We start from the raw sequence: 82619 nt of genomic DNA, 5'->3' as shown, positions 1-82619 counted from the left end.
GATCTGGCGCAAAGCGGCAGCAAAATCAGGCGACCCGGTTGTGCCTGACACACCGCATGCACAGGTCTTGCTGCCGGTTCCCGGCAGATCGCGGGACAAGGTGGAGCGCCACCCCGGCACGTCCTACGCCTTTGGCAGATGCAAATGAGCGACACACGGCACACCCTCTGCAGAATCGAAGGCAACCTCAAACGCCTCGACACTTCAGTGTCCCGCCTTCTCTAGCGCCGCTTCCTTATGCATCGCCAGATGCCCGGTCTTGTCGCTTTTGACTTCATACTGAGGCGCGTCGGGCGATGCGGGGCGGTGGCGGCCCATGAACTCGCAATCCTTGGTATGGACCTTGGTGACCTTGCCCACCACATGCCCGACATCGGAGTTCCAGCGCACGTGATCGCCGACCTTGAAAGCGTGAGCCATGATGCCTCTCCTCCAGTCAGGGCTGCCAGAGCGTCTGGCTGCCTTCGAGTTTGCGGTCCAGAAAACTTGCCGCGCTGATCAGCGCCAGGTGACTCAACGCCTGCGGTGTGTTGCCCAGATGATGGCCGTGGGTGTCGAACTCTTCGGCGTACAGCCCCAACGGGTTGGCGTAGCGCAGCAGTTGTTCGAATTCCAGGTACGCCTGGTCGACGCGGCCGGCCCGGGCCAGGCACTCGACGTACCAGAACGAGCACGCCACAAAGGCGCCTTCTTCGCCTTCCAGGCCATCCCCATAATCGTCGTCATTGCGGTAGCGGAAGACCATCCCGTCTCGCACCAGCGTGCGCTCAATGGCTTCAAGGGTTTTGATCCATTTGGGATCGCTCGCCCCGACGAACCGCACCAGCGGCATCAACAGCATGGAGGCGTCCAGGTTCTTGCTGCCCTTGTGTTGAACGAAATGCCCAAGCTCCGGGTTCCAGAAGTTTTCCCAGATGTCGTCGTGAATCGCCTGGCGCGTCTTGTCCCACTTTTCGAAAGGCGCAGGCAGTGAGCGTTTGAGCGACAGACGCAATGCGCGGTCCAGCGCCACCCAGCACATCAGCCGTGAGTGAAGAAAATGCTGATCGTCGCCACGCATTTCCCAGATACCCACGTCCTTGGTGTTCCAGGTCTCGCACAGCTCATTGACCAGGCGGCTCGCGTGTTGCCACCCTTCATGAGAGATCGCTTCGCCATATTTGTTGGCCAGGTACACCGCGTCCATCAACTCGCCGTAAATATCGAGCTGCGTCTGTTTGTACGCCTCGTTGCCGATGCGCACCGGTCTGGCGCCGCCGTAGCCCGACAGATGGGTCAAGTTCTCTTCAGGCAGTTCCTCACGCCCGTCCAGCGAATAGAGAATGCCCAGCCGGGTGGACTCTTCGCAGCAGTCCCCCATACGCCCGCGGACCCACTTCATGAAGTCGTTCGCTTCGTCGGTATAGCCGAGCCGCATGAACGCATACACCGTGAACGACGCATCGCGAATCCAGGTGTAGCGATAGTCCCAGTTACGCTCTCCGCCCTCTTCCTCCGGGAGTCCGAAGGTGGCGGCTGCGACGATTCCGCCGTGCTTGCGTGACGTCAGCAGCTTGAGCGCCAGCGCCGAGCGATTGACCGTCTCGCGCCAACGCCCTCGGTAATTGGAATGGCGGCTCCAGTGCTGCCAGAAATTCACCGTGTTCTTGAGGTCGCCGTCACATTGAGTGGCCCTGACCTGCTCGTCTTCGGCACCGCCGAGCATGAACTCCGCGATGTCGCCTTGCTTCATCTGGAACTCGGCGACGGCTGCCTGCCCTTCAATCGTCAATGCCGTGGTCGCGGCGAGGCGCAGGCCCGGTTGCCCGGCGGCGGTGAACACCACGTCCTCCCCCGCCATTTGAGCCTGGGTGTCTGCGCGGCTGTAGTCATGACGTACCCGACACAGCATCCGCACGCGCGCCGTGCCATGGCGAACGTGAATACGGCGTACCAAACGCGGCAAATCGTCGACATCGGACGCAATCGGCATCAAATCAGTGACCTCAACCACGGCGTCCCTTGCGATCCAGCGGGTCATCAGGACGTTCGTTTCCGGGAGGTACAACTGCTGCCGACGAGCGTCGGGCAAGAGCGGCGACAACTGGAAAATCCCGGCCTCCGGCGTGTCCAGCAGCGCGCTGAAAATACTGGGGCTGTCGAAATCGGGCCAGCAGCAGAAATCGATGCTGCCCGTGTCGGCCACCAGCGCCGCGCTGCGCATGTCGCCGATGATCCCGTGATTCTCGATGGGGTTCTGCGCCTCATCGCGTAGGCCGTTCTGAGGCGGTTGAGTGTGTCCCACACGATTAGCCATTGTGCCGGAACTCCGGGTACAGGCTCATGCCACCGTCGATGAACAGCGTGGTGCCATGGACATAATCGGACGCGTCGGACGCCAGCCAGACCACCGCATTGGCGACGTCTTCGGGCTCACCGACACGGCCGTAGGGAATCAGCTCCAGGAGCTTCTTTTCAGCATCGCCAGACGTGGCCTGGGTGTTGATCGCGGTGCGAATCGCCCCGGGGGCGATGCTGTTCACCCGAATCCGTTGCTCGCCGACTTCCTGGGCGATGCTGCGCATCAGCAAATCCACACCGCCTTTGGAGGCCGCGTAATTGACGTGCCCGGCCCAGGGGATGACCTGATGCACCGAGCTCATGTGAATGATCTTGCCCAACGACCGTGAAACCTCGGGACGGATTTCCTGGCGGGCGAACTGGCGCAACGCGGCACGTGCGCAGAGAAACTGCCCCGTGAGGTTGACGTCAATGACGGTGTTCCAGTCCTTCAGGGTCATCTCGGCGATGGGCGAATCTTTCTGCAAGCCTGAATTGGCGATGAGGATGTCGAGCCTGCCAAAGGCCTTGAGGGTTTCCGCGAACAAGTGTTCAACCTCGTCCTCTTTCGACACATCGGCGCCAACCGCAATGGCCTGTCCGCCTGCCGCGCGTATGTCGGCCACCAGTTTCTCAGCGGGTTCCGCCTGCGAGTGGTAGTTGACTACCACGGCGGCGCCCGCGTCCGCCAGCCCTTTGGCTGCACCTGCGCCCAGCCCTGAGCTGGCGCCAGTGACCAGCGCGACCTGGCCCTTCAAGGAAATCTGCATGGAATGTCGAACCTCATGGGGGAGCGTATCCATGCTGACTGACGGGACTTGGCGGAAGTTCACAGAGAAGCGTCGTCAGTGCGATCGCTCTACCGAATCCGACCGTGCCTACAACTTGGATGGAATATCCCTACATGTATTCCCGTCAGTAAATGTTTCACTGCCGATGACCTCCACCTACGACGGAGCCTTGCATGGACGCACTGAATTCAACTTGTCCGCCGCAGCCCTGTATCAAGCGGGTTGGGCGCAGGAGAACGTATGCCCAAGGACCTGGCAAGCCTGTTTTTGCCTCAGAACCGACGCCTGATTACGCTCAGAACCGTGCTCGCAAACGAGCTGGAACTGCTGCTGGATGCGTTTTCGGGTCGCGAAGCCGTATCGGAATTGTTCACGTTCGAGCTCGAAATGCTCTCACGCGACGCACACATCGAGCTCAAGTCGCTGATGGGTACGCCCGCACAACTGAAAATCGAACTGGCGGACGGAAATCACCGGTTTATCGATGGGGTTATCACGCGATTCAGCCATCAAGGCTGCGACGGCGGCCTGTCCCGTTACACGGCCACATTGAGCCCCTGGCTCTGGATGCTCAGCCAGCGGCAGGACTCACGCATCTATCAGGAAAAAACGGTCGAGGACATCCTGCGCGCTGTTTTCTCCCTTTACGGTGACATGGCGCAATTCGAGTTTCGCCTGTTTGCTGCCCTGAAAACCCACAGCTACATCACCCAATATTTCGAAAGCGACCTGAACTTCGTGCTTCGCCTGCTGGAAGGCGACGGCCTGTTTTTCTATTTCGAACACGACAACCTGGGGCACCGGCTGATCATCAGCGACCGTTCGAGTGAACTGACGCCATTACCCGAGCAACCGCGGATTCGCTATCACCGCGCATCGGTGACAGAAACGGACGACGCGATCACGCACTGGAGCGCGCATCGCCAGCTCCAGTCGACCCGCATCAGCCTTCAGACCAACGATTACAAGCAGCCAGGCAACGCCTTGCCGGTCAGCATGAACAGCCTGAACCGGCAAGGCGACGTCAGATCCCTGGAAATCTATCAGCAGACCCAGCCGTGTTCTCACCGCAGCTACCCGGCCGGTGAAGCACTGCTGCGCAACCGGATCGAAGGCCATGAGTGCACAGGCAAAGCGTTCGCTGGCGTGAGCAACTGCCGCAGCATGCGCCCGGGATACACCTTCGAACTCACCCAGCATTTTGATCATGACCTCGGCTCAAAGGAGGACCGCAGGTTTTTACTGCTCAGCGTGGAGCATCAGGGGCGCAACAATTACCGCTCGCCCAAGCCTGCCGATTACGCCAATACCTTCAGTTGCATCCGCAGCAGGATTGTTTACCGCCCGCCACTGTCAACGGAGCGACCCGCAATCAACGGACCTTTGACTGCCGTCGTCGTCGGCCCGCGGGGCAATGAAGTGTTCACCGACGCACTGGGCCGAATTCGCGTGCGCTTTCATTGGCAACGGCACGTCCCGCCGGACGATGGCGAGACGCGGGAGGACGCTGACGACACCGCGTGGCTGCGGGTCGCGATGCCCGCTGCGGGAACAGGCTTCGGGCAGCAGTTCGTGCCTCGCATCGGGCAGGAAGTGCTGGTGCAGCACATGGCCGCCGACGTGGATCGACCCGTCGTGACGGGCGTCTTGTACAACGGGACCCACGCACATCCCTACTTCAGCGGCGAACCGGGGCTGCCCGGAAACAGCGCACTTTCAGGCATCAAGAGCCGTGAGCACGGTGGGTCCGGTTACAACGAACTGGTCTTCGATGACACACGTGGCGCCTCGCGAGCGCGCCTTGCCAGTTCCCATCAGGCCACCGCCCTGAACATGGGCAAGCTGACCACGCCACGCAATCAGGGCCGCGCCGAGCCGCGTGGCGAAGGTGCAGAGCTGCGCACCGATGCGGCCATTGCCCTGCGTGCGGCCCAGGGGATTCTGCTGACGACCTATGCCCGCAGCCAGGCCAGCGGGGCGCAACTGGACCGGAGCGAGTTGCTCGACCTGCTGGACGAATGCGGCCAGCTGTTCAAGGCCTTGGGACAAACGGCGGTCACGCAGGGCAGCTCGGCAATCGACGCTCAAGGCTATGAAACGTTGCAGCAATCCCTCAAACAATGGCCTGCGCCTGAGGGCGGCCGGTCCGGCGATCCGGTGTTTGCGGTGGCAGCCGCCGCTGGCACGGTCAGCGCCACACCCGGGTCGCAAATGCACGTCGCCGGGACCAATCACGACACCCTCGCCCGCCGTCATTTGCAATTCACAAGCGGTGAGGCCACACGGCTGCATGCCGGCAAAGGCATTGCCCTGTTCAGCGAACAGACCGGGATCAGCGCAATCGCCAATCGCGGCCACGTGCTGGTCCAGGCTCAGGACGACGACGTTAACGTTAATGCCCGGCAGAACGTGCGTATCTCCGCCGAACAGGGCGAGGTGGTCATCAGCGCGCCACACCTGCGTTTCGTTGCCGATGATGGCAGCTACATCAAGATCGGTGGCGGTATCGAAATCGGGACGCAGGATGAGGTCATCACGCATGCCCGGAACCATGACTGGGTCGGGCCGAAAACCGAACGCTACACCATGGCGATGCCACCGCCGGCCGACGCGGTCTGCCTGGAATGCCTGCTCAAGGCCGCACTGTCCGGCGCCGCGCAGGTGACCCTATGAACAGACTGCCAAACACCTACACCGACCTTGTGGAGGCAAACGGACTGAGCAGTCTGGTGCTGATCGACGGCGCGATGCAGCAACGCCTGGGCGCCCGACTGGCCGAGCACCCTGAGGGTGCCGTGTCGCTGTTCGCTGACTACCCCAAGGCGGCGCGCGCGCTCGGACCGTGGTTGATGAGCAAGACGCGCGCGGCTGCGCTGGGCATTGACGGCAGCGCGCGGGGCGTGAACTGGCTTGCCACTGACTGGCCGATGGCAGAGGTCGAGGGGCATCTGCTGCTGTGGATGCGGGGTCAGGATCGACATTCGCGCAACTGGCACCGTCTGGCCGACGGCCGTGCGCTGAACGCCTTGCTCTCGGTCTGGACCGTCACACAGCGGCATGCGTTTTCAAAGCCATGGCAAGCCTGGTGCTACGCCGACCGCAACGGCGCTGGCCGTTTGCTGAGCCTCTCACACACCTTTGAGATTTTGACGCCGGTCTCGCCAGCGCTCGATCCCGCGCAACAACTGGCGCTGAACCAGGCCACGCTGGCAGACGCACTGATCCACGAACTCAAGGCGCTCACGGTGCTGCACGCCTCGGTCAAAGGCTGCCGGGAAACACGTCACGCCAGCGTCGATGCCGTGCTGACCCAGGCGATGGCCGCAGGTTACGCCGACCTGAAAGACCTGGGCGCCCTGACCGCGTGGGCATTGCGCACCGGCACCGATGCGCCTGAGCGAATGGCGGCACTGACAGCGACCCAGCGGCAGTTGAGCGGCAGCGCATTGCTTGAGGCACTGGAAGGCAAGGCGGACAGCGTCGAGGTGAGCTCATGAAGCGCCTGTCATTAGGGGCTTTTCTCGGGATGGCGGTGCTGCTGATCGCCGCGTCTCGCTATGAAAAACCACCGCCTGAACCGCCGCCTAAGCCTCGGTACTTCGGGACGGCTGTATCACCGATGGACCACGAAAGAAGTGACACGTTCGTCAGGCCGGTCTATGTCAATGGCGGCTGGGTTAGCGCAGCGGGTCCTGGCGGAAGTACCGTGACGGGCGCGCTCAGCCTGCCTATGCCATGGCATCCGGGATTGACCGTTCGGGTTAAATGGCGGCGTTGTCAGCCTTACGGGAAAAACTGTCGCTGGATAGAAAAAGATGTGCTGGTTCACCCATACGATCATTCGGGCGGCACCAATCTACACATTCTGGAAAACGATGACGTATTGATAATACCAACCATGTTAGCTCCGAATAATCCTGATTATCCCGGCCCCGGCTATCCCGAAAAAAACTTCTACGCCCGGAAAGGAATCTCAAAATGAGTCACAAATTTTGGCGTCCATCAGATGTGCCCTCATTGCACTTCGCGCTTCCGGAAGTATTCGGCTTTGCTGCATGAAAGACCTGATAACCAGATACGAAAATTCATATTCAAAACTTAACAGGCCCGCTCATGCGCATGAACCTCGGTATGTTTTTGGCGCTCGCCGCACTATTCGTTGCGGCGTCCAAATATGAAAAACCACCACCTGAACCGCCGCCTAAACCTCGGTACGTCGGGACGGCCGTAACACCTATGGATCACGAAATAAGTGACACGTTCGTGCGGCCGGTCTATGTCAATGGCGGCGGAGTGGGCGCAGCCAGCACAGGTGGCAGTACGACCTATGGTGCGCTAGGCCTTCCTGCCATCTGGCATCCGGGATTGACCGTGCGGGTTAAATGGCGGCGTTGTGAAGCTTTTTACAAAGAAAACCCGAAACCCGATTCAGAAGCGTGTCACTGGACTGAAAAAGATGTGCTGGTTCACCCTTACGATCAGTCGGGTGAGACCAATCTGCATTTCCTGGAAAACGATGACGTATTGATAATACCGAGCATATTAGCGCCGAATAATCCTGATTATCCCGGCCCTGGCTTCCCCGAAAAAAACTTTTACGCCCGGAAAGGAATCTCAAAATGAGCGATATAAGCTGGAGCCCCCTAGATGCTCCCCCCTCTCGGTTGATTTTCCCGAACTTGCTGCGCCCCACAGCCCAATACCCCTGCCGATTGAAGCTAAGCTTCTCGATTTACTTTGACGGCACACGAAACAGTAAAGAAGAAGACAAGCCGAAGGGATCACATAGTAATGTCGCAAGACTGTCCGAACTCGGCCTTGATGACAAAAAGCAATGTATATACAAGCTCTATATCCAGGGTGTGGGGACTCGCTTTCCTGAAATAGGCGAGCCTGAGCCCCATCCGGACGGCGCCAAAGAGGGCGCATTCGGAGACCGGCGGATCCGCTACGCCATGCTTTTCATTGCCAACAGAGTCGCACGTGTCTCGCATGGCCGCGACTTGGTCGATGGCGATCCCGCATCCATCACCCACGCCGTTAAAGACGACACCCTGATACCCCGTTGGCGGGAGCAGATCACCGCCATGCTCGTCCCTCGCGTCGGCAGCCCGAAGATCGATGAAATCACCCTCGACCTGTTCGGCTTCTCACGAGGGGCAACGGCGGCCCGGTCCTTTCTCAATCAATTGCTGATGCATTTCGGCAACGGCGACAGCACCTTCTGCGGCATTCCGGTGCGGGTGCGTTTCATGGGGCTGTTCGACACCGTGGCCTCGGTGGGGCTGGCCGACGCCTATCCGCTGCCGGTGGATGGCCATATGCACTGGGGCAAGAAAGCCCTGCTGACCATTCCCGATTGCGTCGAGCAATGCGTGCATATGGTCGCTGCCCATGAAAACCGTGTCTCGTTCCCGGTGGACCTGGTGCGTGCCGGTGACACCTATCCCGACAACTGCCTGGAGATCGTCTACCCCGGCATGCACGCCGACGTGGGGGGCGGCTATGGCCTGCGGGACCAGGGCAAAGGGACCCAACTGGCGGACGGCAGCGTGCGTCATTTGCAGGCGGACAAGCTGTCGCAGATTCCGTTGAACGATATGTATGAACGCGCACTGCAAGCCGGCGTGCCATTGATACGAATTAGTCAGGTAGACATTGGCCGCTCGGAAAGTGACCTTGCCATCAGCCCCGAACTCCAGGACAGCTTCGACGCCTACATGGCGCAGCTCACTGCTTTGCAGGGTGGCGCTCCGGTCACCGAGCACATGCTCGCCCACCGCAAGCTGTATCTGGGCTGGCGTAAGCAATTCATCGCGGACGAGGACTTCAGCCAGTTGTCCTTCGTGCGCCACAGCGGCGATCAGGAACGCGTGGACCTGATCGAGGCCAACCGCCAACTGCGCCAACGTGTGGAGATGTTCGGCAACGACGCTCAACGGCGGCAGTTTCTGGAGCGCAATCAGTACAGCCTCGCCTCGCCGATGGAAAAAGGTTTTCACCTCGAATGGCGCCACGCCCCTGCCGTGACGCCGGAGGTCGGGCTGTTTCTCGAACAGTACGTGCACGATTCCCGTGCCCACTTCGTGTTGACCGATCCGCAAACCGAAGATGAGCATCGTGTTCTGCATCAATCGCTCGAACAACAGGAGCGTGATTACCAGCAGGCACTGACCGCCTGGCGCACGCAACAGAAGGCCGATCATCAAGCCGTGCTGGAAGGCAAACACGTCGTGCCTGCCCCGCGACCTCGCGACCCACTGGGCGAACCTGGCCGGGAAATGCTGCGCCTATACCGCAGCGGACAACCGGCCATCTTCAGCGATGCCCATCCCGGTTCCAGCGTGGATGGCACCACCGACGGACGTGACCTGCTCCACACGGTGTCCGGCCGGCGAGAAGACTGGAGTTACCTGCGCCTGCGTCATCTGTTCGCCGGTGAACGCGTGCGCTACGCCCCTGCCCCCCTGCGCAAGGACGCGCCAACACCCTCAATCGTTGAAATGAGGAGACGCGCATGAGTCGCAAAGGATTGCTTTACGGATGGATCGCCTTTCTGGCTGTTGCGCTGACTGGCTGTCAGCAAGAGCAAGCATCTGAACCGGTCAAGGATAAATCCATGCCGTTACGCGCCACGGTCTGGAAACTGACCCAGCTGGATCTGGGCCAGACGCCCTACGCCCTCACCGACATTCCGCAGGAAAGCCACGTGGGCTTTGTGATTTTCAACACCGATGACCAGACCCTGATTGGCTTCGCCGGTTGCCAACAGGTGGACGGTCGTTATCGGGTCGACGGCGAGCAGTTGAAGGTAGAAGCGATCACGTTGTCGGGTTCGCGCTGTTACAACCCGCGCTTCGATCAGGTGGGAGACCGTTTTGCCCAGGCCCTGCGTGGTGCCACCACCTATCGCCTGGCCACGGACGACGCGCGACTGGAGTTGATGACAGACGGAGTGGTCAGCGCGGTGCTGCACTACCGCCACAAGGAAGGGTACTGGTGATGGATACTCAGCAAAACAATGCCGGGCGCGTGGTGCTCAAGACCCAGCGACAACTGGATTTTCCTCCAGTGCGCCTGCCGAAAGGCTATGTCCGAGCCGCCGTGCTGCTGATGGGGGTGTGGCTGGGGTTAATCGTTGCGATGAAAGGGAGACTGGCGGCCGAGGGTCTCGACCTGCCGGACCTTTGGTATGTCATCGGCCGCGGAGCGTTCTGGATTGCCATAGTCGTGTTCATCGCATTCGCATCGCACACCTTATGGAAATTGAATCACCACCAGCAGCAGGAGGAACGTGAACTGTGGGCGCATGGGCAATGGTTGATCGACGAGGCACAGCGAACCTTCACCCTGGAGATACAAGGCGCCGGGCTGGGCATGCACGGCACGGCGCTGGGTGACTTATGGGCGTCGTTGAGCAGAGGTGAACCGGTGAACTGCGCAGCGCCTTCGCAGAGGCATGAGTACAGCACCCGGGACTGGCTCTACCCCTTGCGTCGACAGGCGTTTCGCGGCTCGGCCGCTCACGCGGTGACCTTCTGGCCGATCCCCACCTTCGTCGTGGGCTCGCTGCGCCCGGATGATCAACAGGTCAGTGCGGCATGGGTGATCAATGAAGCGCGCAATGCCGCCCTGTTGGGGCAGAGCCTGTTCGTCTCGTCATTCGCCGAACGAGGCAATCAGGCGCAGGCGATGATCCGCCGCGCGTTTGCATTCATGGACGAGCAATCGCAAGTGCCACAAATCCTGGTGGTCAGTGATGAGGAAGGGGCATCGACAGAGGCCTCGGTGAGGGCCAATACCTGCACGTTGCTGCTCAGCCGTGCAGACCGGTTGCCCCCGTTGGCCGCCTCCTCCATCGAAACGCCGACAGGCGAAGCGTTCATGAAGACTGCGCCCGGCAAGCTCTGGACCTGTTTCTGGCAGACCGACAAGGCCTACGCGGCGCATTACCAGCTCGAACACGATGCTCGGCACACGGGCGACGTCATCATTCCTCGAACGATGCCCGCCCGCTATTGGCTGGACCGAATACCGGCCCTGCTGAGCGCAACCCGTGAGCCCGGCATCGGATCATTCGTGCCCAGCCTCTGGTTGCCGGTGCGCTGGGCGACGTTCCAGTTGAAGGCATTTGAAACAGCGCCCGTGCTCGGTTATCTGCACCGTCCAGTCACCGTCGCCGCATTGCCGGAGGCGGCGGACGCCACCGCCACGGCCGGCATTCAGACCGAGGCCTTGTTGAAGGACGGCTGGATCGGCGCGCTCAATTCCCTGCCCATCGGCGAACGGCCTGTTCGGGTGTTCTATGACAGCACTCAGCACCCTGCCAAAGCCGCGAGCCTGATACGCGCGATGTCCGAACTGCAGCGCGAGGGCCACGGCCTCGACATGACAAATGCCGAGGAGGCATTTGATATCGGGCAGCGCATCGGCAACACCGGCATCGGTCGCACCTTGCTATTGATCAACCTGGCGACAGCAGCCAGCCATGAGGCCGGTGGCGTCAGCGCGGTGGTGTACACCGGCGAGGATCACAGCACGACCTTCCAGATGATTCGCCCGCCGACCGCTGCACGCAAACGCCAAGATGAACAGCGCGAAGGGTTTGCCAATCCATTCACTCCTCACATTGAGACCACCCCGACATGAAGCATCCGATCTGCCTTGGCGATCCCACCAGCGGTGGCGGCAGCGTCGTCAGCTGCCAGTTGGCCGCTACTCACACCATTCGGGGCGTACCTGTAGCAGTCGTGGGTGACAGCGCGAGCTGCCCGTTGCACAAGGGCCTATTCACCTTTCGCGAAGGGCATCCGGTTCGAAAAATGAATGGCATTCCCGTGGTGTTTGAAGGGCATCGACTGACGTGTGGGTGCTACGCCATGGCCAGACATGCGCTGACGGTCCAATCCTCGTAGCCGGTGCGAATGAGCCGGCTCACGCCCGAAGGCGATTCTGCCGCCCTGCGTCTCGCCATCCAGGTGGCGCAGGCGTCGTCATGACCGCGATTAACCAATCAGTCCGCGAAACATGCCGTCAGGCTGGACGTAAGCCAATGGCGATCCATAAACTGTCGCCCATCATTTCGTTACAAAATGGATGACGCATGCCGGGCTACGGGGACGCTGTATGAATCGCAATGAGCTGCGCAAGGCCGATATCAACCTGATGGTGGTGTTCGAGACCTTGATGCAGGAGCGCAACGTGACCCGTGCCGCCGAGAAACTGTTCCTCGGTCAACCGACCATCAGCGCCGCGTTGAACCGGCTGCGTGCGCTGTTCAACGACCCGTTGTTCATTCGCGTCGGCCACCGGATGGAGCCCACGGCGCGGGCCAACGAGATCATTCATCACCTGTCGCCAGCGCTCGACGCGATGTCCGTGGCCCTGAGCCTGACCCGGGATTTCGACCCGGCCAGCAGCGACATGACCTTTCGCATCGGCCTGTCCGACGATGTCGAGTACAGCCTGTTGCCGCCTTTGCTGCGCGCGATCCGCGAGGAGGCGCCCGGCGTCGTCATTGTCATCCAGCAGGTCAACTTCTGGAATGTCTCGGAATTGCTCATGTCCGGCGACATCACCGTCGCTGTATGCCTGACCCGTGAGTTGCCGGCCAATGCCAAGCGAAAACTGCTGCGCACCATGCAGCCGATGGTGGCGCGGGCCGATGATTCGAAGGAACCGATGACGCTGGACGAGTACTGCTCACGGCCGCACGTGGTGGTGTCCCATGTGGCGAACATCTCGAGCTTCGCCGATGAATGGCTGGCAGCGATAGGCCGCAAACGCAAAGCCGTGCTGTCCGTGCCGCAATACAGCACGCTGCCGGCGCTCATGGCGGGTACGGATCTGCTGTGTAACCTGCCGGATCACCTGACGCTGGCGTTGACCAGGACGGGATTGTTGCGAGGAGAACCGCTGCCGTTCATCACGCCCAATCTGGAGCTGTCGATGGTCTGGCTGAGCGTGATGGACACCGACCCCGCCGAGCGCTGGCTGCGCAAGCGACTGGAGCAGTTCATGGGCGATCACAGCACGATCACCCCCGCCCCGCTGGGCTGAAGCGCGAGTTTCTAAGCGCGTGGCTTGAAACCCGATCCTGTAGGAGCGAGGCTTGTCCCGCGATCGGCTGCATAGCAGTCGTAAAACCCGGCGATACGGTAGTGTCAGGTAGGTGGCGTATGCAGGTTTTACTGCCGCTGCGCAGCAGATCGCGGGACAAGCCACGCTCCTACAAAGGACGGCCCAGACACAAGCCACGCGCTTGCAAAAACACGGCCCTGTAGGAGCGCGCTTGCCCGCGATCCGCCGGGCACCGGCGGCAAAACCGGCAAATGCGGTGTGTGTGGGGGGGTGTAGGTGTGACACCGCATACATCGACATGGCGACGACTGCGTCGCCGATCGCGGGCAAGCGCGCTCCTACGCCTTCGGCAGAAGCGAGCATAGCCCGTGATGTCAGCCGAAACGGCCGGTGATGTAGTCTTCGGTCTGGGTCTTGGACGGTTTGGTGAAGATGGTGTCGGTGTCGCCGTGCTCGATCAGTTCGCCCATGAACATGAACGCGGTGTAGTCCGAACAGCGCGCGGCCTGTTGCATGTTGTGGGTCACGATGACCACGGTGAACTGCTCTTTGAGCTCGGTAATCAGCTGTTCAATACGGCCGGTTGAGATCGGGTCTAGCGCCGAAGTCGGTTCGTCGAGCAACAACACTTGTGGACGCAGCGCGATGGTCCGGGCAATGCACAGACGCTGTTGCTGACCACCTGACAGGCTCTGCGCGCTTTGCTTGAGCTTGTCTTTCACTTCATCCCACAACGCCGCCCCGCGCAAGGCTTCTTCCACCCGCTCTTCCATCTCGCGACGGGAGAGTTTTTCGTGGTGGCGCACGGCGTAGGCGATATTGTCGTAGATCGACATCGGGAACGGCACCGGCTTTTGAAACACCATGCCAACGTGGCTGCGCAGGCGGTTCATCGAATAGCCGGGGGCCAGAATGTTTTCGCCGTTCAGAATCACTTCACCCTTGGCTTCCTGCTTCGGGTACATCGAATAGATACGGTTGAACACGCGCAACAACGTCGACTTGCCGCAACCCGACGGGCCGATGATCGCAGTGATGCGCTTCTCGGGAATGGTCATGTCGACCGACTTCAGCGAGCGATGGCCGTCGTAAAAGAAATCGAGGCCGCGTACCTGAATCTTGGTTTTTTCGTCGGCAAGGGAAAGGTTATTCATCAGGATGCCTTATTGCGCAAAAGGAGAAGACGGGAGCTGAGGCTCAGCACCAGTACGAACAAGGTCAGAATCAAGGCACCGGCCCAGGCCAGGGAATGCCAGTCATCGAACGGGCTCATCGCGTACTGGAAGATCACCACGGGAACGCTGGCGATTGGTTTGAGAACGTTGCTGCTCCAGAACTGGTTACCGAAGGCGGTGAACAGCAAGGGGGCTGTTTCACCGGTGATGCGAGCCAGTGCCAGCAGCACACCGGTAACCACGCCTGCCTTGGCGGCACGCAGCACGATCTGCAGGGTCAGTTTCCACTGCGGCACACCGAGCGCCAGTGCGGCTTCGCGCATGGTCGACGGTTGCAGCTGAAGCATCTCATCAGTGGTGCGGACCACCACCGGAATCACCAGCAAGGCCAGGGCCAGCGCACCGGCAATGGCCGAGAAGCCGACCTGATGGTTGGTCAGGGCGCTGACTGGCAGGATCACGGCGGTGTACACGAACAGGCCCAGCACAATCGACGGCGCCGACAGCAGGATGTCGTTAATGAAGCGGACCGCGTTGCCCAGCTTGGTGTGACGGGCGAACTCCGCCAGCCAGATACCAGCCATCAGGCCGATCGGCGTACCGATCAACAGGCCAATGCCGGACATCAGAACGCTGCCATAGAAAGCGTTGGCCAGACCGCCCGCCGAACCCGGCGGAGGTGTCATCTCGGTGAACAGGTTCAGGTTCAAGGCCTGGAAGCCGTTGACGATGGTCGTCAGCAGGATCCACACCAGCCACAGCAAACCGAAGACGGTCGCGCCGCAGCTGAGGACCATCGCAATCATGTTTTTGAAGGCGCGGGCCCGGTACAGGTTTTCGTTATCGGCCTTACTCATAGACCCTCCTTGCGCGACAGACGGGAAAGCATCAGACGGGCAATCGCCAGCACGATGAAGGTGACGACAAACAGCAGGAAGCCCAACGCGATCAGCGACGAACGATGCAGGTCGGTGTACGCCTCGCTGAACTCGTTGGCGATCACAGACGCAATCGAGCTGCTCGGCATCATCAGGGACGCAGAGAACTGGTGAGCGTTACCGAGTACGAAGGTCACAGCCATGGTTTCACCCAGCGCGCGACCCAGCCCCAAAAAGATTCCGCCCACCACGGCCGAGCGGGTATAGGGCAGGACAATGTCCCAGACCACTTCCCAGGTCGTGCCGCCGAGTGCGTACGCCGACTCCTTGAGCGCGATGGGTACGCTGCGGAACACTTCGGTCATCACCGAGGTAATGAACGGCGTGATCATGATCGCCAGGACGATACCGGCGGTCAGCATGCCGATGCCCAGTGGCGGACCCTGGAAGATCTGACCGATCAGCGGCAGCGCGCCAAGGTTGTCGTTGATCCAGGGCGCCATGTATTCGGCCATGAACGGGCCGAACACGAACAGGCCCCACATGCCGTAGATGATCGAGGGAATGCCCGCCAGCAGCTCGACGGCGGAGGCAATCGGCATCCGCAACCAGGGCGGCGCCACTTCAGTCAGAAAAATCGCGATGCCGAAACTCACCGGAACGGCGATCAGCAGCGCGAGAAAGGACGTCACCAAGGTGCCGTAGATCGGGACCAGTGCCCCGAAATGGCCGTTGACCGCATCCCATTCAGTACTGGTAAGAAATTCAAAGCCAAACGTTTTGAACGCTAGGGCACCGCCCCAGAGTGTCGAGCCGGCGATGCTCGCCAGCAACAGCAGCACCAACAGAGCCGCTCCCAGCATCGTGCGCCGGAACCAGGCGTCGTGTCGGTGATCGCGGGCCGCGCGTTTTTCGCTCTCGGACGTCACATCCGGAATCACAGCGGACATATATTGGGTGTTTTCAGTCATGGTGGGTCCACTCGCAAGGAAACCCTGTCACCGAGCGCTCGATGACAGGGGTAAGCCGGATAACGTCGAGTTACTTCTTGAACTCGGTCTTCCAGTAGTTTTCGATCTTGCTGACCAGCTCTGCAGGCAGAGGTACGTAATCCAGCGACTCGGCTTGAGCCTGACCTTTTTCCAGGGACCATTTGAAGAAGTCGAACGCAGCTGCGCTCTTCTCGGCGTTCTTCGGTTCCTTGTACATGATGATCCAGGTGGTCGCCGTGATTGGCCACGCATCAGCGCCCGGGGCGTTGGTCATGATCAGGTTGAAGTCCTTGGCGTCTTCCCATTTGGCGGTCGCAGCGGCGGCTGCGAAGGCTTTTGCACTTGGCTCAATCACCTTGCCAGCCGAGTTTTCCATCTTGGCGTAGGAGATCTTGTTGGTCTTGGCGTAGGCGAACTCAACGTAGCCGATGGAACCCTTGATCTGTTTTACGTAAGCGGCGACACCTTCGTTACCCTTGCCACCCACGCCCACTGGCCATTGAACGGCAGAGCCTTCACCAACGGCTGATTTCCAGTCCGGGCTGACTTTGGCCAGGTAGTTGGTGAAGTTGAATGTGGTGCCCGAGCCGTCCGAACGGTGGACGACGGTGATATTGGTTTCAGGCAGCTTCACACCTTTGTTCAGCGCAACGATCGCCGGGTCGTTCCATTTGGTGATCTTGCCCTGGAAAATGTCAGCCAGAACCTTGCCATTCAGCTCCAGCTTGCCGGTTTCGATGCCTTCCACGTTGATGACCGGGACGATACCGCCGATCACGCTAGGGAACTGACCCAGGCCACCCGCCTGCAGGTCTTCGGCTTTCAAAGGCGCATCGGAAGCGCCGAAATCAACGGTTGCCGCCTTGATTTGAGCGATACCACCGCCAGAACCGATGGACTGGTAGTTGATCTTGGTATCAGTGCTCTTGCTGTAGTCGGTTGCCCATTTGGAGATGACTGGGAAAACGAAGCTCGAACCAGCACCAGTGACGTCCGTAGCGTGTGCCATTCCAGTCAGGCACATCGAAGCCAGCAGGAGCGACAGGCGTGTTTTTGTCAGCAGATTCACGGCAATACCTCAGCAGAAGAATTTGTGTGTGTGCGGTCACAGTTGACGACCCGAGGCAGATTTAAAACCCGAAACATTTCTGTTTGATGACAGTCTTTAGACACAGGTCGAAATCGGCCCTGTTCTGTAGGCGATTTCCTACGGGCTGTAAAAACGAACCCCCCGAATTCATTGACGAAAACGAGGGTTGTCTACTGCTTGAGAATTTAATATCAATGCGCCACACCGCCTGAGAAAATGCCGTGTTGCGGCCTCGTTTCAGCGCGAATTGTGACAATCACAAGGCAAAAACCGAGCTGTACGAACGTCTCCCTCCAACCGACGTTTATTTTGCGGTGCCCTGTTTCATCGAGTGTGTTTCGAAGTTTTGCGGGGCGCGTGGGTCTTCGTTAATGGAACCTGGGCGGCTTCCGGGTAAAGGTCGCCAATTCATCAGACGCCAGCACTTCAATTGAGGATCCAGTACCCGGCCCCCATCCAGTATTCGGCTATAAACCGGGTGACCGTCTGTCGGCAAGACTGCACGTCTCGTGTCTGCCGCCAGACCAATGTGTATCCACGTCACCATAGGGATTCACATCATGATCAAGACAAAAATGACCGCTCTGACGCTGGCCGGCCTGCTTGCTGTCGCCACCGGCTCCGCATTCGCAGGTTCGACAGGGCCTACCGATCCCGTCGACACCACCACTGGCCCACGTACCAGCAGCCAGGGCCCTAATACCGACGGCACGCCTAAAACCGGCTCCAGTTCCACCCCTGGCACCAAAGGCATGGGCAGCTCCGATGGTAATGGCGCTGCGGGTGAAGGCGGCGGCATGAGCAACGGCAATGGCATGGGTGGCAGCGGCGGTGGTGGCGGCACAAGCGGCGGCAGCGGCGGATCCAGCGGCAGCAAGTAAGCCAAACCAACGATTTGAGCCTGATCGCGAGAAGCGCGCCGACCGCGGGCAGGCTCAACCCTACTGACGTTCTTTCCTTCCCCTGACTTCCCACCCTCCTCCCGCCTCCTGATTGGTCTCCTGGTCAATAGCCTTAATGGATACTGGCAATCGCGCTGGTCCCCACTAATATGGCATCCGTTGAGAATCGATCTTGGTGCGATGGAGAACCCGCATGACCCCGGATATTCAGGAAGCCAGCAATACCGTTCGAATCCATGCAGCCCACGGCCGCTCAAGGGAGCTGGGCGAATACTTGAACACCGTCGTAAGTAACCTTCTCCGCCTTCCAGGTTGCCAGCACAGCTCGCTCAGCCAGGACGCGACAGACAACGACGTCTGGGTGATCAGCGTCCAGTGGGTGTCTTGCCAGGCCATGGCCGAACACTTTGCCCAGCCGAGTAATGAAAACCTTAACGGTCTGCTCTCTAACCGCTTCGTGCGTCAGGTGACGTTCGAAAGCGACATTGAACGGTGCAGTCTTCCGACCCCGACTTAAACAATCGCCTTAGAGCGGTGGATGAGCATTCACATTAATAAATTCGCTTGATTGACTATCAAAAACCAATCGTCAGAGAAGCCGGCATTGACGCGCAATAACAACCCCATTCCTCGTAGACCGCTCTGGCGCGCGGCACCGCCGGTCAGTGGCACGGTGGCAAACACTAAACATTCCGCGTTCGGTGTCGATAAGCCATCAGTAGAGCCCGAAAGTGGGCCGGACTTGATGACTGAAAGGCACAGGCATGCACGACATTTTTTTGCTGGTAGAACATGGCCGCGATCACGGTGAAGTTTCTGTGATTGGCTGGTTCGATGACGAACGCGCGGCGAAAGACACCGCGGAAGCGATGGAGTGGAAAGCCTGGCGCGAAGAGTCCAAGCGCCAACACCAGTGGTCCAGCCAGCCGCTGCCGCCACCGAGCGAAACCTCATACCGGCGTTTCTGGGTCAAAGGCATCTCGAAATTTGCCCACACACCCGCCCCACGCTCCTGGGCGGTGCATTGAAGCATTGCTGACCGGTAATTTTTCCTGGCATCCGTATTGTTTTAATGACCACAAGGCAAGATGATAGCCGTCCATTTTTGATGACTGTGATTCACCTTCCCGTCGCTCGACGGTCATTAGGAGCAACTCGATGGACCCGGCCGCACAGGATAACCGCGCCGAGGACGGAACCGATCCCGCCTCTGATTTTGTTCGATCAATACTGTCCACGCTTCCCGAGCGTGGGCACGACGCATCGACCCGATCGGCCCAGCGACGCTGGTACGAATCCTTGTCAGAGCAAGACCAGATGCTCGTAAGGGAGAAGCTGCGTGAAGAGATCGCGCGCATTCGTGGCGAGTTTGGGAAGAAGCGCGATATTTCTTCGATTACGGCGCTCAGGCTTAGGGATCATGGGTGATGGCGCCAAAGTGCCGCTCTCACCCTGCCGAAAACCTCCACAAACATGACCGTATTGACCACCATCGAAACGAAGGTATGGGATTGTTGCTTTCGCCCAGATCCGGATTCTGACAAGGCGGTTTCATTGTCGATGGTGCGGATCAGCTCGCTGGATCGTATTCGTAGCGCCGATGGATCGGGTTTCGGCCGTGCTCGACTAACAGGCTGTTGTCGCCGGTGAGGATCTGCGAGAGCTTGTCAGCCGGCAGTGTCGATGCGAACTGCCAGCTTTTGCGGCCCATGGTGTCGTAGCCGAAGCAATTGGTCAATTTACCCCACGGGGCAATAGACCTCGCCGAGAAGCTCATCGCGCTCGCACTCTCTATGATGAAAGAGCTAACTCCTCGTGCAGGCTATGGCTTCTTTAAATCTGGCTTAGATAGTCAGAAGTAGAATTTCTGAAACAAATCTGCGCTCGCGATAAATACCGGAAACATACTACAACCCTAGCTCTCCAATTACATCTTGTTCACCAAAAGGAGAATAATCAGGGAGCTTTTTAGCCTCGGACTCAGAAATAGCCTCCTCGTTATCAAATATATCAACCCTTTTACATGAACCACCTATACCCAACGTGAAATATATAGATTCATTAACCGGTGGATTATACCCCTCCTGATGCGCGACTATCCTCCAGTCTCCTTCAATTTTCCGATCAAACAAACCATAAGAATCGAGAATAACTGGTCGACCTTTGCGTTTAAATTTTAAATGCGCTAGATTTGGGCTTTCGCAAATCATGTCAAAAATCTCTGTCACATGTTCCAAGTTGTTACGAGTCATGATCCGGCCAAAACGATACCCCGTTTCAACTGAAAAGCAAAATATATCCCCAACTTCAATTTTGCACAAAGGCGTCTTTTTTCTCGAGCCTCAACCATAAATATTTAACTTCTTCATCAACATTCTCCGATGTTTAACTTAGCTCGTGAGAAACAGGCCTTCGCTGCCCACTGCGACTGAGATTTTATGAGGCTTCAAAAACATTCACACGTGTGTCAGCTTTGTAGAAGTACAAGCTAACTAATTGCCTCTTCTCATTATACTCTGGATATATCACAATTCCTGGCACACTATCAGAACAGAAGCTTACAATCTCTGAAATAACATCTCCATCCCACTTGTAGTGATACATCCAGAATTCCGAATCGAAATCAATTCGTCCTGCCATGCTTACCTTTCCGTTTTCCAACTCTGACATCCTTAGCCAGATTTTCTCTCCGTGATTGTTTATTTTTAGCGAGATCGCGCGCGCCCCACGATAAAGATATTTCTCAGTTTCATGATGCACACCGCGAGCGTTGAAATAATCAATTCTCATCACATTTCCTTCGCAGCGATAGATTTTTTGCGCGTTCTTTTTATCATTTGGCTCTTTTAGTCCGACCCCAGCGGGAGACACGTCTGACATTTGAAGTTCGAACGGGACAAGTGAGTAACTCGGCCCCTTCGACCATAATATTTCCGCTGCCTGCGGCGCAGACCAGTCGTCAAACGACAATTCATCCATCTCGGCAAGGGCTTCGTCTTTAAACCCCTCTAGATTTTTATAATTCACGCAGTCACCTTGCTGTTTTAAAAAGTGTGCCTACATTTAGCGATTTCTTGAGATCGCTCAATGCACTTAAGAAATCTTCTTTTGTCTCTTACGAACTTAGCTTATCGAACACGTGCTGTTTGTACGCATTGCTATGAATTCCCGCACCTGATGAGGAGTTGCGGATGTCCGAGGCACACGTGCGGATTCAGCATTAGGGAGCCATATACCATTTCGTTTGCCGTTTATATCGACATCCAAGGCTTTCATCTTCTCGCGTAACCCAGCCATTTTTACATCTTTGGAGTCGGACATTACGATATGATGCGCATCGTACTGGCCTCCTCCTTTAGGACTGGGGGCTAAACTTTGCCTCTGCGCTTTGGCGTCAGCGCCACAGATTGGGCCGAATTGGTCGAGCAGACAGCTAAAATTAATTCCCTTGAAAAAGCCCTATATATATTAGCCCATTGCAAGTAGCTTTATATGGGTGAGGAATCGAAATACCGCCATCTGAATACCAAAATATTGCATTCGCGCGCTTAATTCCTAACTTTTCACATTCAGCCTTGACGCTTTTTAGCTCACTCGGGTCTATCGCTGACTCATATAAAATTTCGTCTAATTCGACCTCCTTAGCAGACCTCGGTATAATCCCAATAAAGTCCTCATCATACCATCGTATTCCCAAATCCTTGCAAAACCCGCACACTTGGTAAGCAGGTTCATCCAGCTCAGCTGAATGATCTAATTCAAAATACTTGCTGTAGTCAGCTTCGGAGTCAAAATTCGTGCCAACCCAAATATGGACTTTTTCATACCGTTCAATATCATAAGGATCCATCTAGAAACTCCTAATTTTTATGTGCGCAAGGTGGTGGGCATCTATCACCCTTAACGCACCTGATTTAGTTGTAGTCCTGGCCAAATCTTTTATTAATTTATTATGAAATCTCTACCAGCACTACTACCATCGTGCGGCCCGCCAGGTACTGGGTTACCATGCCGATCAGTCACATTAACAAACGTAATATCGAGGTTAAGAATATGCAAAAGCTTTTCAGCTGGCATCGTCGATGCGAACTGCCAACTTTTGCGACCCATCGCGTCATAGTTGAAGCAACTGGTGGGTTTGCCTTGGGTGTGAAAAACCTCTCGGTGCGGGTCACCGCACTCGATTCCCAGCACTCGATTAACCATTAACATAATAATAAGCGATAAATTTTGATTTCCTCACTGCAAAGCCAAAAACTAAACCAAATCAACTGCAAGATCAAAAAGACCGTCTAAAGTATCGACCTTATCTAGCTCTGCCATTGAGCTCAACAACTTTTGGACTGCCATTATTTCACGAACGACACCCCCATTCTCCGCATAATTTTCATCCATTTCATAATTGATAAGATCAATGTTATTTAGTGCTGAGTCTACACACCTTATGAGATCCTCCTCATTTCCTGCCTGAACATATAAAAGCAAATACATTAATGCTATCATCAAGTTCTGCGCATATGTACCTTCCTGCGCAGAGAATTCTTCAGTATCTGGCACATTAGCTTCTACTTCATCAACAGCCTCTTTCAAATTATCTAAACCGTAATTAATAGCAGACTCTAGACCCCGAAAAAAAAGCGCGGTTAGATCCTCTCTATAGTAGTCGTCAAATGCACGCATCAGCCGGATTTGCCGATATAGATAGGCGGCAATTAACTTCGACCTCTGCGTTCTCGATAACTTTCTAAAGGGAATCATCACTTCATTGTTTCCAAATATCAAACCCCATTGCACGTGGTACCTCCTATTCTTTTCCGGCTTTTTTACCGGTTGTGTGAGTATCAGTTTTAATATTGTGTTCTTTCACCAGATGCTCGCTGTCTAGGTACACGCGTCTGGAAGCGTCGATGTTCGACGCTCCCTTACCAGCGTTGATGATGGTTTCCTCTGCATGGCCCTTGCCATTCACGACGGATATACCTTTCGCCTGAGCCCATTCCCTTTGAATTTTTAGGTACCGTTTTATCGCTCGAGGCAATGAAAAGCTGACCATCCTTCTTCAGTCCCAAAGCCGTAGTTTTAAATTTCTGATCGGTAGGATCCAGAAGCCCATGGGCTTCAGCCACAAGCCCAAGTAGCTCAGAAAGCCCCCAGGGATCAACCCAGCTAACTGAGTTCACCACATATTGGTAAAGATTAAACCCACCGAACAACCCAATCGGATCCTGGGTTAATAAACCGTCCCACCTGCGGATCGTAGTACCGAAACGTGTTGTAGTGCAGCCCCGTCTCGTCATCAAAATACTGACCCTGAAACCGCAGATTCTGCTCGACTTCATTGACGGCGAACGCTTCAACCTCGCCCCACACCTTATACGTCGCCTGCCAGACAATGCGGCCATCAATGTCCGTCATCTCCAGCGGCGTGCCGATCTGGTCGGTATGGAAGTAGTAGAGCTTCTGCTCGGCCTCACCCTCTTGCTGATCGACTCTCGCCAGCGGCGCGTAGCTGGCCAGGGTCGTAGACATACAGGCTACTCTGCCACGGCGTTTCTTCGCGCAGCATTCGCAGACCTTGCCAGACGAAATGCTTGCGTTCGGTCTGGCCGTTGATTTCGGACGTCTTGCCAATGCGTCGGCCAAGGCTGTCGTAGCGGTAGGTGCCGACGCTCTGCAGCTTGCCATTAACCAACGTTTCAGCTTTGACTAACCGATTTTCGCAGTCGTAGCTGAAGGTCTGCAGCTTGTTCAGCCCTACCCGCTTTTCAATCAAATTGCCCCACGCGTCGTAGGCATATTCCTGATCGCGCCAGCGTTTGATGCGGTTGTCTTTGATTTGGTCGAACTGGCTGGTGTTGAAGTTAAGCCGGTTCGCGGCAGCGTCGTAGCGGAACTCTTCGCTATCCACCAAGCGCCCGGTGTCGCGGCTGTGCAACTGGCCGTTGGCTTCGTATTCGTACTTGATCTCGCCGCGCAGTTTGTCGAGGGTGCGGATCAGCTCGCCGGCTGGATCGTATTCGTAGCGGCGGTTGATCGGGTTTTGGGCGTGTTCGACCAACAGGCTGTTGTCGCCGGGGTTGAGGATCTGCGAAAGCTTTTCAGCCGGCATTTTGGACGCGAACTGCCAGCTTTTACGGCCCATGGCGTCGTAGCCGAAGCAACTGGTGAGTTTGCCTTGGGTGCGAAGAACCTCGCGGTGCAGGTCGTCGCGTTCCATGTCGCTGATGAGCAGGCCGCCGAGGTTCAGTTGGTGCAGGTGACCGCTGCCGTAGTACAGGTGATTGAGGTGTTGGCCTGTCGGCAAGGTCAGCGTGGTCAGGTTACTCAGTGGATCGTATTCGTAGTCCAGCGCGCCTTGGGGTGTGGTTTCTCTGATCAGGCGGCCCAGCAGGTCGTACTCGAACGTGAGCGTTTCTTCGCCGATGCCGAGTTTTTTACCCATCGCTGTAGGCAAACGCGCGATGGACAGCAGGCGATCACCTTCGTCGTAGGTGTAATCCTGCCGTGCATCCTGATTGAGTTTGGCGAGCAGACGTCCTATCGAATCGCGTTGAAATTCGGTGCTGCGCTGTGGTCGTTCGGCACGCTCGCCGTAGCCTATTTCATCGACGCGCGTCAGATGCCCGCCGAGGTTGTAGCTGAAACGGCGTGTCAGGTTGTCGATGCGTTTTTCTTCGATCAGGCGATCGGAGGCGTCGTAAGCAAACTGGTAGGCGGCATTGTTTTCATTGACCAGGGCCGTCAGGCGAATGGCCTTGTCATACTCGTAACGAATCCGTTGGCCCTTGGCGTCCTGGCGACTGCTCGGTAATCCGCGCGCGGTACGCAGCAGACGCGTGGTCTGACCTTTGCCATCGGTGTGCGTCAGCACCTGGCCGAGGGCGTTGTAGGTAAAGGACTCGGCAGTGCCGTCAGGGTGATCGATGCGAAGTATTTCGCCGTCGGGTTTGCGCTCAAGTTTGGTGGTCTGGTTGAGGGCATCGGTGACCGCGATCAGGTGAGCGCGGTCGTCCTACGTTTAGGAGGTGCTTTTGCCTGAGCAGTTCTGAAAGCGATCGACCTGGGTGACAATCTTTAAAATTCAGGGATTAGCGACAATAAACATGTTTAATTCCTTTTGTGCATGGTCCATTTTTTGAAGCAGCGGATTCTCATAATCACTATAAATCTCCAGATACTCACGTGGTGAATTTTTTATTAGGTTTTCAGTTAAATCATCACTCACCAACTTGCATATTACTAACTCGTAATTATTTATAATTGAATGCAAAACGTTTTCAGCGCGCTCGATCTCTACGAGTCTCAAACCCGCGAGCACGTCCTTCAGCAAACACAACAGTTCATTTTTATCCATCACAACCTCTTTATATAGAACCTATATTCCTGACACCAACAATCCAGCTTTCAGGCCAATTTTGCGGCATGAGGATCTGATCTGCACCACCCTCGAATATCGTTCCGGACTTGGTAATCTGCGGGGCTACCGATCCAATATTTAGCGTAGTTCCCTTTGGTATAAGTATTTTAGCTTCAAATTGCCTTGTGTTTTTCCACTCAGGCAAAAGGGCTGCATCTAATTTCGCCTGTATACGACTAGATGCTGGAGAGGTAGATACAAAAGCACCGCCTGGCTTGGCATTACCCCCAAACACTCGATATGCGTAAATATCTTTTGTAGTTATGACTGTTTTATATTTACCGTTAGTAAATGACTCTGCCACCCAACTTGGAAGTGAAGCCTTTTCGGTTTCAGTATAACTTCCCTTTAGGCTTTCACAGCTTAATCCGAGCGGATCAATCCAATCAACAGGATTGGAGGCATACCCATACAGGTTAACCCCACCGCCAAGCCCAATCGGATCCTGCGTAATAAACCGCCCTACCTGCGGATCGTAATACCGAAACGTGTTGTAGTGCAGCCCTGTCTCGTCGTCGAAATACTGCCCCTGAAACCGTAGATTCTGCTCGACCTCGTTGACGGCGAACGCCTCAACCTCGCCCCACGCCTTGTATGTCGCCTGCCAGACAATGCTGCCATCAACGTCCGTCATTTCCAGCGCCGTGCCGATCTGGTCGGTGTGGAAGTAGTAGAGCTTTTTCTCCTCTTCGCCTTCCTGCTGATCGACTCGGGCCAGGGGCGCATAGCTGCCGGGCTCGTAGACATAAAGGCTGCTCTGCCAAGGCGTTTCTTCGCGCAGCATGCGCAGGCCTTGCCAGAGGAAATGCTTGTGTTCGGTCTGGTCGTTGATTTCGGACGTCTTGCCGATGCGCCGTCCAAGGCTGTCGTAGCGATAGGTGCCGACAGTCTCTAGTCTGCCATTGACGAGGGTTTCAGCCCGGACCAAACGGTTTCCACAGTCATAGGCGAACGTCTGCAGCTTGTTCAGCCCTACCCGCTTTTCAATCAAATTGCCCCACGCGTCGTAGGCATATTCCTGATCGCGCCAGCGCTTGATGCGGTTGTCTTTGACCTGGTCGAACTGGCTGGTATTGAAGTTCAAACGGTTCGCGGCAGCGTCGTAGCGGAACTCTTCGCTATCCACCAAGCGCCCAGTGTCGCGGCTGTGCAACTGGCCGTTGGCTTCGTATTCGTATTTGATCTCACCTCGGAGTTTGTCGAGGGTGCGGATCAGCTCGCCGGCTGGATCGTATTCATAACGCCGATGGATCGGGTTTTGCGCGTGTTCGACCAACAGGCTGTTGTCGCCAGGGTTGAGGATCTGCGAAAGCTTTTCAGCCGGCATTTTGGACGCGAACTGCCAGCTTTTACGGCCCATGGCGTCGTAGCCGAAGCAACTGGTGAGTTTGCCTTGGGTGCGAAGAACCTCGCGGTGCAGATCATCGCGTTCCATGTCGCTGATGAGCAGGCCGTCGAGGTTCAGTTGGTGCAGGTGCCCGCTGCCGTAGTACAGGTGATTGAGGTGCTGGCCTGTCGGCAAGGTCAGCGTGGTCAGGTTACTCAGTGGATCGTATTCGTAGTCCAGCGCGCCTTGGGGTGTGGTCTCTTTGATCAGCCGGCCCAAGAGGTCGTATTCGAACGTGAGGGTCTCTTCGCTAACACCGAGTTTTTTACCAATCGATGTAGGCAAACGCGCGATAGACAGCAGGCGATCCACTTCGTCGTAGGTGTAATCCTGACGTGCATCCTGGTTGAGCTTCGCCAGTAGCCGGCCAATCGAGTCACGTTCAAATTCGGTACTGCGCCGTGGTCGTTCCGCCCGATCGCCGTAGCCAATTTCATCGACACGCGTCAGATGCCCGCCAAGGTTGTAACTGAAACGGCGTGTCAGGTTGTCGATGCGTTTTTCTTCGATCAGGCGATCGGAGGCGTCGTAAGCAAATTGATAGGCGGCATTGTTTTCATTGACCAGGGCCGTCAGGCGAATGGCTTTGTCGTACTCGTAGCGAATGCGTTGGCCCTTGGCGTCCTGACGACTGCTCGGTAATCCGCGCGCGGTACGCAGCAGACGCGTGGTTTGGCCTTTGCCGTCGGTGTGCGTCAGCACCTGGCCGAGGGCGTTGTAGGTAAAGGACTCGGCGGTACCGTCCGGGTGATCGATGCGCAGCACTTCGCCGTCGGGTTTGCGTTCGAGCCGGGTCGTTTGATTCAGCGCATCGGTGACGGCGACCAAGTGGGCGCGGTCGTCGTAGGTGTAGAAGGTGCTTTTGCCTGAGCAGTCCTGAAAGCGCTCGACCTGCGCGAGGCCATTCCACCACAGATACTTCGACTTGTGCGTCGCGTCGATGATGGTGTGCGGCAGGCCGTCGTCGCTGTTGAGGTATTCGGTCTTGTGGCCAAGGGCGTCGGTTTCGGCGATGAGGTTGCCCTTGTCGTCGTAGCGCGCTTGCCAGACGCTGCCGTCCGGTTAGGACGGCCAACGCTTCCAGCGAGTCATCGTCACGCTTTAGCTATATACGATTTCCCGGCTGCGTTACCTGGCTAGCTAACATTACTGCTTGCTCATGAAGCTAACTTAGGGACCGATGATACTTTCGTTCGAGTCAGAATTCTCCAAGAAGATTCCCATCCATGCATCAATCACTGCCCAAGCATCAACATTCGGCTCCGGTGCTTCCTGTTGTTCATGCCACCAAATATAGACCTCGGTTTTTGGAAGATGGCTAGTTACAGCTATATAGTCGCCAGCGCCATTGGAAAAGAAACTGACCAGACCAGTAACGATCGCAATATCGTCATCAGCCAAATCATCTATATTCACAAAGTCCTGAAGGCGAGAAGGACCCATCGACCAATCAACATAGAAACAGAAACCATCGTGAAGTTTTGTATATAAATTCCTAACTGCCAACGGGAGCATAGATAGCTTAGGCGCTGCTGACTCTTCAGCAACGGGCTCTCCACCCAAGTAAAGACCCAGCTCATTATCTTCACGATAGATGTAAACCAAATAATTTTTATCACCTGAAGCCAATGCGGTGCCAATGACACACTTATTTAGCCATTTATAAACGGTGGGTAGCACTGATGAGAAAATTTTCCACTCGCCAGGAATCCAAACAGAAGACGTGGGTTGCAAACCGAAACCAGACCAGCTTTCTGGTATTTCGACGTCAGATGGCAACTCATCCAGAGAGAAGTAAACCGAATAGCCTGAGAGCTCAGCCCTCACATTGCTTAATGCTCTCTATGTTTTCCATCATCACTCCTGCACCTAATATTTATCAAGCAAGCTATAAATATGATTTTGAATTTCGGGCTCAAGTTCCGCAGCTTTCCGCAAGATAAAAAACCCTAAACTATAGTTATACAGGCTAAAATCTAACCAATTCTTCTCAAAGCCAGGTCAAGCATAAACAGCAGTAAATCGTCAAAACACTCAAACTCTTCGTAGACATTATCGAACGCCTGCTTATCGCGAACTTGATACATACCTGTAGACAGATCCAGTACATACTCATCTTGATCACTATCGCCAAAGACGAGAAATCCTTTTAATTCTTCTACATCACGAGAAATAACATTCATTTCAACGAATGCTAACGTTTTGGCTGTGCTCCCCACTATCGGGAGGCGCTTGGTAGAATAAACGAATACACCCTCGACAGTCAGCCCATTATGGAGTTTCAGAAACTCAAGGTAATCCTGAGGCGGCTCGCCCCCCAACTCCGCCTTACACGAACTTAGAAATACAGATAGCTCAACTTCATCTACTCCATTTGGTAGAAAACGACCCTCTTCAGATTTTTTTATCGCTATCAACTTTAACTTATTTTTGACATTAGAGTTCATAATCAGACCTCAAAGTAGTGGTGGAGGATAAATATCACCATCAATCATAGGCCACTCAACAACCTTGCTTTCGCCAGGAATCATTTTCCCTGTAAGAGTTCGCTGAGCGTTAGTCAAAACCTTGTGGTACGGCTCGTTTTTAATAAGCACTAAGTTATCGTATGAATTGGTACCTCCATCATCTAATGGTTTTACATGATGTACTTGCCAGTCCTCGTTAGGCAGCTTTCCTGCTTGCATCCTAGCCACTTCTGCATCAGTAAACCCTGAATTTTTCAGCGTTGTTATATTCTCTGATCCTTCGGAAAGATTTTTCAAATAATTCCCTCGCACCTTGCTGTCAAACTCATTCCTGAGCACTTTTACTTCAGCCGGAGCTCTTTTTGTATAAATCATCTCCTCTGTTCTCACACCTGGAAGTTCGACCTCCTCACCACGAAGCTTCCCAACAAAGCTGGTCTTCGCTGCACGAGGAGTAATCTTCACATTCCCAAGATTCGACCCGAATCCCTGCGTCTTGATCTCATACCGCGCATCAAACCACTGCCGCCCTTTCCCGGCTAGCCCGCCACCGAGGAAAGCGCCACCGAACGTCATTAATTTCTGACCATTCGAATCCTCGCCAAACCAGCGACCACCCAATATGCTGCCGCCAAAGCCTCCCAGAATACTCCCGAATAGACCCGCAATTGCGATGGCTGGAGTGGTCAAGATAGCTGCGCTACCAACTCCGATAACTCCGAGTGTCATATGGAGCCAGAACGGAACCTCAGGACTGATATCGTCGGTCTTTTTTGTACCGCCGCCTATATTGACATTGTTAGATCCCGAGCTGATTTTCCCGTCGCAAACAGTATGGTCGCCCACTCGAGCGGCAGGCTGGCCGTTGATAAATACAGTGTCACTACCTTCGGCAATTATCTGCGGTGCAGACCCATGCTTGTCACAAGTGGCAGTATCCAGGTGTGCGCGAGCAGCAGGTTTGCCATTCGTGTGAACATTCTCGGATCCTTTAAATATTTGACCGGCCTTATTAATGCAACAAGAGAGGCTACCGATGAGCTCGCCGATGCCTGCCGACATGGTTATGACAGCACCCACGACTGCTACAGCCGCTAATCCTCCCGAAGCGACAATAGAAACGCCCGCAGCAGCAGCAACGACTACGGCAGCCGCTCCCACTGCCAACCCTAAAAGCAAACCTTCTAAGGCAGCAGAGTGTTCGATAGGGTCTCCGACCCTTGCCGCCGCACTCATACCGACACAGCCTCTCCGTCGGTAGTGTCGGGCGCTGCATCAGGCCTGCGCAGTTCCAGGGTGTCGATAATGGAAAAGAACGCCGCGCGCTCTTCGGGGGTCATGCCTTTGGTGCCGTTACTGGTGGCAGTGATCTGCATCAGCAGGGGCTGTTGCTGCTCGTCCTGGTGCAGAAAGATGACCTGCAACTGATGCACAGGCTGACCTTGCTGCCGCCATTTGAACTCCACCTGCCGTGCATCAACACCCGCTATCTGCGTCGGGAAGAGTGGCTCAACCCACTGCAGATGTGAAAGGGACTTTCCCAGTTCTTTAAGGAGTTGCTGCGCGACCGTTTCAAGATCGGCATCATCCTCGACAACCGACCGGCCAACAACGACAGACAACGGGCTTGGCCCGATATCCGTCAATGTGAACACATGAAAGGTCTTGTCCTTGAAACCCACAGGCCGCACGAAACTCAGCTCGTTGGTCAGAAAACGTTCCGACGGCGGAGGTGGTGCGTCAAGCGCTTCCTGCGCCAAGCGTTCCTCTTCCTGGCGCTGCTCTTCGCGAAGCCGTTGCTCGGAAATACGATCGTAAATGCTCGTCCGCATTGGGGCGTTCCTTGTCCGTCAGCTTATTTGTTCAAGTTGATGATCGTTCTGCCTTCGACATCGACCACGTTGCCAGACAAGGTGATCGTCCCGTCTGATTTCATGACCAGCTTGCTGGCGCCCACTTCCAGCGTGATGGACGTTGCGGCCTTGATCTTGACCTCTCCCTTATCGACGGTGACGAAGTAAGAGCCGTCCTCAACCGCAATGCTGGTTTCAAGTTTGATAGTTTCGGAGTGCTTGCCGTCCACCTTGATCTTGCGATTGCCGCCGACGGTATGGCTCTCGTCGACCTCAATCTCAGTATCCAGATTGCGCTCGGCGTGCATGATGATTTGTTCAGCACCTGCCTTGTCTTCAAACCGGAAAAAGTTGGCATTGGCGCCCTTGCCCTTCGTCGACCGCGTCAAAAACCCGCTCTGCGTCTTGTTCGCGGGCAGCGACCACGGCGGTGTGTTCTGGCTGTTGTAGAGGCTGCCCATGACCAGCGGGCGGTCGGGGTTGCCGTCGAGGAAGACGACGACGACTTCATCGCCCACGCGCGGGATCTGGATGCTGCCGAAACCGCCGCTGGCGCCGGACTGGGCGACGCGGACCCAGCAGGAGCTGTGGTCGTTGTACTGGCCGTTGCGGTCCCAGTGGAACTGGATTTTTACGCGACCCAGTTCGTCGGTGAAGATTTCTTCGCCTGGCGGGCCGACGATGATGGCGGTCTGCGGACCGGGAATCGTCGGGCGCGGCGTGGACAGTTGCGGGCGGAACGGAATCTTTTTGCGCACGCAGGTGAAGGTGTTGTAGTAGCTCGCCGGATGGCCGTTGAGGTAGTTGTTGTGGCCTTCGCTTTCAACGCCCATGAGCAGAAACTGTCGGTCTTCGGCCGAGCCTTGATCGTGGTCGTAATGCTGCAGCAGTTCGAAGGTGTAGCCGGGTTTCATCGCACGGCAGTTGCTCGCGCCGCTGAAACTTTTGCCCTTGAGTTCCAGTGCTTCGACCCGCAGACGCACCAGCGCTTCGCCCTCGTCGTAAGTGCCGTGGGTGTATTGACCGGGGAAGTCGTAGATCTCGAAGTTCTCGACATCGCCCTGTTTGTTCAGGCTGTTCATCGTCACCGGCAGGCGGTTTTTCGGCTGGCGGTAGTCGAAGGTCTGGACGGCGATCTTGCCGGACTGCAGCTGGCGGTTGCCGCTCCACTGGGTGATGGAGTCTGCCGTCTCGGTGACGGAGGCGGTGTGAAAACGGATCTGAGGTTGTTCAGGCAATGGCACCAGCGTGCTGGAGTCATCGCAGATGATCATGGTGTGGCCTTCGGCGGTGTGCTCGAAGTAGTAAAACATCCCTTCTTCTTCCAGCAGACGCTGGACGAAGTTGAAGTCGGTTTCGCGGTACTGGGTGATGTAGGTGTAACGCTTCTGAGGTTTGGTCAGGCGGAACTCATGCCGGGAAAACGCCGGACACAGCGCGAAGACCTGGGTGACGACCTCCTCGACCGTATTGCCTTGAAAAATCCGCGTATCGAAGCGGTTTTTCAGCATTGAGAACCAGGGATTCAGGGTCGCGGTATACCGGGCCATGCCACCGTCGCTGCCGATGCTGGCGAAGCGCGTCAGGTAGCCGGCCAGATAGCGCGGCGAACCAGTGGCGAGCTCGATTTCGATGGTGACCAATTGGCCCATCATGGACTTGAGCTCAACCCCGGAATCCTCGCAGACCAGCAGCAGTTCAAAGCTATACGCCTGCGACAGTCCTTCGCGCCCTTTGAAGGATTCGATCAGCAGTTGCTGCTCAGGATTGGCGAGGTTATTGAACTTGAACAAACGCCGGTTCTGAGGCGAGAACAACGCGGCAAGGTCCATCGACATGTGTATCTCCTTGGAGGCATGGGGAACAACGCTACCGCCATGCTCGGCAACAACAGGTTACGAGCAACCGGGGGAACAGATTTCCCGTTGCACCATCGCGGATTAATCCCGTGCGCGTCGATACGCGTACGCACTTCCACCCCGTTCGAATCGTTCAGTACACGGGTGCTTTGTCACAACTGGACAATGCGACCGCTAAACAATGCGAAAGTGCCACTAGGGCATCAAAAATGAGAATGGGGTCGCAGTCTCAAAAACGTTACAGATGCTTGAGCGCGAGGAAGGAGACACCTGCGAGCAGCACCGTGTCAACCCGTAAACCCATTTTTGCGAAGTGATGCGCAGTGCGCTGGTTCACTCTTCCCATAATATTCAGAAAAAAATCAAAAGCTTTGGAGGCGATTAAATCCAGCAGTGACAGTAAGTTATCGGCAAATCAGCACAATTTGATATTCATATGACATCATTGCCGAGTGTAACGCAGATGAGAAAAATGCAGCGCTGTTGGAAATTAAATGCGCAAATGACGGTCTGACTTGCCACTAGTGGCTCTGTGATATCGAAATTTCACGTTGATGCTCGGTATCTGGCAAGCGGCTCTCACTCAAGGACTGTGATGTGTAAATGGACCTTCTAGCCCACGTCCCTAGTTGGGACGACATCGAACGAAACCTGGATCATAAATTCAGCGAACTGAACCAGAGTGTCAGCCATGGTTTGCAGAGCGCCCATGACGGCTGGGACGGTTTCACCCGCCGGGTCAGTAACGGCGCGAGCCAGGCCTATGGCGCGATGGGTGGCCACCGGATCGACTATGTTCGGCAGGCTATGGCCCTTTCCTACCCGATAGTGCTGAACGACCTCACGCGCAAGTTGGCGTCTATCAACATCACGGAAATCTTGCCGGTGTTGCTCAAGCTGGTGCGGGAAGTGGTGATGGTTCTGGGTGGCAGCGTTGCGGTGGGCGGCGCAATTGGAGGCGCAGTCGGCTCTCTTGCTTTCGGCGCGGGTGCGCTGCCGGGTGCAGCGGTCGGCGGCAGTATTGGTTTGGAAGTGGGAAATCTCATTCTCATGTCGCTGGGGCTGGCGTCCATAGCCGAATATTTCTGGCAGGGCATCCCCCCATGCGCAAGCAGTTTGTCTGAAGGGTTCGGCACCGCATGGGGAGCCGAAGATGGCTTGAAACCCCCAGGTCTTGACCCAACCGGCGGTTCAGCCGCGCTGATCCAAGAGCGCACTGAACGCGCCGCCCGACAACTCGCAAGCGGGCAGGAGCAACTGGTCCTATTGCTGCTGACCGCCATCGTGACGTTTTTAATGCGCGGACAAATCAAGTCCGGTGTGCTGAACACTATGGACAGCGTCGCGTCACGAAGTGTGAGGCTGCAGGCCGAAATCACGAACAAGGAATTCGCGGCGTGGTTGGCGCGCAATGAGCAGAAGCTTCTCGAACTGAAGGAGTTGCAACCGAAGGATCCGGCGCAGTTAGCCCGACCACCAGCCACCCCGGAGCCGCAACCTATTCAAGGTAGCGTTGAGGCGGAGGCGAAAACTCTCCCGAATAGCTCACGAACCCGACTGCCTAGGACCAGAGGGAAATGGGGGCCGGACGGCCGGGGGGTCCCTGGCGAAAGCAATTGGTACTCCGAAATTCCTGCAGTAAATGAGATTACGGGTGGCAGACCAATTCCGTTTTCTAACGGCCGACCTGACTTTTCAGAATGGTCAAAGGGTGTAATCAAGTTCGAACCTGGAGCGCTCGACGGATCTCAGGCCGACTTCAAAGCAGTGTATCTAAAGATCCAAGAAGCCAAGGGCTTAGACAGCCCGAACGCCGCAAAGCAGTTACTCAGGCAGCTCTCCCTCACGCCGCATCATCTGGATAGCGAAACAATTCAATTGATACCATCCAGTCTCCATGGCAACATCCCACACATCGGATCAGCATCAGATTTGAGAATAAAATGAAAGAAATCAGTAAAAGCATAATTGATAAGTTAGGGGCCCAACGCACCGCGTCAACACCGCGCGCGAATCAAAAATCCCTCCCTGCAGGCTGCACCCTAAATAAAATTTTAATTGATTTGGGAAGCGACTTTGTAGAAGGAATTACATTTACTCGAGGCGCAAAAATACGAAGAGGTTTGAACATTTATAATCTTGATATTATTTACGGAGAAGCCCCTGACGACAATAATATATACTATCGTAACGAGATGTATTCAGGAAGAATACCTAAAAACACTTATACCTTCGGCGAATCGCCAACAGGCGATCAATTCTGTATCAGCTGCTTGACGGGCGAGGTTTACTACTGGGTGCATGATGCAGCCGATGGTGAAATCGATACATTCTTACTGGCTCCTAGTCTGGATGCTTTTTTTAAAGAGCTTGGTGCCGACGAGTCAACTGACATGGAAGCGTTGGCAAAAAGCAAAAAAATAACTAGCATCGATTTAGACTTTTAAATTACTTGCAGTTTGCCTGTTTAGTCACGCCGTAAAATCGACGCCTGATCAACTGTTCTAACAGTTCCGCCGAAAAAATGATAAACCGCTAGCGAGGTGATGATAAAGAAGAGCACCGTTACTGGCTAAGCTTGAAATAAATTTTAGAGAGCCCGTCGCCCTGGCTTTTTAAGGCAGCGGAATGGAAAGAGTTATTGAAAAAAATGTCGCCGACCGAGCTTAGTGCTTGCGGAAACTCGTCAAAGTGTAGGCAGGGTAATTCACCAAACCCTTCGATCAGAGGCCATAAGCTTGGAGATTTTTATCAAGCCGGGGAGAACCTGTACTGATATCACTAGGTAGCTACGTTTGACTATGCCATGCGGTATCAATCGCTGCTGTTTTGTGGATAGTGGAACACTCGGCTTGGATTGACCGAGCGCACAAGTCTCCTAGAATAGTCATTTTGTTACGCCATGCCCCTCTACCACGCGCGGAAAAGCGATTGCTATCACCGTCGACCGCAGAGCTGCGCGTCCGCACTGCGTCATCTACGACGCGCTGTACAAAATCATGCTACAAGCTAGGAAACTCGTCTAGGTGAGCGGGTGTGCTGTTAGAGTTATCCGACTCAGCTGATCGAGAAGGCGCCATGCAGCCAGGCAGACTCAATTACTGAAGTCACCTTCGGACCAGAGACTTGCCGAAAAATGTAGCCGGTGATCCATCGCGATCATATGGCTTTGAACTAATAGGATCAGGAACTAAAAGACGGCAAATAACATTCCGATAAGCGCAATCATGACTCGCCTTTCCCCGTTGCTGCGCGCCGGGAACGAAAGCGAAGACGTATGGGGTCTCTGACTGAGGGCGCGAAACGCCAGCTCTGAAATGGATGCGTGAAGTCAGGTCTCAGGATAACTACGTCAGCGAAATCCAACTAAAACACCGACAAGGGATGTCAATATGGCCCAGCCCCTCTGGCGAGCGGGTGTACTACGAAAGCTACCTGACTCAGCAGATCCAGAAAGCGCTGTGCAGCCAGACGGCCTATCTGTTCTTGCTTGAGCTCGGGAACACGATCACGTACAGCTACTCCAGCACCCAGGCCGAGCCTATCACCGAGATAACCTTCGGCCCGGAGACCTGTCGCTGATCTTCACCGATGAGCGATCAGAATCCATTGTCGTACGTCGCAGACCACATCCGGGATCTAATTGCACACGGACTGAGAACTCAACTCCCTGACGGGCGACCACCAGAAAGGCCTCTCGAATATCTGAGATAACTCGGCGGCCCCATCTACTACCAAAGGTTTCTGAGCCAAAAAAGACATGCGACTTTACTGAGACAGCCAAGGTTGAGTGAGTAAGGTGCCTGGCATATGAAGTTGTATATATCCGATGAAAAATATCATCGACACGCAGAATAACCATTGAAGTCGGCTGAGTCCCGCAATCCGATAGATTGCCTGCAATGGTTTTCGCCAGCGGTAGTCCCGGTCTGCCGGCCTTGCACTGGCCGATTGCAGTGCACCGATCACTCCGACAATCACATAGGTAGCGAGGCCTAACGCACCAAGCCATTTCCAGAATACACAGCCCAGCATTAGCAGAGGGCCGCTGCTGCGTATCACCAGATAGCGGCGATCCGAGGTCAGTCTGTGCCGCGCGCACCACTTGCTGATAGTCAGATCAAGGTCATACATCGTCGCTGCCAATGAGACCCAATGGGTAGACAGCCATTTGCCGAATTGTGCCCCAAGCAGCCCGCCCAGCGCGTACAACGGCAGCATGAACAGAACGAACAGGAGGTCATAATCGGCCAGATTATGGAGGGCAAGACCGATGGTCAACGCACATGCGGCGCGCTTCACTCCATAGGGTGAAGCCTTTGGGACGATCAACGTCTGCCAGAACCAGGGATTGTGGTTGGGAAACAAGCCCAGTAAGTCAGGAAAACGAGAGGCAAAGGTTTCTGACAGCTGTTCGCAGGCCTGCCAGTCAGGCTCTGTGAAGCCTTCGGCCAGTTCCCGTTGCAGGTCCGGCCGGGACGTGAGCAAGAACAGCGCCGCAGCATTGGCTCGCGGACTTGGAGATTGCTGATGCTGCTCCGCCAGGGCGTGCAGCTCGTTGAACCAGGCACGGTGCTCGCTACGGCTGCGTAACGCGTGCCACTGCTGGTCGGCAATAGGCACCACTCCCCCATCGATATCCCAACCAAACAGCTGACACACTTGCTGGAACAACAGCGGTGACCAGTCTTCGGTCTCAAGGAACAGGCTCAGTACATGCACTTGCAGTGCCTGGCGACGTGCCAAATCCGCGAGCCACGCTTGTCGGACACTGTGCTGCAGGCAGCTGAAGAATTCATCTTCCTCGCCCCCTGCCATCCTTTTATCAAGTTCCCGATAAAGGGCTGTCGTGATCTTAAAGACGAGGCGTTGTTGCTCAGACTCAGGAAAGGCGATTTGTTGCCAGGGTGTCAACCATTGACGCTGCTCGAGCCCCCATTCCAATAAGGCCGCATTTGCGTTCGGCTCATTCACGCAACGCTTGAACAGCAGCCTTTCGAGCTCGGCGGCACATCCTGTGGCCAAGGCTTCGGTCCAGCATCGATCAATCGCTGAGTCATCGAGTCCGGACAACAGCTCAACGGCACGCTCATACATGGAGGGCGTGATTTTCGAGATTGAGCCTGGCCTGTTTTGCCCAATGGGCGGCAGGTTCGCGGGATGGGTGCAGGCGAGTGCATCTGGTTCGTCGTGTTCGCGCAAAATCTGCAGCGCTTGTTCGTAAGCTTCACGCAGGTGCTGGAAGCCCACCGGATCCTCATCAGGACGGCTGACCTTGAGCAGCTTGGCGTATTGCCGTTTGACGCTGCGCTCGTCGGATCGACCAGGGAGATCAAGAACCTTCCAGCAATCGAAAGTAGATTCCATGGGTCAGTGTCCACTCCCCTTTTCGAGCAAGGCGATACGCTCATTCAGCTCATGGCGGGTTTGACGGATTATCCGTTCATCCTGGGTGGCAAGCGCTTGCTGAAAGCGGCTTGCCCAATGATCGATCTGCTCTCGGCGGTCGCCCAGGCTTTCCTGATAAAGGCGTTCCAGACGGGCTACCAGCAGCGTATTGATTTGCTGATCGCGCGGATGCACCTTGAGCGCTGCCAGCGCTTGGAGGCGCTCGGCAATCTCATCATTGCTCAGCACCCCAGGATTGTTCTGGATGACCAATGCATGCTGCTCTCCAGTGGCGGGGATGCTGACTTGGCATTCCAGGATGCCGTTATTGTCGTAGGTAAATCGCACATCCAGATCCACGACCCCGCCCGTGTTGGGCGGTACCGGGATCTCCAGTTCCCCCAGAGCGATGTTGTCCCGAACCAGGCGGCTTTCACCCTGATAAATTTTGACCAGTACGCGTTCCTGCGACTCGTCAACGGTGCAGACGGTTTTAACCCGACTTACCGGAACTGTACTGTTGCGCTCAATGATTGGCAGATAATGCCCGCCTTCATGGATTTGCCCTACGAATTGCGCGGTTTCGATCCCCAAGGTATAGGAACATACGTCGGTCAGAACAACCTCCTCTAATGCAGCACTGCGGGACTTCAGCGCCGCCTGAATGGCTGCACCGTGAGCAACGGCTTCGTCAGGGTTGACATGAATTGAAGGGAAACGACCGAAGAGCCCAGCGGCCAGTTTGCGTACCAAGGGCATGCGTGTGGTACCACCCACCAGAAGGACCTCATCGAGCTCATTGACTCGAATCCGGGCATCTCGCAGCGCACGCTCGATAGGGTTGCGCAGTCGCTCAAGCAATGGCGCAAACAATGTGGCCACATCATCTTGGGTGAAAACATGTTTCCACTGCTGTCCATCTGCAAGCAAAACGAACTCAGCCCAGCTTTCATTTCCTAACGCCTGGCGCACTCGCTCAGCTTCTCGGCGTAGGGGTTGGGCTATCGATTGCGCTTCCGGAAACCCAGGCTGCCCACGCTGTGTCTGAATAAACCGCTCAGCCAGCAACTGATCGAAATCTTCACCGCCAAGGTAATTGTCGCCAGCGCTGGCCCGTACCTCCATGACACCCTCGAACAGCTCAAGGATAGAGACGTCAAAAGTTCCGCCGCCCAGATCGAAGACCAGGAATGAGGTTTCCTTATTCTGCTGAGGCAATCCATAGGCTAGCGCCGCGGCGGTAGGTTCGTTAATCAGCTTGTCGACTTTCAGTCCGGCCAACTCGCCCGCAATGCGGGTGGCATGGCGCTGTGCATCACTGAAATAAGCAGGGACGCTGATCACCGCCTCATTCACCGGTTTGCCATAGGCACGTTCGACATCTTCCTTGAGACTCCTGAGCACCAATGCCGAAAGCTCTTCCGGGCGCAATGATCTCGGACCTAATTGCACGGTGTGAGCACTGCCCATGTGGCGTTTGAATAGCGCCGTGGTCATGGTCGGATGCGTATGCAGGCGCTCACGCGCGGCCTGGCCTACGAGAATCCGCCCCTGGTCGTCCAACCCTACGACAGAAGGGGTCAGCAATTGGCCCAACGCGTTGGGCACCAAAACACTGGCGTCGTTATCCCAGACGGCGACCAAACTGTTGGTGGTCCCAAGGTCAATCCCTATGATCATCAACGTATCCTTTTCTTTGCGACGCAAGAGCCGCAGATATTAACGAGCCTCAGCGGACCTTAGGTCATCCTCTGGACACTCATTTACTGTTGCCTGTTCGAAACGCTCTTGAAGGATGCGCCGTGCAGTTGACGAGGCGAGATAAGTGCCAATCAGTTCTGCCAGTTCTTCTATCTTGAGCTTTTTGTTGTCCCGGCAAAACTGCACGAGTTGCAATTGAACCCAGCGGCTTTTCTTATTCAGTCTGGCGCCGGGCGCAAAGAAGGAGCGGGAGATCAATTCAGGCATTGGCGCATCGTCTTCAAGCAACAGATTCAGCATGATGCCTTTGCCGACATGCAGGCCGAAATCATTGATGTGCTCGATTGGCAAAGGCGCTTTGAGGTTGGCGAAAACGAAATGGTCAGGCGTTAACAGCAAGGCAGTGGTGTCCGCCCGCAACACCAGGCGAAGCGTGTAAGGCAGACCGATCGCCGCGAGCGCCATCAGCACGCCACCGATGATGTAAACCATGGATGTTTGACCTTTGAACACTTCCGGATACAGCCAGGCGAAAGGCAGCAAACCTGCCCCAGCCAGGAAAACCAGGCCCACGATGATGAGTGTGATGATCCCTCGCACGCGCCCACCTTCGTGCAATGGCAGGTCACTGCTAACCTTACTGGCGTACGCACGCAATTGCTCGACGGTTTCGGCATCGAGCGCGACGTAATGACCCAGGAAGGTCTCGGTGATACAGCCGTGAAGCTGTTGCGGGGCGACGAAATAGCGGTCCATCGCGGCGCAGGCCTGGACCGCGTCGACCGGATGGATAGCGCTGCGAACCGCCTCGTCGACCGTGACCTGCAATGAGGCGATTCGCTCACCATTGGAAGGGTGAGTATCGGAGGGGTGAGCTAGTTGAGTGGCCAGTTCTTCTTCAGGCAAGGTCAATACCTGATCGCTGAGCTCGTGAAGCACGAGGCTCGGCAGATTGGTTGGCATCACATAGCCGGGCCTGGGGTTGGTCGCATCGCCTACGTGCTTGCCGAGGCGCTCCTGCAAGATGGGCTCAAGTGCGGAGATGCGCAATAAGGCCGAAGCGATTGCAATGTTACTGGCCACCTGCGCACCCGCAGCATCGGCAGCGAGTTCCCGAACACGGCCCCAGTGATTGACGGCGTGGTCAAAACTTTCCATGAAGTGCATCCCCAGCATCAGCGCTGGACGCAGAATCGTGCGCTGGAGCAAACCGCTGCTGAGCATGGTCTGAAAGATCGCTTCCAGGCTGCGGCTGATACCGTCGTAGATCGGCAAAAATCGCTGGCTGTATTCCGTATCGGCGCCGACGAAGTGGGCCAGTTCATGGCCAATCACTGCGCGTGTCTGCGCTTCATCGAGCAGGCCCAGGTACACGATTGGGACATGCAGCGTTCGCCCTGAGAGGTGTGCGTCGCAAGGCAACAGATTGACTTCGCTTGAGGTGACGTAAAAACCTTCACTCATGCCCAGCACAATGTGGTCGGGCTGCAACGCGTCGAGTCGCTGCGCCAGATCGCGCACGAAGTCCCACAGCAATGGCGCTTGCTCCGGCGTCACGGACTGACCGAGAACCACCATGGCGGTGGGCTTGAACATATGCAGCATGACCTTTAACTGCTTGCCCATGGCCCAGATGGAATAGAGGCAAACCAACCCTGTGATGAAGGCGGCCGCCATCAGCTTTAACTCGCCGGGGGACATTCGGCCTGCGTGCCAGAGTCCCAGCCCTTCGTAAATCAGAATGGCAGCGACGGCCGCAGCCATGGCAAAGATGTGCCCGCTCAGAACGAACGGCAGGACGCGACTGACCCGGGTAAAGGAGTGAAGCAATCGCTCACGCGACTCAAGGGCGCGAGAACCGGCCCAGGCCAAGGACAGAAGTCCGAGGGAACCTACAAGTGCGGCCATGAACCCCAGAATGACGACACTCCAGGCAATGCCAGCCGTGACCCGCGTCAGCACAAGGACCTGGCGGTTATCGTCCTCTGCCTTCCCAAAGCGAATCATAGCCAGATCCACGCTGACTCGGCGGTCATTGATCTCGATCCAGGCATTCTTGTCCTGGCTCGCCATCTCCCGAAGTTGCACACCAATATTGGCAAGCTCTGCCTGGTGCCGAACCAACTGGTTGTAGCTGTCGGTACTGCGTTGCAACTCCCAAGCGCCTGACAATCCGAGGAGCACAGGCAACAGGATCAATAAAACGACAAGCTTCATCTTTCGCATCATTTGACACTCAACAATCAGTGCATCGCCGCCGACCCGGCACGGCGAGCTGAACATCCCTTTAACAAAAACCGAGGCTTTTGAGCTCCTGGCAACTGGCGGCAGATGAGTTGGACTGCCGCTGTGTTGCAGACGGCGTTATACCCTGAATACCCAGTTTTCAGTACCCCGAGCGAGCACGAATGTGTCACGGATCACATGGCGCACTCCGCCCCGTTGCCATCACCAACGCGCCCCAAAAACACCAAGTTCATTCCTTAGTTCACGCTCATCCGTAACGCACGGGGTGAACCGGTTCACCTTTTTCATCTTTTATTCGAGCACGATAATGGGATCCAAAAAATCGCTGAAGCCCTTGTTACACAAGGCCTGCAGCGAAATCCATGTGTATCAGAATCGTAACTAATAGCACTCAGACATCATTGCGGTGTGTATCAAAAACGAGAAAAACTTGCCGTCTGTAGGAACTTTCCTACGTGAAATGGTGCCTGAGCTGACGCTACTGGCTAGACAATATTGATTTGCTAGCACCCCACTTTCACCTATTGTGCGGGGCGATTTCGTGATGCTGTCAGTCCGGGGTCGAACTTTCCGAACAGGTGTGCCGGTTGAGCAATACGTAGCCTTTCCCATTCCCCGGGTCGTTTTCCGGGAGGTTGTAGTGAAGGGTTCAAGGACGATGTATCGATGACTCAGACGTTTGATGTAGAAGCATTGGTCAAGCTGCGAAGCCAGACTCGGGCGATTTCCGATGTGCTCAAGGCGCAAGCTTCTGACTACCTCGCGACGCTGTCCTTGCTGATTCGTCCGCAGAACCTGTTTGGCGAATACCTGCAGGGCGCGCAACGCAGCAGCGGTCGTGAAACCCAGCATCACTTCAAGGAACTCAAAGCGCTGTACGACAGAATTGGGGCGGCGTCTCCGTTCCAGTTGGTCAGTGAACTGGAAGTGCCGCTGAACCTGATCAGCACCACGCCCGAGTTGTTTCCACTGGAATACGACAAGGTGCTGGAACAGAGCGGCCAGACCATTCGAATCACCAGCCCGACGCGCTGGGTAGTGGGCTTCAACTCATTCGACCTGGCGCAGTTCCGCAAGGTCATCAAAGACCCGAACCGCAGCAGCGCCGAGCTGTACCGCTTCGTCGTGCATTACCTGGTGCTGTTTTACTGCGTCAGCAAAGCACCGGGGCTGGGCCGCTTGTTCGAAGGGCTGCGGTTCCCGGTCAGTTTTGAGCGGTTGAAAGATTTCGGCGACCTGCCCTTCTGCGTGATCAGTTCGCCCGTGCGCTCGACCTTGCCGGATGACTCGGTCATCCGCAGCAGCACCCAGATTGCAGGCAACGCCAGCTTCGAGGAGTTGGTGGGCCACGACAGCATCATGGAAATGAAAGATGAGATCCGTCAGCGCCTGCTGATGACGATCGAAGGACTGTAACGCGGCCGGCTCATCGTCGGGCCGATACGCAAACGACTTGCAGCGAGCCACTCGCACAGGAGATCACGATGGCGAAGAAGGAAAGTACCCAGCACAAACTCGACCGCGTTCGCGCCCCTCGGGTCCATATCACCTACGACGTGGACATCGGCGACGCTCAGGAAAAGAAAGAGCTGCCCTTTGTCGTCGGCGTGCTGGGCGATTTCTCCGGCAATCCGCTGGAGCCTTTGCCAAAGCTCAAGGACCGCAAGTTTATCTTCATCGACCGTGACAACTTCAACGGCGTGCTCAAGGGCATCAAGCCGCGTCTGGCGTATCGGGTCGACAACACGCTGGCCAAGAACGGCACACAACTGGGCGTCGAGCTCAACTTCAACGCCCTGGAAGACTTCGAACCGCAGAACGTGGTCAAGCAGGTCGAGCCATTGCGCAAGCTGCTGGAGGTCCGCAACAAACTGGCCGACCTGCGCAACAAGATGGGCGGCAACGACAAGCTCGAAGAGCTGTTGATGGACGTGTTGCAGAACACCGAAAAGCTGAAAACGCTGGGCAAGGAATTCGGCCGTGAAGCCGCCGTTCCAGCCACCGATGCCAAAGAGTAAGCAGGAGCACGACGATGAACGATAAACAAACCGTGGCTCAGCAGGACGCCGATCTGGTTGAAGTGGAAAACTTCGCGCCCCAGTCGTCGCTGCTCGACAGCATCATTTCCGAAAGCCGTGTCGCCCGTTCGGAAACCGAACGTACCCGCACCCGCGACCTGATCGGTGAGCTGGTGGCCCAGGTTCTCGAAGGCGAGATGACGCCGAGCAAAGACCTGATCGCCGTGCTGGATGCGCGGATCGCCGAGATCGACTCCATGCTCTCCGAGCAGATGAACGAGATCATGCATGCCCGCGAATTTCAGCAGCTCGAGGCGTCCTGGCGCGGCCTGAAGTATCAGGTGGATCAGACCGAAACCAGCACCACGCTGAAGATTCATCTGCTCAATGCGTCGAAAAAAGACCTGGTGCGCGATCTCAAAGCGTCCTCCGAGTTCGACCAGAGCGCGCTGTTCAAGAAGATCTACGAGGAAGAGTACGGCACCTTCGGTGGCGCACCGTTCGGCATGCTGCTGGGCGATTACGAGTTCAACCGCAACCCCGAAGACATGTACCTGCTCGAAGAGATTTCCCATGTGGCCGCGGCTGCCCATGCGCCGTTCATTTCCGCGGCATCGCCTGAGCTGTTTGGCTGGGACTCGTTCACCGACATGTCGGGCCCGCGTGACCTGGCGAAGATTTTCGATACCGTCGAATACGCCAAGTGGAAGTCCTTCCGTAACTCCGAAGACTCTCGCTACGTCGGCCTGACCCTGCCCCACGTGCTGGGTCGTCTGCCGTATGGCCCGGATACCACGCCGGTCGAGGAATTCAACTTCGTCGAAAGCGTCGATGGTCGCGATCACAACAAGTACCTGTGGATGAACGCCGCCTATGCACTGGGCACGCGCGTTACCGATGCGTTCTCGCGTTATGGCTGGTGCGTGGCCATTCGTGGGGTCGAGGGCGGCGGTCTGGTGGAAGGTCTGCCGACGCATACGTTCAAGACCGACGATGGCGAAATCGCGCTCAAATGCCCGACTGAGATCGCGATCACCGACCGCCGTGAAAAAGAGCTGTCGGACCTGGGTTTCATTCCGCTGGTTCACTGCAAAGGCACCGACTACGCCGCGTTCTTCGGCACCCAGTCGACGCAGAAGCAGAAGCAGTACAACACCGATATCGCCAACGCCAACGCGCGGCTCTCGGCACAGCTGCAGTACATCTTCGCCACCTCGCGCATCGCCCACTACATGAAAGCGATCATGCGCGACAAGGTCGGCAGCTTTGCATCGCGCAAGGATGTCGAACTGTTCCTGAACAAATGGCTGTCCAGCTATGTGCTGCTCGACGACACCGCCAGCCAGGAGGCCAAGGCCAAATTCCCGCTGCGCGAAGCCCGTGCCGAAGTCTTCGAAGTGCCTGGCAAGCCTGGCGTGTACAAGGCCGTGACGTACCTGCGCCCTCACTATCAGCTGGACGAACTGACCGCGTCCCTGCGCCTGGTCGCAGAGTTGCCGCAATCCACACGCGGCTGATCGATGTCGTTGCCAGGGAGGCAATATGAGTAGCCAACACAAGCTGTTGCCGTCACTGCTGGACCGGTTGCTGGACGATCGTCCGCACCAGTCCATCGAAGCGTCGTCGCAGCGCCTGTGTTCGCTGGCTGATTACAAGGCCAGCATCGTCCGTGACCTGGAGATTCTGGTGAACACTCGCCAGTCTCTGGTCGCGGAAGAACTCGACGGCTTTGCCGAGCTGAGCGGCACGATCCTCGACTACGGCATGCCTGACTTCACCAGCAAAAGTGTGCTCGACCCGCAGGACCGACTGTTGATTCAGCGGCAACTGGAGAAAGCGATCTCGGTCGGCGACAGGCGCTTTCGCAGCGTCAAGGTGCAACTACTGGCACAACAAACCGGCCAACGCATGCTGACTTTCCGCGTGGACGCCGTACTGCGCCTGCAAGACATTTCGCGTCAGGTTTCCTTTGATGCGGTGCTGCAGGTCAACACCCAGGAATACAAAGTACAGAACCTCAACTGATGCTCGACGACCTGCTCCCCTATTACGAAAAGGAACTGTCGCACCTGCGCTTTCTGGGCCAGGAGTTCGCGAGCCAGTACCCGAAAATCGCTTCACGGTTGCTCATCGAGGGCGATAACTGTGAAGACCCGCATACCGAGCGTTTGATCGAGGCGTTTTCGTTTCTGGCGGCCCGCGTCCACAAGAAACTCGACGATGAGTTTCCGGAGATCGTCGAGTCGTTCCTTGAAGTGCTCTACCCGCACTACCTGCGTCCGACCCCGTCGATGTCCATCGTCGAGTTCAGCATGGGCACCCACGAGAAAGTCACCGAAGCCTATCGCGTCGCCCGCCATACCGAGATGCACGCCAACCCGGTGGACGGCGTGGTCTGCAAGTTTCGGACGTGCTACCCGGTGGAACTCTGGCCGATTGCGGTGCAGCAGGCCTCCTTCGTTGAAATGGAGCGTTCGGCGTTCAATGGTCATAGCGCCGACCTGGTCGCGCGTCTTCGCATCGGCCTGGGTACCACCGCCGATGCGCTGTTCGGGCAGATGGAACTGGACCGCCTGCGGTTTTTCCTCGATGGCGAAAGCACCCTGATGCTGCAGCTGTACGAGTTGCTGTTCAACAACCTGGCCAAAGCGACCCTCACGTTCGAGGATGAAGGCCGTACCCGGGAGGTCACCCTGCCGGCCGACGCGCTCAAAGCGGTCGGTTACGGGCTGGATGAAGGGCTGGTGGACTACTCGGAGCGTTCATTCCTGGGGTATCGCCTGCTGCATGAATACTTCACCTTTCCGGATAAGTTCATGTTCTTCGACCTGTCCGGTTTTGGCCGCATTCTGGCGGGCAAGGCGCTGGAAAAGATCGAGATCAATTTCTACTTTTCCGACTACGACCTGAGCGACCGCCTGGCGCGTCTGACGCAAAACATCGGGCGCAGCAACTTCAAGCTCAACTGCACGCCGATCATCAACCTGTTCCGGCAACAAGCCGAGCCGATCAAATTGACGCACGCCCAGCACGAATACGCGGTGGTGCCGGATGTTCGTCTGCAGGATTCAGCCGAGGTGGTGTCCATTGACCGTGTGCGCCGGGTCAAAAAGCTCGGTGGCATCGACCAGGTCGCCACCTGCCATCCTTTCTTCGAACCTCGCGCCGATCAGGGGTCGGGCAACAGTTTCTGGATCGCTCGACGTCGCCCGGTGCAAACCCAGCAAAGCGATGGCACCAACGTGTTCATTCGTGTGGTCGACCGTGATCTGGAACTGATCGATTCCAACAGCGACACGTTGAGTATTCGTCTGACGTGCAGCAACCGCGACGTGCCCTTGATGCTGCCGTTCGGCGGTGAGCGCGGGGATTTCAATATGCCCGCCAGCTCGGTGATCACGGACATCCGCTGCCTGCGCAAGCCCACTGCCTCGGTCCGCGTGCCGCTGGGCAACGGCCTGATCTGGCGCCTGATCTCGCACCTGTCGCTCAACCATATGTCGCTGGTGTCCAAAGGGCGCGAAGTCCTGCTGGAACTGCTCTCGCTGTACAACTACCGCAACACCTCGGCGATCCGTAAACAGATCAACGGCATCGTTTCGATCGCCAGCGAGCCGGTGGTGGCACGCATCGGTCATCCTCGTCCTAACTTCGTTCGCGGCGTCGGCATCAGCCTCACCTTCGATGAAAGCCAGTACACCGGCAGCGGCGTGTTTCTGTTCGGCATGGTCCTGGACCATTTCTTCGGTCAGTACTGCTCGATCAACAGTTTTACCCAATTAACCCTTCGCACCTTGCAGCGCGAAAAGAGAGTGGTCCAATGGCCCCCGCGAACCGGCGATCAACCCCTGGTCTGATCGACCAGGCACGGGCTGAGCCGCACCGATTCGAATTCTTTCAATTGGTGCGTTTGCTTCGCCTGCACTACAGCAGAAACGGACGCATGGACCTGCAAACGCGGCCGCATGAGGACCCGCTGCGCTTTCGTTCCCAGTTGTCGCTCAATTTTCCGGCAAGCGAAGTCAGCGACTTGAAGTTCGAGCACGAGGGCAACGTATCGGCGGCGGGACTGCCGCTGTCCCACGTGCAGGTCACGTTCATGGGGCTGGTCGGGCCGTCCGGGGTACTGCCGCGCCCGTACACCGAGCTGTTGATGGAGCGCCACATTCAGTATCGCGACGACGCCGCGCACGCGTTTCTCGACCTGTTCTCCCATCGCATGACCACGCTGTTTTATGAGGCGTGGCAAAAGTACAAGTTCTACATCGAGTACGAGCGCAACGGCAGCTCTAACTTCGACCGTTACTTGCTGAACCTGGTGGGCTTCGGCCCTCACGCGCAGAAACAGAAGTTCGGCAACGACGGCTCGCCGCTGCGCCGGGAACTGTTCAGCTATTTCTCAGGCCTGTTCGCGCAGAAGCCGCGCAACGCGCTGAACCTGCAAGTCATGCTCGGGTTTTATTTCTCGCTGCCATTCAAGGTCAAGCAGTTTGCCGGGCGCTGGCTAAAGCTCGATGCGAGCCAATGGACCCAGCTGGGCCGCAAAAATGCCGCCCTGGGGCAGAGCGCCGTGGCGGGCAACCGCGTCTGGGATTACCAGTCCTGCGTGCGCATCGAAATCGGCCCGTTGCAGCTCGTCGATTATCAGCGTTTCCAGCCTGGCACCGAGGACTTCCAGAAGCTGGTCGAACTGGTGCGTTTTTACGTCGGCGCGCAGCTGGACTTCCAGATTGCGCCGACCCTTGCGCGTGAAGCCGTGCCCCTCGCCCGCCTGGGCCGTGAGGGCAATGTCGCGCTGGGCTGGCTTGGCTGGCTCAAGCGCCCGGGCGTTGAGGTCGAGCCTGCCCGCTGTGCCGTTTTCCATATTCCTTTTGATGGGGTCTCCCTGTGAACCTGAAGTCGCTGTTCGCCAAGCTCAACGAAACCAGTCGCACAGCCACAGAAGCCGCTGCCGCCCTGTGCCTTTCCGAGCATCATTACGACGTCGAAGTCGAACACTTGCTGTTGCAGTTGCTGGAAGGCAACGACAACGATCTGCCGGCCATCCTGCGTCACTATGATGTCGTGCCTGAGCGCTTGCAGGCGCAGTTGGTGACCGCACTGGGCACCTTCAAAAAGGGCAACACCCGCACGCCCGCGCTGTCGCCACACATCACCCGCATGATCGAGCAGGCCTGGCTGTTGGCCTCGATCGAGTTCGGCCAGCGGCAGATTCGCACCGGTTACCTGATTCAGGCGTTGCTGGACGACGATGAGCTGCGCCGCGTCGTTGTCGGTTCGGCGGCCGAGCTTGAAAAAATCAACGCCGACGACCTGCGGGTCAATCTCGCGGCCCTGGTGGAAGGCAGCCCCGAGTCACGCCTGGCCCAACCCTTGGGCACGCAGGACAGCAGCGCCGCTCGACCGCTGGCGGGCAACGGCAAGACACCGGCTCTGGATCAGTACACCGTCAACCTGACGCAGAGCGCCCGTGAAGGCCGCATCGATCCGGTGCTGGGTCGTGAATTCGAAGTCCGGCAGATGGTGGACATTCTCACTCGCCGCCGGCAGAACAACCCGATCCTCACCGGCGAAGCGGGCGTTGGCAAAACAGCCGTCGTCGAAGGCCTGGCGCTGCGCATCGTGCAGGGCGACGTGCCTTCGGTGCTCAAGGACGTGGCGATCCACACGCTGGACCTGGGCTTGTTGCAGGCAGGCGCAGGCGTGAAGGGCGAATTCGAAAACCGCCTGAAGTCGGTCATCGAAGAAACCAAGCGCAGCCTGCACCCGATCATCCTGTTCATCGATGAAGCGCACACCCTGATTGGCTCGGGTGGCCAGGCCGGTCAGAACGACGCTGCCAACCTGCTCAAGCCGGCACTGGCCCGTGGCGAGTTGCGCACCATCGCGGCGACGACCTGGGCGGAATACAAAAAGTACTTCGAGAAGGACGCCGCCCTCGCCCGCCGCTTTCAAGTGGTGAAAGTCGAAGAGCCGGACGAAGACAAAGCCATTCACATGCTTCGCGGCCTGCTCGGCAAGATGCAGGAGCATCACAAGGTCACGGTGATGGACGAAGCGCTGGTGCAGGCCGTTCGCCTGTCCAATCGCTACATCACCGGACGCCAGTTGCCGGATAAGGCGGTCAGCGTCCTCGACACCGCCTGCGCGCGCGTGGCGTTGGCGCAGTCCGCCCAACCCGGTGCGCTGGAGGACTGCAAACGACTCATTGAAAACGTGCAGTCGGAAATCACGGTCCTGCAACAGGAAGCGTCCAGGGGCAGTGATCACGCGCGCCGTCTCGCGGCGCTCAACGATGAGTTGCAGGTGGCAACGCAACGCCGTGAAACACTGGAGCAACAATGGAAAAACGAGCTGGAGCTGGTCGAGAAGCTTGCCCGCGCCAGTGCCAGTGAAACGCCCGACGCCCATGCAATTGCTGCCCTGCGCGCCGAGCTGACGGCCGTTCAAGGCGAACAGCCTCTGGTCCATGCGTTGGTGGACGGCGGCACCATCGGTGAAGTGATTTCCGGGTGGACCGGGATTCCGCTGGGCAAAATGCTGCGCGATGAAATCGAAACCGTGCAGCGTCTGCCAGCCCTGCTCGGCGAACGCGTGCTGGGCCAGGACCATGCGCTGCTGGAGATCGGCAAACGCATCAAGATCTCCCGCGCGCGCATGGAAGACCCGAATAAACCCATTGGCGTGTTTCTGTTGCTGGGCCCAAGCGGCGTCGGCAAGACCGAAACCGCGCTGGCGCTGGCCGACACGCTGTACGGCGGTGAGCGCAATGTCATCACCATCAACATGTCCGAATACCAGGAGGCGCACACCGTTTCCAGCCTCAAAGGCTCGCCGCCGGGTTATGTCGGCTACGGTGAAGGCGGTGTCCTGACCGAAGCCGTGCGGCGCAAGCCCTACAGCGTCGTGCTGCTCGATGAGGTGGAGAAGGCGCACCCGGATGTGCTGGAGCTGTTTTTCCAGGTGTTCGACAAGGGTGTGCTGGACGACGGCGAAGGCCGCGAGATCAACTTCCGCAACACGGTGATCATCCTCACCTCCAACACTGGCACCGACCGGATCATGCAGTGGTGCCTGAACGCCTCCGATCAACCGAGCCCTGAAGAGATCGTCGAAGGCCTGCGTGACGAACTGAACCAGGTGTTCAAGCCGGCGTTTCTGGGCCGTCTGTCCATCGTCCCTTACTACCCGGTCAAGGACGCGATCCTGCAACGCATCGTGGCGCTGAAACTGGAACGTATCCGCAAGCGTTTCGAACGCAATCATCAAGCGGTGCTGGGTTACGACGAGGCGCTGGTGGAGGCCATCGCGGCGCGCTGCACGGAGGTCGACAGCGGCGCCCGCAACATCGACAACATTCTGTCCAGGACGCTCATGCCCGAACTTGCCCAGCACGTGCTGGAACGGATGGCTCAGGACAAACCGATCCAACGTCTGGACATTGAACTGGGCAGCGACGGCGACTTCGCTTACCGCCTGACCTGATTCGAGCATTCATAGGTAGCAGTCATGAAGATGCACAACACGCAACGTACCAGCGCAGGCTGGACAAGGGGCCTGACCGTTCTGGCCATGCTGATGGCGCTGACGGCCTGCGGCATCACCGACCGAGCCAGCAAGCGCGTGGACGACACCTGGGCAGGCGACATGCTGTTCGGTGACAAAGAGAACGTCATCCTGACGTCCGACGGCGGCAATCAGCTGAACCCGGACGAATCGGGCAAACCGCTCTCGGTCGTCTTGCGGGTGTATCAGCTCACGGCGCTGGAACGCTTTGCGTCGACCGACCCCGATTCACTGTGGGATGACCCGCAAAAAGCGCTCGGCAACACGTTGATCGACAGCCAGGAAATCACCCTGCTGCCCGGTATGGGTCAGAACAACCGGTGGCCGTTGAACAAGGCCGCCAGTTACGTCGGCGTGGCGGCTTTTTTCCGCTCGGAAGAAAAAAGCCGCTGGAAAGTCGCCTTCGACGCCAACTCGTTGCGCAAGGACGGCATCTGGTTTTCCTCGGACGGTTTACGCGTGCTGGTGGACAACAACCAGGTCCTGGCCGTGCGCGGTGATGACGTCCTCAACAAGCCGCCCACCGAAGCCCAACTGGCCAAGAGCAACACCATGCCTCAGGACCCGGTGAAACCGACCGTTACCCAGCAAGTGCAGGACGCCGTCGTGCAGAAAGCCGAAGCCACCGCAACCGATTCTGCGCAGAAGGGCATGCAGGCAAAATTCGATTCACTACTGGATGGTGCTCATGAGTAAGCAGAGCCGCGTGATGTGGTCTGAAGGCATGTTCCTTTTGCCGCAACATTTCCAGTATCAGGATGAGTTCCACCAGCATCAGCTGGCCGAGTCGACATTGCGCAACACCCCTTTTCACTGGGGCGTTCAAGTGCTGCAGATCGATGAGGAAGCGCTGGCCAATGGTTCGTTGCAGCTCAAACGACTGAAACTGGTATTCCCCGACGGGACCCTGTTCGACGCGCCGCAGCACGACCCGCTTCCTGCCGCACGCGATCTTCGAGAACTGCTCAAAGGCAACGATTTCAAGGTTTACGCGGCCTTGAAGCTGCCTGAGCCGTTCGGCCTGAATTACGTCGAGGACGGTCAGGAGCAGAAAGGCGCTCGACGTTTTCGCAAGCAATTCGACACCCTGCCCGACCTCAACGAGGGCGACCTGGAAAACGAGATCACCAGCCTGCGTCTGAACGTGGTGATGCTGATCGACGGCGACACGCTGGATGGCTACAGCTACTGCCCGGTCGCGCGGTTGTCCCGCAACAACATTGGCGGTTTCAATCTGGACACGCATTTCGTGCACCCGACGCTGCACCTGGGCAACCACGAAACCCTGATCGGCCTGGGCAAGCGTCTGCTCGGCGCCCTGCAATCCAAAAGCAAGGCGTTGTCGGGTCGTCGCCGGGAGCGCGCCGACCAGATCGCCGAGTTCGGCTCCAGCGATGTCACGCTGTTCTGGCTGCTCAACACCGTGAACCGCGCCTACCCGAACCTGGCCCACCTGCTCGCGCATCCGCGTCTGCACCCTGAGCGTTTGTACCTGTTTCTGGCGGAGCTGGCAGGCGGGCTGCTGACGTTCTCGCTGGACACCGAACTCAACGCCATTCCCGAGTACGACCATCACGACCCTGCCGCCTCTCTGGTCAAGCTGGACGAGATGATCCGGGTGCTGCTGGATAACGTGATTCCGAACCAGTGCATCATGATCAACCTGACCCAGACCAAACCGTCGTACTGGCAAGGGCAGTTGCATGACCCGCGTCTGGCCGAGGCGGATTTCTACATTTCCGTGCATGCCGACATGCCCGGTTCCAGCCTGCTGGAGCTGGTCCCGCGCGCGTTCAAAGTCGGCTCGCCGGAAGACATCGAAGTGGTCGTCAACAGCGCGATGCCGGGTGTCACCCTCAACCACTCCACGCGCCTGCCAAACGCCATCCCCGTGCGGCTGGATAACCACTATTTCTCCATCGAACCTCATGGTCGGGTCTACGAACGCATGATGAGTGCCCAAGCCATTTCCTTTTACGCACCCAGTGCCTTCACCAACCTCAAGCTTGAACTGATGGCGGTACTCAAATGAACGAAGCCGTGATGCAAGGCGCAACGAACGCCCCTGTCGCAAAACCTACCTTGAAAGATCTGGTGCAGGACTTCATCAGCATGGCGCTGATCGTACGTCGTGGTCGTCAGGTGACGTCGATCAGCGCCTTCGAAGCCAGCGTCGACGGTTTCTTCAACGCCCTGGAGCGCGACGCCCGCAGCGCCAATTACAGCGTCGATCAAGTCAAGGACACCCAGTACGCGTTGTGCGCCTTTCTGGACGAAAGCGTGTTGGGGTCGGGGGACAACGAGCTGCGTCGTCATTTCGAGCTGTCGCCGCTGCAGTTTCGCTATTTCGGCGTACACCTGGCCGGTCAGGGCTTCTTCGAGAAAATTGACGCGCTGCGTGCGGACGTCAAAACCAACCTCGATGTGCTGGAGGTGTACCACCTGTGCCTGGCACTGGGTTTTCAGGGCAAGTTCGGTCTGAGCGAACAGGATCAGTTGCGTTATCTGGCCAACACCCTCGGTCAGGACATTGCGCGTTATCGCAAAACGCCCAAATCACTGTCGCCCGATTGGGCGCTGCCTGATCAGGTCTCGCAGATGCTGCGACACGAAGTCCCGGTCTGGCTCTATCTGGCGCTGATCGCGCTGGTCTGCGTGGGTGTCTACCTGACGCTGGACTGGCTGCTGGGCAAAGACGTCGCCGCACTGTCAGATCACATCAGCCAACTGTTCAGTGCCTGAGCAATGGCCAGGTAACCGAGTCAGGAAGACATGAAAACACTCCTTCGTGCGTTAAAGAGCTTTTGGTTCCTCGTTATATCGCTATGGCTGGCCAGCCTGGTGGTTTGCTGGTTCGTCGCCCCTCGCCTGCAATGGTCGCGCGACCACATGCTCGAAACGATGTTAATCGTGAGCGCGTGCTATCTGTTGGTTATCGTGCTGCGCCAGTATCAGCGCATCCGCACCGAGCACAACCTGGAAAACCTGGTGCAGATCGAGGTTGACCGGTCGCTCACATCCAACAGTGAATTCCGCGACCAGCAGGTGCTCCGCGAGCGCCTCAAGCATGCGATCGCCATGTTGCGCGCCGACCGTTCTGCCGGAGGCGGCGGTTCTTCGGCCTTGTACGACCTGCCGTGGTATCTGGTCATCGGCATGTCGGCGGCGGGCAAGACCTCCCTGCTTACACGTTCCGGTCTGTCGGCCAGCATCGCCAGCAGTCAGAACGATAACGACAGCGGCACCCAACACTGCGACTGGTACTTCAGCCCCGAGGCGGTGCTGATCGACACGGCCGGGCGTTACCTGCGCGACGACCAGTCCGCGAGCGAATTCACCGCGTTTCTGCAGTTGCTGAAAAAGCAGCGCAAAAAGGCAGCGGTCAACGGCCTGGTCCTGGTCGTGAGCCTGCCCGAACTGCTGGCGGCCACGGCGCACGAACGCGCGCAGATGGCCACCCAGTTGGTGTCCCGAATTGAAGAATACGCCCGCTGCCTGGATGCCAATCCTCCGATTTACCTGATGCTGAGCAAGACCGACCAGTTGCCGGGCTTTAATCAGGCATTCGACGGGCTGGACCTGACCGAGCGTCAGCAGCCTCTGGGCATGACGTTCGGGCTGTCAGAGATACGCACCCACGGCCTGCGCGCGGTGCTCGACAGCAAGCTGGCGAACCTGCACAACGGCATCCAGCGGCACGTCGACGCCCAGATGATCAATCTGGGCTCGGACGCCAACAGTGCGTTGCTCAACTTCCCGAATTACTTTGCCGAACTGTCGGGCGTGCTAGAACAGTTTCTGGAGCACTTCACTCAGCCTGCCAGCCATGGCACACCGTTGTTGCTGCGCGGCCTGTATTTCACCAGTGCACTGCAGACCGATCAGCAACTGAGCCAGGTGTACGAGGATGATCTGGCCGAGTCGTTTGCCTTGCTTCCTGCCCAAGACAGCCCGGCAGTGGCCGACGCGCGTGGCAAAAAAATTGGTGATCGCAGCTACTTCATTACCGACACCTTCCGCCGCGTCATCTTCCCTGACCGCGACCTGACCCGCTATCAGTCCAGAACCGGGCGTGACACCTCACTGAGCCCTGCCGTGATCGCCCTCGCCGCGTTGGTCGGTCTGGCCTTCATCGGCTGGCAGGCGCTGGCGTTCCAGAACAACCGGCAGTGGATCGCCGCGCTGCAGCAGAAGATCGACAACCTGGACAACGCCCCTGATCGAGCTCAGCGCATGGCCGCCGGTGAGGGCCTGGAATTGCTCCGCGATGAACTGGCGCTGATCGAAAAACACCGCGTCAAGGGTGTGCCGTTGCAATTGGGCGCAGGGCTTTACCGGGGCGAGGACATTCACGCGGTCGCTCAGTCCGCCTACCTGCAGCAACTGCGTAGCCAAGCGTTGGAACCGGTCGCGCTGAAGCTGCAAATGCAAATGCGCGCGTTCAACGAATTCGCCAACGAAATGGACCCGCAGACCCCGCTCGCGCCGGGCAACAGCAAGGCAGCCGGGCAATCGAACAAAGGCCAGAAACCGATTGGCCGTGCTGTGCAGAGCCTCAATGCAGGCGCTGGCAAGCCGACCCTGAGCAGTATTCCACGCAGCGCTTCCGACGTCGGCAATCGCCTCAAAGGCGTGGCCAGGGGCGCTGCGAGCAAAACCCGCGACAGCGCGCTGGCCGATCTGCGCAACCCTGCGACGGCCAGCGATGCCGCCGAACTGTCGGCCACCACCGGCGGCCTGTCGTTGTCGGAAGAGATGCTGGGTCGTCTGGACGAGCAACAGGTGGCGTCGATCATCGAGTCCTACAACGCGCTCAAGCTGTACCTGATGTTGACGCAACCCGATGTGCATCCGGATCCAGAGTTCGTCAGCGCAGCACTGCCGGTGGCGTGGGCCAGCACGGCGACGGACGCTAGCCCGGTCAGCGATCAGGTGATCGAGGACAATGTGCCGATGTACGTGCAGTTGGTCAAAAACGGTCAGGCCCCTGCCCTGCCGCGCAACGAACAACTGGTGGAAAGCACGCGCAAGAGCCTGAAGTCCTTCATGATCTCAAGCTCCCTGGTGGACCGTGAATACCTGCGCCTGCAGCTGGAATCCAGCCGCCAGTTCCCGGCCATCAACCTCAACGATCTGGTGCCGTTACCGGGTCGCCAACTGTTGTATAGCGCCGAAGCAGTGCCTGCGATCTTTACCCGGCAAGGCTGGGAGGGTTTCGTCAAACCGGAGCTGATCAAACTGGTGTCGGGCAACCTGCGCAACGAATCCGACTGGGTGCTCGATGGTGAAGGCGGCGACAGCATCGTGCAGAAAGCCAACTTCATGCGCGAGTTCATGACGCGCTACAAGCGTGACTACGCACAGGCCTGGTACACCCTGCTCAACGGTGTCGGCGTGCGGCATTTCACCGACATGGCCAACGCAACAGAACAGCTGTCGTTACTGAGCGACGTACAGAACTCGCCCGTGAAGATCCTGCTGTCGGCGGTCAACGACAACACCCAGTGGGACCTGCCCGCGCCACGCGAGGCGCACCAGACCGGCAACGAACCCCCGGACACCTTCTGGAGCAAGGTCACCGGACTCTTCGACAGCCCGGATAAATCCCCGGCCACGTTACTCTCGCCGCTGCCGCCCGTTGACGATGGCAGCCTGGCGAAACGGTTCGAGCCAGTCTCGCGCGTGTTTGCCACGCAGAATGCCGAAGGCGCAGACAGCACGATCATGGATCGCTACCTGGCGGCCCTGCGCAAACTCAAGGTGCGGATGAACAACATCCAGCGCTCGCAGGACGTGGGCAAAAGCAGCAAACAGTTGATCAGCGAAACCCTGGAAGGCCAGCCGAGCGAGGTGACCAACGTGCGCAACTACGTTGAAACCACGGTCGATACCAGCCAGGGCGGATTGTCGGCCTCACTGCAAAGTCTGTTCAGCCTGCCGATCCAGTTCGCCTGGGAAACGTTGCGCGACCCGGCCGGTCAACAGATCGCCAAAGCCTGGGCTCAGCAGATTGCCAAGCCGTGGGAACAAGTCATGGCCCACCGTTACCCGATCGCCGCGGGCAGTCGCAACGAGGCATCGGTCAAGGACCTGCAGCGGTTCGTCGACCCCGAGTCGGGCTTGCTCCCCAACTTCAAGCGCAACGAAATCGGCAACCTGTCGGGCGGCGAAGGCTTGGGCATGAGCAGCAGCGCCAAGGCCGCTCCGCTGGTCAACCCGAACATGGTCAGCAGCATCGACAAGGCCAGTTCGCTGGGCGAGGTCATTGCCAGCCTGTCCGACAAGGAAAACGGTTTCGAGATCATGCTGGAGCCGTCGGCCAACTTCACCGACATCATCTTCACCCTCGATGGTCAGGAGCAGCACTACCGTAACGGCAAGACCAGCTGGAGCCGCTTCTCCTGGCCAGGCACCACCACCGCACCCGGCGCTCGTCTGGACGTGGTGACGCTGACGGGCGAGCGCGTCACCGTGTTCGATTACCCGGGACGCTGGGGCCTGCTGCGCATGAACGACAGCGCCCGCGTGGTCGATCTGGACGGCATTCAGCAACGTTTCAGTTGGACCACTGCCAACGGACTGGTGAGCCTGACCGTGCGCAACTACGGCGGCGTCAAATTGACCGACCTGGCCAACGTCAAGGCGCTCAGCGCGCTGAACGCGCCGGTCAGCGTGGCGGACGGACGAAGCAAGTGAAGCACTCAGCCCTGCACCCAAGGAGCGACCAATGATCGGCTGCTTCGGGAAAATACCGGCCAGCGCCGACTTCGTCAGCTTGCATGGCGCCGCTGACGAGGTCCGCGAGTTCGACGGCTGGCTTCAGGACTCGCTGGCGGCGATTCATCCGCGCGACGACTGGCGCGCGCTGTTCGACCGTCTGCCGCTGTGCTTTTTCTCCTACCGGGCGCGCTCCGGGAACTGGCTGCTGGGCGGCCTGATCAGCTCGATGGACGCCAGTCAGCGTCGCTATCCGTTCTTTATTTTCCAGAGCGTGAAGGCCCTGGAAAATGAACGCCTGATCAACCCGTTCACGTTAAGCGAACTGTTCTGTGCCCAGATCAAATCGCTGTTGCATCTGGGTGTTCAGGGAGAACAGCCGGCGCTTCTGTTCGACAAGATCAAGGCGCTGCGCCCCTTGCAAGGTCAGGACTTCGCGCTGTTTCGCCAGGTTCACGAAAAGTTTCTGCGCAACTTCAACCTGCGGGACATCGCCGATGCGCTGAAAAGCTCGTACCCGGAGTTCATCACCCCTGCGGTGCTGACCAGGCTCTCTGCGTTGCGTCGTCCGTTGCGGCATGCGGATGCACCGAGCATTTGCCTGCCTCTCCCTGCAGAACGGGGATTGAAGAACCCGACCGCCGACCTGTGGGTCGACTGGCTGACACGAATGAATGCACAGCGCGTGTCGCCGCAGGTCAGCGTGCTGGCGGACGACTTCATGCGGCCGAAACTGTTCTGCTTCCCCTCCCGAAGCACCCACGGCCTGTACGCCGTGCTGACCGGCAACAGCGACCACACCCAAAACTATGACGTGCTGGGCAATTTCGCGACGTTCGATGAGCACCATCAGCCGCCGGAATTTCCCAGCCTCGAACGCCCTCTCTTTGACGTCATCGACCGCTTTGTCGACGCGCCGGACACGAAGTCTGTATGAACAAGATCAAATATTACTTCTTGCGTTACCAGCCCTACGTTTTGGGGGTTTGCTTCTTCCTGACTCTGTTCCTGGTCTGGGCCCTGGGTCGCGCGCTGGGCTTCGACTCGCTGCGCAGTCTGCTGGCAGGCATCGGCCTGTTCCTGCTGCTGTCGGCGGGTTATGTATTGCTGCTGTATCGGGGCGCTTCCCGGCACCACAATCTGGAGGGGTTACTGCGCGACGACGCCGACCAGGCCGTGCTGAACGCCAGCCCCGCCGACCGCGAAGAGGTCAGCCTGCTGCGTGAACGCCTGTTGCAGAGCATCGACCGCCTGCACAGCAACAAGCCCCGCGGCACCGCGAGCAAGGACGCGCTGTATGCGTTGCCGTGGTACCTGGTGGTCGGCCAGCCTGCGGCCGGTAAAAGCACCATGCTGTACCAGTCCGGCCTGAACTTCCCTTATGCCGAACGTGAAGGCGTTCGGGTCGCGGGGCTGGGCGGGACACGCAACTGCGACTGGTTTTTCAGCTCCGAAGCGGTCCTTCTCGACACGGCCGGGCGGTACATGAACAACCAGGAGGAAGCGGGCAAATGGCGCGCCTTCCTGCAACTGCTGCGTCAGCATCGTCAGCGGCGTCCGCTCAACGGCCTGATCGTCACTGTCAGCATTCACGACATTTTGCAGGCCTCGCTGGAAGATCAGGAACGACTGGCGAAACGTCTGCGCGAGCGCATTCAGGAAACCCACTCGCTGCTGGAAGTGCGTCTGCCGGTGTACCTGGTGTTCACCAAGTGCGACCTGGTGCCCGGCTTCAGCGCGTTCTACCGTCGGCTCGATGAAGTGGCACGCGGCGAGGTGATGGGCAAAACGTTCACGCACAAGGATTACGAAACCGCCGATTGGGGTCAGCGTTTTGGCGTGGCCATGGACGAGCTCACCCAGTATTGGCAAAGCGTGGCCAGCCAGCAGCTGGTGATGCAGGACATTCAGATTACCCGTCAGGACCCGGCCGTTTACCGCTTCCCGCTGGAGCTGGCCGCGCTCAAACCGCGGATGCAACTGTTCGTCGACGCCCTGCTGCGCGCCAACCCCTATCAAAGTGCAGAGTTGCTGCGCGGGTTCTATTTCACCAGTGCGCTGGACGCCGATGCGCCGGAGTTGGGCGGTCATGCCCGGCAGGTCAGCGAACGCTTTCACCTTGAAGCCGAGCACCTGTCGGTCAATGGCAACGCGCAGCCGCAACCGCTGTTCATCAACAGCCTGTTCCGCAAGGTCATCATTCCGGACCAGCATCTGGTCGCGTTGTACACCACCAACTTCCGCGAGCGTCGGCGCAAGGCCGCGTGGGTGGGCGGCGCCAGCCTGGTCGCACTGCTGCTGTGCAGTCTATGGGGCTGGTCGTACTGGAACAACAAGACCGAGATCGAAACGCTGTCCACGCAACTGACGGCAGCGGCGGCTCAGGACAAGGCAGCACCGCAACAGTACACGTCCTGGCAAACCCTCGACCGCTTGCGTTTCTGGACCGCGGACTACTACGCCCGGCATCACGATCAGGGTGTGCCGTTGCGTCTGCGCCTGGGCCTTTACCAAGGCTACAAAGTCGAACCGGTACTGCGGGAACGCTACTTCGGGCGGCTCGAAACCGTAATGCTCAAACCGACGGCAGATAATCTGACGCGTTCGCTGTACCTGCTGACCACCATCAAGGTCTACCAACGCAACGCCAAGGACCTGCTGCCCGTGACCGGGGTCGACAGCGTCGAGCCGCGTGCCCTGCCCGCCGACAACCGCGCTCAATCGATTGCCGAGTTCGGCAAGGCCACGCTGGAGACCTATGTGATGCTCTCGCGCTCACAACGGGAAAAGGCCGACCCTGCCTTCCTCAAAGCCAGGATTCCTGATTACTGGTACCCGGCCATCGCTCGTCAGACCGGCAAGAACATGACCGCCGCCGCTGCCGCTCCCGATTCGGGCTCTGACTATGAACTGGCCAGCCGTCAGGTGAACTTCTACAGCGACCAGATCCACGAGCCCGATGTGCCGAGGATTCTGGACAACGCGTTCCTGGTCTCCAGTTCACGCAATTACATCAACAGCCTGCTGTCGCAATCGCTGCGCTCGATCGAGACCATCACCCTTGAATCGGACACGCTGTTCGCGTTTGCCCGGGCCGACTTCCAGAGCCTGAAAACCGAGGGCCAGAGTCAGTTGAGCGCCATTGCCGGCAAGCTGTTGAGCACGCCCAACATCGGCAAGATCATCATCGCCGGGCACGCCGACCAGTTGGGTGATCCGCAAAGCAACCTTCAGGTTTCCAGGCAACGCGCGCAGACCATCAAAACCTACCTGGTCGGCAAGGGCGTGCCCGCCGAGCTGGTCGAGGCCGTGGGCGAAGGCAGCGAGAAGCCGTTGGTCAAATGCGACATGCAACTGCCCCGAGCACAGCTGATTCAATGCCTGGAGCCCAATCGGCGAGTAGAAATCGAGGTGCGCGCCCTCAACTGAGGACGCGGATCACCTGCAAGAAACCGGCGCCTGAGCCTCTGCGTGCGGAGGCTGAGGCAGCGGCAACCGACCTCTCTTGAATGATCAAGAAGGTCAAATCGAGGGGCTGCGGTCTGGCCGCAGGTAAGGCAAGCCCTTAAATGTAGAAAATGGAGAAGTAAGAAATGGCATTTGACGCATATATTCAGATCGACGGTATTCCCGGTGAAGTGCTGGACGACAAGCACAAAGACTGGATTGAAGTGTTGGGCTATGAGTACGGCGCGACTCAAGCCACTTCCGCGACCGCAAGCTCCTCGGGCGGTGCGTCGTCCGAGCGCGTTGCACTGAGCGATTTCAGCATTCGCAAGGCGGTCGACAAGGCCTCGGCGAAGCTGTTCGAAGCCTGCTGCAAAGGCACGCACATCGCCAAGGTCCAACTGAACGTCAACCGTGCGGGCGGCGACAAGCTGACCTACCTCACGATCAACCTGGAAGAGGTGGTCGTGTCGTCGGTCAAAGCCATCGCTGGCGGCAACCAGGACGGTGAAGACAAGGCCGTGAGCGACCTGCCGATCGAAGAGATCAGCTTCAACTTCGCGCGCATCAAAACCACCTACACCCAACAGAGCCGTGCCGACGGCCAGGGTGGCGGTAACGTCACGGGCGGCTGGGACCGCACCGCCAACAAGGTTTTTGCGTGATCGCGTAAGCACCAGGGACCGTCGCCCTTGGCGATGGTCCGTATTCGACACCATGCCGACCTCCTCGGCGTGGTGTTCTTTTTGTAAATACCCGAGTTGACCATGTCTGAATTTCTCAACGACCTCTCACTGACCGAACTGACAGCGCCGATCAATGGAGGCAGCGGCGAAGACCTGAGCTTTTCCACGCTGTTCGATAACGTCAAAGAGGCTCGTCGGGCAGACCCGGATTACCTGACCCAGGGTGACTGGCAGACCGATCTGAAATCATCGGATTGGGACCTGACGATCACGCTGGCCGCACAGGGCCTTGCTCAGCAGAGCAAAGACCTGATGCTCGTGGCCTGGCTCAGTGAAGCCTTGGCGCACAAATACCATTTCGTGGGGATCACCTTCGGTCTCACCTTGGCCGAGCGGATCCTGCAGCGGTTCTGGGACGACCTCTATCCGTCCCTCGATGAAGGCCTGGAAGAGCGCGCCGCGCGGCTGGCCTGGCTTAAAACCACGCTGGCCGATGTGGTGGGCGGGCTGCCGATCACCCAGGGAGACCACTTCGGTGTGTTGCGCTATGACGAATCCCGTCACATCGAAAACCTTGCACTGCAGAACCCGCAAGCGATGCGCATCGCGCTGGACGAAGGAAAGATCAACGCCGAAATCTTCCAGCGCTCGGTGGTCCTGACCGACACCGAGCATTTCGTGCGCAAAGCGGCTGAAATCAACGACAGCCTGCACGCCTGCCGTCAGTTGCAGGCGACAGCCGATCAGTTGTTCGGCCACGAAGCGCCCAGTTTCGCGGCCTTGATTGAAATCCTGTCCCGTGCCGCGCAACTGGCCGAGAAGCTGCTCAAGGATCGGGGCGTCGAACTTAACGTCCCTGAGCCGCTGGCGTCTTCCGAGCCTGCGCCGCAAGCGAACGATCCCCAGCCTGCAGGTCCCACGATGACGACGACCGCCAAAGACACCGCTCCGGCCCCGCTGCGCACCACCCCGCTGACCCGCGACGAGGCGTTCACCCTGCTGGCGGGCGTCGCGCAATTCTTCAAACAGACCGAACCCCAGAGCCCGGTGCCCTACCTGATCGAACGCGCGATCAAATGGGGCAACATGCCCCTTGAAGGCTGGCTGAAGGATGTCATCAAGGACGGCAACGTCATCGACAGTATTCGTGACGTGCTGGGGACGAAAGAAACGAAGTCCTGATCGGACATAAGCAGGTGTGAGCGTGCTTGCGAAGACGGTCAGTCTGTGAGATCGATGGTGAATGACGGACCGCATTCGCAGCCCTCGTAACCTCGGACGGCTCCCACAGGGACCTCGTCGTGTCAAAGAAATGAGAACGACGCCGATACTGTGCCGGCTGGCGAAAGCAGTGGGTCATCAACCTCTATGGTGCCTGATCCACTGCATTCGCGGCCCTCGTAACCTCGGACGGCTCCTACAGTGACCGCGTCGTACCGAAGATTTGCGCCAAACACAAAACCTGTGGGAGCCGGCTTGCTGGCGAATGCGGTGGGTCAGCACCCTCAACAGTGACTGACACACCGCATTCGTCCGAGTACGGCCCATACCCTCGTAACCTCCGAGGGTGCCTACAGTGATCGCAACCCCTGCGCCGCCGACAACAAACCCCGAAACTTTGTGTAGCGCTCGCGCAATACCGGTTGGACGGCCGGCTGCGGCCGGTACCGCGCCTTGACCGGCATGCCTTTCTCTAACAGATCGCTGCCCTGCCCGATGGCCAAAAATCCAAGTTTGGCCGCGCCGATGCACGCGCTCAGTTCGCTGCCCTGCAAGGTGTACACCTCGCGGTCGAGAATGTTCGCCAGCAGTTGTGCCCAATATTCACTGCGCGCGCCGCCGCCGACCAGTGCGCAGCCGTTGATCGTCGCCCCGGCTGACAGCACCGCATTCATGGCATCCAGCAAACCAAAACCGACGCCTTCGAGCACCGCGTACGCCAACATCGCAGGCGTGCTGTCGTGCCCCAGGTTCATGAAGCCACCGCGTAACAGCGGGTCGTTGTGGGGTGTCCGCTCGCCCGCCAGATAGGGCAAGAACAGAGGGTTAGAGACGGTAACCGGTTGATCCACAGGCAGTGCCGCTTCCATCAGCGTCAGCAGGGTCTGCTCATCGGGTTGGCCGAGCAAGCGGGTGACCCAGCGCAGGCAACTGGCGCCAGCCAGCATCGCCCCCATGGTGTACCAGCGCCCCGGCAGTGCATGACAGAAACTGTGCACGACCCTCGCCGGGTTGCCGGCGGCGTGGTCAGTGATGGCGACGATGGCGGCACTGGTGCCCAGGGTGACGAACGCATCGCCCGCGTTGATCGCGCCAATGCCGACCGCCGACACCGGGTTGTCACCGCCGCCCGCAGCCACAGGTAAATCTATCGGCAAGCCCAACACCTGCGCAGCTTCGGCGCTCAAGCCTCCAGCCCGTTGATCGGCCTCCAGCACCGTTGGCATCCGGGCACGCGTCAAACCGGTGGCCTGCAGCATGGGTTCGTGCCATGCACGGCTGGCCACGTCTAGCCAAAGTGTCCCCGCCGCATCCGACATGTCGCTGAAGCGTTCGCCGGTCAGCAGCAGACGCAGGTAATCCTTGGGTGACAGCACGCAATCGATCTGCCCGAACATCTGCGGCGCGTGCTGTTGTAGCCAGAGCAGCTTTGGCGCCGTCAAGCCAGCCATCGCCAGGCTGCCGGTGGCCTGTGCGTAGTCAGGAAATTCGCGATTCAATTGTTCGGCCTGAGTCACGGCGCGCGAATCGTCCCAGAGGATCGCCGGATACAGGACGTGATCATGAGCGTCGAGCAACACCGCACCGTGCATTTGCCCGGAAAGCCCGACGCAGGCGACGCGCGCCCACGCCGCAGGATGCTCGGCGCGCAATTGCCCGAGCGCCGCCAGACAGGCTTGCCACCAGTGTTCAGGGTTTTGTTCCGACCAACCGGATTGCCGGCGCGAAACACTCAGCCGCGCACCCGCCTGGGCCAGCACCACGCCCTGCGCGTCGAGCAATATGGCTTTGAGCTCCGAGGTGCCCAGATCGATGCCCAGAGAGACAGCTTCACTCATCACGTTTCTGTTCCTGTCAGCAGCCGCCTCAAGGGCATCCGCAAGAATTTCGTAGGCGCAACGTCGCGGCCAGACGCTCCGCCTTTAAAGGTCCATCGGGATGGTCGATGCGTTGCAAGAGTAACTGCACCGCCCGCGCGCCCAGCGCCTGCACGGGTTGCGCGATCACGCTCAAACGGGGGAGGAAAAAATCCGCCCAGTCGAAATCATCGAACCCCACCAGCGCCATCTGTTCCGGCACTGCGATCTTCGCGTCCCGCAACGCATGCATCGCCCCAATGGTCATCAGGTTGTTGGCCGCCATGATCGCACTCGGCGGCGCGGCCAGCTTCAACAGTCGCTGTGCCGCGAGCCGTGCCGATTGACTGTTGGATTCGCCGTTGACCAATAACGCCTCATCGAACGCCAGGCCTGCGTCGGCCAGCGCCTGACGGTATCCCTCAATGCGCTCTTCGGTGGTGCTCAACCCACGGTGCCCGGCAATCATGCCGATGCGCCGGTGGCCGTGGCTTATCAAATGCGCCACCAACTCACGGGTTGATTGCAGGTTCTCCACGCCCACCTGATCGAAACCTCCGGTGGCCATGCGGTCCACCAGCACCGTCGGAATCGCATTGGCCTGCAGATAGTCCAACGCCGCATGTTGCGGATCGCTGGAGGGGGCAAGCAGGATGCCGTCGACCCGGCGGTGGTGCAGCGCCTTGACCACGTGCAGTTCCTGCTCGGCATCATCGTGGGTGTCGACGAACAGCATCATGATGCCGTGGCGCGCGCATTCGGTTTCGATGGCGTGAACGGTCTCGCTGAAGTAGTGGTTGGACAGCGCCGAAATCGCCACGCCAATGGTATGGGTGCGCGAGCGAGCCAGCGAGCGGGCCAGCGTGTTGGGGATATACCCCAACTCGCGAACCGCCTGCTGCACCGCGTCCACGGTCTCCGGGCTGACCTTGCGCGTGCCATTGAGCACATGGGACACCGTCGACGTCGATACCCGGGCCCGTCGCGCCACATCCTCCATCTTGACCACTGTATTCACTCTCTCGGCGACGTGTCTGGTTCAGCGCTTAGTGCTTGCTCGACCACCCGGTGTAGGAACCGATGTTGTCGCGGGTGATCAGTTTCGGCGTGAGCTGAGTCACCGCTTCAGCCGGTTTCTTGTCATTGAGCAGATCGTTGCCGATGATCACCGCCTGCTGCGCCATCGCCCAAGGGTCCTGACTGGCGGAGGCCTGTATCAACGAGTCGGATTTGAGCGCGTGTTCGATGTCCGGGGCGCCGTCCACCGACGTGATGATGATGCCGCTGCGTTTCAGTTGCCTGGCCGCCAGATCACTGCCAATGGCTTGTGGGTCATTGATCGCGAACAGCCCGTCGATTTTCGGGAAGCGCGTCAGGTAACCCTGCATGGCGTTCAGGCCGCCGTCGCGCGAGCCCTTGGCATCCTGATCGTCCGACAGCACCTTGATGTCCGGCGCAGCGGCGAAGGCTGATTTACAGCCGGTCACACGGTCGGTCACGGCAGTGACCTGAGGACCGTTCTCGATGATCACGTTCCCCTTGCCCGAGAGTTTGTCGACGATGAACTGGCAGGCCAGTTTCCCAGCCTCGACGTTGTCGGTCTGGACCGTTGCATCAACGCCCGCCGCGCTCACGTCCACGGCAACCACTTTGATGCCGGCCGCCTGAGCCTTTTTGATCGCTGAGGCAATCGCTTTTGGATCGACCGCGTTGATCAGGATCAGGTCCACCCCGGCGGCGATGAAGTTGTCGATCTGGGAGAACTGCTTGCTCAGGTCATAGTCGGCGGACACCGACGTCACTTTGACGTTGGGGTTGATCTCCAGCGCCTTGGCCTTGGCACCGTCGGCCAGGGTCACGAAGTAAGGATTGCCCAACGACCCCAGACTGATGCCGACCGATTTCAGTTCACGGGCTTCAACGCCTTGCGCCAACAGCGCGGCCAGGCAAAGGGAGACGACAGCAGGGAATTTGCGTTTGAAGTTCATGATTTCTCTCTTGTGATTATTGTCAGAGCCAGTGTTTGAAACGCGTCACGCCAACGCGATGAATCAGGTCCGTGCGCCGGACTGGCGATAGCGATCAAGCGCCACCGCACCGATGATCACGATGCCTTTGATGATGTACTGCCAGATGTCCGACACGCCGAGCAGCACCAGGCCGTTGGTCAACACCGCAATGATCAGCGCGCCGATCAGGGTGCCGCCAATGGTGCCGACGCCTCCGGTAAAACTGGTGCCACCGAGGATCACAGCCGCGATGGCGTCCAGTTCGTAGGACTGTCCGAGCTGCAAGCCATTGGCGGCAAACAGTCGCGACGCGCTCATGACGGCGCCCAGTCCGGCCAGCGCGCCGGAGACCGCGTAAACGAACAGCAGCACTTTCCACACCTTGATTCCGGACAGCCGGGCCGCTTCGGGGTTGCCGCCCACCGAATAGATCTGCACCCCCATGACCGTGCGGCGCAGGATGAACCAGGAGATCGCGATCACCGCAACCGCGATGATCACCAGCCACGGCACGCCAAGTACCGAATCGTTGCCGATGAAGGCAAACGGCAGATCCGGGTTGAAGACGGTCTTATCGTCGGCCAGCAGACGCGCCAAGCCACGCATGGCAGTCAGCGCGCCGAGGGTGACAATGAACGGCGGCAGGCGCATGAAGGCGATCAACCCACCGTTGACCAGCCCCAGCAGCAGGCCAAAACCGATGCCGGCGAAGATTCCGAGCATGCCCCACTGTGGCGACATCGACGCTTGTAGCGCCACGACAGCGGAGGCGGCCAGAATCGCGCCGACCGACAGGTCGATGCCGGCGGTCAGAATGACGAAGGTCATGCCCGCTGCCAGTACCACGTTGACCGAGGCCTGCTGGGTGATGATCGACAGGTTCTGCCAGGTCATGAAGCTGTCGGTCATCAACGCGAAGCCCACCAGCAGCAGAATCAACACCGGCAGCATGCCGAGGGTGCGCATCAGCTCGCGCACACGCTCACGTTTGCTGATGGCCGCCACGCTTGGCGAGTTTTCCAGGGTCAGACTCATGGCCTGGCCTCCTTTTATTGTTGTAGAAAGTGTCAATGACACGGTCACTGTAGGAGCTGACCGACGTTAGGAGGCCTGCGATGCGATAGCTGATCCACTATCTTCATTGGCTGACACACCGCTTCGCAGGCCTCGTAACCTCGGTCAGCTCCTACAAGGGACTATGTTGTTTCAGGTCGGAACAGCCACCTGCTCACCCCCAGTCGCCAGATCGATGATCCGCTCCTGAGAAATCTCGTGTCCCGATGCGCCGCCGACTTCCGCCACCAACTGCCCTTCGCGCATGATCAGCACGCGATCACAGGTGCCGATGATCTCCGGCAATTCGCTGGAGATCACCACGATGCCGACCCCGGCCTTGGCCAGTTCGTTGATGATCCGGTAGATCTCGGACTTCGAGCCAATGTCCACGCCACGGGTAGGCTCGTCGAGAATCAGCACATGGGGTTTGACTTCCAGCAAACGCGCCAGCAGTACCTTCTGTTGGTTACCGCCGGACAACGCCCCGACGTTGACCTTGCCCGACGCCACGCGAATCGACAGCGACCGGATCGCCTCGACCGCCCGCTGCGCGCCGCGCCCACGATCCAGCACACCGCCGGCATGGGCGTCCGGGACACAGGCGCAGACGTTGATGTTGTCGCGCACGCTCATGTCGAGGAACAGACCCTGGGCCTTGCGATCTTCCGTGAGGTACACCACGCCGGCACGAATCGCGTCGGTGGGATTACGCAGTTCCGTGATGGCTTTGCCCGCGACTTCAAGACTGCCAGAGGTGCGTGGATCGGCCGCAAAGATCAGCCGCGCCAACTCCGTGCGCCCTGCCCCGACCAATCCGGCGATACCCAGCACTTCACCGGCGTGCAGATCGAAACTGCAGGGTTTCACCCGCTTGCCATCGGCCATGTCGCGCACACGCATCACCACTTCGCCAGGGTCATACGGGGCGTGTTCTTTCTTGTAGAAACCGGACAGGTCGCGGCCGACCATCATCTTCACCAGCGCGTCCGCCGACAGCCCGTCACGCGCCAGCATGCCGACGTACTCACCGTCGCGCAGCACCGACACCCGGTCCGACAGCTCGTAGATTTCGGCCATGCGATGACTGATGTAGATGATCGCCAGGCCCTGATCACGCAGTTGCTTGATCAACGCAAACAGTCGGTCGGTTTCACGGGAAGACAGCGGCGTGGTGGGCTCGTCCATGACCAGAATCTTTGCCTCGGCGTGAAGCGCGCGAGCAATTTCCACCAACTGCCGCTCGGCAATCGACAGCACACTGACCTTGGTCGAGGGTTTGAAGTCGGCGCCCAGTCGCGCCAGTACATCGGTGCACCCGGCCTCCATGGCCTTGCGGTCGATGCTCCAGCCCCGACGCAATTCACGCCCCAGGTAAATGTTCTCCGCGACGCTGAGGTTGGGGCACAGGCTCAGTTCCTGATAAATCACCGCGATGCCCTGAGCTTTCGCGGTCAGCGGATCGAACGCGGGCAACGTCCGGCCACCCACGCGAATCTCGCCGCCGGCATCGGCCTGGTAGGCGCCAGAGAGGATTTTCATCAGGGTGGATTTGCCCGCACCGTTCTCGCCCATCAGCGCATGGACTTCACCGGCATAGACTTTGAGGGCGACATTTTTCAGCACGCGCAGGCCATTGAAGGTCTTGGAAATGGCAGTCATTTCCAGCACGGGCGTAGGGGATTCAGCGAGGACGGCGCTCATGATCGAGCATCCGCAGCAAGGGTATGTAGCGCGTGACGCGCCATGGGCAAAGACGGAAAGCGAGCAGGCAAGCTGTTCATTCGTATCCTCGAGGCGTGTTGTTTTTATGCCTGGGCCACCTCGTGATCGGGCGGCGCTCGGGAACTGCTTTGGAGAATCAATGTGAAACACTCTAGAACAGCTGAAACGTTTCACGCAAGCGCTTGCTTTTCTGAAATTGAAAAAGGCGACCAAACGCAGTCGCCCCTTCTTTCATCGAAAAACGTCCAAACGGCCGGGGTGGAAGCCCGCGCCGGCTTTAGGGTTTAGCGACTTTCCACATGTCCTTGAAACCGTCACCGGTGGTGTCGCCCGCTTTGGTGTCCTTGGTCCAGGTGTAGAGCGGCATGCCGTTATAGGCCCACTGTTTGCTGCCGTCGTCCCGGGTCACAACGCTGTACTTGCCCTCGGTCTTCGCATCTGCTCCGGCCATCAGCGGCGGCCAGGCCTTGGCGCAATCGCCGTTGCAGGCCGATTTGCCGGCGCTGTCCTTGGTGAAGGTGTACAGGGTCATGCCCTTGTGATCCGTGAGCACTTCGCCTTTGTCAGTCTTGCCGGTCATCGCCGGGCTGGCTGCAAACGCCAGGCTGGAGGCACAGGTCAGGGCGACGGCGGCGGTGAGGATGATGTTCTTCAGCATGGTGAACTCCTTGATTGTTTTTCGAGTAGGGAGCAAACGCCAGAAACCTTCCAGGCTCCCGCTGCTGGCACCGATCGGCGCAAGCAGTACAGGTAAACGTCTGTCGAAGGGGGTTTATTCCATGCCGTTGAAAAAATATTTCAGGAGCTGTTGGAGGTTACGACGGTGGCGAATGCGGTGGGTGAGCACCATCAACAGTGACTGACCCGTCGCATTCGTCCGAATTGCGGCCCATCCCCTCGTAACCTCGGACGTCTCCCACAGGGTCCCGGGTTGAAGCACGAACGTGTGTCCAGACCGCAGACCTGTGGGAGCCGGCTTGCTGGCGAATGCGGTGGAACAATGACATCGCCGGTAAATGGCACACCGCATTCGTCCGAGTGCGGCCCAGACCCTCGTAACCTCGGACGGCTCCTACAGTTATCGGGGAAACCCGGAGCCCGTGGCTGCCTCGGAATCTGTGGGAGCAAGCTTGCTCGCGAAGGAGCCGGGAAGTCCCCCCTTCAAAACAACCCCATCTGCCCGCCGATCAGCGTTTCGAAATCGTCGTCCACGAACGGCAGGATCGCGTCGGCGATCGGTTGCAGTTGCCGGGTGATGTAGTGGTCGTAGTCGATCGGCGTACTGCGCACTTCCAGAGGCTCCGGGCCCGCGACGGTGATCACGTAGCTGATCCAGCCGCGACTCTGGTATTGCAACGGACGGCCCTGCTCAAGGTTGTACGCGTCGGCAATGCGCGCGGCGCGCACGTGGGGCGGGACGTTGCGTTCATAGTCGTCCAGCGCCCGGCGAAGGCGTTTACGGTAGATCAACTGATCGTCCAGTTCGCCCGCCAGCGTCCGGCGCACATAATCGCGCACGTAATCCTGATACGGCCGTCGGTTGAAAATGCGCAGGTACAGTTCCTGCTGGAACGCCTGGGCCAGCGGCGACCAGTCGGTGCGCACGGTTTCGAGGCCCTTGTAGACCATTTCGTCTTCGCCGTTGGCCCGCGTGACGAGGCCGGCATAGCGTTTTTTGCTGCCCTCCTCGGCCCCCCTGATCGTGGGCATGAGGAAACGTTTGAAGTGGGTTTCGAATTGCAGCTCCAGCGCACTTTCCAACTGATAGACGTCGCGCAGGTGCTCGCGCCACCAGTCGTTGACGCCCTGGACCAGCGCCCTGCCGATCTGCGCGGCCTCTTCCTGGCCATGGGGACGCTTGAGCCAGACGAACGTGGAGTCTGTGTCGCCGTAAATGACCTCGTAACCCTGCGCCTCGATGAGCTGGCGGGTCTGACGCATGATCTGATGACCGCGCAGGGTGATCGACGAGGCCAGGCGCGTATCGAAGAAGCGGCAACCACTGGAGCCGAGCACCCCGTAGAAGGCGTTCATGATGATTTTCAACGCTTGCGAAAGCGGTGCATTGCGCTCGCGTTTCGCCGCTTCGCGACCTTCGGCGACCCGCGAGACGATCGCAGGCAGGCAGTGCCGGGTACGCGAGAAACGCGCTCCGCGAAAGCCTTCCACCGATTCACTGTCGTCCGGATGCTTGAGGCCTTCGATCAGTCCCACCGGATCGATGAGAAAGCTGCGGATGATCGACGGATACAGACTCTTGTAGTCCAGCACCAGCACCGACTCATACAAGCCGGGGCGAGAGTCCATGACGAAACCACCGGGACTGGCCTCCGGCATCCGCTCGCCAAGGTTGGGCGCGACGAACCCCTGGCGATGCATCAGCGGCATGTACAAGTGCTCGAACGCCGCCACCGAACCGCCGCTGCGGTCAGCGGGCAATCCGGTGACCGTGGCACGCTCCAGGAGAAACGTCAGCAGCTCGGTTTTCTCGAATATCCGCGTGACCAGCTCGCAGTCCTTGAGGTTGTAGCGCGCCAGCGCCGGCTTGTCCTCGGCGAACATGCGGTTGATCTCGTCCATGCGCTGGTAGGGATTGTCGATCGCCTTGCCTTCACCGAGCAGCGTTTGCGCGACGTTTTCCAGACTGAACGAGGGGAAACTCCAGGTCGCCGAGCGCAGCGCCTCGATACCGTCGATGATCAAACGCCCCGCCGCCGAGGCGAAGAAGTGATTATTGCGCGCCCCATGCTCGCGCCAGCCCATGGCCTCGCCGTCGCGCCCAAGCCGCAGCGGGACGTTCAGGCGCCGGGCATGCTCGTGCAACACGCGCAGGTCGAATTGCACCACGTTCCAGCCAATGATCGCGTCGGGATCGTGCCGCGCCAGCCACTCGTTGAGTCTTTCCAGCAACTCTTCGCGGCTGTCGCAGTAGTCGAACTTGAAATCCACCTGCGAGGCATCGCCATTGGCCGGCCCGAGCATGTACACCTGACGTTCGCCGCAGCCTTCCAGTGCAATGGAATACAACTCGCCCCGCTCGGTGGTTTCGATGTCCAGCGACACCAGTTTCAGCCGTGGCCGATAGCCGGGGTCCGGCCTCATCTGTGCGTCGAGCAGGACGCCCTGAGCGTCCGGCGTTCCACTGAACTGCACGGGCGCAGTGATGAAGCGCTCCATCAGATACCGTTCGGGCGGGCGCACATCGGCTTCGTAGACGTCGACGCTGGCGCGGCGCAGGTCTTTTTCCAGGTTCATGAGCTGGCGATGCTGGCGGGTGTACAGCCCCAGAACGGGACGATGGCGGAAATCACACAGGTCCAGCGCCTTGAGCTCGACGTCCTTCTCGTTGCGCAGCACCGCCTCGGCGCGCTCACGGTGCTGTTCGGGAATGAATGCGGTGGAGACCTGCGGAGAAAGCCTGAGGCGCCGCGGGCCCTGATCGGTGGCCAACCAGAAGTCCACCTCCGTGCCTGCGTCGGTGTCGCGCCAATGCCGGGTCAGGACGAAGCCCTGCTGTAATTCCACCGCTGCAACCTCAAAAACCGTATTTCAGAGGCGGGATTCTACGGCCATCGGCGAATGAAAGCGCGTCACCCTGTCGTCGTCGCCGCCACAAGATTCTCAAAAATGAGCAATGATCAAAAATTTGGCGCCAAATAAACAAAATTTATGGCACTATGCCACCCGCAACACGCCATCATCATGCCACCAAAAAAGTTCAACGCCATTCAAAGGGATTTGCCCATGATCGCTCGCCTCATCCGCTACAGCTTTGTCATCGTTTTGCTGTCCGCTTCCGCCGTGCTAACCGGCTGCTCCAGCTTCGTCCAGAAGCCCATCGACCTCGACGCCCAATTCTGGAATGACAAAGATCCCGTCATAGGCGTTGCCCTGAGCCCGTTGCCAGCGCCGCAACTGGCGTTGACCGGCAATCAGGGTCTGCTGGATCTGGCGATCAACAAAGGGGTGAACAGTAAGCTCAGCGATCAGGTCAGCGCCTGGGAACTGCACGACCTCGAAAGCCTGCCGGATGAAGTCGTCGCCAGCCTGAAAGCCAAAGGTCTCAATGCCAAACGCATTCCTGACGCGATCGACCTGACAACATTCAAAGAAACCGAAAAACGCGAAGGTTACCTGGCGCGCAACATCAGTGACCTGAAAAGCAAATACGGCGTAGACCGTCTTCTATTGATTTCTTACACCACCACAGGTGCATTCCGCAGTTACTACAGCGTCGTGCCGACCAGTGTTCCGACGCCTCAAGTCGGCGGGGTTGGCATGCTGGTCGACCCAAAGGACAGCCGACTGGTGTGGTACAAGCCGTTTGTGGTGGTGCAGCCTGCCCAGGGTGAATGGGACCAGCCGGGGTACAGCAACCTGTCCAATGCCTTCTACCAGGCGCTGGATGGCAGCCGTCAACAAATCCTGTCTGCGTTCAATAAATGAAGCGGTTGAGCCTAAGGACAGGCCTGCACATCGGCCTGGGGGCGGCGCTCGGACTGATGCTCGGCGGCTGCGCCCAGTCCCCGGCGCCATCACGAAGCTTCAACGACCCTGCTGCGATGCGTTACATCAACGATCACGGCTTACAGGTTGACGTGCAGATGCCGGCGAAAGACTTCGTCACTGCCTCGATGGTGATTGACGCCAAGACCGCGATGGCGGCCCAGCAGACCAGCCAGAACGCAGCCAATGCGGCGCACGGTGCGGGACTTGCCGGACTTCTGGTGCTCGGCGCGCTTCATTCGCAAATGGGCAGTGGCGCGCTGGAGCGCGATGCTCGCAATGAAGCCGAAAAAGACGCCAGGCCCATGGCATCGTTGCTGGCGGGTAATCCCCTCGATGGCCAGCTGCAGCAGCGTTACCGGCAAGCGAGCGCTGAAGCGGGTCTCAGGCAAGCGCAAAACCCGATTGCCGGACGGCTCGTGGTACGGCCCCACATCGTCCTGGCGCCCGACCGGGGCAGCTTCAGTCTGCTCAACGAAGTCGAGCTTCAGGACATCGCCGGTTCGGCGCTCTATCACGCCCGCATCGAGGTCTTCAGCCAGTCGTTTAGGCGGTGTGGAGCGTCGTGCATCGACGATGGCCAGCTCGATCTGGCGAACGTCACCCGCGTGCTGAACGCGAGTATCGATGAGTCGATGAAAGTCCTGGCTCAGGATCTGCAGGCACAAGGCAACGCGGGACGCGAACAGACCATTCGGTTCGTGATCAATGGTCAACGCCACGTGGAGCGAGGTCAGTTGCTGTCCTCAAGCGACACCTACGTGCGCTACCGCAGCCTTGATGGCGCCGTCAGGTCGGCCCCCGTGAAGCTGGAAGACTCGACGCTTTGGCCCGCGTTGCAGCAGGTTGCCGGGGCGCCCGCCCAGGTTGTGCCCTCGCCACAGCCCTGACCTGGAGGGTTCGCGTCAGCGATGACGCGGACCTGTCTGCCCCCATCAGGGAACAAGCCGGGCCACACAGGTATCAGAAGATGACTCGCACACCTTCTGAGGGATCCAGCATGCTTGTTCGACGTACCTCTCTGGCGACCGCTGTCGCCGCCTCTCTGCTCTGCTCACTGGCGTTCGCCGCCGACCTGCCGCCCGATCAACTGCTGAAAAAAGCCGAAGCCGAACAGAAACCTTACCTTGCCACCGTCAAACAACTGGTGGACATCGACACCGGTACAGGACAGGCCGCCGGATTGAAGACTGTCAGCGCGGTGCTGGTCGAGCGGCTCAAGGCACTGGGCGCGACGGTCGAAACCACACCGGCCACACCCTCGGCGGGCGACAACATCGTCGGCACGATCAAGGGCGACGGCACGAAAACCTTCCTGCTGATGATTCATTACGACACCGTGTTCGGACCCGGTACCGCCGCGAAACGGCCGTTCCGCGTCGATGCGGAGCGCGCCTACGGCCCCGGTGTGGCCGACGCAAAAGGCGGCGTGGCCATGGTGCTGCACGCGCTCAAACTGCTGCAGGATCAGAAGTTCAAGGACTTCGGCACCATCACCGTGTTGTTCAACCCGGACGAAGAAACCGGCTCGTCGGGCTCGAAGAAAATCATCGCCGACCTGGCCAAAAAACACGACTACGTGTTCTCGTACGAACCGCCCGACAAGGACGCGGTGACCGTTGCCACCAACGGCATCAACGGTGTTTTCGTGGACGTGAAGGGCAAGTCGTCGCATGCGGGCTCCGCGCCTGAAGCCGGACGCAACGCCGCGATGGAACTGGCCCATCAACTGGTTCAGCTCAAAGACCTTGGCGATCCGGCCAAAGGCACGACGGTGAACTGGACTCTGATCAAGGGCGGCGAAAAGCGCAACATCATTCCCTCAAGCGCGGCCGCCGAAGGTGACATGCGCTATTCGGACCTGAGCGAAACGGACCGCGTCCTGGCTGACGGTCAACGGATCGTGCAGAACACGCTGATCGACGGGACGCAAGTGAGCTTTCGCCTCGACAAAGGCCGCCCACCGCTGGTGAAAAACCCCGCGTCGGAAGACCTCGCGAAAACCGCACAAACGCTGTACGGCAAGATCGGTCGCACGATCGAACCGATCGCCATGCGTTTCGGCACCGACGCCGGATACGCGTACGTGCCTGACAGCCAGAAGCCTGCGGTATTGGAAACCATGGGCGTGGTCGGCGCAGGACTGCACGCCGACGACGAATACGCCGACCTGTCGAGCATCGCGCCCAGGCTGTACCTGACGGTGGCGATGATCATGGAGTTGTCCGCGAAGTAGCACATCTGCAAAGGCCACGACTCGCTGTTTTTGATTCTGGCCGAAGGCCGTGTTAGCCAGGTTTGTTAGCCAGGCTTTCACGGACCTTCAGTCAACAGCGGCCTGCACGCCCGTCAACCACCCAATGCCCCCACCACCGCACTGACGATGTGCTCCACCTCCTGCTCATCGATGATCAACGGCGGCAGCAACCGAATGGTTTGTCCGCGGGTGACGTTGATCAGCACACCGTACTCCTGGGCGGCAGTCAGGCAAAGGTCACGAACGGGCCGGGTCAGCTCGATGCCGACCATCAAACCCAGCCCGCGAATCTGCAACACATCGGGGTGCCCGGCCAGCGCCTCACGCAAACGTGCCAGCAGCCGCTCGCCCTGCCCTGCTGCGTTGTTCAACAGGCCTTGCTGTTCGACGATATCCAGCACCGTGCAGCCGACCCGACACGCCAGCGGATTGCCGCCGAACGTGCTGCCATGGCTCCCCGGCGTGAACAATCTGGCCACGGCGGCGGACGCCAGGCAGGCGCCAATCGGGATGCCGTTGCCGAGCGCCTTGGCCAGGGTCATGACGTCCGGCACGATGCCTTCGTGCTGAAAGGCAAACCAGCGACCGGTGCGGCCGATGCCCGTCTGGATTTCATCGAGGATCATCAGCCAGCCGTTCTGGCTGCAGTGCGCGCGCACGGCTTTCAGATACCCCGGCGGTGGCAGCGTGACGCCGCCCTCGCCCTGAACCGGCTCAAGCATCACCGCCACGATGCGCTCGCCGTAGGTCCGGGCGGCCTGTTTGATCGCGTCCATGTCGCCGAACGGCACTTTGACGAACTCACCGGACATCGGCTGATAACCCAGGCGGGCCGTGCCGTTGTCGCTGGCCGATAACGTACCGAGCGTGCGGCCATGAAAGGCGTTTTCCATCACCAGCACCAACGGCTGCTCAATGCCTTTGGCCCAGCCATACAGACGGGCCAGCTTGAGCGCCGTCTCATTGGCCTCAGCGCCCGAGTTATTGAAGAACACCTGCTCCAGACCTGACAGCCGGGTGAGCTTCGCGGCCAGCCGTTGTTGCCAGTCGATGCGGTAATGATTGGAGGTGTGCAGCAGCAAACCGGCCTGTTCGCTGATCGCCGAAACGATCCACGGATGACTGTGCCCGACATTGGTCACTGCCACGCCCGCCACCGCGTCCAGGTACTGGCGACCGCTGTCGTCCCAAAGTCGCGCGCCCTCACCCCTGACGAAGCTCAAGGGCAGCGGCTTGTAAGTGTTCATCAGGCAGGCGGCGGTCATGTCCATGGCTCCATCACGATTGAGTGAGGCCAGTATCGTTAACCCGGAATGCTGTATAAAGATCGCCTTACTTGAGTCACTTTAAAGCAGGGCTTGATAATGGACGTCTTTCAGGCAATGAACGTCTTCGTCAGCGTGGTCGAGAGCGGCAGCATGACGGCGGCGGCGCGGCAGTGCGAAATGTCGACCACGATGGTCGGCAATCACCTCAAAGCGTTGGAGCAACGACTCGGGGTCAGCCTGTTGCAACGTACGACCCGTCGCCAGAACCTCACGGAGTTCGGCCTTCAGTATTACCGCCGCTGCGTCGACGTCTTGGGGTTGGTGGCGGACTCCGAGCGCATGGCCGAACACCTGCAGACCGAACCCAGCGGCACCTTGCGCATCACCGCACCGCCGGCCTTCGGCGCCGAGCGCCTGTCGCCGATGCTGAGCGACTTCGTCTTGCGTTACCCGGAAATCAACGTCGAGGTGGTGTTGAGCAACCAGTTGATGGACCTCGTGGAGCACGGTTTCGACGCGGCCATTCGCCTCGGTGTTCCCGAATCGTCTGCGCTGATCGCACGCCCGTTGAATGACTACACGCTGACCATCTGCGCCTCGAAGGCCTACCTCGAACGTCGTGGTACACCGCTGACCGCAGACGACTTACGCGCTCACAGCTGCCTTGCATTCGCCTACCCGGCCGGCGACGACTGGCGAGCGGCCGACAAGTTGTGGAAACTGACCGGCCCCGACGGCGTGGTGGAAATTCCGGTGTCCGGCCCCATGATCGTCAACAGCTCACCGGCACTGCGTCAGGCCGCGCTGACCGGTATGGGCATAGCGATGTTGCCGGATGTGCTGATCAGCGAAGACCTGCAAAGCGGTCGACTGGTGCCGCTGTTGCAGCGTTACCAGCCTCCAAGTCGACCGATGTGGCTGATGTACCCGCAGGACCGCTACCGCTTGCCCAAGGTCAGGCATTTTGTGGCGTGTGCGTTAGCGGCATGGGGGCAATGAGCCGGCCCACACGTCTTCCTCCGACGCGGTGCGCCATCGGCCCGGTTAATCGGCAATGGCGATCAGGTCCATCTCCACCGTGGCATTCTTCGGCAACTGATACACGCCGACCGAGCTGCGGGTATGCGCGCCCGCCTCACCCAACACAAAAAACAGCAACTCGGAAGCACCATCGGCCACCTCGCTCTGCTGGGTGAAGCTGTCGGTGCATTGCACGAACAGGGTCATGCGCAGCACGCGCTTGATCTTGTCGAGGCTGCCCAGGCTGCGCTGCAGCAACGCGATGGCGCGCAAGGCGCTGATTTTCGCACCCAGTTGCGCCTGTTCCAGTGTGACATCGGCCCCGGCCCTTCCCGTGACGACCACCGTGTCACCTACTCGGGGAATCTGCCCGCTGATGTAGATCTGATCCTCATGACGCACCAGCGGCACGTAGTTGCCGCCGATCTTGATCTCGCCATCGAAGTCATACCCCAACCGCTCACACGCCTGTTTGAAGCGCACATCACACGACATTGTCAGTCCCCGTTGTTCGAAAGTTGGTGGGTGTCCCGCGCCCGAATCATAAACCCACATCGCCTGGCGCGCCCTGGCAGGTCATGTCAGGAGTTCCCCGCATCGCAATTGATTACGGGCATGTCGGGTATCGACAGACAGAAATAGTGTGAATAGGCCTGCGTCGATACAGTCATTACACCCTTCATCCAATGAGTCGAGGCTGAAAATGTCCCGCGCCATCAAATTTCACCGCTTCGGCAAAGCCGATGTGCTCAGCTGCGAGGAGCAACCTGACCGCTTGCCGGGTCCACAGGAAGTGCTGGTTCGTGCCGAAGCCATCGGTATCAGCTGGGACGATGTGTTGTGGCGGCAGAACCTTGCGCTGACCAACGTGCAGTTGCCCGCCGGGATCGGCAGCGAAATGGCCGGCGTCGTCGAAGCGGTCGGCAGCGACGTGACCGACCTGAAGGTCGGCGATAAAGTCGCCAGCTTCAAGGCCATGAGCGCCAACGATTACCCGGTGTGCGGCGACCACGTGCTGGTCCCGCGCAACGCATTGACCCGTTACCCCGACACCCTGACCCCGGTCGAAGCCAGCGTTCACTACACGCCGATGCTGCTGGCGTACTTCGCTTTTGTTGATCTGGCCAAGGTTCAAGCCGGACAGACCGTGCTGGTGACCGACGCCGCGTACAGCCCCGGCATTGCCTTCGTACAGTTGGGCAAGGCACTGGGCCTGCGTGTCATCGCGGCCACTCAACATGCCGAGGATCGCGAATACCTGCTGGCCAATGGCGCCGAACGTGTGATCGTGACCGAGGAAGACGATATCTGCCTGCGCATCGAAGCACTGACCAAAGGTCAAGGCATCGAGGCCGTGTTCGACGGCTTCGGCGGCATGCAGATGTCGATGCTCGGCGACGTCCTCGCCCCACGCGGAAGCCTCGTGCTGTACGGCCTGCGCGGCGGCAACAAGACGCCGTTCCCGGCGCTGCAGGCTTTCCGGAAGAACATGCGTTTTTTCGTGCATTGCCTGGAGAACTTCACCGGCAAACCTGAACTGGGTATCGAACAGGATGGGCCTGCGATGAAGCGTGCGCTCGACACGATCAATGCGCTGACCGCTCAGGGCCTGCTCAAGCCGGACATTCATCGCACCTGGCCGTTCGAGCAGTTCGGCAAAGCGCATCACCATCTGGACGAAGATCCGGTGCGTGGTCGCGTGGTGCTCATGGTGCGTTGAGAGACGCCTGTCTCTGCCTCATGATCGCGCAGCCCCGCCTTGCCGAGCGATCTGTATCACGTCTGGGCGTTTACTGAAGTCGAGGGTAAACGCCAGTGGAAAGTCACTTCCCCGCTCCCCCCGTGTTTTGATTCCCTGTCGACCTGAACGAATGACGTCACTTGGCTAGCGTGCGCCTGAGCCTTGGGCCAGTCTGGCGTGAATTCGCTCAGAACCTCTTTATCAGCAACGCGTGATGAGACCCTGGCGGGCAATGCGCGTGAGGTGACGAATCACCGCGTCAGCCTGCTCGGCGCAAGGCGCCTGCACGACCGCCAGGTCAAACTGGTCGTTGGTGAAGCGTTCAAGGGATTCATCAGCGTCAATGAACTGGATGAGAAACGCGTGAGGGCCATTCTGGCGACGGGGCCAGCCGTCGAGGTATCGCAACAGCGTGGGCTGATGGGAACCGCCCAGCAGGATTTTTGGATTACGACGATTGAATTGACTGGCGATAGGTGCCAGACGAACGAGGGGGCGCGGATTGGATTGGGTGCTCATCGTGAGTTTTCTCTGCCTCAGTGTTCCGCTGGGCAGCGGTGAGAGGCAACACCGAACCAGCGCTTTAGCGGTATTTCGACGGCGTTTTCACGGCATCAGGCGCCCCGCAAGTAGCTGTTTAAATCGGCGCATGAGCGGCATCCTAGAGAAGCGGCCTGGGGATTGTCAATTGGCGGTGGGTGGCTTTTCTCTGAATCGGGGATAACAGCGCGCCGCGCATTCATCTGGCCGCGTGCGACTTTGCTTCTGGCCGCAGGCCGTAGCGTAGGTGGGGTGCAGAGGATCCAGGATCGTTCCAACGCTCTGCGTGGGAATGCCTGCCAGGACGCTCCGCGTCCACGTTGACGCAGAGCGTCAGTCGCGGCGTAACCACGCGGAGCGTCACTAGTGTCCGGTAAATATGTTTCATAGTTGAAGGCTGCCCTGAGCAGCCTTCAACTGATCCTGTTCCTGTCGTCGTCGG

66 protein-coding genes and 4 pseudogenes are annotated in these 82619 nt (G+C 58.4%); 35 read left to right on the top strand and 35 right to left on the bottom strand.

The window, feature by feature from the left end:
* Positions 1-204: 204 nt before the first annotated feature.
* The 3 genes from BMY73_RS06520 to BMY73_RS06510 are packed head-to-tail and all read right to left on the bottom strand — an operon-like array spanning position 205 to position 3089.
* Positions 205-420, bottom strand: a complete 216-nt coding sequence (locus BMY73_RS06520; protein ID WP_062387582.1) for a hypervirulence associated TUDOR domain-containing protein — start codon at positions 418-420, stop codon at positions 205-207.
* Positions 421-436: 16 nt separating this feature from the next.
* Positions 437-2296: a glycoside hydrolase family 15 protein gene (locus tag BMY73_RS06515; protein ID WP_092405887.1), complete on the bottom strand. Its 1860-nt coding sequence runs from the start codon at positions 2294-2296 to the stop codon at positions 437-439.
* Positions 2289-3089, bottom strand: a complete 801-nt coding sequence (locus BMY73_RS06510; RefSeq protein ID WP_062387587.1) for an SDR family oxidoreductase — start codon at positions 3087-3089, stop codon at positions 2289-2291. The genes BMY73_RS06515 and BMY73_RS06510 overlap by 8 nt, the downstream gene beginning before the upstream one ends.
* A gap of 261 nt (positions 3090-3350) precedes the next feature.
* Between BMY73_RS06510 and tssI (BMY73_RS06505) the strand changes: the two are divergent.
* The 8 genes and pseudogenes from tssI (BMY73_RS06505) to BMY73_RS06465 all read left to right on the top strand — a co-directional run bounded on the left by tssI (BMY73_RS06505) (position 3351) and on the right by BMY73_RS06465 (position 13169).
* Positions 3351-6607 (top strand): annotated as a pseudogene (tssI, locus tag BMY73_RS06505) (type VI secretion system tip protein TssI/VgrG).
* Entirely contained in the window at positions 6604-7092 is a 489-nt protein-coding gene (locus tag BMY73_RS06495) for a DUF3304 domain-containing protein (protein WP_092405884.1), read from the top strand. The pseudogene tssI (BMY73_RS06505) and the gene BMY73_RS06495 overlap by 4 nt, the downstream one beginning before the upstream one ends.
* Positions 7093-7223: 131 nt before the next feature.
* On the top strand, positions 7224-7733 hold the full coding sequence (locus BMY73_RS06490) for a DUF3304 domain-containing protein (protein ID WP_092405883.1): 510 nt from the start codon (positions 7224-7226) through the stop codon (positions 7731-7733).
* Entirely contained in the window at positions 7730-9631 is a 1902-nt protein-coding gene (locus BMY73_RS06485; protein WP_092405882.1) for a T6SS phospholipase effector Tle1-like catalytic domain-containing protein, read from the top strand. The genes BMY73_RS06490 and BMY73_RS06485 overlap by 4 nt, the downstream gene beginning before the upstream one ends.
* A complete protein-coding gene (locus BMY73_RS06480; RefSeq protein WP_092405881.1) occupies positions 9628-10113 on the top strand; it encodes an META domain-containing protein in 486 nt (161 codons plus the stop codon). The genes BMY73_RS06485 and BMY73_RS06480 overlap by 4 nt, the downstream gene beginning before the upstream one ends.
* Entirely contained in the window at positions 10113-11759 is a 1647-nt protein-coding gene (locus BMY73_RS06475; protein WP_092405880.1) for a type VI lipase adapter Tla3 domain-containing protein, read from the top strand. Before BMY73_RS06480 ends, BMY73_RS06475 begins: the two co-directional genes overlap by 1 nt.
* Positions 11756-12025 carry a PAAR domain-containing protein gene (locus BMY73_RS06470; protein ID WP_092405879.1) on the top strand — a complete coding sequence of 90 codons (270 nt, stop codon included), beginning with the start codon at positions 11756-11758 and terminating at the stop codon, positions 12023-12025. Before BMY73_RS06475 ends, BMY73_RS06470 begins: the two co-directional genes overlap by 4 nt.
* A gap of 211 nt (positions 12026-12236) precedes the next feature.
* Positions 12237-13169 (top strand): LysR family transcriptional regulator, encoded by a 933-nt coding sequence (locus BMY73_RS06465; RefSeq protein WP_092405878.1) that lies wholly within the window; start codon positions 12237-12239, stop codon positions 13167-13169.
* Between the two features lie 395 nt (positions 13170-13564).
* Here the strand turns inward: BMY73_RS06465 and pstB are convergent, their stop codons facing one another.
* From pstB to pstS, 4 genes are all read right to left on the bottom strand, one after another.
* Positions 13565-14344, bottom strand: a complete 780-nt coding sequence (gene pstB / locus BMY73_RS06460) for a phosphate ABC transporter ATP-binding protein PstB (RefSeq protein WP_062387611.1) — start codon at positions 14342-14344, stop codon at positions 13565-13567.
* Positions 14344-15222: a phosphate ABC transporter permease PstA gene (gene pstA, locus BMY73_RS06455; RefSeq protein ID WP_092405877.1), complete on the bottom strand. Its 879-nt coding sequence runs from the start codon at positions 15220-15222 to the stop codon at positions 14344-14346. The genes pstB and pstA overlap by 1 nt, the downstream gene beginning before the upstream one ends.
* Positions 15219-16214, bottom strand: coding sequence for a phosphate ABC transporter permease subunit PstC (gene pstC, locus BMY73_RS06450; protein WP_062387617.1), 996 nt, complete (start codon positions 16212-16214; stop codon positions 15219-15221). The genes pstA and pstC overlap by 4 nt, the downstream gene beginning before the upstream one ends.
* A 70-nt stretch (positions 16215-16284) precedes the next feature.
* Positions 16285-17304 carry a phosphate ABC transporter substrate-binding protein PstS gene (gene pstS, locus BMY73_RS06445; protein WP_062387620.1) on the bottom strand — a complete coding sequence of 340 codons (1020 nt, stop codon included), beginning with the start codon at positions 17302-17304 and terminating at the stop codon, positions 16285-16287.
* 581 nt (positions 17305-17885) lie between these two features.
* Between pstS and BMY73_RS06440 the strand changes: the two genes are divergently transcribed.
* The 4 genes from BMY73_RS06440 (at position 17886) to BMY73_RS06425 (ending at position 19655) form a co-directional block, all read left to right on the top strand.
* On the top strand, positions 17886-18206 hold the full coding sequence (locus tag BMY73_RS06440; RefSeq protein WP_092405876.1) for a hypothetical protein: 321 nt from the start codon (positions 17886-17888) through the stop codon (positions 18204-18206).
* A gap of 214 nt (positions 18207-18420) precedes the next feature.
* Complete coding sequence (locus BMY73_RS06435; protein WP_092405875.1) at positions 18421-18744, top strand: putative quinol monooxygenase; 324 nt, start codon at positions 18421-18423, stop codon at positions 18742-18744.
* Between the two features lie 247 nt (positions 18745-18991).
* Entirely contained in the window at positions 18992-19255 is a 264-nt protein-coding gene (locus BMY73_RS06430; protein WP_062387628.1) for a hypothetical protein, read from the top strand.
* Positions 19256-19385: 130 nt separating this feature from the next.
* Entirely contained in the window at positions 19386-19655 is a 270-nt protein-coding gene (locus tag BMY73_RS06425; protein WP_092405874.1) for a hypothetical protein, read from the top strand.
* A 148-nt stretch (positions 19656-19803) separates the two neighbouring features.
* Here the strand turns inward: BMY73_RS06425 and BMY73_RS06420 are convergent.
* From BMY73_RS06420 to tssI (BMY73_RS06335), 15 genes and pseudogenes are all read right to left on the bottom strand, one after another.
* A pseudogene (locus tag BMY73_RS06420) lies at positions 19804-20017 on the bottom strand (sugar-binding protein); the annotation flags it as partial.
* Between the two features lie 117 nt (positions 20018-20134).
* Entirely contained in the window at positions 20135-20479 is a 345-nt protein-coding gene (locus BMY73_RS06415; protein WP_371914952.1) for a phosphotriesterase, read from the bottom strand.
* A gap of 184 nt (positions 20480-20663) precedes the next feature.
* Positions 20664-21254, bottom strand: a complete 591-nt coding sequence (locus tag BMY73_RS06410) for a hypothetical protein (RefSeq protein ID WP_092405872.1) — start codon at positions 21252-21254, stop codon at positions 20664-20666.
* A gap of 96 nt (positions 21255-21350) precedes the next feature.
* A complete protein-coding gene (locus BMY73_RS28520) occupies positions 21351-21548 on the bottom strand; it encodes a hypothetical protein (protein ID WP_256570963.1) in 198 nt (65 codons plus the stop codon).
* Between the two features lie 118 nt (positions 21549-21666).
* On the bottom strand, positions 21667-22077 hold the full coding sequence (locus tag BMY73_RS06400) for an immunity 22 family protein (RefSeq protein ID WP_092405870.1): 411 nt from the start codon (positions 22075-22077) through the stop codon (positions 21667-21669).
* A gap of 407 nt (positions 22078-22484) precedes the next feature.
* Positions 22485-23021, bottom strand: coding sequence for a hypothetical protein (locus tag BMY73_RS06390; protein ID WP_092405868.1), 537 nt, complete (start codon positions 23019-23021; stop codon positions 22485-22487).
* Positions 23022-23031: 10 nt separating this feature from the next.
* Positions 23032-23196 (bottom strand): hypothetical protein, encoded by a 165-nt coding sequence (locus BMY73_RS28515; RefSeq protein WP_256571114.1) that lies wholly within the window; start codon positions 23194-23196, stop codon positions 23032-23034.
* Between the two features lie 172 nt (positions 23197-23368).
* A pseudogene (locus tag BMY73_RS28510) lies at positions 23369-25296 on the bottom strand (RHS repeat-associated core domain-containing protein); the annotation flags it as partial.
* Positions 25297-25308: 12 nt separating this feature from the next.
* Positions 25309-25581, bottom strand: a complete 273-nt coding sequence (locus BMY73_RS06370) for a hypothetical protein (RefSeq protein WP_092405866.1) — start codon at positions 25579-25581, stop codon at positions 25309-25311.
* A 415-nt stretch (positions 25582-25996) separates the two neighbouring features.
* Positions 25997-28093: pseudogene (locus BMY73_RS06365) on the bottom strand (RHS repeat-associated core domain-containing protein); the annotation flags it as partial.
* A 108-nt stretch (positions 28094-28201) separates the two neighbouring features.
* A complete protein-coding gene (locus tag BMY73_RS06355; protein ID WP_092405864.1) occupies positions 28202-28858 on the bottom strand; it encodes a hypothetical protein in 657 nt (218 codons plus the stop codon).
* Between the two features lie 149 nt (positions 28859-29007).
* Positions 29008-29478, bottom strand: a complete 471-nt coding sequence (locus BMY73_RS06350; protein ID WP_092405862.1) for a YrhA family protein — start codon at positions 29476-29478, stop codon at positions 29008-29010.
* A gap of 9 nt (positions 29479-29487) precedes the next feature.
* A complete protein-coding gene (locus BMY73_RS06345) occupies positions 29488-30735 on the bottom strand; it encodes a PAAR domain-containing protein (protein WP_092405860.1) in 1248 nt (415 codons plus the stop codon).
* Positions 30732-31331: a DcrB-related protein gene (locus BMY73_RS06340; protein WP_092405858.1), complete on the bottom strand. Its 600-nt coding sequence runs from the start codon at positions 31329-31331 to the stop codon at positions 30732-30734. Before BMY73_RS06340 ends, BMY73_RS06345 begins: the two co-directional genes overlap by 4 nt.
* 23 nt (positions 31332-31354) lie before the next feature.
* Positions 31355-33190, bottom strand: a complete 1836-nt coding sequence (gene tssI, locus BMY73_RS06335) for a type VI secretion system Vgr family protein (protein WP_092405856.1) — start codon at positions 33188-33190, stop codon at positions 31355-31357.
* 624 nt (positions 33191-33814) lie between these two features.
* Here tssI (BMY73_RS06335) and BMY73_RS27840 point away from each other — a divergent pair.
* From BMY73_RS27840 to BMY73_RS06320, 3 genes are all read left to right on the top strand, one after another.
* Positions 33815-35158 (top strand): DUF6861 domain-containing protein, encoded by a 1344-nt coding sequence (locus BMY73_RS27840; protein WP_139214119.1) that lies wholly within the window; start codon positions 33815-33817, stop codon positions 35156-35158.
* On the top strand, positions 35155-35658 hold the full coding sequence (locus tag BMY73_RS06325; protein WP_092405854.1) for an SMI1/KNR4 family protein: 504 nt from the start codon (positions 35155-35157) through the stop codon (positions 35656-35658). Before BMY73_RS27840 ends, BMY73_RS06325 begins: the two co-directional genes overlap by 4 nt.
* A gap of 937 nt (positions 35659-36595) precedes the next feature.
* The gene (locus BMY73_RS06320; protein WP_139214117.1) at positions 36596-36793 is read left to right on the top strand and encodes a hypothetical protein; all 198 of its coding nucleotides are present in this window, start codon (positions 36596-36598) and stop codon (positions 36791-36793) included.
* 186 nt (positions 36794-36979) lie between these two features.
* Here BMY73_RS06320 and BMY73_RS06315 read toward each other — a convergent pair whose 3' ends face one another.
* From BMY73_RS06315 to BMY73_RS06305, 3 genes are read right to left on the bottom strand one after another with little or no spacing between them, the layout of a single operon-like run.
* A complete protein-coding gene (locus BMY73_RS06315; protein WP_092405850.1) occupies positions 36980-38578 on the bottom strand; it encodes a hypothetical protein in 1599 nt (532 codons plus the stop codon).
* Positions 38579-38581: 3 nt separating this feature from the next.
* Positions 38582-40279, bottom strand: coding sequence for a molecular chaperone HscC (locus BMY73_RS06310; RefSeq protein WP_092405848.1), 1698 nt, complete (start codon positions 40277-40279; stop codon positions 38582-38584).
* A 39-nt stretch (positions 40280-40318) separates the two neighbouring features.
* Positions 40319-42526, bottom strand: a complete 2208-nt coding sequence (locus BMY73_RS06305; RefSeq protein WP_092406147.1) for a M48 family metallopeptidase — start codon at positions 42524-42526, stop codon at positions 40319-40321.
* 687 nt (positions 42527-43213) lie between these two features.
* Here BMY73_RS06305 and BMY73_RS06300 point away from each other — a divergent pair.
* From BMY73_RS06300 to tssA, 15 genes are all read left to right on the top strand, one after another.
* Positions 43214-43963: a hypothetical protein gene (locus BMY73_RS06300; protein WP_092405846.1), complete on the top strand. Its 750-nt coding sequence runs from the start codon at positions 43214-43216 to the stop codon at positions 43961-43963.
* Between the two features lie 68 nt (positions 43964-44031).
* Positions 44032-44565, top strand: coding sequence for a type VI secretion system contractile sheath small subunit (gene tssB, locus BMY73_RS06295; protein ID WP_062387737.1), 534 nt, complete (start codon positions 44032-44034; stop codon positions 44563-44565).
* Between the two features lie 14 nt (positions 44566-44579).
* On the top strand, positions 44580-46082 hold the full coding sequence (gene tssC / locus BMY73_RS06290) for a type VI secretion system contractile sheath large subunit (RefSeq protein WP_062387739.1): 1503 nt from the start codon (positions 44580-44582) through the stop codon (positions 46080-46082).
* A 25-nt stretch (positions 46083-46107) separates the two neighbouring features.
* The gene (gene tssE / locus BMY73_RS06285) at positions 46108-46590 is read left to right on the top strand and encodes a type VI secretion system baseplate subunit TssE (RefSeq protein ID WP_062387742.1); all 483 of its coding nucleotides are present in this window, start codon (positions 46108-46110) and stop codon (positions 46588-46590) included.
* Positions 46590-48422 carry a type VI secretion system baseplate subunit TssF gene (gene tssF / locus BMY73_RS06280; RefSeq protein ID WP_062387745.1) on the top strand — a complete coding sequence of 611 codons (1833 nt, stop codon included), beginning with the start codon at positions 46590-46592 and terminating at the stop codon, positions 48420-48422. Before tssE ends, tssF begins: the two co-directional genes overlap by 1 nt.
* Positions 48386-49456 carry a type VI secretion system baseplate subunit TssG gene (tssG, locus tag BMY73_RS06275; RefSeq protein WP_092405844.1) on the top strand — a complete coding sequence of 357 codons (1071 nt, stop codon included), beginning with the start codon at positions 48386-48388 and terminating at the stop codon, positions 49454-49456. Before tssF ends, tssG begins: the two co-directional genes overlap by 37 nt.
* The gene (gene tssH / locus BMY73_RS06270; RefSeq protein WP_092405842.1) at positions 49453-52050 is read left to right on the top strand and encodes a type VI secretion system ATPase TssH; all 2598 of its coding nucleotides are present in this window, start codon (positions 49453-49455) and stop codon (positions 52048-52050) included. Before tssG ends, tssH begins: the two co-directional genes overlap by 4 nt.
* Positions 52051-52074: 24 nt before the next feature.
* Positions 52075-52827 carry a type VI secretion system lipoprotein TssJ gene (gene tssJ / locus BMY73_RS06265; protein ID WP_139214115.1) on the top strand — a complete coding sequence of 251 codons (753 nt, stop codon included), beginning with the start codon at positions 52075-52077 and terminating at the stop codon, positions 52825-52827.
* Positions 52820-54163, top strand: coding sequence for a type VI secretion system baseplate subunit TssK (tssK, locus tag BMY73_RS06260; protein WP_092405840.1), 1344 nt, complete (start codon positions 52820-52822; stop codon positions 54161-54163). The genes tssJ and tssK overlap by 8 nt, the downstream gene beginning before the upstream one ends.
* A complete protein-coding gene (icmH, locus tag BMY73_RS06255) occupies positions 54160-54873 on the top strand; it encodes a type IVB secretion system protein IcmH/DotU (RefSeq protein ID WP_062387757.1) in 714 nt (237 codons plus the stop codon). The genes tssK and icmH overlap by 4 nt, the downstream gene beginning before the upstream one ends.
* A 30-nt stretch (positions 54874-54903) precedes the next feature.
* Positions 54904-58827 (top strand): type VI secretion protein IcmF/TssM N-terminal domain-containing protein, encoded by a 3924-nt coding sequence (locus BMY73_RS06250; RefSeq protein ID WP_092405838.1) that lies wholly within the window; start codon positions 54904-54906, stop codon positions 58825-58827.
* A gap of 31 nt (positions 58828-58858) precedes the next feature.
* Positions 58859-59785 carry a type VI secretion system-associated protein TagF gene (tagF, locus tag BMY73_RS06245; RefSeq protein ID WP_062387763.1) on the top strand — a complete coding sequence of 309 codons (927 nt, stop codon included), beginning with the start codon at positions 58859-58861 and terminating at the stop codon, positions 59783-59785.
* Positions 59782-62277: a type VI secretion system membrane subunit TssM gene (tssM, locus tag BMY73_RS06240; RefSeq protein ID WP_092405836.1), complete on the top strand. Its 2496-nt coding sequence runs from the start codon at positions 59782-59784 to the stop codon at positions 62275-62277. Before tagF ends, tssM begins: the two co-directional genes overlap by 4 nt.
* 164 nt (positions 62278-62441) lie before the next feature.
* The gene (locus BMY73_RS06235) at positions 62442-62960 is read left to right on the top strand and encodes an Hcp family type VI secretion system effector (RefSeq protein ID WP_062387770.1); all 519 of its coding nucleotides are present in this window, start codon (positions 62442-62444) and stop codon (positions 62958-62960) included.
* 102 nt (positions 62961-63062) lie between these two features.
* Positions 63063-64163, top strand: coding sequence for a type VI secretion system protein TssA (gene tssA, locus BMY73_RS06230; protein WP_092405834.1), 1101 nt, complete (start codon positions 63063-63065; stop codon positions 64161-64163).
* 389 nt (positions 64164-64552) lie between these two features.
* On the opposite strand, the gene xylB is transcribed toward tssA, so the two are convergent.
* The 7 genes from xylB to BMY73_RS06195 all read right to left on the bottom strand — a co-directional run bounded on the left by xylB (position 64553) and on the right by BMY73_RS06195 (position 74370).
* Positions 64553-66040: a xylulokinase gene (gene xylB, locus BMY73_RS06225; RefSeq protein WP_092405832.1), complete on the bottom strand. Its 1488-nt coding sequence runs from the start codon at positions 66038-66040 to the stop codon at positions 64553-64555.
* Between the two features lie 28 nt (positions 66041-66068).
* Complete coding sequence (locus tag BMY73_RS06220) at positions 66069-67067, bottom strand: LacI family DNA-binding transcriptional regulator (RefSeq protein ID WP_092405830.1); 999 nt, start codon at positions 67065-67067, stop codon at positions 66069-66071.
* Between the two features lie 37 nt (positions 67068-67104).
* A complete protein-coding gene (locus BMY73_RS06215) occupies positions 67105-68046 on the bottom strand; it encodes an ABC transporter substrate-binding protein (RefSeq protein ID WP_092405828.1) in 942 nt (313 codons plus the stop codon).
* Positions 68047-68109: 63 nt separating this feature from the next.
* Positions 68110-69102, bottom strand: coding sequence for an ABC transporter permease subunit (locus BMY73_RS06210; protein ID WP_062381198.1), 993 nt, complete (start codon positions 69100-69102; stop codon positions 68110-68112).
* Positions 69103-69273: 171 nt separating this feature from the next.
* Positions 69274-70824: a sugar ABC transporter ATP-binding protein gene (locus tag BMY73_RS06205; protein ID WP_218190147.1), complete on the bottom strand. Its 1551-nt coding sequence runs from the start codon at positions 70822-70824 to the stop codon at positions 69274-69276.
* 298 nt (positions 70825-71122) lie between these two features.
* Positions 71123-71503, bottom strand: a complete 381-nt coding sequence (locus tag BMY73_RS06200; RefSeq protein ID WP_062381196.1) for a COG4315 family predicted lipoprotein — start codon at positions 71501-71503, stop codon at positions 71123-71125.
* A gap of 503 nt (positions 71504-72006) precedes the next feature.
* Entirely contained in the window at positions 72007-74370 is a 2364-nt protein-coding gene (locus tag BMY73_RS06195; RefSeq protein WP_092405826.1) for a DNA polymerase II, read from the bottom strand.
* Positions 74371-74589: 219 nt separating this feature from the next.
* Here BMY73_RS06195 and BMY73_RS06190 point away from each other — a divergent pair, with 219 nt between their 5' ends.
* The 3 genes from BMY73_RS06190 (at position 74590) to BMY73_RS06180 (ending at position 77587) form a co-directional block, all read left to right on the top strand.
* Complete coding sequence (locus tag BMY73_RS06190; RefSeq protein ID WP_092406141.1) at positions 74590-75291, top strand: hypothetical protein; 702 nt, start codon at positions 74590-74592, stop codon at positions 75289-75291.
* A gap of 5 nt (positions 75292-75296) precedes the next feature.
* Positions 75297-76241: a hypothetical protein gene (locus BMY73_RS06185; protein ID WP_256570937.1), complete on the top strand. Its 945-nt coding sequence runs from the start codon at positions 75297-75299 to the stop codon at positions 76239-76241.
* Between the two features lie 110 nt (positions 76242-76351).
* On the top strand, positions 76352-77587 hold the full coding sequence (locus BMY73_RS06180) for a M20/M25/M40 family metallo-hydrolase (RefSeq protein WP_092405824.1): 1236 nt from the start codon (positions 76352-76354) through the stop codon (positions 77585-77587).
* Positions 77588-77700: 113 nt separating this feature from the next.
* Here the strand turns inward: BMY73_RS06180 and BMY73_RS06175 are convergent, their stop codons facing one another.
* The gene (locus BMY73_RS06175) at positions 77701-78873 is read right to left on the bottom strand and encodes an aspartate aminotransferase family protein (RefSeq protein WP_092405822.1); all 1173 of its coding nucleotides are present in this window, start codon (positions 78871-78873) and stop codon (positions 77701-77703) included.
* A gap of 99 nt (positions 78874-78972) precedes the next feature.
* Between BMY73_RS06175 and BMY73_RS06170 the strand changes: the two genes are divergently transcribed.
* Positions 78973-79875, top strand: a complete 903-nt coding sequence (locus BMY73_RS06170) for a LysR family transcriptional regulator (RefSeq protein ID WP_092405820.1) — start codon at positions 78973-78975, stop codon at positions 79873-79875.
* A 45-nt stretch (positions 79876-79920) separates the two neighbouring features.
* Here BMY73_RS06170 and BMY73_RS06165 read toward each other — a convergent pair whose 3' ends face one another.
* Positions 79921-80391, bottom strand: a complete 471-nt coding sequence (locus BMY73_RS06165) for a RidA family protein (protein ID WP_092405818.1) — start codon at positions 80389-80391, stop codon at positions 79921-79923.
* A 208-nt stretch (positions 80392-80599) separates the two neighbouring features.
* On the opposite strand from BMY73_RS06165, the gene BMY73_RS06160 reads away from it, so the two are divergent.
* On the top strand, positions 80600-81616 hold the full coding sequence (locus tag BMY73_RS06160) for a zinc-dependent alcohol dehydrogenase family protein (protein ID WP_092405816.1): 1017 nt from the start codon (positions 80600-80602) through the stop codon (positions 81614-81616).
* A 222-nt stretch (positions 81617-81838) separates the two neighbouring features.
* On the opposite strand, the gene BMY73_RS06155 is transcribed toward BMY73_RS06160, so the two are convergent.
* A complete protein-coding gene (locus BMY73_RS06155) occupies positions 81839-82156 on the bottom strand; it encodes a hypothetical protein (protein WP_092405814.1) in 318 nt (105 codons plus the stop codon).
* Positions 82157-82619 lie beyond the last annotated feature (463 nt).

It is taken from the genome of Pseudomonas sp. NFACC02 (assembly GCF_900110765.1).
GTDB lineage: Bacteria > Pseudomonadota > Gammaproteobacteria > Pseudomonadales > Pseudomonadaceae > Aquipseudomonas.
This window is presented reverse-complemented; position numbering and strand designations above follow the sequence as displayed.

Excerpts from the sequence above, each read along its gene's own strand:
- BMY73_RS06520 (WP_062387582.1), bottom strand. The coding sequence starts at position 420 with ATGGCTCACGCTTTCAAGGTCGGCGATCACGTGCGCTGGAACTCCGAT.
- BMY73_RS06515 (WP_092405887.1), bottom strand. The coding sequence starts at position 2,296 with ATGGCTAATCGTGTGGGACACACTCAACCGCCTCAGAACGGCCTACGC.
- BMY73_RS06510 (WP_062387587.1), bottom strand. The coding sequence starts at position 3,089 with ATGCAGATTTCCTTGAAGGGCCAGGTCGCGCTGGTCACTGGCGCCAGC.
- BMY73_RS06495 (WP_092405884.1), top strand. The coding sequence starts at position 6,604 with ATGAAGCGCCTGTCATTAGGGGCTTTTCTCGGGATGGCGGTGCTGCTG.
- BMY73_RS06490 (WP_092405883.1), top strand. The coding sequence starts at position 7,224 with ATGCGCATGAACCTCGGTATGTTTTTGGCGCTCGCCGCACTATTCGTT.
- BMY73_RS06485 (WP_092405882.1), top strand. The coding sequence starts at position 7,730 with ATGAGCGATATAAGCTGGAGCCCCCTAGATGCTCCCCCCTCTCGGTTG.
- BMY73_RS06480 (WP_092405881.1), top strand. The coding sequence starts at position 9,628 with ATGAGTCGCAAAGGATTGCTTTACGGATGGATCGCCTTTCTGGCTGTT.
- BMY73_RS06475 (WP_092405880.1), top strand. The coding sequence starts at position 10,113 with ATGGATACTCAGCAAAACAATGCCGGGCGCGTGGTGCTCAAGACCCAG.
- BMY73_RS06470 (WP_092405879.1), top strand. The coding sequence starts at position 11,756 with ATGAAGCATCCGATCTGCCTTGGCGATCCCACCAGCGGTGGCGGCAGC.
- BMY73_RS06465 (WP_092405878.1), top strand. The coding sequence starts at position 12,237 with ATGAATCGCAATGAGCTGCGCAAGGCCGATATCAACCTGATGGTGGTG.
- pstB (WP_062387611.1), bottom strand. The coding sequence starts at position 14,344 with ATGAATAACCTTTCCCTTGCCGACGAAAAAACCAAGATTCAGGTACGC.
- pstA (WP_092405877.1), bottom strand. The coding sequence starts at position 15,222 with ATGAGTAAGGCCGATAACGAAAACCTGTACCGGGCCCGCGCCTTCAAA.
- pstC (WP_062387617.1), bottom strand. The coding sequence starts at position 16,214 with ATGACTGAAAACACCCAATATATGTCCGCTGTGATTCCGGATGTGACG.
- BMY73_RS06440 (WP_092405876.1), top strand. The coding sequence starts at position 17,886 with ATGATCAAGACAAAAATGACCGCTCTGACGCTGGCCGGCCTGCTTGCT.
- BMY73_RS06435 (WP_092405875.1), top strand. The coding sequence starts at position 18,421 with ATGACCCCGGATATTCAGGAAGCCAGCAATACCGTTCGAATCCATGCA.
- BMY73_RS06430 (WP_062387628.1), top strand. The coding sequence starts at position 18,992 with ATGCACGACATTTTTTTGCTGGTAGAACATGGCCGCGATCACGGTGAA.
- BMY73_RS06425 (WP_092405874.1), top strand. The coding sequence starts at position 19,386 with ATGGACCCGGCCGCACAGGATAACCGCGCCGAGGACGGAACCGATCCC.
- BMY73_RS06415 (WP_371914952.1), bottom strand. The coding sequence starts at position 20,479 with ATGACTCGTAACAACTTGGAACATGTGACAGAGATTTTTGACATGATT.
- BMY73_RS28520 (WP_256570963.1), bottom strand. The coding sequence starts at position 21,548 with ATGTCCGACTCCAAAGATGTAAAAATGGCTGGGTTACGCGAGAAGATG.
- BMY73_RS06400 (WP_092405870.1), bottom strand. The coding sequence starts at position 22,077 with ATGGATCCTTATGATATTGAACGGTATGAAAAAGTCCATATTTGGGTT.
- BMY73_RS06370 (WP_092405866.1), bottom strand. The coding sequence starts at position 25,581 with ATGGATAAAAATGAACTGTTGTGTTTGCTGAAGGACGTGCTCGCGGGT.
- BMY73_RS06350 (WP_092405862.1), bottom strand. The coding sequence starts at position 29,478 with ATGAACTCTAATGTCAAAAATAAGTTAAAGTTGATAGCGATAAAAAAA.
- BMY73_RS06345 (WP_092405860.1), bottom strand. The coding sequence starts at position 30,735 with ATGAGTGCGGCGGCAAGGGTCGGAGACCCTATCGAACACTCTGCTGCC.
- BMY73_RS06340 (WP_092405858.1), bottom strand. The coding sequence starts at position 31,331 with ATGCGGACGAGCATTTACGATCGTATTTCCGAGCAACGGCTTCGCGAA.
- tssI (WP_092405856.1), bottom strand. The coding sequence starts at position 33,190 with ATGTCGATGGACCTTGCCGCGTTGTTCTCGCCTCAGAACCGGCGTTTG.
- BMY73_RS27840 (WP_139214119.1), top strand. The coding sequence starts at position 33,815 with ATGGACCTTCTAGCCCACGTCCCTAGTTGGGACGACATCGAACGAAAC.
- BMY73_RS06325 (WP_092405854.1), top strand. The coding sequence starts at position 35,155 with ATGAAAGAAATCAGTAAAAGCATAATTGATAAGTTAGGGGCCCAACGC.
- BMY73_RS06320 (WP_139214117.1), top strand. The coding sequence starts at position 36,596 with ATGTCAATATGGCCCAGCCCCTCTGGCGAGCGGGTGTACTACGAAAGC.
- BMY73_RS06315 (WP_092405850.1), bottom strand. The coding sequence starts at position 38,578 with ATGGAATCTACTTTCGATTGCTGGAAGGTTCTTGATCTCCCTGGTCGA.
- BMY73_RS06310 (WP_092405848.1), bottom strand. The coding sequence starts at position 40,279 with ATGATCATAGGGATTGACCTTGGGACCACCAACAGTTTGGTCGCCGTC.
- BMY73_RS06305 (WP_092406147.1), bottom strand. The coding sequence starts at position 42,526 with ATGCGAAAGATGAAGCTTGTCGTTTTATTGATCCTGTTGCCTGTGCTC.
- BMY73_RS06300 (WP_092405846.1), top strand. The coding sequence starts at position 43,214 with ATGACTCAGACGTTTGATGTAGAAGCATTGGTCAAGCTGCGAAGCCAG.
- tssB (WP_062387737.1), top strand. The coding sequence starts at position 44,032 with ATGGCGAAGAAGGAAAGTACCCAGCACAAACTCGACCGCGTTCGCGCC.
- tssC (WP_062387739.1), top strand. The coding sequence starts at position 44,580 with ATGAACGATAAACAAACCGTGGCTCAGCAGGACGCCGATCTGGTTGAA.
- tssE (WP_062387742.1), top strand. The coding sequence starts at position 46,108 with ATGAGTAGCCAACACAAGCTGTTGCCGTCACTGCTGGACCGGTTGCTG.
- tssF (WP_062387745.1), top strand. The coding sequence starts at position 46,590 with ATGCTCGACGACCTGCTCCCCTATTACGAAAAGGAACTGTCGCACCTG.
- tssG (WP_092405844.1), top strand. The coding sequence starts at position 48,386 with ATGGCCCCCGCGAACCGGCGATCAACCCCTGGTCTGATCGACCAGGCA.
- tssJ (WP_139214115.1), top strand. The coding sequence starts at position 52,075 with ATGAAGATGCACAACACGCAACGTACCAGCGCAGGCTGGACAAGGGGC.
- tssK (WP_092405840.1), top strand. The coding sequence starts at position 52,820 with ATGAGTAAGCAGAGCCGCGTGATGTGGTCTGAAGGCATGTTCCTTTTG.
- icmH (WP_062387757.1), top strand. The coding sequence starts at position 54,160 with ATGAACGAAGCCGTGATGCAAGGCGCAACGAACGCCCCTGTCGCAAAA.
- BMY73_RS06250 (WP_092405838.1), top strand. The coding sequence starts at position 54,904 with ATGAAAACACTCCTTCGTGCGTTAAAGAGCTTTTGGTTCCTCGTTATA.
- tagF (WP_062387763.1), top strand. The coding sequence starts at position 58,859 with ATGATCGGCTGCTTCGGGAAAATACCGGCCAGCGCCGACTTCGTCAGC.
- tssM (WP_092405836.1), top strand. The coding sequence starts at position 59,782 with ATGAACAAGATCAAATATTACTTCTTGCGTTACCAGCCCTACGTTTTG.
- BMY73_RS06235 (WP_062387770.1), top strand. The coding sequence starts at position 62,442 with ATGGCATTTGACGCATATATTCAGATCGACGGTATTCCCGGTGAAGTG.
- tssA (WP_092405834.1), top strand. The coding sequence starts at position 63,063 with ATGTCTGAATTTCTCAACGACCTCTCACTGACCGAACTGACAGCGCCG.
- xylB (WP_092405832.1), bottom strand. The coding sequence starts at position 66,040 with ATGAGTGAAGCTGTCTCTCTGGGCATCGATCTGGGCACCTCGGAGCTC.
- BMY73_RS06215 (WP_092405828.1), bottom strand. The coding sequence starts at position 68,046 with ATGAACTTCAAACGCAAATTCCCTGCTGTCGTCTCCCTTTGCCTGGCC.
- BMY73_RS06210 (WP_062381198.1), bottom strand. The coding sequence starts at position 69,102 with ATGAGTCTGACCCTGGAAAACTCGCCAAGCGTGGCGGCCATCAGCAAA.
- BMY73_RS06205 (WP_218190147.1), bottom strand. The coding sequence starts at position 70,824 with ATGAGCGCCGTCCTCGCTGAATCCCCTACGCCCGTGCTGGAAATGACT.
- BMY73_RS06200 (WP_062381196.1), bottom strand. The coding sequence starts at position 71,503 with ATGCTGAAGAACATCATCCTCACCGCCGCCGTCGCCCTGACCTGTGCC.
- BMY73_RS06190 (WP_092406141.1), top strand. The coding sequence starts at position 74,590 with ATGATCGCTCGCCTCATCCGCTACAGCTTTGTCATCGTTTTGCTGTCC.
- BMY73_RS06180 (WP_092405824.1), top strand. The coding sequence starts at position 76,352 with ATGCTTGTTCGACGTACCTCTCTGGCGACCGCTGTCGCCGCCTCTCTG.
- BMY73_RS06175 (WP_092405822.1), bottom strand. The coding sequence starts at position 78,873 with ATGACCGCCGCCTGCCTGATGAACACTTACAAGCCGCTGCCCTTGAGC.
- BMY73_RS06170 (WP_092405820.1), top strand. The coding sequence starts at position 78,973 with ATGGACGTCTTTCAGGCAATGAACGTCTTCGTCAGCGTGGTCGAGAGC.
- BMY73_RS06165 (WP_092405818.1), bottom strand. The coding sequence starts at position 80,391 with ATGTCGTGTGATGTGCGCTTCAAACAGGCGTGTGAGCGGTTGGGGTAT.
- BMY73_RS06160 (WP_092405816.1), top strand. The coding sequence starts at position 80,600 with ATGTCCCGCGCCATCAAATTTCACCGCTTCGGCAAAGCCGATGTGCTC.
- BMY73_RS06155 (WP_092405814.1), bottom strand. The coding sequence starts at position 82,156 with ATGAGCACCCAATCCAATCCGCGCCCCCTCGTTCGTCTGGCACCTATC.